This is a genomic window from Larkinella punicea (genome assembly GCF_003334855.1).
Taxonomy (GTDB): domain Bacteria; phylum Bacteroidota; class Bacteroidia; order Cytophagales; family Spirosomataceae; genus Larkinella; species Larkinella punicea.
The window spans coordinates 57,672-160,692 of record NZ_QOWE01000020.1; the positions used below are offsets into that span (position 1 = coordinate 57,672).

79 protein-coding genes (1 of these 79 running past the window's edge) are annotated in these 103,021 nt (G+C 52.3%); 31 read left to right on the forward strand and 48 right to left on the reverse strand.

Annotated features, from left to right (window positions below; translation table 11 throughout):
- A protein-coding gene (locus tag DUE52_RS22345; RefSeq protein WP_229312265.1) for a putative LPS assembly protein LptD crosses the window boundary here: on the forward strand, positions 1 to 1,112 show its 3' portion. The gene continues 1,795 nt to the left of window position 1, outside the view; only the last 1,112 of its 2,907 coding nucleotides appear in the window; its start codon lies off the left edge, out of view; the stop codon is at positions 1,110 to 1,112.
- An 85-nt stretch (positions 1,113 to 1,197) separates the two neighbouring features.
- Here DUE52_RS22345 and DUE52_RS22350 read toward each other — a convergent pair whose 3' ends face one another.
- Complete coding sequence (locus DUE52_RS22350; protein WP_114408280.1) at positions 1,198 to 1,656, reverse strand: DUF1573 domain-containing protein; 459 nt, start codon at positions 1,654 to 1,656, stop codon at positions 1,198 to 1,200.
- A gap of 305 nt (positions 1,657 to 1,961) precedes the next feature.
- Between DUE52_RS22350 and DUE52_RS22355 the strand changes: the two genes are divergently transcribed.
- The 4 genes from DUE52_RS22355 to nuoK all read left to right on the forward strand — a co-directional run bounded on the left by DUE52_RS22355 (position 1,962) and on the right by nuoK (position 6,738).
- Positions 1,962 to 4,385: an alpha-ketoacid dehydrogenase subunit alpha/beta gene (locus tag DUE52_RS22355; protein WP_165840999.1), complete on the forward strand. Its 2,424-nt coding sequence runs from the start codon at positions 1,962 to 1,964 to the stop codon at positions 4,383 to 4,385.
- Between the two features lie 69 nt (positions 4,386 to 4,454).
- Positions 4,455 to 5,873: a 4Fe-4S binding protein gene (locus tag DUE52_RS22360; RefSeq protein WP_114408281.1), complete on the forward strand. Its 1,419-nt coding sequence runs from the start codon at positions 4,455 to 4,457 to the stop codon at positions 5,871 to 5,873.
- A gap of 24 nt (positions 5,874 to 5,897) precedes the next feature.
- Positions 5,898 to 6,422 (forward strand): NADH-quinone oxidoreductase subunit J family protein, encoded by a 525-nt coding sequence (locus DUE52_RS22365; RefSeq protein ID WP_114408282.1) that lies wholly within the window; start codon positions 5,898 to 5,900, stop codon positions 6,420 to 6,422.
- Between the two features lie 7 nt (positions 6,423 to 6,429).
- Complete coding sequence (gene nuoK, locus DUE52_RS22370; protein ID WP_114408283.1) at positions 6,430 to 6,738, forward strand: NADH-quinone oxidoreductase subunit NuoK; 309 nt, start codon at positions 6,430 to 6,432, stop codon at positions 6,736 to 6,738.
- A 131-nt stretch (positions 6,739 to 6,869) separates the two neighbouring features.
- Here nuoK and DUE52_RS22375 read toward each other — a convergent pair whose 3' ends face one another.
- The 7 genes from DUE52_RS22375 to DUE52_RS22405 all read right to left on the reverse strand — a co-directional run bounded on the left by DUE52_RS22375 (position 6,870) and on the right by DUE52_RS22405 (position 19,217).
- Positions 6,870 to 7,529: a hypothetical protein gene (locus DUE52_RS22375; RefSeq protein WP_114408284.1), complete on the reverse strand. Its 660-nt coding sequence runs from the start codon at positions 7,527 to 7,529 to the stop codon at positions 6,870 to 6,872.
- Between the two features lie 183 nt (positions 7,530 to 7,712).
- A complete protein-coding gene (locus DUE52_RS22380; protein ID WP_229312266.1) occupies positions 7,713 to 8,171 on the reverse strand; it encodes a hypothetical protein in 459 nt (152 codons plus the stop codon).
- A 184-nt stretch (positions 8,172 to 8,355) separates the two neighbouring features.
- Complete coding sequence (locus DUE52_RS22385; RefSeq protein WP_114408285.1) at positions 8,356 to 12,192, reverse strand: caspase family protein; 3,837 nt, start codon at positions 12,190 to 12,192, stop codon at positions 8,356 to 8,358.
- 307 nt (positions 12,193 to 12,499) lie between these two features.
- On the reverse strand, positions 12,500 to 13,873 hold the full coding sequence (locus tag DUE52_RS22390; protein ID WP_114408286.1) for an MBL fold metallo-hydrolase: 1,374 nt from the start codon (positions 13,871 to 13,873) through the stop codon (positions 12,500 to 12,502).
- A 126-nt stretch (positions 13,874 to 13,999) separates the two neighbouring features.
- Positions 14,000 to 15,571, reverse strand: coding sequence for an amino acid permease (locus DUE52_RS22395; RefSeq protein WP_114408287.1), 1,572 nt, complete (start codon positions 15,569 to 15,571; stop codon positions 14,000 to 14,002).
- Between the two features lie 137 nt (positions 15,572 to 15,708).
- On the reverse strand, positions 15,709 to 18,708 hold the full coding sequence (gene secDF / locus DUE52_RS22400; RefSeq protein ID WP_114408288.1) for a protein translocase subunit SecDF: 3,000 nt from the start codon (positions 18,706 to 18,708) through the stop codon (positions 15,709 to 15,711).
- A gap of 134 nt (positions 18,709 to 18,842) precedes the next feature.
- Positions 18,843 to 19,217: a hypothetical protein gene (locus DUE52_RS22405; protein WP_114408289.1), complete on the reverse strand. Its 375-nt coding sequence runs from the start codon at positions 19,215 to 19,217 to the stop codon at positions 18,843 to 18,845.
- A 125-nt stretch (positions 19,218 to 19,342) separates the two neighbouring features.
- Between DUE52_RS22405 and nadC the strand changes: the two genes are divergently transcribed.
- The 7 genes from nadC to nadB all read left to right on the forward strand — a co-directional run bounded on the left by nadC (position 19,343) and on the right by nadB (position 24,122).
- Positions 19,343 to 20,176 (forward strand): carboxylating nicotinate-nucleotide diphosphorylase, encoded by an 834-nt coding sequence (gene nadC / locus DUE52_RS22410; protein ID WP_114408290.1) that lies wholly within the window; start codon positions 19,343 to 19,345, stop codon positions 20,174 to 20,176.
- A gap of 3 nt (positions 20,177 to 20,179) precedes the next feature.
- Complete coding sequence (locus DUE52_RS33135) at positions 20,180 to 20,515, forward strand: nucleotidyltransferase domain-containing protein (RefSeq protein ID WP_114408291.1); 336 nt, start codon at positions 20,180 to 20,182, stop codon at positions 20,513 to 20,515.
- Positions 20,461 to 20,886: a nucleotidyltransferase substrate binding protein gene (locus DUE52_RS22420; protein WP_114408292.1), complete on the forward strand. Its 426-nt coding sequence runs from the start codon at positions 20,461 to 20,463 to the stop codon at positions 20,884 to 20,886. The genes DUE52_RS33135 and DUE52_RS22420 overlap by 55 nt, the downstream gene beginning before the upstream one ends.
- A 113-nt stretch (positions 20,887 to 20,999) precedes the next feature.
- Entirely contained in the window at positions 21,000 to 21,923 is a 924-nt protein-coding gene (nadA, locus tag DUE52_RS22425) for a quinolinate synthase NadA (RefSeq protein WP_374755919.1), read from the forward strand.
- Positions 21,924 to 21,934: 11 nt separating this feature from the next.
- Positions 21,935 to 22,159 carry a hypothetical protein gene (locus tag DUE52_RS22430; RefSeq protein WP_114408294.1) on the forward strand — a complete coding sequence of 75 codons (225 nt, stop codon included), beginning with the start codon at positions 21,935 to 21,937 and terminating at the stop codon, positions 22,157 to 22,159.
- Entirely contained in the window at positions 22,153 to 22,524 is a 372-nt protein-coding gene (locus DUE52_RS22435; protein WP_114408295.1) for a type II toxin-antitoxin system VapC family toxin, read from the forward strand. Before DUE52_RS22430 ends, DUE52_RS22435 begins: the two co-directional genes overlap by 7 nt.
- 5 nt (positions 22,525 to 22,529) lie before the next feature.
- Positions 22,530 to 24,122 (forward strand): L-aspartate oxidase, encoded by a 1,593-nt coding sequence (nadB, locus tag DUE52_RS22440; RefSeq protein WP_114408296.1) that lies wholly within the window; start codon positions 22,530 to 22,532, stop codon positions 24,120 to 24,122.
- Here nadB and DUE52_RS22445 read toward each other — a convergent pair.
- The 3 genes from DUE52_RS22445 to DUE52_RS22455 all read right to left on the reverse strand — a co-directional run bounded on the left by DUE52_RS22445 (position 24,119) and on the right by DUE52_RS22455 (position 27,645).
- Positions 24,119 to 25,360, reverse strand: a complete 1,242-nt coding sequence (locus DUE52_RS22445) for a serine hydrolase domain-containing protein (RefSeq protein ID WP_229312267.1) — start codon at positions 25,358 to 25,360, stop codon at positions 24,119 to 24,121. The two genes, nadB and DUE52_RS22445, sit on opposite strands and share 4 nt — an antisense overlap.
- A gap of 210 nt (positions 25,361 to 25,570) precedes the next feature.
- Positions 25,571 to 26,845: a dicarboxylate/amino acid:cation symporter gene (locus DUE52_RS22450; protein WP_114408297.1), complete on the reverse strand. Its 1,275-nt coding sequence runs from the start codon at positions 26,843 to 26,845 to the stop codon at positions 25,571 to 25,573.
- Positions 26,846 to 26,925: 80 nt separating this feature from the next.
- On the reverse strand, positions 26,926 to 27,645 hold the full coding sequence (locus DUE52_RS22455) for an arylesterase (RefSeq protein ID WP_114408298.1): 720 nt from the start codon (positions 27,643 to 27,645) through the stop codon (positions 26,926 to 26,928).
- A 165-nt stretch (positions 27,646 to 27,810) separates the two neighbouring features.
- Here DUE52_RS22455 and DUE52_RS22460 point away from each other — a divergent pair, with 165 nt between their 5' ends.
- Together DUE52_RS22460 and DUE52_RS22465 are read left to right on the forward strand one after the other, a co-directional pair.
- On the forward strand, positions 27,811 to 28,509 hold the full coding sequence (locus DUE52_RS22460) for an ABC transporter ATP-binding protein (protein ID WP_114408299.1): 699 nt from the start codon (positions 27,811 to 27,813) through the stop codon (positions 28,507 to 28,509).
- 65 nt (positions 28,510 to 28,574) lie between these two features.
- Entirely contained in the window at positions 28,575 to 31,085 is a 2,511-nt protein-coding gene (locus tag DUE52_RS22465; protein WP_114408360.1) for an ABC transporter permease, read from the forward strand.
- 64 nt (positions 31,086 to 31,149) lie between these two features.
- On the opposite strand, the gene DUE52_RS22470 is transcribed toward DUE52_RS22465, so the two are convergent.
- The 5 genes from DUE52_RS22470 to DUE52_RS22495 all read right to left on the reverse strand — a co-directional run bounded on the left by DUE52_RS22470 (position 31,150) and on the right by DUE52_RS22495 (position 39,808).
- Positions 31,150 to 33,861 (reverse strand): PQQ-dependent sugar dehydrogenase, encoded by a 2,712-nt coding sequence (locus DUE52_RS22470; protein WP_114408300.1) that lies wholly within the window; start codon positions 33,859 to 33,861, stop codon positions 31,150 to 31,152.
- A 198-nt stretch (positions 33,862 to 34,059) separates the two neighbouring features.
- Positions 34,060 to 36,726 carry an ABC transporter permease gene (locus DUE52_RS22475; protein WP_222930316.1) on the reverse strand — a complete coding sequence of 889 codons (2,667 nt, stop codon included), beginning with the start codon at positions 36,724 to 36,726 and terminating at the stop codon, positions 34,060 to 34,062.
- Positions 36,723 to 37,061, reverse strand: a complete 339-nt coding sequence (locus DUE52_RS22480) for a PadR family transcriptional regulator (protein WP_114408301.1) — start codon at positions 37,059 to 37,061, stop codon at positions 36,723 to 36,725. The genes DUE52_RS22475 and DUE52_RS22480 overlap by 4 nt, the downstream gene beginning before the upstream one ends.
- Positions 37,062 to 37,363: 302 nt before the next feature.
- Entirely contained in the window at positions 37,364 to 38,374 is a 1,011-nt protein-coding gene (locus DUE52_RS22490) for a T9SS type A sorting domain-containing protein (protein WP_114408303.1), read from the reverse strand.
- Between the two features lie 111 nt (positions 38,375 to 38,485).
- Positions 38,486 to 39,808: a Gfo/Idh/MocA family protein gene (locus DUE52_RS22495; RefSeq protein WP_114408304.1), complete on the reverse strand. Its 1,323-nt coding sequence runs from the start codon at positions 39,806 to 39,808 to the stop codon at positions 38,486 to 38,488.
- Between the two features lie 191 nt (positions 39,809 to 39,999).
- On the opposite strand from DUE52_RS22495, the gene DUE52_RS22500 reads away from it, so the two are divergent.
- Positions 40,000 to 40,815: a helix-turn-helix domain-containing protein gene (locus DUE52_RS22500; RefSeq protein ID WP_114408305.1), complete on the forward strand. Its 816-nt coding sequence runs from the start codon at positions 40,000 to 40,002 to the stop codon at positions 40,813 to 40,815.
- 95 nt (positions 40,816 to 40,910) lie between these two features.
- A complete protein-coding gene (locus DUE52_RS22505; protein ID WP_114408306.1) occupies positions 40,911 to 43,361 on the forward strand; it encodes a TonB-dependent receptor in 2,451 nt (816 codons plus the stop codon).
- A 62-nt stretch (positions 43,362 to 43,423) separates the two neighbouring features.
- On the opposite strand, the gene DUE52_RS22510 is transcribed toward DUE52_RS22505, so the two are convergent.
- On the reverse strand, positions 43,424 to 44,299 hold the full coding sequence (locus tag DUE52_RS22510) for a phytanoyl-CoA dioxygenase family protein (protein ID WP_165841000.1): 876 nt from the start codon (positions 44,297 to 44,299) through the stop codon (positions 43,424 to 43,426).
- Positions 44,300 to 44,555: 256 nt separating this feature from the next.
- Between DUE52_RS22510 and nuoL the strand changes: the two genes are divergently transcribed.
- From nuoL to DUE52_RS22530, 4 genes are all read left to right on the forward strand, one after another.
- On the forward strand, positions 44,556 to 46,460 hold the full coding sequence (gene nuoL / locus DUE52_RS22515) for an NADH-quinone oxidoreductase subunit L (protein WP_114408308.1): 1,905 nt from the start codon (positions 44,556 to 44,558) through the stop codon (positions 46,458 to 46,460).
- 32 nt (positions 46,461 to 46,492) lie between these two features.
- Complete coding sequence (locus DUE52_RS22520; RefSeq protein ID WP_114408309.1) at positions 46,493 to 48,157, forward strand: complex I subunit 4 family protein; 1,665 nt, start codon at positions 46,493 to 46,495, stop codon at positions 48,155 to 48,157.
- A 206-nt stretch (positions 48,158 to 48,363) separates the two neighbouring features.
- Positions 48,364 to 49,269 (forward strand): prohibitin family protein, encoded by a 906-nt coding sequence (locus tag DUE52_RS22525; protein WP_114408310.1) that lies wholly within the window; start codon positions 48,364 to 48,366, stop codon positions 49,267 to 49,269.
- Between the two features lie 144 nt (positions 49,270 to 49,413).
- Positions 49,414 to 50,568, forward strand: coding sequence for an acyltransferase family protein (locus DUE52_RS22530; RefSeq protein ID WP_114408311.1), 1,155 nt, complete (start codon positions 49,414 to 49,416; stop codon positions 50,566 to 50,568).
- Positions 50,569 to 50,605: 37 nt separating this feature from the next.
- On the opposite strand, the gene DUE52_RS22535 is transcribed toward DUE52_RS22530, so the two are convergent.
- From DUE52_RS22535 to DUE52_RS22550, 4 genes are read right to left on the reverse strand one after another with little or no spacing between them, the layout of a single operon-like run.
- On the reverse strand, positions 50,606 to 51,535 hold the full coding sequence (locus DUE52_RS22535; RefSeq protein ID WP_114408312.1) for an alpha/beta hydrolase: 930 nt from the start codon (positions 51,533 to 51,535) through the stop codon (positions 50,606 to 50,608).
- A gap of 46 nt (positions 51,536 to 51,581) precedes the next feature.
- Positions 51,582 to 52,217 (reverse strand): uridine kinase family protein, encoded by a 636-nt coding sequence (locus DUE52_RS22540; protein WP_114408313.1) that lies wholly within the window; start codon positions 52,215 to 52,217, stop codon positions 51,582 to 51,584.
- Between the two features lie 29 nt (positions 52,218 to 52,246).
- On the reverse strand, positions 52,247 to 54,499 hold the full coding sequence (gene porZ / locus DUE52_RS22545) for a type IX secretion system anionic LPS delivery protein PorZ (protein WP_229312268.1): 2,253 nt from the start codon (positions 54,497 to 54,499) through the stop codon (positions 52,247 to 52,249).
- A 31-nt stretch (positions 54,500 to 54,530) separates the two neighbouring features.
- Positions 54,531 to 55,157 (reverse strand): thymidine kinase, encoded by a 627-nt coding sequence (locus tag DUE52_RS22550; protein ID WP_114408314.1) that lies wholly within the window; start codon positions 55,155 to 55,157, stop codon positions 54,531 to 54,533.
- Positions 55,158 to 55,296: 139 nt separating this feature from the next.
- Here DUE52_RS22550 and DUE52_RS22555 point away from each other — a divergent pair, with 139 nt between their 5' ends.
- Positions 55,297 to 56,502 (forward strand): DUF8457 domain-containing protein, encoded by a 1,206-nt coding sequence (locus DUE52_RS22555; RefSeq protein WP_114408315.1) that lies wholly within the window; start codon positions 55,297 to 55,299, stop codon positions 56,500 to 56,502.
- On the opposite strand, the gene DUE52_RS22560 is transcribed toward DUE52_RS22555, so the two are convergent.
- A complete protein-coding gene (locus DUE52_RS22560; protein WP_114408316.1) occupies positions 56,503 to 57,357 on the reverse strand; it encodes a TraB/GumN family protein in 855 nt (284 codons plus the stop codon). It lies immediately after the preceding gene.
- 166 nt (positions 57,358 to 57,523) lie between these two features.
- On the reverse strand, positions 57,524 to 57,949 hold the full coding sequence (locus tag DUE52_RS22565; RefSeq protein ID WP_114408317.1) for an ABA4-like family protein: 426 nt from the start codon (positions 57,947 to 57,949) through the stop codon (positions 57,524 to 57,526).
- A 221-nt stretch (positions 57,950 to 58,170) separates the two neighbouring features.
- On the opposite strand from DUE52_RS22565, the gene DUE52_RS22570 reads away from it, so the two are divergent.
- Positions 58,171 to 61,218, forward strand: coding sequence for a SusC/RagA family TonB-linked outer membrane protein (locus tag DUE52_RS22570; protein ID WP_114408363.1), 3,048 nt, complete (start codon positions 58,171 to 58,173; stop codon positions 61,216 to 61,218).
- 63 nt (positions 61,219 to 61,281) lie between these two features.
- Positions 61,282 to 62,583: a RagB/SusD family nutrient uptake outer membrane protein gene (locus DUE52_RS22575; RefSeq protein ID WP_114408318.1), complete on the forward strand. Its 1,302-nt coding sequence runs from the start codon at positions 61,282 to 61,284 to the stop codon at positions 62,581 to 62,583.
- Positions 62,584 to 62,649: 66 nt separating this feature from the next.
- On the opposite strand, the gene DUE52_RS22580 is transcribed toward DUE52_RS22575, so the two are convergent.
- The 7 genes from DUE52_RS22580 to DUE52_RS22610 all read right to left on the reverse strand — a co-directional run bounded on the left by DUE52_RS22580 (position 62,650) and on the right by DUE52_RS22610 (position 67,888).
- Positions 62,650 to 63,462 (reverse strand): hypothetical protein, encoded by an 813-nt coding sequence (locus DUE52_RS22580; protein ID WP_133299914.1) that lies wholly within the window; start codon positions 63,460 to 63,462, stop codon positions 62,650 to 62,652.
- A gap of 59 nt (positions 63,463 to 63,521) precedes the next feature.
- Positions 63,522 to 64,082, reverse strand: coding sequence for a hypothetical protein (locus DUE52_RS22585; RefSeq protein ID WP_114408320.1), 561 nt, complete (start codon positions 64,080 to 64,082; stop codon positions 63,522 to 63,524).
- 67 nt (positions 64,083 to 64,149) lie between these two features.
- Positions 64,150 to 64,902, reverse strand: coding sequence for a hypothetical protein (locus DUE52_RS22590; RefSeq protein ID WP_114408321.1), 753 nt, complete (start codon positions 64,900 to 64,902; stop codon positions 64,150 to 64,152).
- Between the two features lie 36 nt (positions 64,903 to 64,938).
- Complete coding sequence (locus DUE52_RS22595; protein WP_114408322.1) at positions 64,939 to 65,835, reverse strand: DUF4097 family beta strand repeat-containing protein; 897 nt, start codon at positions 65,833 to 65,835, stop codon at positions 64,939 to 64,941.
- On the reverse strand, positions 65,832 to 66,431 hold the full coding sequence (locus DUE52_RS22600) for a hypothetical protein (protein ID WP_114408323.1): 600 nt from the start codon (positions 66,429 to 66,431) through the stop codon (positions 65,832 to 65,834). Before DUE52_RS22600 ends, DUE52_RS22595 begins: the two co-directional genes overlap by 4 nt.
- A gap of 2 nt (positions 66,432 to 66,433) precedes the next feature.
- A complete protein-coding gene (locus DUE52_RS22605; protein ID WP_229312269.1) occupies positions 66,434 to 66,979 on the reverse strand; it encodes an RNA polymerase sigma factor in 546 nt (181 codons plus the stop codon).
- Between the two features lie 108 nt (positions 66,980 to 67,087).
- Positions 67,088 to 67,888, reverse strand: coding sequence for an SMP-30/gluconolactonase/LRE family protein (locus DUE52_RS22610; protein WP_114408324.1), 801 nt, complete (start codon positions 67,886 to 67,888; stop codon positions 67,088 to 67,090).
- Positions 67,889 to 68,500: 612 nt separating this feature from the next.
- Here DUE52_RS22610 and DUE52_RS32170 point away from each other — a divergent pair.
- A complete protein-coding gene (locus tag DUE52_RS32170; RefSeq protein ID WP_133299915.1) occupies positions 68,501 to 68,968 on the forward strand; it encodes a hypothetical protein in 468 nt (155 codons plus the stop codon).
- A gap of 202 nt (positions 68,969 to 69,170) precedes the next feature.
- Positions 69,171 to 69,587 (forward strand): helix-turn-helix domain-containing protein, encoded by a 417-nt coding sequence (locus DUE52_RS33140; RefSeq protein WP_114408326.1) that lies wholly within the window; start codon positions 69,171 to 69,173, stop codon positions 69,585 to 69,587.
- 53 nt (positions 69,588 to 69,640) lie between these two features.
- Here DUE52_RS33140 and DUE52_RS22625 read toward each other — a convergent pair whose 3' ends face one another.
- From DUE52_RS22625 to DUE52_RS22665, 9 genes are all read right to left on the reverse strand, one after another.
- Positions 69,641 to 70,849 (reverse strand): sialidase family protein, encoded by a 1,209-nt coding sequence (locus tag DUE52_RS22625; protein WP_229312270.1) that lies wholly within the window; start codon positions 70,847 to 70,849, stop codon positions 69,641 to 69,643.
- A 24-nt stretch (positions 70,850 to 70,873) separates the two neighbouring features.
- The gene (locus tag DUE52_RS22630; RefSeq protein WP_114408366.1) at positions 70,874 to 72,544 is read right to left on the reverse strand and encodes an FAD-dependent oxidoreductase; all 1,671 of its coding nucleotides are present in this window, start codon (positions 72,542 to 72,544) and stop codon (positions 70,874 to 70,876) included.
- Positions 72,545 to 72,680: 136 nt separating this feature from the next.
- The gene (locus DUE52_RS22635) at positions 72,681 to 74,879 is read right to left on the reverse strand and encodes an FAD-dependent oxidoreductase (protein ID WP_165841001.1); all 2,199 of its coding nucleotides are present in this window, start codon (positions 74,877 to 74,879) and stop codon (positions 72,681 to 72,683) included.
- A gap of 58 nt (positions 74,880 to 74,937) precedes the next feature.
- Positions 74,938 to 76,380, reverse strand: a complete 1,443-nt coding sequence (locus DUE52_RS22640) for a RagB/SusD family nutrient uptake outer membrane protein (protein ID WP_114408328.1) — start codon at positions 76,378 to 76,380, stop codon at positions 74,938 to 74,940.
- 24 nt (positions 76,381 to 76,404) lie between these two features.
- Positions 76,405 to 79,764 carry a TonB-dependent receptor gene (locus DUE52_RS22645; protein ID WP_165841002.1) on the reverse strand — a complete coding sequence of 1,120 codons (3,360 nt, stop codon included), beginning with the start codon at positions 79,762 to 79,764 and terminating at the stop codon, positions 76,405 to 76,407.
- 337 nt (positions 79,765 to 80,101) lie between these two features.
- Positions 80,102 to 81,244: a FecR family protein gene (locus DUE52_RS22650; protein ID WP_114408330.1), complete on the reverse strand. Its 1,143-nt coding sequence runs from the start codon at positions 81,242 to 81,244 to the stop codon at positions 80,102 to 80,104.
- Positions 81,245 to 81,569: 325 nt separating this feature from the next.
- Entirely contained in the window at positions 81,570 to 82,160 is a 591-nt protein-coding gene (locus DUE52_RS22655; protein WP_165841003.1) for an RNA polymerase sigma factor, read from the reverse strand.
- 164 nt (positions 82,161 to 82,324) lie between these two features.
- On the reverse strand, positions 82,325 to 82,966 hold the full coding sequence (locus DUE52_RS22660; protein ID WP_114408332.1) for a hypothetical protein: 642 nt from the start codon (positions 82,964 to 82,966) through the stop codon (positions 82,325 to 82,327).
- A gap of 78 nt (positions 82,967 to 83,044) precedes the next feature.
- The gene (locus DUE52_RS22665) at positions 83,045 to 83,674 is read right to left on the reverse strand and encodes an MgtC/SapB family protein (RefSeq protein ID WP_114408333.1); all 630 of its coding nucleotides are present in this window, start codon (positions 83,672 to 83,674) and stop codon (positions 83,045 to 83,047) included.
- A gap of 161 nt (positions 83,675 to 83,835) precedes the next feature.
- Between DUE52_RS22665 and uvrA the strand changes: the two genes are divergently transcribed.
- The 4 genes from uvrA to DUE52_RS22685 all read left to right on the forward strand — a co-directional run bounded on the left by uvrA (position 83,836) and on the right by DUE52_RS22685 (position 88,797).
- On the forward strand, positions 83,836 to 86,820 hold the full coding sequence (gene uvrA, locus DUE52_RS22670; RefSeq protein WP_114408334.1) for an excinuclease ABC subunit UvrA: 2,985 nt from the start codon (positions 83,836 to 83,838) through the stop codon (positions 86,818 to 86,820).
- Positions 86,821 to 87,029: 209 nt separating this feature from the next.
- A complete protein-coding gene (locus DUE52_RS22675) occupies positions 87,030 to 87,380 on the forward strand; it encodes a nuclear transport factor 2 family protein (RefSeq protein WP_114408335.1) in 351 nt (116 codons plus the stop codon).
- A 165-nt stretch (positions 87,381 to 87,545) separates the two neighbouring features.
- A complete protein-coding gene (locus DUE52_RS22680; RefSeq protein WP_114408336.1) occupies positions 87,546 to 88,079 on the forward strand; it encodes a GrpB family protein in 534 nt (177 codons plus the stop codon).
- The gene (locus DUE52_RS22685; protein WP_114408337.1) at positions 88,072 to 88,797 is read left to right on the forward strand and encodes a YoaK family protein; all 726 of its coding nucleotides are present in this window, start codon (positions 88,072 to 88,074) and stop codon (positions 88,795 to 88,797) included. The genes DUE52_RS22680 and DUE52_RS22685 overlap by 8 nt, the downstream gene beginning before the upstream one ends.
- Before the next feature lie 339 nt (positions 88,798 to 89,136).
- Here the strand turns inward: DUE52_RS22685 and DUE52_RS32175 are convergent, their stop codons facing one another.
- Both DUE52_RS32175 and DUE52_RS22690 read right to left on the reverse strand, forming a co-directional pair.
- Positions 89,137 to 89,469, reverse strand: coding sequence for a hypothetical protein (locus DUE52_RS32175; protein WP_133299917.1), 333 nt, complete (start codon positions 89,467 to 89,469; stop codon positions 89,137 to 89,139).
- 395 nt (positions 89,470 to 89,864) lie between these two features.
- A complete protein-coding gene (locus tag DUE52_RS22690) occupies positions 89,865 to 90,698 on the reverse strand; it encodes a class I SAM-dependent methyltransferase (RefSeq protein ID WP_114408338.1) in 834 nt (277 codons plus the stop codon).
- 329 nt (positions 90,699 to 91,027) lie between these two features.
- On the opposite strand from DUE52_RS22690, the gene DUE52_RS22695 reads away from it, so the two are divergent.
- Entirely contained in the window at positions 91,028 to 91,636 is a 609-nt protein-coding gene (locus DUE52_RS22695; RefSeq protein ID WP_114408339.1) for a CbrC family protein, read from the forward strand.
- A gap of 3 nt (positions 91,637 to 91,639) precedes the next feature.
- A complete protein-coding gene (locus tag DUE52_RS22700; protein ID WP_114408340.1) occupies positions 91,640 to 93,226 on the forward strand; it encodes an N-acyl-D-amino-acid deacylase family protein in 1,587 nt (528 codons plus the stop codon).
- A 15-nt stretch (positions 93,227 to 93,241) separates the two neighbouring features.
- On the opposite strand, the gene DUE52_RS22705 is transcribed toward DUE52_RS22700, so the two are convergent.
- From DUE52_RS22705 to DUE52_RS22735, 7 genes are all read right to left on the reverse strand, one after another.
- Positions 93,242 to 94,627 carry a sulfatase-like hydrolase/transferase gene (locus DUE52_RS22705; protein WP_114408341.1) on the reverse strand — a complete coding sequence of 462 codons (1,386 nt, stop codon included), beginning with the start codon at positions 94,625 to 94,627 and terminating at the stop codon, positions 93,242 to 93,244.
- A 106-nt stretch (positions 94,628 to 94,733) separates the two neighbouring features.
- Positions 94,734 to 95,876 carry a serine hydrolase domain-containing protein gene (locus tag DUE52_RS22710; RefSeq protein WP_229312271.1) on the reverse strand — a complete coding sequence of 381 codons (1,143 nt, stop codon included), beginning with the start codon at positions 95,874 to 95,876 and terminating at the stop codon, positions 94,734 to 94,736.
- Positions 95,877 to 96,353: 477 nt separating this feature from the next.
- Positions 96,354 to 97,208, reverse strand: a complete 855-nt coding sequence (locus DUE52_RS22715) for a hypothetical protein (RefSeq protein WP_114408343.1) — start codon at positions 97,206 to 97,208, stop codon at positions 96,354 to 96,356.
- Positions 97,201 to 97,710 (reverse strand): hypothetical protein, encoded by a 510-nt coding sequence (locus tag DUE52_RS22720; protein WP_133299918.1) that lies wholly within the window; start codon positions 97,708 to 97,710, stop codon positions 97,201 to 97,203. Before DUE52_RS22720 ends, DUE52_RS22715 begins: the two co-directional genes overlap by 8 nt.
- 255 nt (positions 97,711 to 97,965) lie before the next feature.
- Entirely contained in the window at positions 97,966 to 99,411 is a 1,446-nt protein-coding gene (locus DUE52_RS22725; RefSeq protein WP_114408345.1) for a DUF1501 domain-containing protein, read from the reverse strand.
- A 5-nt stretch (positions 99,412 to 99,416) separates the two neighbouring features.
- Positions 99,417 to 102,605 (reverse strand): DUF1553 domain-containing protein, encoded by a 3,189-nt coding sequence (locus tag DUE52_RS22730; protein ID WP_229312272.1) that lies wholly within the window; start codon positions 102,603 to 102,605, stop codon positions 99,417 to 99,419.
- Between the two features lie 114 nt (positions 102,606 to 102,719).
- Positions 102,720 to 103,021, reverse strand: a 302-nt coding sequence (locus DUE52_RS22735) for a RagB/SusD family nutrient uptake outer membrane protein (protein ID WP_114408347.1), incomplete at its 5' end; no start/stop codon positions are given.

Genomic DNA, 103,021 nt, shown 5'->3' on the forward strand with positions numbered 1-103,021 from the left:
TCTCTTTCAGTGCCTCGATGAATACCCGGGCCTACGGTACCTTCTTCATACGGGCGGGGCGGCTGGAAGCCATCAGGCACACCATAGCGCCCTCGATTTCGGTCAGCTACACGCCGGATTTGTCCAGTGCCTTTACCACCACCCTGTCGCAGTTCCGGGATCCGTACGACACCACGAAGGTACTTAAGATTTCGCGCTACCGGGGGTTGGGCGGTACGGCGGGGGCCTCCAGTTTTACGGGGCGGGCGGCCGCCATCAGCTATAACATTGTCAACCAGCTTGAAATGAAAGTCCGGGCGCGGAGCGATTCCGCCAAGGAGGAATTTGAGAAAGTGTCACTCTTCGACAACATCAGTTTATCGGGTTCCTACAACCCCTACGCTCCCCAGTTCAAGTTTTCGCAGGTAAATTTCAGCGCCAACACGCAGATTCTGAAGAAAGTCAGTTTCAATTTCTCGGCGGTTTTCGATCCGTACGCGTTTTCCGATACGGTCAGTACCCCAACCGGTGTTTATTACGTGCCGGGGCAATCGGAGCTTTATCAGACGGGGCCGTATGTCAACAACTTCCGGATCAATAAAATCGACAAGCTGGCGATCACCCAGGGGCAGGGGCTGGCGCATTTGCAGAACCTGAACTTCTACCTGAGCACGCAATTTGCCCCCAAGGACTCGAAAAAACCGAAGGTGGCGCCCAATGCCAAGACGCCCACTGAAGCGGCTGAATTGCGGCACATGAACCGGAATCCGGAAGACTACGTCGATTTTAACATTCCCTGGACTATCAACCTCAGCTATACATTTAGTCTCACGAAGTTCACGCCCATCGAAAGCCAGATTCTGCAAACGCTGCAGGTAACGGGCGATTTGAGCCTGACGCCCAAATGGAAGTTTTCCCTCCAGACCGGTTTCGACTTTTCGGCCAAAGCCCCTTCGCTGACCACGATCACGCTGCACCGCGATCTGCATTGCTGGGACATGAACTTCAGCTACACGCCGTTTTCCGGCAACCGGTATCGGTCCAATTTTTACTCGTTCGATCTCCGCGTAAAGTCGGCGATTCTCCAGGATTTGAAATTAAGCCGTCGCCGGGGTACCTCGATCAACTACTAGGAACCGGTTTTATGAAAGCCAAAAAAGGCATCCTGCAAACACAGAATGCCTTTTTTGGCAGTACCGAATTGCCTTCGTTTGCGTATTAGCGCGAAGTCTTCGAGCTTTTCTTCTTGCTTTTTTCTGCGGCAGGAGCGGCAGCCGGTGTAGCGGCAGCGGTAGAAGCACCTTCTTTGGCGGTTACTTCACCCGTCAGATTCAGGGGAATCGATGCCCGTTCTGCGTTGCTCACCACGGTCACGTTCTTGTTGAATGAACCCATCGAAGCCGCGTTGTACGTAGCTTTCACAAATCCTTTCTGACCTGGCAAAACGGCGCTCTTGGTCCAGTCAGGCGTTGTACAACCACAGGAAGGTTGGGCGTTCGAGATCACCACGGGGTCTGTACCGGTGTTGGTAAACTCAAACGTGTAGGTAACGGGCGTACCTTGTGGAACCTTGCCGAAGTCGTGCGACTCTTTGGTGAATTTAATAACGCCTTTCTGAGCGAAAGCAATGGTCGTAATGGCAAAAAATACCACGATTAGTGAAAAAGCCTTTTTCATTTCTTTTTAAAATTTAGTTACAAACAAACGGGTAAACTACGTTACAATCCTAGGTATATACTACAAAAGGTTTGCCAAATAAAAGTTTGCCAGGCAAATTACGGCATATGTTCGCTTAACAAAGAAAGTCAAAAAATCGTTTTTTTGAAAGCTGCCAAACTTTATATTATTTTTACTCCGATCGCCGGAGTTACTTTGTTTGTTCAATGATCATTGATTTTGGGTATTCCCCTGAAAACCACCAACAAACCCTTGAACAGGCAATTAATCGAGCTAACTGGAACCTCTAAAACTGTGGCCGTTCTGTGATTGCAAACGAACAATTGAATACGACCGATACGCTGACACAGGAAAAAATCCTGCAAGATTATCGACTGGCTTGTGAAAGCCGCCACGCCAGCCTACTGGGCCGACGCGAGGTGATGGGTGGACGAGCCAAATTCGGCATCTTCGGCGACGGCAAGGAAATTGCCCAGCTTGCAGCCGCTCATGCCTTCAAAGCCGGCGATTTCCGTTCCGGTTACTACCGGGATCAAACCTTTGTGACGGCACTCGGCGAACTCCGGTGGACCGAATTCTTCGCCCAGCTTTACGCCCACACCGACATCGAAGCCGACCCCAACTCGGCGGGCCGCCAGATGAACGGCCACTATGCCACCCGCTGGCTCGATGAAAAAGGTCTTTGGCGCAATCAAACCGAACTTTATAATTCCGTTGGTGATATTGCCCCGACGGCAGGCCAGATTCCAAGATCAATTGGGCTGGCCTACGCATCGCGGCTGTATCGTCAGAATTCCCATCTACATCTTTTGACGACGTTTTCCCGAAATGGTAACGAAATTATTTTCGGAACCATCGGAGATGCGTCAACTTCGCAGGGCATGTTCTTCGAAACGATGAATGCCGCCGGGGTTTTGCAGGTTCCCCTGCTGATGTCGGTTTGGGACGATGGCTACGGCATTTCCGTTCCGGTGGAATACCAGACCACCAAAGCCAGCATCTCCAAAGCCCTGGCCGGTTTTCAACGAACCGATACCGAAAAAGGCATCGAAATTCTGACCGTGAAAGGCTGGGACTATCCGGCTTTGGTGGAAACCTACCAGAAAGCCGCCCGCATCTGCCGGGAAGAACACGTTCCGGTATTGGTTCACGTTCAGGAAGTTACCCAACCACAAGGCCATTCCACGTCCGGTTCGCACGAACGCTACAAAACCCCCGAACGCCTGGAATGGGAACGCCAGCACGATTGCAACCGGCAGTTTCGCCAGTGGATTCTCGAAAACGGATACGCCAGTCACGACGAGCTGGATACCATCGAGCGCGAAGCCGCCCGGGTCACCAAAGCCGCCCGTCAGGAAGCCTGGAGTGCCTATTTAGCCTCCTTAAAAGGTGATTTTGACGAGGCCATGCTGCTGCTGCAACAGGCCGCCGAAACCGCCCGGCAAGCTGAGCCGATTGCCCAGATCCGCGACCAGTTGCGCACCACCCACGTGCCGGTCCGGCGGGATGCGACGACGGCGGTAAAACGAGCCTTGCGGTATTTGCGAACCGACGATTCGGAAGCCAAACGGGGCCTGTTAGCCTGGCTGGAACGCACCACCGCCGAAAACGAAGAACGCTATAGTTCGCATTTATACAGCCAGTCGCCGGATTCCCCGCTGAACGTGACCCCGGTAGAAGCCCGCTATACGGATGAAAGTCCGCTGATCGACGGCTACCAGTTGATGCAGCGGTATTTCGACAGCCTCTTCGGCCGCGACCCGCGCGTGGTGGCGCTTGGCGAAGACGTTGGGCTGATTGGCGATGTGAACCAGGGCTTTGCCGGTTTGCAGGAAAAATACGGCGAACTGCGCATTACCGACACCGGGATTCGCGAAACCAGCATCATCGGGCAGGGCATCGGCATGGCCATGCGGGGTCTGAAACCCATCGTTGAGATTCAGTATTTCGATTATATATTTTACGCCCTGGCCACGCTCACCGACGACCTGGCCACGCTGCATTACCGCACCAAAGGCGGTCAGAAAGCGCCACTGATCATTCGAACGCGCGGCCACCGGCTGGAAGGCATCTGGCATTCGGGCTCACCCATGAGCGCGATGGTCAACAGTCTGCGCGGTTTACACATTCTGGTGCCCCGCAACATGACCCAGGCCGCCGGTTTTTACAATACCCTCATCAAAGGCGACGATCCGGCCCTGGTGGTCGAATGCCTAAACGGCTACCGGCTCAAAGAACGGCTGCCGGAGAATCTGGACGAATTTTGCCTGCCGCTCGGCGTTCCCGACATCCTGCGCGAAGGTTCCGACATCACCATTGTGACCTACGGGTCGATGTGCCGGATTGTGCTGGAAGCCGCCGAACAGCTTCACCAGTTCGACATTGAAGCCGAGGTGATCGACGTACAGACCTTGCTGCCGTTCGATCGGTCGCATGCCATTGTGGAATCCATCAAAAAAACCAGCCGGGTGTTGTTTGCCGACGAAGATTTTCCGGGTGGCGGTTCGGCCTATATGATGCAGGAGGTGATTGAAAAACAAAATGCCTACCGGTATCTCGATTCGGCTCCCCGGACGCTGTCGGCCAAGGCGCACCGCCCGGCCTACGGTTCCGACGGTGACTATTTCTCCAAACCCAGCGCTGAAGACGTTTTTGATGTAGTATATGAATTGATGAACGAAGCCGAACCGGCCCGTTTTCCGAAATTATATGGAGAGAAAAGAGGTTAGAATAGAGAAGAAAGACGCGGGAAATAAATCTCTTGTCTCTATTCTAACTTCTCTCATCTGCACCACGAAATGAGCCAGTATTTTAAAGATATACAGGAAGGCATCCAAACGACGCTGACGGGGCTGAAGCTCACGTTCCGGCATTTGCTGGATGCCCGCCAGAGCCGGAAACCGATCAACGTCCAGCAGACGGATTATTTTGGGCAGGAGACGGGCATTGTCACGCTGCAATACCCGTTTGAGACGCTTCAGGTGCCGGACAATGGCCGCTACCGGCTCCACAATGAAATGGACGATTGCATCGTCTGCGACAAGTGCGTCAAAGTGTGTCCCGTAGATTGCATCACCATCGACGCGATCAAGGCGACGGAGGAAGTCGGAAAGGCGTCGGATGGCTCGCCCATTCGGTTGTATGCAGGCAAGTTCGACATCGACATGGCCAAGTGCTGCTACTGCGGCCTTTGCACGACGGTTTGCCCGACCGAATGCCTCACAATGACGAAGACCTACGACTTCAGCGAGTTTGAGTTGGGCAACATGACGTATCATTATGCCAACCTGACGCCCGAACAGGCGGATGAAAAACGGCGGTTGTACGAACAGTTTGTGCTGGAGAAAGAAGCCATGAAGGCGCAGCAGGCCGCTGCCAAAGCCGCTCCGGCCCCTTCGCCGACGCTGGACACGCCGAAAAAACCGGTCTTCCGGCCCGGTATGAAACCCGCTCCCAAACCGGCCGAACCGGCCGTTGAGCCAACCGTCACACCAGAACCTCCGATTGAAGCGGCTGAAACCGCTCCGGTGGCAGAAACACCAACGCCAAGACCACGACCGGTTTTCCGGCCGACGCTGAAAACGCCTTCTCAACCGCCGAAGGAGGAGGCAAAACCGTTGACAGAACAAAATTCGGCGGGTTCGGTGGCTGAACACCCGCTCACGGATGTAACGCCGGACGAAGCGGAGAAGATTGCGATGGAAGGCCTGGAAAAACCGGTCGAAGAAGCCAAACCCGTCGCAGCCAAGCCTGTTTTCCGGCCGACTTTAAAACCGAAAACCGCCCCACCAGCCGGAGAAGTCAAACCGGCGGAAGCGGTTTCGTCGGAGCAACCTGCCGTTGAAGAAACGAAACCCGTTGTCGCCAAGCCGGTTTTTCGACCGACGCTGAAACCGAAAACCGCCCCGACGGCTGCGGAATCAAAAACCGTTGAAGAACCCAACCCAACGGAACCCGCGAAGATTGACCAACCGGTTGCGGAAGAACAAAAACCCGTTGCCGCCAAACCGGCGTTCCGGCCAACCATGCGGCCGAAAACCGCGTCGGCTCCGTCTGCAGAAGACCCCAAACCGGCAGAACCCGTTGCCGAAATACAACCACAACCGGAAGAGCCAGAACCGCCCGTGGACGAACAAAAACCGGACGAAGTACCAAAGCCCCGACCAGTTTTTCGGCCGACGCTGAAACCAAAACTGCCGCCGAAAGACGAGTCCTAGTCATCAAGAAAATCAGCTAAATCAGTGGTTCAGATCGTTTTTTATTTATTCGTCCTCTTCACGCTTGGATCGGCTCTGGCGGTTTTGCTGACCAAAAATGTGTTGTATGCCGCCTTTTTTCTGCTGCTGACGTTACTGGGCGTTGCGGGGCTGTTCGTCCTGGCCGGGGCCGATTTTCTGGCCGTTTCGCAAATCATGATTTACGTGGGCGGTGTGCTGGTACTGATCATTTTCGGAGTTATGCTGACGCACAAAACCGATACCGCCAAAACCGATTATACCGAACCGAATTTCATTCTGACCAAACACCGGAGTTGGCTGTGGGCCTTGCTGGTGGCAGGTGGTATTTTCAGCGTCTTGTACCGGGCGCTGGTGCGGGGGAATTTCGTCTTGCTGAATCAGGGAGAACCATCCTACCGGTCGACGGTCGATACGATTGGGCGGCAGTTGATGACCGAATACCTCATCCCGTTCGAAATAGCGGGCATTCTGCTGCTGGTGGCTCTCATTGGTGCCACGACCATTGCGGCTTCATCCCGAACTAAATAACGACTCGATGGAAATCAATTCCGGCCTATTCCTGCTCGTGGGAGCCGCCCTGTTCAGCATTGGGCTGGCGATTGTGATCCTGAAACGCCACGCGATTATGGTTCTGATGGGCATCGAACTGATGTTGAATGCGGTGAACCTGAATCTGATTGCGTTCAGTCAACACGACCCGGTTCGGTTGCAGGGGCAACTGTTCAGTCTGTTTGTCATGATTGTCGCAGCCGCCGAAGCCGCCATCGCACTGGCGATTATTTTGCAGGTGTACCGCCATTTCAACACGGTTCAACTCGATGAGATGAATGAGTTGAAGAAGTAACCGGCCTTATTTCTGTACCACGGATCATTTCCATCACGCTGAAATCAAGGATGAAAGCGACTGTTCCTGGCAATGTATATTCTCGCATCAACGAGTACCTTCGGTTGGAATTCAACCGGAGGTACAGTGCGCTAATCCCGAAAATCTTTGTCGTAGGGCAGTTGTCTTGAAGCCTTCCGCATGATGGTTGTGACAATCGAACCCGTATCACTTCCGAAGCCACGGGAAAGTGTTTTATCATATTTCCACAGAAGTTCACCGGTTTTTCCGTCGTTAATGTTAATCATCATTTTGCCGGTGTTTGTAGCCCCACCGAAACCGCCCAACATCCCAAGGGCTATGGCTGCACCATTTGACATAGGCTGGGTGCTTTCAAAGGTGCCGGAAATAATGCCGTCAACGCCCAGCATTTTGGCTAATTCTTCGGGGGTAAAACCGCTTTGCGTTTCGTCAGTAACGCCGTTGCGTTGAAGCAGTGAGTTTGTGCGGTTCGGGTCCTGCACATCAATAAACAGGTCTCTTGATTCCTGGCGTTTCAGGAAGTACGAGTGCATGGCACTCTGCACCGCTAGCCCCTCCCGCTTTTCCAGCACAGCCACCCCGGTTGCGCCACCGTTTTTTTCGACTTCTTTGGGCCGGAGTTGTAGTTTCGTTTTGAAGGGCAAAATGGCCAGCACCTTATGATTCCGGGCAATATTCCTGAAATTGGCATTCGTGTAAATCTCCCGGGTCTGGGCCAGACTGGTCAGGGCCATAAGCAGGCAACCGATGGTAAAAACAACTGATTTCATTGGAAATAATGAGTTTGGCTTTCTACTTGATTTGAATGGTTTTCTATCAGAGTGGTGTTGGCTACAGTAATCAGTGGAGCGTATGTGCTCATGCCTGATCATTGGGAAAGTTTTAAGATGAATAGCGGTATATTGAGTGGGTCTGAAGGCAGAAACACTTGCCTCCACCCTCAGACCAACGGTTTATTTTTTTGTAAAAACCTTCGTAATGTCTTCCTTATAATACATCGTAGGAGATTGGCTGAAGAGGGTATAGGTGAGCGTCAGATTGCCACTCGATAGGCTACCACCCAGGTTCTGCAGATAAAATTGCCCCTGGCTGTTGTCAGGGAACGTTTGCGGTATGCCAGTCGCAATATTTTTGTTATCAGCCTGAAATCCTGAACCACTAACCGTCGCGGTGAGACTGCCATTAGGCGCGAAATCAGCCAGCGTTAAGGTATTTCCGGATTTACTTATGGTAACTTTAAGACCATTACCGGCCGGAGCATTGGTTTCTGTCCATGTACCCACATACTGGTCAAGTGGGTCAGGCTCGTCTTTACTACAAGATGAAAACAGCAGGATGGTGGTGAAAACCACCAGCAGCGTGCGGACTGAATGAATGGAGAACATTAGCGCGAAAATGACTTGTTTTTTCATGGGACTTGATGAGATCGTTAGTTGTTTCAAAAGGATATTCCGGGAATGAGTCAGGATGTAACACCCTTTCCGGATTTTTTTTGATTTACTTTTCCCTCCGTTTTCCACTAAAAACAGAAACGGATTGCACGCCTGTGCAATCCGTTTCAACGGGTATACGATAACCCGATAGCCGAGGATCATCTTATGGTTTCACGAACTCCTTCGCTTTAGTCAACACTGCCTGCACCAGATCGGGCAGCTTGCTTTTGGTTCCGGTTACGACAAAATCTCCTACTGACACTGAGCCCTTTTTTACTTTACACGATACGGATAAGGCTTCGCCCTGTAGCGTATAAAGGCCATTCAGGGTATAGGCTCCCGGATAGTCTTTCGCTTCCATCGTCAGCATAGGCGCATCACTTCCCCGTGAGGCTATGAAGTCATTTAAAGCACTTTCGACCTTGCTTTTCAGATCAAGTACATCGTCGATTTCGGTAACTTCCTGAAAATTTTTGACCAGTAACACGGGCCTGGGTTCGGCAATATGAATCCTGGTTTTTACTGATTCGGTGACTTTCCCAATGTCGAAACTCCCTTCCGAAGCTTGACCCGGAACGGAACCTCCCCAGTGACTACCCTTTCGATAAAACGGCTTTTGAATACCACCAACGCCTTTAGCCAGGATGGGGACCTGGTTTTCCACATGCGTAAACCAGGTGACTACATCTAAAAATTCCTCTCCGTCACGCCGTAGCGCTGCGCCTTTTATGCCCTGTAGCAGGGCATAAGTGACTAACCCCTGCCCATATAGGTTGGCTTCGTAGCTAACAGCATCGGCAGCCGAACCGGCCAGTACATACAGCCCCATCCGTTCCTGCAACCGATCCAGCGCCCGAATTTGACTACCGGGAACATCGCGGGCCGCCAGAATTTTTTCGGCTCCTTTCCCGGCCGAACAGACATCCAGAATCAACACTTTTTTCTTGGCTGGTATTTTCCGGAGGTAACCAATAAGTTCCTGACTCGATAGCGCGTATTGCTGACGAATGGCGGGGTCGTTCAAATAGCTCACATCGGCTGAGGTGGCTCCGGCCAGGAGAAAATACAAGTCCCCATTCTCTCCACCATAATTGACGGCATGACCAGAGAGGTGTAACACGAAAACATCCTCAGCCTTCGTCTGTTGGGCCTCTACCAATGCCTTCACAATGGCGGCTTTGGTAGACTGGGCAAGGCCGCCGGGTTTGGTGACCAGCAATTGTACCTTCACATTGGCCGGACCGAATAGCTCACTGGCAGCCAGCGTAAGCCCGTTGGCGATTTGCTCGGCATCGGAATGGGCAAAATGAAGCCCAATGTTGGATGTTCCGACGGCCACGGCCCGAAAGCGTACGGTTTTGCGATCAACGGATGACGGTGTTTTCTCAGGCACACCACCACGGGCAGTGATGGGCGGTTTATAGCTGATTTCTACCGGGCGGCTGCGGAGCCAGCCTTCCCAATTTTGCGCCACCACTCGGATACTATTTTGCGCATCCGTATAGAAATGATTCGTGAAGGAAGCCAGTGGCAACTCAAGCGAGAGCGTATTCTGGTTGCTATCTCCCTTCGGGTCCCTGCGTAAATCCTCCACTATTTCTGCGCCGTTAATAAAAACGGATACCGGGCCAATACCGCCTTTTCGATTGTTAAGTTGAACAATCAGTTTGTCGCTCTGAATCGAAAGCTGGATACCCGGAGGCAGGGTGACGTTCTCAAAGGCAGGTACCTGACGGAGCGGCTCGTTTCTATATCCCATCAGAATGGGCAGCAGACCCGGCTGGTAGTAGCGTTGTTTGAGTTGATCTAGTTCAATGACTTTCCACGGCTCATCGCAGTCGGTGGGGTCGTTCACCACGTAATACATCAGTTTCATGGCTCCCGGCGAGGCATCGAACAGGCCGGAGGGGGTGGTTACGACCCAATTGGTAGAATCAACGGCAATGAGGGTAGCGATTTCTTTACCGGTATTCGTATCCCAGGCTTTTATCGTATTGTCAAACGAGCTTGACAGCATCTTTTGCCCATTATGTAAGAAGCTGACTTGCGTAACTTTATCAGTATGTCCTTTGAATATTTTTTTTTCTTTTGTAGTAATATTCCACACTATAATTTGATTGTCATCAGATCCTGAAACAATATACTGACCATCGGGCGAAAAGGCGACCGAGTTGACGGTTCCTGTATGCCCTTCAAATTGATAGATTTCCTGCTTGCTGACTGCGTCCCATAATCGTACAGTCTTGTCCCAGGAGCCTGAAACGATGTACTTGTTATTGGGGGAAAAAGCAGCAGACCCAACTGCACCAGTATGCCCCTTAAATTGGTGGAGTTGTTGCCCACTGCGTATGTCCCATAACCGTATTGTCTGATCCCAGCCCGTCGAAATAATAGATACACTATCAGAGGAAAAGGCAATAGAATTAACTTTTCCCTTATGCCCTTTAAGCTCACGGATGAGTTGGCCACTCACAATGTCCCATTGCTGCAAATTGCCTCCACTTTTTACGATTCCCTCTCCCGAAAAAACATAACGATTGTCTGGAGAAAAGCCAATAGAACTAATACTAAAATCACTGTTGCCTACCGAAAATCTATGAATTACTTTTCCTGTTGAAGCATCATGAAGTCTGAAAGTATTATTCCATGTTCTTCTGGATAAAATATATTTCTCATTAGGCGACAAAGCGATCCCAGTCATCCATCTTAGATCATCCTCATATCCCAAACAGCGAAAATCCTGGCTATCGGTAAAGCTCCATCGTTGCAGAGGCTCAAGATAAGAACTCAATATCATGTAATCGCCATTAGGCGCTAAAGCAAAATGGGGTTTTCTATCACTCGGATTTTGATGAAAACGTCGAGCGACTAGCCCTGTTTTAATATCCCATAATTTTAAATCATCAGACGAACCTAGAATATAGTTGCCGTCAGGCGAAAAAGCAACAGACATAATACGACCCGGGAATTGGCGGATTTCTCGCCAACGAGCGACGTCCCATAATAGTATCCTATGGTCAGAAGAGCCAGAAGAGATAATATATTTACCATCAGGGGAAAGAGCGTCAAGATGCCCATTAAATTGGTGAATTTCGCGTCCACTATTTACGTTCCATAACCTTACCGTTTTATCCTCAGATCCTGAAATAATAGAAAGACTATCAGGCGAAAAGGTGACCGAGTAGACTCCGTCTGTGTGGCCTTCAAACCGACGAATTTCCTCACCAGTAGCCACATTCCATAATCGTATCGTGTTGTCTTGGTTAGTTCCACAGTCTGAACCACTACATCCAGCTCCTGAAAGGGCATACTGGCCATCTGGTGAAATATCGACAGATTTAACATAAGAGCCCCCCTCACCAGTATGCCCCTTAAACTTACGAACTAGCTTGCCAGTACTAGTTTTCCACAGTCTTAACGTGTTGTCCCAGGAGCCTGATAAAATATAGTCCCCATCCCGAGAGAAAGCTAAAGATGAAACGTAACTCATTCTCCCATTTCCCGGGTATTTACCCATTTTTTTATAAAGACGACTACGTTCTCGGTTCGTAAATCCTTTGTCGTCTCTAAACCTACGTATTTCCCGACCTGTCGTTATATCCCATAGTATGATACTTTTATCCTCCAGGCTTCCGCCAGAAATGATATAGCGACCGTCGGAGGAAAAGGCAACTGTTGTTACGTCATCCGTATGTCCTTCAAATCTATGTATTTCACGGCCCGTCTCAACTTCCCATAAACGCACCGTTTTATCTCTCGATCCTGATATCGCATATTTTCCATTTGGTGAAATGGCTACAGAGGTAATTGTGCTCGTATGCCCAACCGGCACCACCAACTCCGGCTTCTGGGCATAGGCAAAAGGAGCCAGAAATAGATGCAAAAGAAGTGTGGTAATAAGTAAACAGCTCATAGCTGTCGGGCTCAGGTATTGGCAACTGGTTTGCGAAAAGAACAGCCTGGCGGTGATTCGCAAATACAGAAATAGCGTTCGATTCATAGTTGAAAGTAAGCCATACAAGTAGTCAAAATCAGATTAAATGATTTAAAAAACCTGGCTCCAATTAGCATAGAGCCAGGCACAAATTGAAGGGCATGAATGAACCGGAAAGCTTGGCCAAAGCTCGTTACAGTTGATTATTCGCGTAGAATAAGGAATTGTAACAGCTTCATTGAAAAAAAATGAGAGATTTTAGGAGGAGGCCGATCTGGGCGTGCTCGCTGAACGGTTTCACAGGTGAATGGAAGGAAGAAAACCAGAAGTTCAGCGAGCACGCCCAAACTCATACCACGGACAACCGTTCCCGTTAATCCGTCGGTACCGTGGTCTTCTTCATCGCAGCGATTCCCCCTTCCACATTCACCAGGTTGTCGAACCCTCTGGCTTTCAGGATCGAAGCCGCCACCATCGAGCGGTAACCACCCGCGCAGTGGATGTATAACCGCTCGGTTTTGTCCACTTCGGTCAGGTGCTCATTCAGCGTATCGAGCGGCCAGTTCCTGGCATCCCGAACGTGTTCGACGGCAAACTCGTCGGGCCGGCGAACATCCACGACGGTTCCTTCGCCATGTTGTCGGGCAAACGCATCGGCTGAGACGGAGTCGATGGCATCCACTTCTTTTCCGGCTTTTTGCCACGACGAAAAACCGCCTTCCAGGTAGCCAATGCTGTGATCGTAGCCCACGCGGGCCAGTCGCCGAACGGCTTCTTCTTCTTCACCAACGGCGGTGACGAGCGCAATGGGTTGCTTCAAATCCGGAATCAACGCGCCCACCCAGGGGGCAAACTGGCCGTGCAACCCAATATTGATGGCGTTGGGAATAAAGCCTTTGGCAAAGTCCGGCGCGTCGCGGACGTCGAGCACCAGCGCACCGGTTTCGTTGACAGCCGCTTCAAAAGCCTCCGGCGACAGAGCCTGATGACCGCGCTCCATGACGTCGTCGATGGCTTCGTAGCCTTCCTTGTTCAGCCGGGCGTTTTCCGCAAAATACGCCGGCGCTTTGGTTAACCCGTCGAGCACGGCCTTGATAAACTCCTCTTTCGTTTGCGCCCGCAGTGCGTAATTAAACCGCTTCTGGTTTCCGAGCGTATCGGTCGTTTCCTTGCTCATGTTCTTCCCACAGGCCGACCCGGCCCCGTGCGCCGGATACACGATGACGTCATCTTCCAGCGGCATAATCTTCATATGCAGGCTATCATACAGCATCCCGGCCAGATCCTGCTCGGTCAGATTGCCTTTGATGGCCAGATCCGGGCGACCCACATCGCCGATGAACAGCGTATCGCCGGTAAAAATCGCGTGGTTTTTGCCGTTTTCATCCACCAGCAGATACGTAGTCGATTCCGGCGTGTGGCCCGGTGTGTGCAAGGCTTTGATGGTCAGTTTTCCGAGTTTGAATACTTCGCCATCCTGCGCACGGTGGGACTCAAAACTGGTTTGTGCGGTTGGGCCGTAGACAATCGTCGCACCCGTTTTTTTGGCCAGATCAAGATGACCGGAAACAAAATCGGCATGAAAATGCGTCTCAAACACGTACTTGATCCACGCTCCGTTGCGTTCGGCTTTTTTCTGATAAGGAGCGGTTTCACGCAAAGGGTCGATCACGGCGGCTTCGCCCTCACTTTCAATATAATAGGCTCCCTGAGCCAGGCATCCGGTGTAGAGTTGTTCGATGATCATCTCGGTTCAGTTCAATTGTGCTCATGCCCAAAGTTGGGGAAACTTTGGCAAAGCCAGGGGTCATTTAATAAAAGCGCCTAAAACTCAGTCGAGTTTTAGGCGCTTTTTGACATCAGTAAAAAGGAATTATTTCGCCCTCAGCTTGCTATGGTACCGTCCGTAGACGAAGTAAATCAACAACCCAATGCCCATCCAGACGATCAGGCGGGTCCAGTTTTCCCAGCCCAGACTCAGGATCATGGCCAGACAGATGAGCGCTCCCAACGGACAAACAATGAGATAAAAGGGCGTTTTGAACGGACGAACCAGATTCGGGTCGGTTTTGCGCAGAATCATGATGCCCAGACACACCAGCACGAAGGCAAACAGCGTTCCGATGCTGGTCATGTCACCCACGACGCTATCGGGAATGAAGGCGGCAAAAATGGAAACGAAAACAAAAAATACCCACTGCGAACGGTATGGCGTTTTGTATTTCGGGTGCAGTTTTGAGAAAATCGCCGGCACCAGTCCATCTTTGCTCATGGTGTAGAAGACGCGGGTTTGGCCCAGCAACATCACCAGAATCACCGAAGAAAAACCGGCCAGAATTGCTACCGTTACCATCGAAGCCAGCCATTCATAACCGGGCATGTAATGCGTAATGGCGTAAACAACCGACGCTTCTCCCCCGTGGCCCATGAATTCTTTGTAGGGTGCCAAACCGGTCAGAACGTGCGAAAACAGAATGTACAGGAACGTACAGATCGCCAGCGAAACCAGGATACCGACAGGCATATCCTTCTGCGGATTCTTGGCTTCCTGCGCGGCTGTTGAAACCGCATCGAAACCGATGAACGCAAAGAACACGATACCAGCGCCCCGCAGCACACCCAGCCAGCCGTGGTTGAGCGGGTCGGCATAGTTGTGAATCTGGCCGGTGCTCAGCGTAGCCGTTCCCGCATCAGCCGGAATCAGATACGGCACGTGGTTGGCAGGGTTGATGAATTTCCAGGCGAGAGCGATGATCAGCAGCACAATGCTCACTTTCACAATCACGATGATGTTGTTGAACGTCGCCGACTCCTGCGTCCCTCTGATCAATAACATACTCAACATCAGTAGAATAAAGACCGCAGGCAGGTTGATAATTCCGTGTACACCCGCTTCACCGGCGTACATGCCCAGCCCGTCGCTGATCTGAAAGGGAGAGTGACACCATTGATAGGGTATATGAAACTTGAAGAAGTCGTAAAAGAGCGCATTGAGGTATTGCGACCAGCCAATCGAAACCGTGGCCGCACCCAGCGCATATTCCAGCACCAAATCCCAGCCAATAATCCAGGCGATAAATTCGCCCATCGTGGTATAACTATAGGTGTAGGCACTACCTGCAATGGGAATCATCGACGCAAACTCCGCATAGCACAACCCGGCGAGCGCACAGGCAAAAGCCGCAATGGCAAACGAGATGGTAACCCCCGGCCCGGCATGACCACCAGCCGCGGCTGCGGTTCGGACGAATAACCCGGCACCGATGATGGCCCCAATCCCGAGGGCAATCAGGTTCGTTGAGCTTAATGTGCGTTTTAAAGTTCCTTCCTGACTAATTGGATCCAGACTGTTGGGCTCGGCAGCCGTCTCTTCCATGAGCTTGCTGATCGACTTCTTCGCCCAGAGTTGATTTTTAGTTTGGGTTGATGCTTTGGTAGACTCCATATAGAACCGAATAAAATTTTACGGATTAAATGTTTTGCAAAATAAGGCTTTTGTGGTTGTAGTCAATACAAGAAAACCGAAATATAAAAAAGGGATAAAGACGATCTCTGTCCTTATCCCTTTTTCGTTTAGCATCCTTAAGCTTTGGCGCGGGCTGCTTTGCCGGTTGCCGGCGGTTCCGGCGTGGCGGCAACTTCGTTGAGCTGGTCGCGGCTCAGGGCATCGACCACAATCGGCGTCGCCACAAACAGCGACGAATAGGTTCCGACAATGACCCCGATCAGCATCGCGAACGAGAAACCGCGGATGGTTTCGCCACCGAAGAAGAACAGCACGATCAACACCAGCATGGTGGAAAGACCCGTCACGGCGGTGCGGCTCAGGGTGCTGTTCAAGGCGTTGTTGATAATCACCGGAATGCTTTCCTTGCGGCCTTTCGTATCGTTCAGGTATTCCCGAACGCGGTCAAAGACGACGACGGTATCGTTCATCGAATACCCCATGATGGTCAGCAAGGCCCCGATAAACGCCTGATCGACATCCAGTGAGAACGGCAACCAGCCGTTGCCAATTGAGAAAATAGCCAGGATGATCAACACGTCGTGGAACAACGCGACGACGGCACCGTAGCCGAAAGCCAGCTTTTTAAACCGGATCAGAATGTAACAAAATACCACGGCAACGGCCAGCAAAATCGACCAGAGGGCGGAATAAATCAAGTCATTGGCAATGGCCGGACCTACTTTCTGCGAACTTTCGACGGAGCTTTTGTTGCCCTGAATTTTGCCCAGACCGGCGAGTAATTTCGTTTCCGTCTGTTTGTCGGCTTCCGGTGTGGTGGCGTCGGCCAGGTAGCTGGTCGTAATCTTGACTTGATTAGCAGCGCCAATGCCAGTACCACCATACGTTTTTACTTCGAGTGAACCGGGCAATTCATTTTCCAGTGCATTCCGCACGTCGTCGGTACTGACACTGTTTTCAAAACGAACGACATACGACCGTCCGCCTTTGAAATCGACACCCAGACCGAAGCCTTTGAAAATCACCGAAATGATCCCCAAACCGATGATAACCGACGAAATCGTGTAGTACAACTTCCGACGCGAAACGAAGTCGAACGCCGAATCTTTGAAGAGATTTCTCGACCAGCTCGTCCCGAAAGGCAGCGTTTTACCGTTCTTCACGTATTGTTCCAGAATAATCCGGGTAATGAAAATGGCCGCAAACAGCGACGTCAGAATACCGATGACGAGCGTGGTGGCAAAACCCAGAATCAGACCCGTTCCGAAAATAAACAGGATCACACCGGTTAAGAGCGTCGTTACGTTCGAGTCGATGATGGACGAATAAGCATTCGAGAAACCGTCGGAAATAGCCTGTTTGAACGGTTTTCCCAGTGCCAGTTCCTCCTTGATCCGCTCAAAAATCAGTACGTTGGCATCGACGGCCATACCAATCGTCAACACGATACCGGCGATACCGGGCATGGTCAAAACCGCCCCCAGCGAAGCCATAATCCCCAGCAGGAAGAACAGGTTAACAAACAGGGCAAGGTCGGCAATGAAACCGGCACTGCCGTAGTAGGCTACCACGAAAATCAGGACGATGATCAACCCCACTACCGACGAAAGAACCCCCGCCGAAACCGCTTCTGAACCCAGCGTAGCACCGACAACCGCTTCTTCTACAATGTTGGTAGGCGCAGGTAACTTACCGGCTTTCAGAATGTTGGACATATCCTTGGTTTCTTCCACGGTGAAGTTCCCTGAAATGCTGGAGCTACCGTTCGGAATTTCGTTCTGAACCGTAGGTGCGGTATACACCAGGTTATCCAGAATAATGGCAACCGGGCGGTTGATGTTGGCCGCCGTCAGTGCACGCCATTTGCGGGCACCTTCCGCGTTCATCCGCATCGTTACTTCCGGACGGCCCCGGTCGTCGTAGTCGTTGGTGGCATCGACAATCACATCGCCTTCCAGGGGTGCTTTGCCGGCTGGTTTACGAATGAAATACAACGGCAGAATTTCCTTGTTGTCGTTGGTAACGATGGCTTTGCGGTCCCACATCAGAACGGCATCCGCCGGGAACAGGGCTTTTACATTGGCACGGCTCAGAATGTCGTTGGCACGAGCCGTATCTTTCAGGTAAACCCCCAATTGGTTCTGCGACATCGGCACGAACAGGCTCGTCAAAGCCGCGTTCTGGGCCGCTGTTGCCGAAGTATCTGACTTGGCACTGTCGCCTTTGGCAGTCTGGTTTTTCTGCGCTAACTGAGCCGCCAGCGAGTTGTCTTTTTTCGTCGTGTCCGTGGTTGCGGTCGTTGAAGCCGGTTTTTGGGTAGCTGCGATCTTCCGTTCGGCTTCCATCTGCACGAGGTACGCGCCCAGTTGATCCAGCCCACCGGCTACATCGTTCAGGGTATAGACTTCGGCAAATTCCAGTTTGGCCGCACCGGATAACAGACGACGCACGCGCTCCGGATTGTCGACACCCGGTAGTTCGATCAGAATACGGCCCGAACCGGGCAACCGCTGAATGTTCGGGTTGGCAACCCCAAACTTATCGACCCGCGCCTGAATGATCTGGAACGCCCGGCTGATGGAACCGTCGACTTCGTCGTTGATCAGTTTGCGAACTTCGGCATCCGACGACTGAAAGTTGATTTTGCCCCGGTTGGTGCTGTTGGCAAAAATCGTCGCCAGTTTCGTGTTTGGTGCCACCTCTTTGTAGGCGCTGATAAAATTATCCACAAATTTCGATTGCCCCGATTTCTGGGCTTCGGTCGCTTTTTTCAGCGCCTGTTCGAATTTCGGATCACGGGTGCCACCGGCCAGACCGCGCAGGATTTCGGAGGGCGATACTTCCAGCACGACGTGCATACCGCCCTGCAGGTCAAGACCCAGACCCAATTCGCGGGTGGTTACTTCTTCCAGCGTGTTGCCCAGATAAACCGGTTCTTTCCAGAGGGAATCGATGTAATGCTGTTTTTTGGTGATATCCACATCACCCTTCGTGTTGGTGGCATAGGTGGTCGCGTCATTTTTGATGCTGTTCGACACGAACGTAAACGACAGATAGTAAATGCACAATAGCGCAACTACACCCGTCAGAATGAGTATTCCGACTCGGTTTTGCATTGAAATAGAAAAAAGAGATGAGATTAAAGAATAAAGAGAACGCGAAGAGTGAAAAGCCGGGAGACATCGAAAAACCGTATTCAGTACGGTTATAATTCTAGTATCTCTTGTCTAACCTCTCACTTCTAGAAAAATCAGGGCGCATTGATGGCGATGTGATGCCCGAAAACGTAGCGAAAAAACGAGAAATAAAAATAAGGGACTTCCGAATACCGGGGAATAACCGTTTGTTTCAGGACAAAAAACAAGACGGGCGGTGGCAGCAGATAAACCGCCTGGGCGAAACCAAACGTCAGCGCGGGCGTGACAACAGCATCAAACGAGGTCGCCTGAACGACAACCTGCTGGGCATCGGCGGCTTTCTTTTCCTTCTTCGGCGTTTGAACAGTTTGCTTTGCCGGCAGTTGTTCAACAGACAACCACGAAGGCCCGCCCGATGCCACCAGGAGTAGCAAGCCAGTCAGGAAGAGGCTCATCAAACGAATATAATCGTTACGCTGTTGCTTCATGGACGTTTAAAATGGTTCGCCGGAACGAGGGGAACAAATTTCGTGATAGTTCGGCAAGAAAGCAAATCGGTTTTTTTCGGGTATTTTTTCAAGAAGTCCACTAACTTTCGCCGAAATAATTAAAAATGACATTACAGGAGTTTATCAAACTGGCCCTAGCCGAAGATATCGGCGATGGCGATCATACCTCGCTCTCGACCATTCCGGCCGATGCCCAGAAGCGCGCCCGGCTTTTGGTGAAGCAGGACGGCGTGCTGGCGGGTGTTGAAGTGGCCGAAGCGGTTTTTCGGGAAGTGGACCCGGACTTGCAGGTTCATGTCAACATCCAGGATGGCTCGGCCATTCATTACGGCGATATTGTGCTGACGGTCAGCGGTCGGGCACAGTCGATTCTGAAAGCGGAGCGGCTGGTGCTGAACTGCATGCAGCGCATGAGCGGCATTGCGACCCACACCCGAACGATGGTAAACATGCTGGAAGGCACCAAAACCCGGTTGCTGGATACGCGGAAAACAACGCCGAACTTCCGGATTTGCGAGAAAATGGCGGTCAAGATTGGCGGTGCCATCAACCACCGCTTCGGCCTGTTCGACATGATTCTGATCAAAGACAACCACCTCGACTACGCGGGCGGTATCGAAGCAGCCGTTACCAAAGCCGTTCAGTATCTGAAAGCCACCGGCCGCACCCTGCCGATTGAAGTGGAAGTCCGAAATCAGAAGGAGGTGGAAGAAGTGCTGCGGATCGGGCAAATCGACCGCATGTTGCTGGATAATTTCGAACCGGCAGAATTGAAACGGATGGTGGAACTGATCGACGGGCGGATGGTTACGGAAGCATCGGGCGGGATCAACGAAACCAACCTGCACGCCTACGCGGATTCTGGCGTCGATTACATTTCATCCGGTGCCCTGACGCACCAGGTCAAGAGCCTGGACATGAGCCTGAAAGCCTATTGAGACATGTTACACGATTATGTTGACATTTGCCGCGAGTTAGTTTTGTCAACTATTGACTCAAATCGCTATGCCGTTTTTCTGTTCGGAAGCCGGGCGCGGGGCAATCACTTTCCTCATTCGGATATTGACATTGGCTTGTGGGGAAACGAGGAAATGGATGCTCGGACCATGCTGGATCTTGAAGAAGCATTAGAGAACAGCATGATTCCTTATAAAGTTGATTTGGTTGATTTTAAGCGTACTGACGAATCGTTCCGGAAAGTAGCCCTGGAAAATATAGTAATATGGAACAGCCCTCCGGCCTTTCATTGGCCTTTAACGACTACGACCGTGCATTGACTAGTTTTGCCCGTGCGCTTCAGAAAGACCTAAGCTTGTATGATGAGGAGACACAGGATTTGTTGAAAAACGGGCAGATCCAAAAATTTGAGTATTGTTGTGAGTTGGCCTGGAAACTGGGCAAGCGCTACCTGGAAACCGAACTGGCCATTCTGCAAGTCTCACCCATCGGCGTATACAGGGAATTATTTTTAAATAACATTCTGAGTGAAACCTCTTTTCAGGCACTTAGGGATACCATTCTTGACCGAAATTTACTTAGCCACGTTTATAAAGAAACCCTGTTCGCAACTATTCATGAAAAGCTGCCTGCTCATCTCAATACGCTGCAACAGTACCAACAGGAAATTACCCAAAAGGGAGATGACTAATTTTCTCCCAAATTTGTTCACTTACTATGGCAACGATCCCACTCACTTTAGATGAAGAAATCCGGCAAATCGGTTACATCAGCCGTTCCACGCCGAAAGACAAAGACGTTTTAATGGACGAAATCCGGCGGATGAAGAAGGAGAAAAACGCCGTGATTCTGGCCCACTATTACGTTGACAGCGACATTCAGGACCTGGCCGACTACATCGGCGACAGCCTCGGGTTGTCGCAGCAGGCAGCCGCCACCGACGCCGAGATGATTGTGTTCTGCGGAGTGCATTTCATGGGCGAAACCGCCAAAATTCTGTCGCCCCACAAGAAAGTCGTCATTCCCGATATGAACGCCGGTTGTTCGCTGGCCGACTCGGCCCCGGCCGATCAGTTTGCGGCTTTCAAGGCCCAACACCCGGATCATATTGTGATCAGTTACATCAACTGCTCGGCGGAAATCAAGGCCTTGTCGGACATCATCTGCACCTCGTCGAACGCGGTGAAGATTGTGGAAAGTCTGCCGAAAGACCAGAAAATTATCTTCGCGCCGGATGCCAACCTGGGGCGGTTTGTGTCCAAAAAAACCGGTCGGAATATGGTGTTGTGGGATGGTGCCTGCATTGTCCACATCGATATTTCGCTGGAAAAACTGACGGCTTTGCGTCAGAAATACCCCGAAGCCAAGTTCATTGCCCACCCCGAATGCCAGGAACACATCCTGAGTCAGGCCGATTTTGTGGGTTCGACCACGGCCCTGCTGAAATACGTGAAGGATCAGCCCGACGAGGTGTTCATTGTCGGCACGGAAGCCGGTATTCTGCACAAGATGAAGCAATCGGTGCCGAACAAGAAAATCATTCCGGCTCCGGCCAGTGAAAACAATACCTGCGCCTGTTCGGAATGTCCGTACATGAAAATGAACACGCTCGAAAAGTTGTACAATACGTTGTATTACGAAAAACCGGAGATTTTTGTGCCGGAAGACATTCGCGTGAAAGCCGAGGCATCGGTTTTGCGGATGCTGGAAATGAGTAAGGGATTGTAAATTAACCAGCTATGAAAGACTTACTGGGAAAATATACACAGTTAAGCGACGAACATCAAAAAGAGGTGATTGATTTCGTTAACTTTTTACTGCAAAAGCAGGAAAAACCAGTCCAGTTCAATATGGACGCTTACCGAAAGGAAATACAATCCGTGTCGGTTTGGTCAGATCAGGATCTTACTCCAATTTTGGAGGCTAAGGATCAAATTGACAATTGGAAACCAAGCGAATGGTAATTGACACCAGCCTACTGATTGAGCATCTGCGCGCGACGGATAAAACTCAGACAACGTTAGCTACCCTACCATCAGGAGTAGCTTTCTTTGTTTCTTCGATTACTATTTATGAATTATACTGTGGCGTCAAGCAGCCATCTCATGCAATCGATATTGAGCGATTGATCAAACGAATAACCGAATTACCTTTTGATAAGTTGGTTGCTATACAAGCCGGATTGATATATTCTCAGTTAAAGAGAAAAAATAAAATGATCGGCACAGGAGATATTCTGATTGCTGCAACTGCCCTCGTATATAACCAGCCTGTCAAAACATTAAATGTAAAAGATTTTTCAAGAATTGACGGATTGCATTTGCTTTAATTCCTATGCCCCAACACTTCGATTTCCTTGTCATCGGCTCCGGAATTGCCGGACTGAGTTACGCTACCAAACTGGCGATTCATTTTGAAGAAACCGGCCAGCCCGTCCGGATTGCCGTCATTACCAAAGTCCGGGCCGACGAGACCAACACCAAGTATGCCCAGGGTGGCATTGCCGCCGTGTGGGCCGAGGAGGATTCGTTCGAGAAACACATCGAGGATACGATGATTGCGGGCGACTTTCTGAGCAAACGTGAGGTGGTCGAAATCGTGGTGCGCGAAGCCCCCGAGCGGATTCGTGAGCTGATCGACTACGGCACCCGGTTTGACAAGGAAGATGACGGCGACTACGACCTCGCCCGCGAAGGCGGCCACTCCGACCACCGGATTCTGCACTTCAAAGACATCACCGGAGCCGAAATCGAGCGGGCGTTGCTGGAAAAAACCCAGTCGCTGCCGTCCATTGAGATTTTCACGCATTACTACGCTGTCGATCTCATCACGCGTCACCACCTCGGCGAAACCGTCCACCGGTATGACAACGACAACCGCTGTTTCGGGGCTTACGTGCTGAATACGCACACCGGTCAGGTCGAAATGTTTCTGGCGAAAACCACGCTGCTGGCCACGGGCGGAATTGGCAACGTTTACCAAAGCACCACCAACCCGACCATTGCCACGGGCGACGGCATTGCGATGGCCTACCGCGCCAAATCGATCTGCAAGGACATGGAATTCATCCAGTTCCACCCGACGGCTTTGTATGAACCGGGCAAAAAACCGAGTTTCCTGATTTCCGAAGCCGTACGCGGTTTTGGCGGTATTCTGAAAACGATCAAGGGCGAGACGTTCATGGAACACTACGATGAGCGTCTGTCGCTGGCTCCGCGCGACATTGTGGCCCGCGCCATCGACTCCGAAATGAAGAAATCCGGTGATCCGCATGTTTATCTGGACGTGACGCACTGCGATTTCGAGAAATTTGTCGAGCATTTTCCCAACATTACAGCCTATTGCCAGGATAATCTGGGCATCGACATCCGTAAAGATTACATTCCCGTCGTTCCGGCGCAGCATTACCTCTGCGGAGGCATCAAGGTGAACGAATACGGCCAGACGAATATCAATTTCCTATATGCCGCCGGAGAATGTTCCTGCACCGGTTTGCACGGAGCCAACCGATTGGCTTCCAACTCCTTACTCGAAGCGGTGGTTTTCGGCCATCGGGCGTATCAGAAAACCGTCGAAAACTTCAACGAAGCCGCCATTCCGGATAATCTGCCGGAGTGGAACGATGCCGGAACGACGCACCCGGAAGAACTCGTGCTGGTGACGGAAATGCAGCGCGAACTGGAGTCGATTATGTCGAACTACGTCGGGATTGTTCGCACCAACCGGCGGATGAAACGGGCGATGGACCGGCTGGAACTAATTTATCTCGAACACGAAGAACTTTACCGGCAGTCGAAAGTCTCGAACCGGATCTGCGAACTGCGGAACATGATTGAAGTGGCGTATCTGATCATCAAAGCCGCGATGGCCCGGCACGACAACCGGGGACTGCATTTTAATCAGGATATCGAGAAAGAAAACGCTTAGACGTCGACCTCGCCGGTTTCGGCTTCCGGTTCGGCGTTGGAGGGGTGACCGTGCAGCACTTCGAGCAGTTCCTTGACCTGATAAATCGACTTGTTGTAGCGGTTACCCAGCAGAATGATCACAAAATCGTCTTTCGGGCTGAACCAGAACAGGCTGTTGTACCCTTTCCACCAGCCGGTGTGGTAAATATATTCCGCCTGGTTCTGGTTGTTGACATACATCCGAAAACCGTATCCGTAATTCTTCGTGCCTTTGCGCTCGAAACTGCGGGGCAAAAAAGCTTCGGCCAACAGGGATTTTCGCATCAGACAGTCGCCGTTGAGGGCGCGATACCACTTGAACAGATCGCCAACGGTCGAGTATATTCCCTTGTCGCCCACCACATTGTCGTAATAATCCTTCGGAATCCGGCGGTTCCACTGGTAGCCTGCCGTGCGAAACTGGTTGATGGAGTCGTTGCGGGTGGTGGCTACCCAGGTATTCTTCATGCCCAGCGGCTCGAAGATGTTTTTCTTGGCAAACTGATCGAACGACATCCCCGTAATTTTCTCAATAATAGCCGCCAGTACGCAGTAGTTGGTATTGCTGTAGCTGAACGTGCGGCCCGGAATGTTGTAACGCTGGGGCGTAGGATGCACATTGGCGAACCAGTACATGATCTCGGAATTGGTCGGATACGGTTTTTCGAACTTGTAAAAATTCGTCCGCATGCTGTCTTCAAAAGCGTAGGCATAGTTGGGCAAACCGCTCCGGTGCGACAGCAGGTTTTCGACTGAAATACCGTGGTAGGGAAAATCCGGAAAGAATTTTTGAATCGTGTCGTTCAACTTCAGCTTACCGGCTTCGATCAGTTTGAGCGTGGCCACCGCCGTGAAAGTTTTGGAAAGCGACGCCAGTTGAAATTTGGAGTTTTCGTTGAGCGAGTCGCGGGAAGAGCTTTCGAAATGGGCCAGTCCAAACGTATTTTTGTAAAGAATAACGCCTTTTTGCGCAATCAAGACGTTGCCGTTGAAACCCGCCCGCACCTTGCCGCGGATGATGGCTTCGATCTTTTCAATTTTTGCATCGGCCCCGATTTGCTGCCGGATGGCACGCTCCTCCGCCGAACTCAGGGTCTGTTCCTCGGCGCAATTATGCATGGCATTCGCCGAACGCTTCAACTTTTTCTCTTCACTCGAATCGCACCCGACGATCATACAAATGGCAATAATTCCCGCCCAAATTCCCGAAACTCTCATTCCATTACGTTGATATGCACTGACGCGCCCCTGAACTGTTTTTTGCACTGAATAAAGCAAAAATACATTTTTTATGCCGAGATCGGAGGGCTTTTTTATCGTACCGTCCGCGAAAGTGTTGGGATGGGAACACGGATTCAACGGATGGATCGGATCAAAACGGATTTTAATCGGTGTTAATCCGTTCAATCCGCCTAATCCGCGTTCCCATCAGTATTTGTAATCCGTCAGCTCTTCTTTTTCCATTTTACCGAAGGCTTTCTGCATTTTGGTCCGGTCAAATTCTTTCTCATTATTGGCAATAAAGATCGTGGCAACCGTATTGCCGATGATGTTGGTAATGGAACGGGCTTCCGACATAAACCGGTCGACGCCCAGCAGCAACGCCAGCCCTTCGACCGGGATCACCCGAACCGCTGCCAGGGTAGAAGCCAGCACGATAAAACCGCTGCCCGTCACGCCCGCAGCGCCTTTCGACGTAATCATCAGAATACCGATGATGGTCAGTTCCTGCCCAAGCGTCAGATCCACACTGAACACCTGCGCCAGAAAAATGGTCGCCATCGACAGGTAGATGGTCGTGCCGTCCAGATTGAACGAGTAGCCCGCCGGAATCACCAGCCCCACCACCGACCGCGAACAGCCCATGTTTTCGAGTTTATCCATCACCTGCGGCAAGGCCGACTCCGACGACGACGTCCCGAAAACGATCAGCAACTCTTCCTTGATGTATTTCAAAACGCTCCACAAACTGACACGGTAATAGCGAAGAATCAGGTTCAGAATCACAAAAATGAACAGGAACATCGTCAGATAAACCGTCCCCATCAGTTTAGCCAGCGGCAGCAGCGTGGCCAGTCCGAATTTACCGATGGTATACGCCATACCGCCCAGCGCGCCCAGCGGAGCCAGCGTCATGACCACGTTCAGGATATTGAAAAACACCCGCGACAGCTTTTCGAACGTTACAATCAGCGAATGACCCCGCTCGCCCATGCGCGTCAGCCCGATGCCGAAAAACACGGAAAAAACCAGTACTTGCAAAATTTCACCCTCGGCAAAGGCTTTGATGGCGTTGTCGGGAACGATGTGCATGAAAAACTTGACCCAGTCCAGGTCTTTTCCCTGCGACGCATACGCCGAAATATCACCGCCCTGCACCGAAGACGCATCCACCCCGGCCCCCGGTTTCACCCAGTTCGCAATGACGATCCCGATCACGAGCGCAACGGTTGTCACGATTTCAAAATACAGAAGCGCCTTCCCCCCTACCCGACCCACCTTCTTTAAATCACCCATATTGCTGATTCCCAACACGATGGTCAGAAAGATAATGGGTGCAATCACCATCTTGATCAGATTGATGAACAGGTCACCCAGCGGTTTGAGTTTAGCCGCCGTAGTGGGAAAAAAGTGACCGATCAGAATCCCGAGCGTAATGGCGACCAGAACGCGAAAGGTCAGGTTGTTTAGAAGTTTGCGCACGGCAGGGTAGGTTTATAAAATGGTTGGGGGAGGGAACCTGTTAGGTTTTAAAAACCTAACAGGTTTGTAGATTCATTCTCTCACAAGGATTGTTTCTGAAGCACCGGTTCCAGCACTTTCCAGACGTTTTCGGCCACGATTTTATGACCTTCTGCCGTAGGATGAATACCGTCAGATTGATTCAATTTCCGGATTCCACCCACATTTTCGAGCAGAAACGGAATCAGCGCAGCCTTGTTTTTAGCGGAAATTTCCGTAAAAATCCGGTAAAATTGCTCGCCGTAATCGGGTCCGAGATTCGGCGGAATACGCATCCCGGCAATCACGATTTGGGCCTGCGGGCTTTTCAGCCGAACGGTATCGATGATGGCCTGTAAATTTTTGCGCGAATCCGCCAGCGGAATACCGCGCAGCCCGTCGTTGGCTCCCAGTTCCAACACAAATACATCGACCGGTTTTCGCAACACCCAACTGATGCGGCTTTTACCACCCGCCGTTGTCTCACCACTCACACCAGCGTTAATAACCTGATAGTCATAGCCTGCCGCTTTGGCTTTTTCGCCAACCAGGGCCGGAAAGGCTTCCGCCGGGTCCAGACCGTAGCCTGCCGTCAGGCTGTTCCCGAAGAACAAAATCGTTTTCTTCTGACTTTCTGCCGGTTTGGTGCTGTCAGCCGCAGCCGGTTTTTCTTCCTGCGTCTGGCTGGTTTCGGTTTTGGAATTACAGCCCACCAACGACGCCAGCAACGACAAACCGGCTATCCAGACCTTGTAATTCGGTATGGTTTTCAATAAATTCATTGTTTACGCAATTTTCAGGATGAAGTTTCAGCCGATTACCAACAAAAATAAGGGTAATTTATCCATTTAGACCCATTTCTTGCCCTTTATCAAATATTCCGTCCCTTGCGGTGAATAAAACGGCAACGAATTGGTTATCTAAGCATTCCGTTAAGCTACTGACTTATGAGTATTCTGCGTGCCGAGAATCTGACAAAAACCTACCAGAGCGGAGGTCGAACGTTAACCGTTCTGAATTCCGTGAGTTTCGAAATCCAGCCCGGTGATACCTTTTCCATTGTTGGCCCATCGGGCAGCGGTAAAACCACCCTCCTCGGCTTGTGTGCCGGTCTGGACCGGGCCTCTTCGGGTAGCATCTATCTGAATAACATCAAATTAGACACCCTCAGCGAAGACGAACGCGCTGCTGTTCGCAACCAATACGTCGGTTTTATTTTCCAGAATTTTCAGTTGCTGCCCACGCTGACGGCCCTCGAAAACGTCATGGTTCCGCTGGAATTGCGGGGGGAGAAACGGGTGGGTAAAACCGCTCAGGATCTCCTGGAACGGGTGGGTTTGGGCCAGCGCGGTCATCACTACCCAACCCAACTGTCGGGGGGTGAACAGCAGCGGGTTTCGCTGGCGCGGGCCTTTGCCAACCGCCCCAAAATCTTGTTTGCCGATGAGCCAACCGGCAATCTGGACACCGACACCAGCGCCACGGTGGTCGACCTAATTTTCGAACTCAACCGCGAAGCCGGAACGACTTTGGTCCTGGTGACACACGACCTCGAACTGGCCTCCCGCACCCAGCGCATCATCCGCATCAAAGGCGGCAATCTGGTGTCAGATACATTAACCGGAAACCGCATCGCTACCAACTGATGGATCGTGAAATTCCCAACATAAAACCGCAGGCTGCCTCGATTTTCGATCCGTGGCTGTGGAAAATGGCCTGGCGCGACAGTCGCCGGAGCCGGCAACGGCTGTTTTTATTCATGTCGGCCATTGTGCTCGGCATTGCGGCCCTGGTCGCCATCAATTCGTTTGGCGACAACCTCTCGCGCAGCGTCGATGAGCAGGCCCGCGAACTGATCGGCGCCGATCTGGTGCTATCGTCCAACAAAGAAATCAATAAAAGCACAGAACAGTTTCTGACCACCATCAGCCCGGAACGCAGCCGGGAGGTAGCTTTTCCGTCGATGGTTTTGTTTCCGCGCTCCCAGGGCGTCCGGCTGGCGCAGGTGAAAGCCATTCAGGGCAAATTTCCGTATTACGGGGCCTGGGACACCCAGCCCGCCGATGCCGTTGCGCTGTTTCGGAAAGCCAATCAAAACCGGCAGCGGGTTGCGCTGGTCGATGATGCGCTGCTCGTGCAACTGAATGCCAAACCCGGCGATTCGGTGAAAGTCGGCAAGCTGATGTTTTACGTGGCCGGTCGGGTGATGAAAATTCCGGGGCAGTCGGCGGTTACGACTACGGTGGCCCCAACGGTTTTTATTCCGTACGGTTTTCTGCCGGAAACCGGCCTGCTGCAACGCGGCAGCCGGGCGACCTACCGGTCGTATTACCAGTTTGCACCCGGCACCGACGTTGACAAATACGTCGAAACAATTTCGCCCCGGCTCGACAAACTGGGCATCAATTCCGACACGGTGACGGAACGCAAAGAGCAAACCGGGCGGGCTTTCGCGGACTTGACCAAGTTCCTGAATCTGGTCGCGTTTGTGGCTTTGTTACTCGGCTGCGTGGGCGTCGCCAGTGCCGTGCATCTCTACGTGAAAGAGAAAGTGGCCTCAGTGGCCGTGCTGCGTTGTCTGGGTGCCACGGGTCGGCAGGCGTTTTTGATTTACCTCATTCAAACCTCGTTGATGGGCCTGCTGGGTGCTCTCATCGGGGCACTTCTGGGCTCGGTGGTGCAACTGATGCTACCGACGGTTTTCGGTAGTTTTCTGCCGGTCGACGTGGTTACCGAAATATCGTGGAAAGCCGTGGCGCAGGGTGTCGGTGCGGGCTTGATCATTGCCATTTTGTTTGCGCTGCTGCCGCTGCTGGTCATCCGGAAGGTGTCGCCCCTGCGTACGCTCCGCAGTTCGTACGACGACGATGTGACCGGCCGTGATCCGCTCCAGTGGGCGGTTTATTTCCTGATTGTGCTGTCGATTACCGGTTTTGCTTACTGGCAGATCCGCGACTGGAAGATGGCCGTCGGTTTTACGGCTGGTTTGGCTTTTGCCTTTGGCGTCCTGACGGGCATCGGCCAACTTCTGATGTTTCTGGTACGCCGGTTTTTCCCGGTTTCGTGGAGTTACATCTGGCGGCAAAGTCTGGCGAATTTGTATCGTCCCCAGAATCAGACGCTTATTCTGGTCATTTCGATTGGATTAGGCGCGTTTCTGATTGCGACGCTGTACCTGACGCAGACGCTGCTGTTGAGCCGGGTGCAACTCTCGTCTAGCGGCAATCAGGCCAATATGGTGCTGTTCGATATTCAGAATGAGCAGAAAACCGGGGTACAGCAACTGGTCAAGAACCACCGTTTGCCGGTTCTCCAGAACGTTCCGGTGGTCACCATGCGGCTGACCGAAATCAACGGGCGGACGGTGGAAGCCATTCAGAAAGACACGAGTGCCAAAATTCCCGACTGGGCGCTGACCCGCGAATACCGCGTGACCTACCGTGATTCGCTGATCAGTTCCGAAAAACTAACGGCGGGAAAAGCCCCTTACCAGACCAATGACCAGGTCTACATTTCGGTGGAAAAAGGCTATCTGGAACGAATGAAACTGAAGTTGGGCGATAAACTGACGTTCAACGTGCAGGGTTTGATCGTGCCGACCATCGTGGGTGGAACCCGTGAGGTCGACTGGAACCGCATTCAGACCAATTTCCTGATTGTTTTCCCCAAAGGCGTGCTCGATCAGGCACCGCAGTTTCACGTGTTGATGACCCGCGTTGGCGACACCCAGCAATCGGCCTCATTTCAGCGGGATCTGGTCACTAATTTCCCGAACGTGTCGGCCATCGACCTGGGATTGATCCTGCAAACGATCGATGAGGTGCTGGAAAAAGTCTCGTTCGTGATCCGGTTTATGGCGCTGTTCAGCATCATTACCGGTTTGCTGGTGTTGAGTAGTTCGGTGATCATCAGCAAATACCAGCGGATTCAGGAAAGCGTTCTGTTACGAACGCTGGGTGCCAACCGCCGTCAGATTCTGCTCATTACGCTCATTGAATACCTGTTTCTGGGACTGCTGGCGGCTTTTTCGGGCATCGTCTTATCGCTGTTTGGCACCTGGGCGCTGGCTTACTTCGTCTTCGAAGTGCCTTTCAGCCCCAATTTCGCGCCCTTGCTGGCGGTTGTGGGCATTGTCACCAGCCTGACCATCGTCATCGGTTTGCTCAACAGCCGCGGGGTGCTGGTGCGTCCGCCGTTGGAGGTGTTGCGGGCCGAATCCTGATTCTAAAACATCGCTACGGCCTGACGAACATGCATCCGTCAGGCCGCAAGACTGATCAAACCGGTCAATTTAATTTCACAACTTTAACGGTTTTGCTCCGGGTTGGTGTACTGATCCGGAGCAAAAGCAGACCCGCCGGGTGATGATTCAAGCCCAGGGTGTGCTGCTCCACTTCCTGCGCCTGTTCCAGTTGTCGCTCGCTGATGAGCCGCCCGTTCAGGTCGTTCAGTTGCAGACGCAGCGGCTGACCGGCGGCTCCCCGAACTTCCACCACCAGTTCATCGCCGGTGACGGGATTTCCCCGAACAACCACCTCCAGCCCGGACGTTTCGGAGGATGCCAATAACCGGGCGGAAGAGGCACATTGTAACGACATCGGAGAACCTTTGAGCGTGTAGGTGCTGTTCTTCACCTTTGCACTAATCTGGTGATTGACGTTATCCCGCATCGCTGAAGGCGTTTGAAATACGTACCCGTGTTCGCCATTGCCCTTGCCGGCATCTTTCAAATCCTGCCGGTAATTTTTGGCTTCGACGGTTCCAATCGTGTTGCCATCCGCAAAAAACTCGACGGTCAGGGGCGTGTTCGGTTTGTTCCGATCCCAGACCCAGCCCCGCATCTCCTGACAGTTCACCACCGACAAATACCCTTCAAAATTGCCGGTCACGACCGGCGGAGTAGCAACCGTTCCATTGACGGTCAGGGTCAGCGTCGTCGAAACCGGCGTGTGTTTACCGTCCGTGGCCGCATACGCCAGGTTGAAAGTCCCCTGCTGCGTGGGCGTTCCGCTGATCACCCGCGTAACGGCATTGAAACTCAAGCCCGACGGCAGGCTCGTCAGTGAATACGATAATGGATCACTTTCGGCATCCGAAAAAGCAGGCAAGGCGGCAGAAGCGTAGGCCACGTTGACCGGAGCCGTCAGGGATGAAACCGCCGGAGCCACCGGAGCCGCGTTGGTCGGCGGAAGGCCCGTCCCCGCGCAGTTGATGGTTTTGGGAGCCCACTTCAAAATATACGTCGAGCCTTGCACCCGCCCCCAAATCGTGTGCGTCTGGTTGTCCTTCAGGCTTTCCGGTACAACAAAACTATACCCGTGTTCGCCATTGCCTTTGTTGGCATTTTTCAGATCCTGCCGGTAGACATTCGCCAGCGTCGACCCGATCAAAACCGCCGTGGCACTCGTGGCACCGTCCAGAAACTCGACGGGAAGGGGCGTATTGGGTTTGTCCCGATTCCAGACCCAACCGGAAATCGTGCTGCAATTGACTACATCCAGAAACCCTTCAAAATTACCGGTGACGACCGTACTGCTCGCAGCCACTGTCAGAGAAATCGATAAGTCGGTTTTCAGGAAACCGTCGGTTGCGGAATAAACCAGCGAAAAAGTGCCTGACTGGGTGGGTGTCCCGCTGATCTGGCGGCTACCGGCGTTGAAGGTCAGCCCCGCAGGCAGGCTCGTCAGCGCATACGTTAAGGGGTCAGCATCCGGATCGGTAAAAACCGGTAGGGTGGTCGTGAAAGCCTGGCCGACCGTTGCAGCCAGCGCAGGCGGGGATGGCGCTACGGGCGGACGATTCATTGCCACCGGTGATTCGGAGGTTGTGATCCGGTACAGCGTCCCTTCGTTGAACGTCAGAACGTAAAGTTCGCCATCTGCCCCTTCGCCAAAACCGATGGGATTCACCAATGTTGGCGTTTGCACAATAGTCTGATATGTATTATTGGCCTCCCGGCGCAGCAGCCACAATTTCCCCTGCGCATAGTCCCCGTATACGTACCAACCCCGCAGGGAAGGATAGGCATTGCCCCGGTAGACATAGCCCCCCACCACCGAAGCCGACTGGTTGCCATTGTTGGAAAAACCGGCGTATTCGTGCAGGGGCATCACCAAACTTTGCGCTGGATTGCAATCGGCCGTTGCGTACGGATGCGCCCCTTCGTAGCAACGCCACCCGAAATTTTGGGCCGCAGGCACGATTTTACCAGTCGTGGCCGCTACAAAATCGACTTCTTCATACCCGTCCTGCCCATTATCACCCAGCCAGAGGTCACCCGTTTCCCGGTCGAAACTACACCGCCAGGGATTGCGCAAACCGCGGGCCCAGATTTCGTCCGGAATCCCATCGCCGGGAGTCAGGTACGGGTTGGTTGGCGGAATACCGTACGGTGACCCGCTGTTAACATCGATGCGGAGGATCTTTCCGTAGCGTTTCTGAAGATTCTGCGCGTTGCCCAGCACATCGCCCATTTGCCCCCGGCCTACATTTCCATCATCGCCGACAAAAATGTACAGATATCCGTCGGGTCCAAACAGGATTTTGCCCCCCCGATGACCTTTATCCGGAAACGGAAAGGTCATGAGAACCAGTTCGCTCGCCAAATCCGCGCCATTCGGATTGCTGCCATTCCGGGTAAACCGGGAAAGAATGCCTTGTCCGTCTTTCTGATTATAGAAGACGTAGAAATAGCCATTGCTGGCAAAATTGGGGTGAAAAGCGATGCTGTAAATACCGTTATACTCAACATCGAGTAATCGATCGGCCGGAATTTGGAGAAAAGGCGTTGAAAGAACCGTACCGGTCGACTCGATAATTTTGATTTTACCGCCCATTTCGGCAACAAACAGCCGATTTGTACCAGCGCTGACGACATCGACCGGTTTGGTCAGGCCCGTCGCAACGGTCTGCAAGCGAAGTTGTGGCGTTTGCGACCAACCGACCACGCTGATGACATACAGACCAATACTCCAAAATAAGGTAGCGTATCTCTTCATGAGAGCAGGAGTTGGGTTTCTAAATTTTCCCAAAGTTCCGGCTCCCGTTCCAGATGGCCTGTTAATCCTGTACCAAATGCTGTTGATCTTGTGCCAAATTCGCCCAATCAGCCATTTTTATCGAAAAAAAACCAGAAAACCGCTATTGAACCTCGCTGTTCGCTATTCAATATTCATTATTCGATATTCCTTTATTATTCATTCTGAACGAAGTGATTTCACCGGATTCATCAGCGCGGCTTTCACGCTTTGGTAACTGACCGTCAGCAGCGCAATGCCCAAGGCCAGAACGGCAGCTAAGGCGAAGATCCACCACTGCATTTCGATTCGGTAGACGAAGCTTTCCAGCCAGTAATTCATGGCGTACCAGGCCAGCGGACTGGCAATGAGCAGGGCAATCAGCACCAGTTTCAGGAAGTCTTTCGAAAGCAGCGCCACGATGCTGGCAACGGAGGCCCCCAGCACCTTGCGAACGCCGATTTCCTTGGTGCGCTGCTCGGCCGTAAACGCCGTGAGACCAAACAAACCGAGACACGACACCAGAATGGTCAGAATGGCAAAGCAGAGAATAATGCGACCAATGCGCTGTTCGGAGCGGTATTGCGCATCCAGATCCTGATCCACAAAACCGTAGCTGATGGGATGATCGGGGTCGATCTTTTTATACACCTGCGTGATGTCGGTCAGCGTACGCGCTACCAGACCGGGTTTGGTTTTGACCAGCAGCGTAAAATAGAACTCTTTGGGCCGGAACCGAAAAATGAAGGGTTCAATACCGACGTGCAAAGGCCGGAAATGGAAATCTTTCACCACGCCAACGATCGTCCCGTCCGTCCCCCAGAATTTGACCCGTTTTCCCACGGCACTTACGGGTGTCCACCCCATGCGTTTGGCGGCTGTTTCGTTGATGAGGTAGGCCCCCAGTGTAGACAAGGTATCGCTGGTGATTCGGGCCGAGAAATTCCGGCCTGCAGCCAGCGACATGCCGACGGTTTTCACAAAATCGGCATCCACGTTCATGTTGGTAATCAGAAACTCATCTTTCGGAACCTGCCCCTCCCATTCAATCTTCGAGCTGTTGTTCATATTGACCAGATTGCTCGTCGCAGTCGATACCTGTTCAACCCCCGGCAACTGCTCCACTTCCCTTTTGAGCGGCTGCGACTTCCCGCGCAAATCGCCTTTGAGCCGCACGTAGAGCAACTGCGATTGATCGAATCCCAATTTGGTATTCTGCATGTAGGACAACTGCCGATAGATTACGATGGTACTGATGGCCAGCGCAATGGACAACACAAATTGCCCGATCACCAGCGTTTGCCGAAAACCCCGCCCGGCTTTGACGTTCGAAAAATGGCCCGCAACGCCGACTTTTAGCACCCGGATGGGCCGGAAAGATGAAAGGAAAAAAGCCGGGTAAAGGCCCGTCAACAAACTGACAAACGCGGTGAATCCCGCCAATGTGAGCCAGAAAACCGGCAGCGGATACGGAATCTCCAGGTTTTTGTTCGCCAGATCGTTGAACAACGGCAACAGCAATTGGGCCAGTGCCAGCGATACCGCCACGGCCAATACGGTCATCAGCAGTGCTTCGCCCAGAAATTGCGTCACCAGACTCCCCCGCTGCGCCCCGACACTTTTCCGAACGCCCACTTCTCTGGCCCGTTGCGAAGCCCGCGCCGTGGCCAGGTTGATGAAATTGATCACCGCAATGAGCAACACAATCAGCCCCACTGTGACGAAAATGCGGATGTAGGCGATATCACTGCGTCGGCCGTGATCGGTTTCGAACGCAAATTTGGAGTATAAATAGATTTCCGACAGCGGTTGCAGCAGCAGTGGCGTTTCGTTGCCCACATCATACCGCTTGAGCTGGTGCCGGACTTTATCCGCGAACGCGGCCGGGTCGGCGGGTTCGCCCGACGGATCGGGTTTGAGCTGAACGTACGTATGGTAGCTGTTGCTGTTCCATTTCATACTCCATTCATCGTTCCGTTCGAGCCACTTGAAAGGCAGCAGAACGTCAAACTCAATGTGCGACTGAACCGGCGGGTTTTCCGCCACGCCCACCAGCATGAGCATTTTCTCATTGTTAAGCTTAAATGACTGCCCCAGCACGTTCTGCTGCCGCCAGTTGGCCCCGAAAAACCGTTCGGCCATGGCCTCGCTGAAAATTACTTCATCGGGTGCCCGGAAAACCGTCAGGGGATTTCCCACAAGAAGACGGTAACTGAACATTCTGAAAAAACCGGGGTCAACCACCAGCATCTGATTCGATTCTACCGACCGGCGGCCCTGGCTCAGCAAACCCGACCACCGCCCGACGCGGGTGACCTGTTGCACGTCCGGGAAATCTTTCGTGAGGGTGGCGGCCAACGGACCGGGGGTGGCGGCTACGTCATAAATTCCGCCCGGCTGCTGCTGCTTTTCAACCAGCCGGTAAATGTGCTCGTAGTGGGTGTTGAATCGGTCGTAGCTCAGTTCATCATATACATACAGAGAAATCAGCAGGCAGCAGGCCATGCCGAGGGCCAAACCGCCGATGTTGATGAACGAATACACCCGGTTTTTGATCAGATGTCTGAACGCAATTTTGAAGTAGCTCCGCAGCATAGCAGGGTGAAAGTTTGAGGGAGTTTGATGCGCTTCTTTCCGTTGCCGTCGGCGCACAAACGGCGGCAAAACTGACACGACATTGAGCACATAGCGCATCGTAGCCTCGGTTTTGCCCGCCCGCCGATGCCAGTAGGTATACAATTCGTCCAGATCACCCTCGACTTCCTCCAGCGTTTCCGACGGATGAAGCCAGGCCAAAAGCCGCTGCGCCCAGCGGGGCGGGCGGTTTGAAAATTGAGGAGCCTTCATGAGCCGCCGAGTTTCAGGGTGTTGGGAGGAAGCAGTTGCCAGAGTTCATTCCTGAGTTGCTGAATATCCTGCAACGCCCGGCTGCCCAGGGCCGTGACCTTGAACAGCCGCTTCCGCCGACCACCGCGTTCGGCGGTGGACCCGCCGAGCAGGGACGTCACAAAGCCTTTTTCTTCCAGGCGGATGAGCGTGTTGTGAACGGTTCCGAACGTCACCTGGCGGCCCGTATGCTGCTCGATCTCCTGGCTGACGGTTACGCCATAGGCATCCCCGTCGAGAATGGCCACCATCAACAAAACGATCTCTTCAAACTCTCCTAAATAAGTACGACGCATCGGGTTTCGGCATTAGTCTCTATTTTATCGTACAAATCCTTTGCCAAACCAGCCAATACGCTCTTGTGGCTATATTTCAGCGCATTCCCACCGGTCGGGTGTCCAAATACGGACAGTTTACGTCCCGAAACGGACACGTTGTAACCCTGACAGCGTCGGACCGTCGCTACGGTCGAAGACCCTGTCAGCGGTTGCAAAGACGGGATGACCGGAAACCGTCGAAGACCCCGAATGCAATTGCCCAAACAAAAAAGCCGGAAACGAGGCAGTTTCCGGCTTTTTACTTTCAGGGGCATTTTTAACTACTTTGCAATGATCACTTTCACGGCTTTCTGAACATTTTCGCCTTTCAGGGAACAGAAATACAGCCCGGCGGCCACATCCTGCAAGGTCACTTTCAGGTGGTATTTTCCAATCGCGTGGTGTTTGCGGGCCACCAGCGTCTGAATGATCCGGCCCTGCCCATCCACCAGATCAATACCGGCATTGCCAGCCGACAGCAGTTGGTACAACACCGTTAGTTCGACCGTGGCCGGGTTCGGCGTCACCATCAGTTGTTCATTGCCCAATAGATCATCCGTTCCGGCCACGCCCACGGTTTGCACGCCCGCCGTTGGTTTGACGGTGGTGGCCGCACTGGGATCGATCAGGACCGGTTTTGTAAACTCGATTTTTTTCTGAACGTCGTTCTTGCAATACCGCTCTTCGGCCCGGACAAAGGCTTTGACCGGCGCTTGAATGGCCATCTCATTGCTGATGTTGCTTCCGAATCTGCTCAGAATATCTTTTTGAATTTTTTCTCCGGTTTCCGCAATCCGCACCACACCTTCCTGTTCGGTTGAAACAAAGGAAAAGAGTGGTACCGGAACACCTGCTGTCACCGCCCCGACATCCGTGGCCTGCGGAGCCATGCCCACCTGATGAACCGCCACATTCTCCATTGACGCCAGGGGGGAATAGGCCTTTGACGTAAACAGCTCATTATCAAACACAAAATCCTGCCAAGTGCCGTTTATATTCGTGATTTCGAATTGTGAATCCCGCCCCGACCCGGCTTCCGGGGCCGTAAAGCCGTTGGGGGTGATGATGCTAAACTGGGCGGTTACGAGCCGGTGTGTACTCGATATGGAGGGCACGTACCAGGCCGTGATGCGCTGGGTGGCTTTATCGTATGTCAACCGAAAGTCAACAGTCTGATCCTTTGCATTTTTCTGGGTGCATTGCGCCACCGTCACACGGGCTCCCAACAGTCCCAATCCCAGAATCAAAGAAGCGTTTCGCAAAACCTTCATCAGGTGCGTAGTCGTTTTCATAGGCGGTCTTTCGGTGTGTTCATTTTTTTATTGTACAAACATACTACTTTAGAAGTTTTTTGTCCCCGAAAGTCACTATTTTGAAGAGCAAAAATGATTGAAAGGCGTTCGCTACGAGCGGGGAACGACCCAGTTGCCGTGGTAATGGGCCTGAGCCAGCAGGTTAGCTTTCTCATTGCCAACAATCTGTTTTTTTTCAGCATCCCAAACCAGCTTCTCACCGGTTCGGTAGGCAATGTTGCCCAGATGCGCGTGCAGAGCCACATCCCGGCCCACTTCTACCGGACAGTTGGGCTTCTGCCGGGTCCGGACGCAGGTCACAAAGTTCTGTGTATGGTTGTCCAGATCCTTTCCATTCCCGAATTTCGGCGGCATGGCCGGAACGAGGTAATTTCCCGCGTCGGTTTCCGGAAAAAGCTCCCATTTGGAACGATCGATCACGACGGTTCCCAGGTTTCCGACGAAAGCCACGCCGTGTTCACGGTCGAACGGGCCGCGCCCCGTGCCGAGCGACTGCTCCCAGAGCAGCGTGAAATTGCCGTAATCATAAATCACCTGCATCGTATCAGGTGTTTCGCTGGCATGGTCCGGAAAACCGTATTTGCCGCCCAGGGCCACGACGGTTTTGGGCGAACTGACATTCATGCCCGCCAGCCCGATGTCGATCATGTGAGCACCCCAGTCGGTCATCAGCCCCCCTGCATAATCCCAGAAATAACGAAAACTCCGATGAAACCGGTTCGGGTTGAACGGGCGTTTCGGAGCCGGTCCCAGCCAGAAGTCGTAATCGACACCCGCCGGAACGGGGCCGTCTGGCATAACCGGAAAACTTTTCCCGTACGGCATATACGCCCAGGTTTTGACCGAGCGAATCCGGCCGATTTTTCCCGAACGCACAAAATCCAGAGCCGCATTCCAATGCAGACCGCTGCGTTGCCATTGCCCCACCTGCACAATGCGGTTGTGTTTTCGGGCGGCATCCACCATCAGATTGCATTCTTCGATGGAATTGGCGAGCGGTTTTTCCACGTACACATCCTTGCCCGCCTGGCAGGCATAGACGGTTTGCAGACAATGCCAATGGTCGGGCGTGCCGATGATTACGGCGTCGATGTCCTTGTTTTCCAGCAGTTTCCGAAAATCACTGTACAGAACCGGTTTCTTTCCCGACGATTTTTCCAGTTCAGCCGCGCGTTTGTTCAGCACGTTGCTGTCGACATCGCACAAGGCGGCACACCGCACACCCGGCTGTTTGAGCATCGAATTGAGGTCGGACCAGCCCATGCTGTTGCAGCCGATCAGGGCCACCACCACTTCATCGGTCGGGGCGGTTTTTAAGGGCGCGGCAACGAGGTCGGTCAAGGCGGTTGTCAGGCCAACACTGGTGGCGATTTGGGACGATTTCTGAAGAAATTTTCTGCGGGAAGTGGTCATCAGGATTGTAGGAATAGTAGACCAGCAAATTAGTACAATACAGACTAATTTTATCATTCTTCCGGCCGGTTTTCCGGAACAGGCCCACATCCATAGAAATTAACACTTTCCGGGCTGAGACAGCCCCGAATCAACGTTGCAAATTTCATTGTAATTTTAGCGATTGTTGTGACCCATACGACCCTTAACCCATGCAGATTACCATCAAAAACAAGCTGAACCAGCGTGAACTGTTCCGGATCAAACGGATGAAGGAGGTAATTAAAACCACCAACCCGCATGGTCACAAAGATTACCTCGAAATCATTTACCTGGACGCCGGTGCCGGTACGCATCAGATTGATTTCAACCGGTTTACCGTAAAACCGCATAGCCTGTATCTGGTGATGCCGGGCCAGATTCACAGTTGGGAACTGACCGAGATTCCGAAAGGGTACGTGGTGATGGTGCAGAAGGACTTTTTGCTGGATCATCCTTTTTACGAAGCGCTGTTTCAAACGTTTCCGCTGGCCTTTCCGAGCGGTTTTGACCTGAGCCACATCCATCCGACCATCGTTGAGCTGTTCCGGAGCATCGAGGTCGAATATGAACAGCAGAACAGTAACTACCAGGCCATTATCCAGACCTATCTCCAATTGCTGCTCAACCTGCTGAAACGGGAAATCAAATCGAATGAAAGTCAGGCACTTCCAACCCTCTTAAAAGAGTTCTTCGCGCTGGTCGATGCGCAATTCAGAACCAACCGCGAGGTGGGCGACTACGCGCGACAATTGAATGTTACGTCTAAAACGCTCAACAACACCTGCCGGAAAATCGTAAACCGAACGGCGGGCGAAATCATCGACGAACGGCTGACGACCGAATCGAAAAAACTCCTTTTGTATTCCTTCCAGACCCTGAAAGAAGTGGCGTATGAACTGGGCTTTACGGACCCCTCCCATTTTAATAAGTTCTTTAAACGCCAAACCGGCGTTTTGCCGAGCGTCTACCGGAAAGGAATTTCCTGAATGTACCAGTTTACGGCTGTAATCTACAAAACCGCCTGACATAGCGGGATATACCTTTGCCTCTGACTAACTCACAAGGCGAAGGTATACTTCCGATGAAATTTTTTGTAACCCTGCTGGCCACATTTCTGGCGATCCCGTTCGTTCAGGCCCAAAATTCCGGATCGATTACCGGTAAAATAGTCGATCATGAAACCAACCGCCCCTTGCCATTTGGTTCGGTAGCGCTCTACAAGAGCCAGGATTCGACGCTGGTCAATGGCACCCTGACGGACGACGCGGGAAATTTCAAATTCGATAACGTTCCCGCTGCGCCGTATTACATAGAAGCCCAGTACATCGGGTATCGCAAAAAACGGTTCAGCCTCCCGGTTTCTGCTCAACCAACCGTTCCCCAAATCATCGCATTACAGGCTGATACGCAGACACTTCAGCAGGTGAACGTCCAGGGCGAACGGCAAACCGTCGACAACAAAATTGACCGGCAGGTCTACCGCGCGGATAAATTCATCGGCAGCCAGGGCGGAACGGCCATCGACGTCCTGAAAAACACGCCTTCCGTTACGGTCGACAGCGAAGGCGGCATTACGCTCCGGGGGTCGTCGGGCTTTCTGGTGCTGGTCAACGGAAAACCGGTTCAGACCGATCCGACCCTGATCTTAAACCAGATTCCCGCCAATTCGATTGAAAACGTCGAAGTGATCACTTCCCCCTCGGCCCGGTTCGACCCGGACGGCAAGGGCGGTATCATCAACATTACGACGAAAACCGCACAGGCCGGTCAACGGTCTTTTTCGGCCAATATTCAGGGCGGTTTGCCTTCGCTGTATACCTACGACAACCTGAACAAGCCCGTCCGGTTTGGGGCCGATGCCACGTTCAGTATGAAGTCGGCCAAGTGGGATGTAACCGTCAGTGGGAATTATTTCCGCAACGACATCGCCGGTCGGCGGGTGGGCGACGTCAACACCACCATTGGCAACCGCTACACGGCCTTCCCCTCGGTGGGCGAACGGAGTTTTATCCGGTATAACTACACGGGCCGGGCTTCGGCGACCTATACGCCCAACGAAAACAACGCGTTTTCGGCGGGGTTCTACACCGGTTTTCGTTCGCAGTCGCGCCGGGCCGACATCGTTTACGACAATACCAAAACCGACCTGGTTACGGGGGATGTCATCGGCCGGATTTCGTATTTCAATTCGAACATCGCCCGCAAGTCCAGCGCCATTACGCTCGGCAATCTGGACTATAGTCACACTTTTTCCAATAAATCCCTTCTTACGGTTTCCGGTCTCTTCGAAAAAGCCGATCTGGACGGGTTAACGACCAATGCGAACCTGCGGATGCCCGACCGGCAAACGGTTTTGCAAAACACCCGCAACCCCAGCCAGAACCCGCTGAATGCCTACCGGTTGAAGGCCGATTACGCCGTCACGGTGGGCAAGGGCAAACTCGAAACCGGTTACCAATACCGCAACCAGGTTCAGAAAGGCAATTTTCAGTACCTCGACCAGAATCTGGAAACCGGTGCGTTTGTGGTCGTTCCGCAGTTCAGCAGCACGACGAAGGTTCTGAACGAGATTCATTCGGTGTATGGGCAGTATTCGGCCAAAACCGGGAAACTGGAATACATCGGCGGACTGCGGTATGAATACGCCACGAGAGCTTTTACGGCAGGGAATCAGGAAACCCGGAACCTGAATTTATCCAACCTTTTCCCTTCGCTAAATGTCCAGTACGCCATCAGCAAAACGCTGCGGGCCAAAGCCGGATACAGCAAACGGGTGCAACGCTCGACCAACAACGAGCTGAACCCGTTTCCGGAGCGCGAGCACTCCGAAACCCTCGAATCCGGCGACCCCAACATTTTGCCCGAATTCATCGACCTGTCGGAAATCGGACTGATCAAAGATTTTGATAAGGGCAATCTCTTCGTAACGCTTTACAACCAGCGCATTAAAAATGTGGTAAACCGCGTCAACAGCGTCTACAACGATACGATTCTCAACCGGATTTACACGAATGCCGGGCTGGCCACATCCTGGGGACTGGAAGCCGGAACGACCCTGAATCTGACGAAAGCCTGGCAGGTGTATGCAGGCGGAAACGTGTACCGTTACCAGATCAAGGGGGCGCTGTTCAACAACGCGGTGATCGTGAACACGTCGAGTGTGGTTTATTCCATCAATGCCAATACGACGGTCCGGTTTTCGCCCACGTTTCAGGTCCAGGCCACCCTGAATTACCTCTCGAAACGAATCACGGCCCAGGGTGAAGATTCCCGGTTTATCATTCCGGGTGCGTCGGCCAAAAAGACTTTTTTGAAGGGCCGGATGACGGCCACCCTGCAATGGCAAAACATCGACCTGGGTTTACTGGGCACCAACCAGCAACGCATCACGACCTTTGGCCGGAATTTTTATACCACCACCAACTACATCCAGGAAACCGACATTTTCCTGCTGAACCTCAGTTACACCTTTAACCAGACCTCCAAAAAGGCCCGGCTGCCGGCCAGCGAATTTGGGGAGAAGGAGTTTTGAGGAGGTGACGTCGGGTTAAACTCAGAATGGCATACGATCAATTTGACCCAGGCAGCGCGGCCCTATCGCCCCAGCAATTTCCGGAACGGTTTCAAAATCAGCCCGCCGATCCGGCGCACCGCCGTCGGAATCGTGATGCGCATCGCGTAGCCTTCGTTGTCCTGTTTGATGTACTCGTCGATGTATTTGTTGGCGACCTTTTCGCCGGTGATGATGTTGGTAATCTGGCGCAGATACAATTTATCCAACGGCATGTCCGACTGTAACGGCGTGTAATACACGCAATCCTGAAAAAAGTAATGCGTTACCTGACTGTACCGGGTCGAACCGGGGGTCAGAATCTTCTCGCCACCGTGCAGCAAATTGGCGGCCCAAATAATGGCATGGCCCTTTTTCATGTTCAGAACGGCTTTCTTCAAATCCTGGGCCTCAATCATATCGCTCAGAAAATCAGCGTATTTTGGATAGGTCTTCCCGTAGGCTTCGTCCAGGCTTTTGGCCGAAGTAGCCCGAATTCCGATGTCTGACAAATCATAAAATGGCAGCTTGTGACTACCGGGGTAGTAGTGCAGCGGACCGTTGTCGTCGCGGACATCCTCCAGCGCCACCCAGACCCCGCACATGAACCGCTGCGGAATCGAATGAAAGTGCATCGAATCGCTGTGTGTCCGTTGCTGCGTACCGAGTTTGAAGTTCAGCGTCTGAAACGGAATTGGCTCCCGGCGATAGAGCGTTCGCAGCACGTCCAGCACCTTCGGAGCAATGGCAATCTGCCGCACGGCGTCGACATCCCGCCAGGCATCCTGAATCCGGTCATCCTTGACTGCCAGGTGTTTAGGTTCCAGTTTTTCCAGAGCCGTGTTCAGAATCGACTCGTCAATATCCGGATCGAAAACCACAAAACCGCCTTCGGCATACTGCGTTACAATGCGTTCCATTTCGGGACTTAAATTCGCTTTTTTTAATTCGGAGCGAAAAAAAGGAGACTCCGTCCACGGAAGATTCATGCTGTAATTTTCGGTAGATTGTGAGGTTGCCACGGCCATCGGAATGAAGAGAATTAAGGGTGTGAATCAAATTTATAATGCGATTGATTAGTACGTCACTAATATGCCATAAAAGTAACTAATTATTTTTATTGGTTGGTTTATTCAGGATATTTGCCCCGGCAAACGTCCGGCGTTATCTTGCGCGATGTTCGACGAAAATACCATCCATACACTTCTCTGGCTTCTCATCGTTCTGCCCTTTCTGAGCGGCACCCTGAGCCTGTTGGCGGGTCGGCGAATTAATCTCTGGGCCGGGGGGGCAGCCGCAGTCCTGACGCTGGCCGGGCTGGGTTTGTCGGTCTTCGTGGCCACCCAAACCGGCACCGATGTTCTAACCCTCCGCACAGACTGGCTCCTGATTCCGGGTCGGGCGGTTCCCATCACTTTCCGGCTCGATTCGCTCACCTTACTGATGCTGGTCATCGTGCATTTCATCGCCCTGCTGGTCCAGCTTTATTCCATCTCCTATCTGCACGACGAGCGCGACCGCTACCGGTATTTTGGGTTTCTGAGTCTTTTCATCGGTTCCATGCTCGGCATCGTGCTGGCGGGCAATCTAATCGTTCTATATGCCTTCTGGGAGCTGGTTGGCCTGTCGTCGTATCTGCTCATCGGTTTTTGGTTTCAAAAACCGGCTGCGGCTGCCGCGGCCAAAAAGGCGTTTATCATGAACCGCATTGGCGATGCGGGTTTTCTCCTCGGCATTTTTCTATTGCTTTTTCAAGCGGGAACCACCGACCTGGCCGAACTCCCGGACCTGTTTGTTTCCAACGGGCCGCTGGCGACGCTGACCGGTTTTTGTCTCTTTTGCGGCTGTATTGGCAAGTCGGCCCAGTTCCCGCTCACGACCTGGCTCCCCGACGCGATGGAAGGCCCAACGCCGGTTTCGGCCCTGATTCATGCCGCCACAATGGTGGCCGCCGGTATTTTCCTGCTCGCCCGCATCCACTTCTTACTGACGCCCGACGCCCTGCTGCTCATCACCATCGTCGGCACGATCACCATGCTGATGGCGGCTTATTCGGCGCTCTATCAAACCGATATTAAAAAAGTGCTGGCCTATTCCACCGTCTCGCAACTCGGCCTGATGGTGATCGGGATGGGAACCAGCAACGTAAGCGGAGCGCTTTTTCACCTGACGACCCACGCCTTTTTCAAAGCCGGGTTGTTTCTGGCCGCCGGGTCGGTCATTCACGGCGTTCATACACAGGACATGCGGCAGATGGGCGGTTTGCGCAAAGCCATGCCCCTCACCTTCACCGGTTGGGCGGTTTGTGCGGCTGCGCTGGCCGGCATTCCCTTTTTCTCTGGTTTTCTGTCGAAAGAAACCATTCTGACCGGCGCGTTTGGCTGGGCTGGGGCGCAGGGCGGTTTGGCCTATATCATTCCCATCCTGGCGGTTTTATCGTCCGGCTTAACGGCCTGTTACATGGCCCGGCAAGGTCGGCTGGTGTTCTTTGGTGACGCCCGAAACCCGAAAAATCGGGCGCACGAGTCGGATCTGCTACTGACGGTTCCGGTCCTGTTGCTGGCGGTTTTATCCATCGGTTTTGTGTTTGCCGGAAACCCGTTTTCGGCGGAACACGGCTGGTTTTTCCGGTTATTTCCCGCCGTCGGCGATCACGGGGGCCATCTGTGGATTGCGTTGCTTTCCATTTCGGTCGTTGCGCTGGGCTTGTGGCTGGGCTGGCGAATGCCGGTTTTGACAAAATCCAGCTCCCTGAGCCGGTTGTCGGAACACAACTGGTACCTCGACGGCTTCTACAAACGGCTGATCGTCCGCCCGTTTGTTCGGCTGGCGTATCTCTCATACGGTTTCGATCGCCGGGTGATCGACAAGCTGGTTGATTTCGTCGGTATTGGCACCGTTGTGCTGTCTCACATGATTGGCTGGGCCGATCGCATGATTGTCGATGGGCTGGTCAACGGGGCGTCGTGGCTGGCGCAGCGGCTGGGCAACCTGACCCGATCGGTGCAAAACGGCCGGGTGCAATCCTACATTGCCAGTGCGGTGGTGGGTTTATTAGTAATTCTCTGGTTTTTGATCTAGTCGGTTGCCGCGTTGGCGGTTCCTGACAAACTATTATGCTGTCATCACTCCTATTCATTCCTTTGCTCGGTTCGCTGCTCGTGGTTCTTTTACCCGACAGCCGAAAAAACGTTTATAAGTGGATTACCCTGGTAGCCTGTAGCCTCGAACTGCTGGTCTGCGGAGCCATTTATGCCGCTTTCGACCCCACGCAGACCGACTACCAACTCCTCGAACGCTTCGACTGGATCAGCCTGCCGCTGGGTTCGCTCGGCGTCGTGTCCATTGATTATCTGGTGGGTATCGACGGCATTAGCCTGCCGCTGGTTTTGCTGACGGGCGCAGTCATGCTCGTCGGCGCCCTCTCTTCCTGGACCATCGATAAGCGCTTAAAAGCCTACCACGCCCTGTATCTGCTGCTGACGGCCACCATCATCGGCTGCTTTATTGCCCTCGACTTTTTCCTGTTTTTCCTCTTCTTCGAATTCATGCTGCTGCCGATGTATTTTCTCATCGGTTTGTGGGGTGGGCCGCGCCGGGAATATGCATCCATCAAGTTTTTCCTGTACACGCTGGCGGGTTCGGTTCTGATTCTGCTGGTGATGATCAGCTTGTATTTGTCGGTCATGGACCCGGTCGAAACTGCCATCAACATCGGCCTGATCGGCGACCGTTCGGAAATCACCGACGACATCATCCGTCAGGTTCAGTTTCTGCTGGCCGACTACAAAATCCAGCCGCAGCAACTGGTGCATACCTTCGACCTGCGCTACATGGCCCACGGCGGCAATTACCTGCCCAACTCGTTTCTGGGGCCAACCGGCGAAATCGTCGTGTTCGGCATTCCGTCGCGGATGCTGGCTTTCCTCTGCGTTTTTCTGGGATTTGCCATCAAACTGCCCGTCGTGCCTTTTCACACCTGGCTTCCCGACGCCCATGTGGAAGCGCCAACGCCGGTTTCGGTGGTGCTGGCGGGGGTCTTGCTCAAAATCGGGGGCTACGGTTTTCTACGAATTGGCTGGGGACTGTTTCCCGACGGAGCGGCTGAATATGCATTGTGGCTGGCCGGTTTAGGTGTCATTTCGATTGTCTACGGCGGTTTTAACGCGCTGGCACAGAGTGATCTCAAGAAAATGATTGCCTACTCGTCCGTTTCCCATATGGGCTTTGTGCTTCTCGGCATAGCCTCCCTGACCTCAGAAGGCGTCAACGGAGCCGTCTACCAAATGGCGAGCCACGGCGTGTTGTCGGCCATGCTGTTTTTGCTCACCGGCGTTCTCTACGACCGCACCCACGACCGGCGCATCGATAGTTACCGGGGTCTGGCCGGTGCCATGCCCACTTACACCGCCCTGACCGCCATCGCGTTTTTTGCCTCCCTGGGGTTACCCGGTTTTTCCGGTTTCGTGGGCGAACTCTTTACGCTGATGGGCAGTTTCCAATCGCTCTGGCTACCCGGCTGGATGACGGCCGTTGCCACGCTGGGCATCATCCTGGCGGCTGCGTATTTTCTCTGGACGCTCCAGCGCATGTTCTTCGGAACGCTCTGGTCGCGCACCGAATTCATCGGTCAGCTTACGGATCTCACGGCCCGCGAACGGCTCATGCTGATTCCGCTGGCGGCCCTGGCCCTGCTGCTCGGTTTATTTCCCAATCTCCTGTTCAATCTCTCCAACGCCACCATTGCGGGGTGGATTCAGCGGTTTAGTGTGGAATAGTAATGGGAACGCGGATTAAACGGATGCAACGGATTTTCACGGATAAATCATTTTTTAATCCGCTCGATCCGTTCAATCCGCGTTCCTATCAAAATCTGTGGATAAAAGTTTGTATTATTACTAGCCGTTAGCCCCCTTTCTTCCAGGGCTTTACAAGCTGCTGTTCCAAACTCACCACGGGCCAAGGCCCATTGCTACCGAAAACTATGTTCCTTCTGATCCTTGGCGCACTCGCCTTAATCATCGGTTTCGCCACCAATACGCCGTCGCTTGAATTCTCCCGCTTCTCCCGGCCACTGAAAGTAGTCGGTATTATTCTGATCCTGATCGGATTAGCTACTTCGTCCATTCGTCAAATTGATGCCGGGACAGTGGGTGTCCAGAGTTTGTTTGGCAGTGTACAGGATCGTGTTCTGGAAAGTGGCCTGAATTGGGTCAATCCCCTGGTCGAAGTCACGGAATTTGATGTTAAAACGCAGAATTACACCATGTCGGGCGTTCAGGATGAGAGCGGCCAGCAGGGCGACGATGCCATCCGGGTGCTCACCGCCGACGGTCTGGAAGTCATCATTGACCTGACGGTTTTATACCGTGTCAACCCAACCGAAACTCCGCGAATTTACCGCAGCATTGGTTCAGATTATTCCAACAAAGTCGTTCGGCCGATCACCCGCACCCGCATTCGTGACAACGCCGTTTATTACGATGCCGTCGCGCTCTATTCCACCAAACGGGATGAATTTCAAAACCGGATTTACAAAACCATCGAATCTGACCTGACGAAACGCGGGCTGATGCTGGAACAGTTGCTGATCCGGAATATCAACCTGCCCGCGTCCGTAAAAACCACCATCGAGTCGAAAATCAATGCCGAGCAGGATGCCCAGAAAATGCAGTTCGTTCTGCAAAAAGAGCGGCAGGAAGCCGAGCGGAAGCGCGTCGAAGCCCAGGGTATCGCCGATTACCAGAAAATTCTGGCCACAGGCCTGTCCGACAAACAGTTGGTCTACGAACAGATAAAGGCCCAGCGCGAACTGGCCGCTTCGCCCAATGCCAAAATTATCGTTCTGGGCGGACGCGGGAATGTGCCGCTGATTCTGAATGATAAATAATAGTACCCCTAAATCCCCTAAAGGAGGCTTTACGCATCCGTTTCATTCTGCGTCCAAGTCCCCTTTAGGGGATTTAGGGGTAAAAACCGATAGCCCGTTCTAAACCCGAAGCAGTAGTATAGACGGTCTATTCTACAAACTGGTATGCAATCAACTTCTACGGCTTCTTCAGAGCCTGCTCTTGCCCAACCGGCGCCCGTCCGGCGTCTGATGTCCCTGGATGCCCTGCGGGGTTTCGACATGTTCTGGATTGCCGGAGGAGAAGAAATTTTTCACGTTTTAGCCAAAACCACCGGCTGGGCCTGGGCCTTCTTCATGGCCGAACAGTTCACCCACGTCGAATGGGACGGTTTTCGGCCCTACGACTGCATCTTTCCGCTCTTTCTGTTTATGGCGGGCGTTTCCACGCCGTTTGCCGTCGGAAGCCGGCTGGAACGGGGCGTTGCGAAAAGCGAACTGGCCCGGAAAATCATCACACGCGGTCTAATTCTGGTGGTGCTGGGCATCGTTTACAACAACGGTTTGTTCACCAAACCCATCAGCGACATGCGGTTTCCGAGCGTTCTGGCCCGGATCGGTCTGGCCGGTATGTTTGGCCAGTTGATCTACCTGTATTTTCCGAATCCGAAAGTTCAGTATGCCTGGTTTGCCGGGTTGCTGCTGGGCTACTGGGCTGCCATGAAACTCATTCCGGTACCGGGCTGCGGGGCAGGCGTCTTAACGATGGATTGCAGTCTGGCGGGTTACGTCGACCGGTCGGTGCTGCCGGGCCGTCTGTATCTCAAAGTACATGATCCGGAGGGTCTGTTTTCCACCATTCCTGCCATCGCCACGGCCTTGCTCGGTATTTTTTCCGGAAAATTGCTCCGCAGCGACGGTCCATCCGCCCACCGCGACCAGAAAACGCTGTGGCTGGTGCTGGGCGGCATCTCCTGTCTGGTGCTGGGTTATAGCTGGGGACTGGTGTTTCCGATCAATAAAAACCTGTGGACCAGTTCCTTTACACTGGTAGCCGGGGGCTGGAGCATCCTGATGCTGGCGTTGTTTTACTGGATCATCGACGTCAAAAAAGTAAGCGGCTGGGCGTTTTTCTTCACGGTGATTGGTATGAACTCCATCCTGATCTACATCGCCGGGGAGTTCATCGACTTCGAATACGCGGCCAAATTCTTCTTTAGCGGCATCCTCAGTTTCTTCTCCGAACCCATCCGGGCGGTGGGTGCCGTGCTGGCGTTCCTGGCCGTGAAATGGGCGTTTCTGTATTTTCTGTATAAGAAGAAGGTGTTCTTGAGGGTATAAAAAGGTTGTTTCGCGGACGGGGCCGCCCGCGAAACAATCATTTCTTCTCCAGCAACCCCATCGACTTCAGCCAGCCTTCGCAGGCCGCGGGCCAGTTTTCAATCGAGCCTTTGCCCTGTACCCGGAGTGCGTAGCCGTGGCCGCCTTTCGGATAAATGTGCATTTCGGCGGGGACGTTGGCTTTGGTCAGTGCCAGATAATAGTCGATGCTGTTTTCCACCGGCACGCCCTTGTCGTCCTGCGCATGGACCAGAAACGTCGGCGGGGTTTTGCCATCCACCTGCAATTCATTCGAATAATACGCTATCTGCTCCGCGCTGGGTGTTTTGCCGATCAGTTTCTCGCGCGAACCGCCGTGCGCTTTGGCCCCGAACGTTACGACGGGATACATCAGAATCGCAAAATTCGGCTTGGCCTCTTCGCTGGCGGTGGTGCCCCGGTGGTAATGGGTCGATAAGGTAGAAGCCAGGTGACCGCCCGCCGAAAAACCGATGACGCCCAGCCGGTCGGTGTTGACGTTCCATTTGGCCGCATGTTGGCGAATTAGCTTCATGGCTTGCATGGCGTCGGCCAGTGGCACTTCGTGTTTGTTCGTCTGTGTCCGGTCGTCGGGCAGGCGGTGTTTCAGCACAAAAGCCGCAATACCGCGTTCGTTGAACCATTTCGCCATTTCTTCGCCTTCGTGTCCGTAGGCCAGAATGCCGTAACCTCCGCCCGGAATCACCAGAATGGCCGCTCCGGTGGCCTTGTCTTTTGGCGGCAGAAAAGCCGTTATCGTCGGAACTTTAACATCACTGATTCGTAAAATACCGTCTTTGCCCAGCTCCGATTTTTCCTGAACGGCCTCGTTCGGTATCGCATTCGGAATTTGGTTTTTGGGCCAGAGATCAACGGTTTCCGGTTTTTGAGCCATCGCAGAAGTGGTCAGTAAGAGCGTCGCTGAAAGCAGCGTTAGGGTGAAATTCATAATGGGTTCAGGAAGTAGTGTCACCGCATCCGGCGACCGGTTTTTATTATTTTGGTTCGAAAGTAGCGACTTTCCCTTTCAAATACCCAACCACCACCTCCAGCCCCTTCTGATAGTGCAGGTTGTTGGGGATGACGATATCCGCCATCGCTTTGTGGGGTTTGATAAATTCCTGGTAGGTCGGGCGGACGTGATAATCCCACTGGTGTTTGATCATTTCGGGGGTCAGGGCGCGTTCGGCCTGATCGCGCACCATCCGCCGTTCGTATTTAATCTTGTTTTTCGCGTCGATAAACACCTTTAAGTCAAGCTGTTCGGCTACTTCGTCAAAGTGAAACGCAAAAATCCCTTCCACCACAATGATGGGCGTTGGTTTGAAAATCAGCTTCTGGGGAACCACATTCGGGTTATTGAACGTGTACTCCATCGTTTCGACCACCTTGCCTTCGTGAAGTTGCCGGATGTGCCAGGCAAACCGCAGGTGATCAATGGTTTGCGGCAAATCGAAATTGTGCACCCCAATGTCATCACGCGGAATCTGATCCAGTGGTTTGTAATAATTATCCTGCGAAATCAGGCAAATTTCGTCTTCCGAAAACGCGGAGATGAGTCCTTTCAAAAACGATGTCTTTCCCGATGCGCTCCCGCCCGTGATCCCGACAATGAATGGTTTGGTGGTCATTCTACAAAAATAAAACGTTGAAACCACAATTACCGCACGACGGCCAATTTACCCGCCAATCCTTCTTTGCCATCCGGCGAAACCGCAAACACAAAATAGACCCCGGTTTCGGCGGATCGGCCCCGGTAGTCGCGCAGGTTCCAGGTGGCGGTTCCGCCCTGCGACCGGGTTTCGTATACCAGTTGCCCACCTGCATCCATGATTTTGACCACGGTATTTTCGACCAGCCCCCGCACGCTGACCAGACCGCCGAAATCGGGCCGAACCGGGTTCGGAAAAACCGTGATGCCCGCAAAAACCGGAGCCGGTTCGCTGGCTGTTCCACCGTATGAAACCAGGCCGTTGGGCGTAGCGATAAACACCTCACCACGCGTGGGTTCAACGGCAATATCGGTGATTTGGGAGGAAGGCAATGGACTGTTATCAGCGGTAAAATTTTCAACTAAAACCGTCCCGTCCTCGTTGAAAAGATAGATTCCGTTGGTGGTTCCGATCCATTTCCGGTTACCGCCGTCAACCGCCAGCGCCGTCACCGACTCGCCACTGAGCAACCGCCGACGGTCGAAAACCGGCCGATATGCGTTGACGGTTCCGGTAAAAACCGCTGCCGGATTATCAAAAACCGCCACGCCGTTGTCGGTTCCAATCCAGATCAGGCCATCGCGGTCTTTCACCAGCGACCGAACGTTCCGATCCGGCAAATCGCCCTCGCCCGACTGGTTGTACAAAAGCCGGGTCCGGTTCGTTTTCGGGTCGAAAACCTGCATGCCCCCGCCGTTGTAGCTGCTCAGCCGCATCCACAAAAAACCGCTGTCGTCCAGAATCAATTGATGAATATCGCCCCGTCCCGGAATAAACGACTCGAACTGCCCGGTTTTCCGCCGGACATGAATCGTTGCTTTTCCGAAATCCAGCGTCGGCGTTGCCAGCCAGACGTCACCGTTTGGATCGACCGTCAGGCTGCTGATGTTGGCAAACACCCGGTTTACGACTTCCGCCAAATTGGGGTTGTCGGACGACCACAATCCGCCCCCGAAACTGCCCAGATACGTCCGCTGATCGGTCGGATTATAGCCTGCCGTGACGAAATCGGTGGGAAGAGACGACGTCAGAAAGTTCTGCCAGCGCCCATCGCTGAACCGATCGAAGCCCCGACGGCGACGCAGCGGTTTCAGATCGTCGGAAAAACCGCCCGGCAACGCCAGCACCTGACCCGACGGGTCGGCAGTCAATCGTTGAAAAACATCCGAAGCGGGACCGTCGGGGCTAACGGACTGAACGGCGGTGCCGGTTAGGCGCAATAATCCTGACAGCGAATCGGCCACCCAGAAACTGTCGGCGGCTTCGGTTATTTCCTTCGGCTCACCCAGCAACGCGTTTTGCATCAGCACGCCCGATGCGCGCTGGAGTTCGTCGGGCGCGGTGGCAATCCACTCGGTCGCCGTTGCCAGCAAACCGGTGATCGTCGGCAACGGTTTGACCACCGTCCAGCGCCCGCCCTGCCGCTCGGCAACGCCCTGCCCCGGCCAGGCCACATACAAGCGATTGTTGACGCCCACCACCGATTGAACGGAAGCGCCAGGCGGCAGGGAGACGGTTTTCCAGTTGCCAAAAAATGCCAGATTGACCGTTGGCGTGAAACGAGCCGCCAGCAGTCCACGCGAGGTGGATGCGTAAATCGAATCATTGGTCAGTGCTGTGGCATACACCACCACCGGCGTTCCGTTGGGGCCAATATTTCGGTAGGTATCCCGGATTTCGGATTTGACGACATCCAGCACCACAATCCCGAAATCACAGGCCAGGTAGGCGTCGTTACCGGTTCGGGACACGTGGTTGATGCGTTTGCTGCCGGGGATCTGCGTGGCGTCACGTATAAGGGTAATCGTCGTCAGGGGACCGGGTTCGCCGGAATCACTGACGGAAAGCAGGTCGATGGTGCCGCTGCGGTATCCAATCAGCAACCGTTTCTGCTCACTTACATAAAATAACTGGCTGATGCCGTTTTCGCTAAAACCGTCGTCGCGACTCAGCCGCGTGGTTTCATTCGCCGTTGGATCGAAGTAGAAAAAACCGTTCTCCGACGCGCAGTAAATTTTGTTCTGAACAGCCGCCAGGGTTTGGGCAGAAAGAAAACTGGGGTGGGAATGCCAGGTACCGGGCTGCGCCTTCGCGCAGGGAAGAAGTGTAATAAATGATAAATGTAAAATGATAAATGATGAATGTAAAAGTGAAATAGACCGCCCTCGCTTCCGGCATACAATTCCTTTTACATTCATCATTTTACATTTAATATGTATCATTCAATGCGCATCATTTCACATTATCTTCATACACCCATTCCTTGCTAACCACCTGATTACCCAGATTATAACACCGGCGGCAGCGGGCTTCGTAGCTGTCGGTTTCGCCCAGCAATACCTTTTCTTTGGAATGATTCAGGCGGTAGGAATAGCTGGCGATGTCGCCACAAACGACGCAAATGGCGTGGACTTTCGTGACGTATTCGGCAATGGCCATCAACTGCGGCATGCAACCGAAGGGATTGCCTTCAAAGTCCATGTCCAGCCCGGCCAGAATGACGCGCTTTCCGTTGTCGGCCAGGTGGTTGCACACCTCGATCAGCTCTTTATCGTCGAAAAACTGGGCTTCATCGATGCCCACGACTTCGCTGTCACCGGCCAGGGCCAGAATTTCGTGGGCCGTCTGGACGGGTTGCGAACGAACGGCATTGGCATTGTGCGAAACGATGTTTTCTTCGTGGTACCGGGTGTCGATCAACGGTTTGAAAATCACCACCTTCATCCGGGCAATCACGGCCCGGTTGATGCGCCGGATCAGTTCTTCGGTTTTTCCGGAAAACATGGAGCCGCAAATCACTTCAATCCAGCCCGTACGAAGGTGGGGCGGTTCACGCCGGCGGTTCGGTTCAATAAACATACGTTCGTAGCGTTGAATAGATTACTAATCTGGCACTCTTCTTGTTGTGGCCAAACTGGCTTTAACGAGAATTTCACCAATGTCTGATCGGAATATTCTAAGCGAAAACCATATCTTTACAAAGCAAAGATATTTTGATATGTCGAACAAGTTCAATGCCTCCTCCCTTACTGAATATTGCAAATCATACGCCCGAAAAGTGGCGGGTGATTTTTTTGCCCATCATACCGTCATCAGCGGGCAGGAACTCTTAAAGTTAAGCCCCGTCAGTCAGGTCAATCTGTTCGTTATCAGCAGCCTGTCCGACAAATGGCGGAGCGATGCGGAGCGTTTTCGCAGTCCTTTTTTCGATTTTGAACACCCGGATGTCCGGCAGGCGATGCAGGTATTTATGAATACGGTGTCGCAACACATTTCGGTGCGCCGGGAACATCTGGAGCCGTTGCTGACCGAAGCCACCCGCCGGACGCTGATTCTGCTGTTCGACCCGCGCCACTATTTCGACGAAGCCCTGCGCAACCAGCCCGATTTTTCCCTGACAGCCGAGGCCGCCCACCAACTGACCCGCTATACCCAGATTAACAAGTTTGTTCCGGCGGCTATTGAAGACCGCATGAAAGGGAAAAGCGTCGTTTATGTCAATCAGGCGCTGAACTGGCTCGATGAAATTTTGATGCAGCGGAGCCGCGAGCTGGAAAAACCGGAGAAATACATTCCGCTGTTTTCGGAAAAACTGCTGCTCGATCCGGTGGTTTTGCTCCGTAAATCCTCCTACGAATTTTCCCCCCCGCAACCGACGCCAACGGCGAACAAGTCCTTTTTTGATACTGAAGTGGAGAATACCGCCGTTCCGGCAACGCCCGCCGTTCCACCACCCGTCAACGGTTCGGGCCTGACGGTCAATGGCACTCCCGTGGATGAAGATGCGCCGGTAAAACCGCTTTTTCTGTCGGATTCAGGTTCCTCGGTCGAACCGCCCGCACCGTCGATGCAGCCCAGCCAGGCAACCACCCATCTGAACGAAACGTCGACGCTGGAGGAAAGCCTGAAAGTGGATGCAGAAACGACTGGACCGGCGACGATTGGCGAAACGTTCTACCGCGCGCCCATCGAAAGCATCAGCAAGAGCATTTCGCTGAATCAGAAGTTCATGTTTATCAATCAGTTGTTCAACGGCAACGCGGCTTCCTACAACGAAGCGATTGAAGAACTGAACCGCGCGACGAGCTACGATCAGGCCCGCGATCTGGTTTCGTACCGCTATGCTGCCCAGTATCTGTGGGACATGAGCAGCGACGAAGTGGCGATGCTGGTCGATATTCTGAAACGCAGGTTTGCGGTGTAATTACTGCGGTTCTACCTGATAGCCTTCCTTTTTCAACAACTCGACCAGCCCCTGCGGACCGGGGAGGTGCAGCGCGCCCACGGCGACGAAAGTGGGCCGTGAAGCCATCAGGCCCGGTAAACGCTTCATCCAGTTGTGGTTGCGCTCATCGAGCAGGTAGGTCATGTTGCCGAAGGTATTCCCGGATTTTTCGTTCATTTTCCACATGCCCTGCAAATCCTGTTTCAGATAGAGTTCCGTCACGGATTTACTCATGTCGTGCATATCGTCCTTTTCCTTCACCATTTCCACCAGGTTCTGCGCCTGCTTTTCCACCGGATCGTGGTCGAACAAAAAAGCCATCTGCTCCTCCATCGTTTCGAGCGCACTGACGGTTTTCTGACGTTTGCGGCCGTCGCTGGCAAAATACAGATCGAGCGGCAAGCCCGTGAAGCTGTTGAGCGTATCGGACTCTTTCTGAACGTAAGCCAGACTGAGCATGGTGGCCGTCACGATGGGTTTCATCTGGTTGAAAAGCGCCAGATCGTAGCCCGTTCCCTTCTTGAATTCGTCGGCCACCAGTTGGTAATCCGTTTGCGACAGCAGTTTGTCCAGGCTTTTGTCGAGCATCAGCCCCCGCATGGCCATCGACAGCATGGCCGACGAGTCGACTTCGGTTTCGACCACCACGCCCTCCGCCCCTTCGTAGGCCGATTTGATTTTGGGATTCTGGTTCAGGTAGCTATCCTTCATAATGTGGTAGATACCAAAGAGATAGGACGGTTTTTTCAGCCCGTTTCCCGATACCTTCCACAGCAGGGATTGCGAAAAGGTGGTTGTAGAGACGAGAACCAGTAAAAAAGAAAGCGTTTTCATGGTATTAGGACTTATGTCTGATAATTCTGTTTCGCTTCTGCCCCTAAATCCCCTGAAGGGGACTTGGACGCAGCTTAATCCGGATGCTAAAAGTCCGGCTCCGGCCGCCCGGCCTTCAGGGGATTTAGGGGCAGAAGCGAAAGTAGTAAGTGTAAAAAGTAACATATCAATAAATGGCCTGCTGTTTCATGGATCGAACGCCGAGGTAGAGCAGCAAACCGACCGGGCCCAGCAGAAAACAGAACAGCAGGCACGGAATCATCCAGCCGTGCGGCACTTTCCGGCGTTTGCTGTTGCGCAACATCCAGCTTCCCACCGTCAGATCGAACGCCAGGTAATGAATCCAGCCAGCCAGCAAGGCGGCATCCTGGCTGAATAACGTTTTTATTCCCGCCAGCGTGCTAAACGATTGCCAATCCAGGCCACTATCTTCCAAAAAAAGATAATAAATGTAAAAAACCGCCAGCAGGACCGGAATTGGAAGCATTTTGGTGAGAAAATCGGTCGGTTTCCAACGGGGCGCAACCAGCATCAGCAGCCATTGCGGCAACACGAGCGCATTGAGGATTTGAAAAGCAGTTTCGGTAGACATCGGTTTGGTGTTGGACAGGACAAATTATAGAAAGTAATTGATAGCGGTACAAAAACCGCCCCAATCTGCTGCACCGTTCAGAAAAATGATCGTACGTCACGAACCGATTCAAAAGCACCTTCCATTCGTCACAGACGTCTTTTTTCTTTCCTGAAAAATCCATTACTTACTCAATGGACGATCAGTCCTCGTCTTATTTACAGGTTTTTTATCAACATTCTATGAAATCAAAACTATTTCATGTGAAAAGTGGCTTTCGTGGGCTACTCTTTGTCCTTTTTCTGCTGGTCGGCTGGGAAATTAACGCCCAAACGACAACGTATACGTTTCAAGGGAAAGTAACGACAAAAAACGACAGCAAGCCGATGCCCGGCGCTGCGGTAGGTATTATTGGCACCACCGCCGGCGGGATTTCCGACCAAACCGGTGCGTATCGTTTTACGGCTAGTTTAGCACCCGGCACCTACACGCTCCAGTTCAGTTCCATCGGTTACCAGACCCAGCGGCAGACTGTTACCTTATCGCAGAATACTACCGTTTCGACCGACGGCAGCCTGGCCGATGATGCACTGGGTCTCGACGAGGTGGTCGTTACGGGAACGTCCGGCGCCACCAGCCGGAAGCAACTCGGCAATACCATCGCAACAGTGCAGGCCAAAGACCTGCAACTCTCAGCCGCTACGTCGATCGATCAGGCGCTGGCGGGTAAGGTTTCCGGCGCACAGATTACCCAGAACTCCGGGAACCCCGCCGGTGGCATCAGCGTCCGGCTGCGGGGTCCCAGCACCATCGTCGGCTCGTCCGATCCGCTGTACATTGTCGACGGTGTGATTGTCAACAACGATTCGCGGGAACTGATCGACTTGGGAGGTTACTCGCAAAACCGCCTGGTCGACATCAACCCGAACGACATCGAGCGCATCGAAATCATCAAAGGCGCGGCCGCAGCGGCCATTTACGGGTCGCGGGCCAACAACGGGGTCGTGCAGATTTTCACCAAACGGGGCCAGGAAGGCCGCCCGACGATTACGTTTTCCACCCAGTTTCGGTTGAGTGACATTCGCAAAACGCTGCCTTACAACGAACACCCCGCGACGTTTGCCAACGCGACCGTAACGGACAAAACACAGACGCCGGTTACGCGCTACGATCTCCAGAAAGATATTTTCCGAACCGCCACCGGTCACGAGCAATACCTGTCGGTTTCGGGCGGAACACCCACGACCCAGTATTTTTTCTCCGGGTCGCTGTTTGCCAATCAGGGCATTGTTCAGGGGTCGGATTTCAGCCGGGCTTCCAGCCGGATGCGCATTCAGCAGACGCTGACCAAGTGGGCGACGCTGAGCATCGGTTCGGCGTATACCTACAGCAACAGCAAGGAAATTCCGAACGGCGGGATTAACGAAGCGTATGGCGCGCTCACCGGTTTTATTTTCAGCAACAACTTCATCAATCCGCAACCCGATCCGGCCACGGGCGTTTATCCCTCGACGGCCCCGGTTTCGGTGGTGCGTCGCACGAACCCGCTGGAAGCCATTGCGCGCTTCGATTTCCGCCAGCGGACGAGCCGCTACATTGGTGATGCCCAGCTTAACCTGACGCCCCTGCCCGGTTTAGGCATCGACTTCACGTTCGGTCTGGATACGTATTCTCAACTGGCCACGGGCTACATTCCGCCCAACAACACGACGCCCTCGTACAACGCCGGGTATTCGCGCAAAAGCGAAGCGTCGATTTTGCAGTTGAACAACGACCTGAACATCCGTTACCAGGCCAGCCCCACCGAATGGCTGAAATCGACGACCGGTATTGGAGCCACGCTTCAATACGACCGCAGCTTTACGACGGGCATCACCGCCCAGCAGTTGGGCGTTTTCGGCCAGACTATTAACAACGGGGCCAACATCCTCGCAGCCGAAAGCCGTACCGAACGGAGTTTCTTTGGTGTATTTGCGCAGCAAACCTTCGGTCTGTTCAACCGGTTTTTCGTGACGGCCGCCGGTCGGGTGGATGCGGCTTCGGTCTACGGGATCGACAACCGCTGGCAGTTTTACCCCAAAGTCAGTGGCTCGTACGTGGTATCGGAAGAACCGTTCTGGAAAAACTCGTCACTGGCCAATGCCTTGCCGGATTTCAAAATCCGGGCAGCCTGGGGACAGGCGGGTAACCTGACCGCCATCGGTCCCTACGACCGGTTTACCAATTATGCGCCGGTATCGGTGGGTGGACAGGTGGGCTATGCGGCTCCCGCGCAGTTGGGCAACTTCAGCGTGAAACCAGAACGGCAAACCGAACTCGAAATCGGAACGGATTTCAGTCTGGCCAAAAACCGCATCGGCGTGGAGTTTACGTATTACCACAAGGAAGTGAAAGACCTGATTCTGAACCGCACACTGTCGCCCAGCAGTGGGTATAACAACCGGTTTGTGAACATTGGTACGATGACCAACCGCGGTTTTGAAGTGCTGGTGCGGGCCATTCCCGTTGAGACGAAAAACGTTCGCTGGAACATCACGGCAACCTATACGCAGAACAAAAACGTCACCGATGGCGTCGAAGGCAACGGCGTGTTGCCCTTTGCGGGCGGTTTTGGGCAGGTGGCTGCCGTCAACGGCTATCCGCTGGGCGCTTTTTACGCCACGTTTTTTGCCCGTAATCCCGACGGAAGCCTGTTGCTGACGCCCGGCGGTTTACCCCAGCGCGAGCGGGGGATTCAGGGTGCCAACGGCACCTACACCGTTCAACGGGCCGCAGACGGCCAGCCGAGCGGCACGATTTTGAGTAAAGTGATCGGTAATCCCAACCCGACCGCTATTTACTCGCTGATCAACGAAGTGTCGCTGGGATCGCGCTGGTCGTTCCGGATGCAGTGGGATGCCATGCAGAATTTCGACGTGTTCAACTTCACCAAGCGCGTGGGCGACCGCGATCTGTACGGTGGTTTAAAAGGCTACGAACCCGAACTGCGCGGAGAAGTTCCGAAAGGCACGAGTGCCGCGCTGTTCAGTATTTTTGAAAACTGGATCGAAGATGGTTCGTTCATCAAACTCCGGGAGTTGTCGGCGGCTTATACCGTAACGCCCAAATTCTGGGGCTTCCGCAACGTGCGGTTTAGCGTAGCGGGTCGCAACCTGCTGTCGATCGACAACTACAGCGGTTATGATCCGGAAACCAATGCGGCTGGCCAATCCAATGCCGTCCGGGGCTTCGATTTTGTGGAGGTTCCCATTCCGCGCACGCTGACGGTAGGCATCAACGCAACGTTTTAACGATTTTATCTGGTAAACCGGGAGCGGTTTCGGCCCTCTCCTGTTCTTTCCAATCCATTTGATATGAAGCCAACACGATTTATAATTTTCTTCGCTTTTCTGCTGCTGGCGGGCTGTAAGCTCGACATCACCAACCCCAACGGCCCCACCGACGCCCAGGTACTGAGCACCCGCGACGGCATGATTACGCTCAGCATCGGGATGCGGCAATTTTACTCGACCTCCGCGCTCGAATCGCTGCTACTGGCTCCCGGCACCACCACGCGCGAGATCAAGGGCATCACGACCTTTACGAACATTCTGGAGCTGGAAGCGGGGGGTACGGGCCTGCCCACGTTCAACGGGAACGTGCTGGGCCTCTGGCTGCGGATGTTGCGGGTGATGGGCATGGCCGAAGATCTGATCGCCAATGCGCCGACGGTTTTAGCCAGCGAACCCGCCCTGCGTGCCGGAATTATTGCCAACGCTAATCTGTTCAAGGCGATGGCACTCGGCGGACTCGCCACAGCCTTTGAGCAAGTTCCGCTACAAACCAATAGAACCGGTTCCGTAACCTTCTCCGACCGCAAAGCCGCCCTGACCGAAGCCATCCGGCTGCTGGATGAAGCCGCTTCGCTCGTGGCAACCAACCCGCCAACGGCGACCTTCACCACGCAGGTGACAGGCCCCGATTTTGATCTGGTCAACACCATCCAGGCCTACCGGGCGCGGTATAATCTGGCGGCTGGCAATTATCCGGCTGCTCTAGCTGCGGCCAATGCGGTGAATCTGACGGCTCGCTCGCAGTTTGTGTACAACACGCAAAGCCCGAATCCGATTTACCAGCAGGTGCAGATTTCGGCGAACTACGCGCCCCGGGCCACGCTGGGCTTACCGGCCACGCTGCTCGAAGCGGGCGACGGTCGGCTGGCGTTTTACCTGTCGACACCCGATAAAACCGTCAATGGCGAAGCCTTGAAAACACTCAAAGGCTTTTTCGACGCCATCGACCGGCCCATCCCGGTGTACATGCCGGACGAGGTGCGGCTGATTCGGGCGGAAGCCCTGGTGCGCAGCAATGGCGACCTGACGGCGGCCGTGGCCGACATCAACGCCGTTCGGACGCAACGAACCGGTGATCCGTTCGGGGTGTATCCCGGACTGGCTGCTTACGCCGGAGCCGTTACAGCGGAAGCTCTGTTGACGGAGATTTACAAGCAACGCGGAACCGAACTGTTCCTGACCGGGCTGCGGCTCGAAGACAGCCGCCGGTTTGGACGCCCGGCCCCGCCGACCAGCCTGACGGAACGGAACCGGAATTTCTACCCCTATCCTGACCAGGAGCGGTTAACGAATCCCAACACCCCGGCTGATCCGGCGATTTGATGCGAAGATTTGTTTATTTCTACCGGTTTTCAGATTGAAAACCGGTAGAAATAAACCGATTGATCGTTACCAGCCCAAACCGATGACGGCATTGACGCGTAGGGAAAGGCTGGGCTGATTGCTATTTTTGTAAAGGTTAAAAAAAGGCTGACCGGTGTAAATTTGTCTTTCTTTTTCTCGCTTGGGAATGGTTATTTCCGGGCCAACATTCAAATCAATAAAACCCCGTCGCCCGATCCGACGCTGGATTCCCCACATGGCCGAAACCAGTGGGGCGTTGTATGATCCTCCAATGTCATAATTGTCGGTACGCACACTTTCTCCCGTTTTCGTGTCATACCAATGTTGAATGACCCACACGGAAAGCGCTCTGGTGTGTTGCAATCCGATGTAGTTACCCGAAAAATTGTTGGCCGACTTACCTTCCCGTATTCGCTTTGCCATTCCGTAGTAATATCGCAGTCCAACTTTCGCATAGACAAAACCCTGAAATATTTTATCTCTGTCGATGAATTGCCCACCTCCATTGTCGAATGGAACCCCAAACTGGTTGAACCGATTGTACCGAAGCATAAAATCAAACCCCGCCAACACAGAAAAAGAGGGCGTTATTTTCCGTTCCACCGATACGTCTGCATTTAAGCCGATCCGGAAAGACGGTCTTGAAGTATAATCCCGATCTCCGGCGTTGGGCCAGAATCCCAGTTTGAACAAGGTTTTCTCTTCCACATTCGCCCGCGTGATGTACCGGTAAAACCGTTTGAGTTCGCTGGTGGTGATGGTGCTGTCCTCCTGGGAATAGATGGTTTGCTGGGCATAAGTCGAAGACAAACCGCTCAATAAAAGGATATTGAAAAGAAGTATGGATATAGTTTTCATAGGTATCTGGAAGAAAACAGGCTGAGAATCAAGAAACAGATACTAGCCACCGATGATCATTATCGGTACAAGGTCTGGGTAATTTTGAACATATCTCGAGCATTCAGGAAGGCACGCTTTTTCTGTACAGCGGGATCAGTCTGGATTTGTTCATCCAATGATTTTAAAAGCAATTCTTTCGTCGTTCGGATAATTAGGGTTTGCAGTGATAAGGGGCTTTCGTTGCCTGTCTTAAAATAGCAGTGGTAATACGTATTCTGAATGGTTTGAGTGGGCGTATCGCTGGTTGTTAAAACAAGGGTATCGTTGGATAGTTTGTAGGTTCCTCGCTCCAGTCTGACGACTACCAGATTGTTCGACACAACCGAATCTCGGGATCGTTTAACATAAGTACTATCGAAATTAAATGTGTAGGTATTGGCTTCCAGATTTTTAAAATCAGCTAATTGTGCGTTTGTTGGTGCTAAACCTCCTGATTCAAAGGTAAGTCCCGACGTTGTCCAACTTCCCAATAGATCGACCGGATTGGGTTGCCGGTAATCTTCTTCTTTTCTGCAACCAACAAGCACTAGCACCAGACAGCCCACTAATTTGGCAATGGTCGTGATTTTAGCGTTCATAAATAACCGTTTCAAGATAGGTGTAAATAGGATTATGTAACCAGGACCCGTCAGGAGGTTTTGAAAATCACCACCCTAAGCCAATCAAGGCATTAAATTGAAAAGACACCCGATAGGTGGCTTTATAAAAAGGACTGTTATATCTCCCACTATAGCGCGTCAACCGGGGACCAGTATTGATATCAACATAGCCCAAACGTCCTAATCGACGCTGAAACCCCCATAGTAAATCCACGGCAGGTTGATCTAATTCAAACAGGCGCGAAACGTGTTTGGTATTAATAAATCTTGAGGTCTGGAAATCGAAACGACGACCTTTATGGTAAGTCGATATCGGACGACTAAACTGCAACCCAATATAATTTCCAGAAAAATTATTAGCTGATTTCCCTTCCCGAATGCGCCGGGCCATGCCATAATAATAACGCGTTCCAACTTTGGCTTTTATTTGCTGGCTGAAGTCCCAATCCGGAGTTCCATAGGCTTTCGTTCTTGTGTAAAGAACATTGTAATCCACTCCGACAAGGATGGAAAAAGAGGGGTGAACTTTATGTTCTGCCATAATCTCCAGATTAAGGCCTAATTGAGAATTACGGTTATCGTTGGAAAATGGAACGAATGAATTCGGTCGAACTCCAATTTTCAATAGCGTCTTCTCTTCCACATTAGCCCTCGTTACATAGCAAATGAAACGCTGTAATTCACTGGTAGTCAGTTGGCATTCTTCCTGCGAATACGTAACGTTTTGCTCATTAACAGATTGGGCGTAAAGTGAATAAAAGCCCAAGAAAGAGAAAAGTGTAAAGATGATCCGCTTCATACTGTATTGAGATTAATTTCAGGAATTGGTTTTGATTTACTTCGCCAGCGTCACCCCGCCCACGGATGGCTGAATGATCACCGGGCTGTATGAATTCGTTACAGAAATGGTGCCTTTACTACCGTTGGATGCGTATCGAAAACGTCGCCTACTGGCACTCAGGTGTCCGCTGTATAGCTCCGGTACCTGAATCGTCGAAAACGTCGTTTCGATCTCATACTGAAAATCGTCCAGCCGTTTGGGATACAGAAAAACCTCGGTGCGGGCGGCCTGGACGGTCAGGGCTGTTAGACCGGCGACGGGCTGGATGGAGAGTTTGCCATACCGGCTTTGAATGGTGCCGTTGCCGCTCAGATCGCGGAGGGTGATTTCGGCTTTTTCGGCTTTGATGGTGAAAAAACCGCCCAACTCCGTGGCATCGATGTCGCCGTAATCGGAAACCACCGTCGTTTTTCCGTTCAGGTTGGAAATAGAGAGTTTACCAAATTCCACCTTCAAACTCGTGTCGCCGGCCAGATCGCTGAGGCTCACATCGCCGAACGTGTTCTGGAGGCTTATGGCGCAGCGCGTCGGCACCCAGATTTCATAAACCGCCTTCAAATTTCCTTTGATCGCGCCCGCCCGCTGCGGAATCGTGAAGCGGTTGGAAAGGTCGATGACGTTGTTGCGGGTTTGAATGTCGTAGTTCAGGTACCCCAGTTCGCGTTCGGCCACCTCGCGCTCCGGGTGTTTGGCAATCAGTTTCAGCCGTACCAGAACCGTTGTTTTGCTCCAGCCTTTGATCGTAATGTCGGCTTTCTGGGCCGTCAGATTCACGCGCTGGCCGACGCTGTAGGCCAGTTCTTTTTCCACGGTTTTCGTCACCACCTGCAGCCGGGTTTGGGCCAGGGTGGAAATCGTCACGAAAGTCAGTAGAAAAAGCAGCGTTTTCATATCGTTAGAATCCGGACGAGTTCTTTGGTCACCTCGGCGCGTTCGTTTTCAATCTTGATCTGGGCCTGCACCAGCGCCGGATCGTTGCCAAATACCAGCAATTCCTGCTCAACGGCTTCTTTCCGGTTGCTCAGTTCGTTCAGGTGCTGTTTCAGTTCCTTCACTTCCGGTTTCTGACACACGACGGTTTGCTGCGCACACTGCTCGTTGATAAACATTTCAACTTTCTGGTCAGTCGCTGATTGCAGCGGCTCCGACGCCACCGTCAATTCCGTTTCAACGACTTCGGTTTGGTAGCTGATCGTCACTTTTTCGTCCGAAGCCGGTTGCAACACCAGCCAGATTCCCATCACCACTGCAGCGACGGCGGCTGCGGCTGTCCACCGGAACACAGGCTTCCAGAGCGGCCGAACCACCGGTTTTTCCAGTTGCCCGGCAATCTGTTCCCAGACGTCGGCTTTCGGGTCAAAAACCGGCAAGTCGTCCAGCGCCCGGTCGATTGTCGCATCCGCCCGCAAATCCGCGTCGATCCGATCCCACAGATCGGGCCGGGGTTCGTGTTCGGGCAGTTGTTGTAGCGCTTTCGTCCAGTTCATAATCACCTGAATTCGGATAGCTTTTTTCGCAATAATTTCCGGGCATAGCTGACCTGCGATTTGGAGGTCCCTTCCGAGATGTTCAGCATGGCCGCAATCTCGTGGTGTTTATACCCTTCGACTTCCGCCAGCACAAAAACCGCCCTGGCGCCGTCGGGTAACGACCGAATGGCCGCGTCCAAAACCGCCCCCGTTATCGTGTCCGGCACCTCAACGGGCTGATCGTGAAACTGTTCGTCGATGGTTTCAAACCGCCATTCGAGTTGCTGTTTTCGCAGTGCCTGCCGAACCACAATCGTCTTGATCCAGGCTCCCAGCGTCGACTGAAACCGGAACGAGGCCAGGTGCCGGAACACCTCCACAAACGCATCCTGCAAGGCATCGTTGGCGTGATCGGAATCGTTCAGTATTCGCAGGGCCACCGAAAACATCGCCCGTTTATACCGCTCGAACAACAGCCGCTGTGCCATCCGCTGCTCCACAGGCCGATCCCGTCGCAGACAGAAGTCAACGAGTTCACTTTCCGATATATCGGGCGTCAGCGTCAAAGGAGCCAGGCTTGAGTTGAATGTTCAACCTAAAGGGCAGAAAAGAAGGGGAAAGGTTGGAAAGGGAGGAGGAAATAATATTTAACATTTATCATTTTATATTCCTCTTTACATCTCTATCCGTATCACCTGCCCTTTTTCGCTTTCCGTCACCACCAGGCCCAGTCGCCCGGTGGGATCGAAGGCGCAGTTGGTGGGGTTTTCGCCGGGAAGTTCAATGGTGTGCGATAAAACGCCGGTTGGCTTGTAGACTTGCAGGCAACTACCGCCGTAAATAGCTGCGTAGAGCAGATTATCCGGCCCCAGCGTCAGTCCGTCGGGGCCAAAACCATCCGGACCAGTTTCAGCCCAAACCGTCGGATTGATCCAGTTCAGACCAACGGCATCCCAGCGGCCGGCCCAGATGCGCTTGCGGTGGGTTTCGGCCACGAGCAAGGTTCGGCCATTCGGCAAAAAGGCCAGGCCATTGGGGTAAAATAGTTTTTCGGAGATTTTTTTCACCTCGCCCACGGGCGAACACACGCAGACAGAACCGGGTTCGTCGTCGTCGGGCGAACCGGGACAGGTGAAAATCAGGTTGCCTTCCGGATCAAAAATCAGGTCGTTGGGCCAGTTGAGCGGTTCGTCGGCCATGTGATCGACGATGGTTTCGGGTTCCTGACCGGGGTAATTGATGCAACGGATGGCGTGCAGACCCGAATCGCAGAACCAGAGCCGGTCGCGGTCATCGATGTGCAGGCCGTTCGGGCGGCTCCCAATGCCTACGTGAACCCGACCGCTTGTTCCGTCTGGTTTGAGCCAGAACAAGCTGGCTCCCTCCTGCTCGACGCACCAGAGGGTTCCGTCGGAGGTAAAAGCCGGGCCTTCCGGAAATTGCAAGCCGGTGACAATAACATCTCTGTTTTTCATGGTAGGAGCCGTGTTGATGAAATGTATAACTGTTAAACACGAAAACCGCTCATCTGGTTAAAGGTCAATTAGCCGAAGACCAGATCCGTTACCGGAACATTTTACAATATAACCCCGACAGCAAAATTTTCAGTAACTGCAAAAAAGCGCTTCAGGATCTGACTATGCTATCATTAGACGGCTATATTACGGAGTAAGATCTGGCAAAATCAATCTAATAAAGTCGTCTGATCCTCTACACGATTTTTACCGATGCTATTACCATTCAATCCGTAAATCAATCCAGTATACAACTCAAAATTTGTATAAATAACCAAAGAATATTGGGCACTATAATTTTGTCTGAAAATAATTATGAATCAATCTAGATTATTTCTAAAAAAAACATGATTATTTTAACACAAATGCAATAATATATAAATTATACCAATAATATATTAAATTATAACAATATAAACAATGAATTAAATCAAAGAGATTTCAATATTTATGTCTAATTATTAGTGCATAGAGAAGGATTTATGCTTAGCTATATCTCATATCGACAAGCTTAAATCCTGACCAATATATACTTATTGAAGTGATATAATACTCCTAAACCCATCCCATAGTATGTCCGAATTAATTCCACCTTATTTCTGGAATCAAAAAGATATTAAAATCTTTGACGAATCCACCCAACAGCATGATGTAATCCTGATAGATGCAATCCATGCCTGCAATCGATTGGCACAAAAAGTACGGGATCGTCCGTATGATACCGGTCAAAAATCTGGCCCGGCAAGACCATACCCTTTTCAAACCCGCTGCAAACTTCAATGGATTATGGAAACAACCATTTGCGCCTATTTACTGTCTCCTGTGTGGGGTTATCAACAAATCAGTTTCACACGACCGGATCTGGGATCAGCGCTGGAAGTGCTTAATCAGTATGTCCGGGGAGGGGCTTTGCTGTTATCAGCCTCCCTATGCGACCCGGTAAGTTGTATTCACTTACCGGTCGAAGCGTTTGACGGATCGCCCATTCGCTGCCATCTATGGCGATTGGAACAGGAATGGCAGCAATTGATAAACGTATAATGTATATCGTTCAGTCGCCAGCACTTATTTATCTTTTTACTTCTTCTGATTCTCTGTCTAAAAACACCGTAAAAAGCCGAAAAGGCATTTGCGTTTCATCCCATTTGATCAAACCGTATTGAGTGAAAATGACGGCTCGGTTCAGGGCAAAAGCACGGATTTATCAAACTATTCAATGAATTATTTTTAGACTGTAGTTTCTATGTATATCAATAAAGAAGATCTTCAGCAACTCCGTCAAATCGTGCGCGTTGGCACCGAAAAACCCTTCGAAAAGCGATGCCAATGTGTTCTTTATCATTATTATGGGATGAATGTTTCGGAGCTTTCCAAGATTTTTAACGTAGATCAACGGAGTATTTATAACTGGTTAAACCGGTGGAAAAAAAGGGGAATGGCCGGATTGTATGACAAGACGGGGCGGGGATTAAAGCCCAAATTAAACCCGGCCAATCCCCGCCATGTAGAAGCCGTTCAGAAGGCTCTGTCCAAATACCCTCACGATTCGCGGCAGGCTTTGGCAGAACTCAACCGGCAACTTCCGCAACCCGTCAGTCAGAGTACCTTTCTGCGTTTTAAGAATAGAAAATGGGTCTCGACAGGGGCAAAAAACGAATGAAACTGCTTTGTAGGGATTGGTTCTACCAGGGAAATCGCTGTCGGCGACCTTCATTATAAACTCGTCACCGGTTTTTTTCGGAAATTTTTGATCCGGTGAAACGTCAGGAAGTTGGCATCGTGGTTGTTGTGTGCCCCGCCCAAACCGTCGTCGTAGGCCGTTCTGGATAACAAGATGATATTTTTTCCTTCGAACAGCCAGTCGACGTACTGAAAACCGTGTTTGGCAACGTCGGGGTGCTGCAGCACGACTTGCCGCAACTCCCAGGTTTTCAAGTCTTTGGAACTACACAACGCCTGCGTATTCCGCAAGCTGGCGGGATTTTTTCCGGCATTGGCCTGTTTGAATTCCTGCGGAATGTAATTCGTCAGCGTCCAGTAGAGCTTTGATTTGGGATCGTAGCGAATCGTGAATTTCTTGCTGCCGCCGGGGAAGGGAACAAAACCGGTATTGACATCGAACGTGGCGGTTTTGCCATCCGGGCTGATTTTTACAAAAGCGGCTTTTTCATCGAGCGAAGCTTTGTGATCGACGCGAAGAATGTCCAGCATTTCACCGTTCGGACTCAACACCGCATTGCCTTCTATCCAGCCGCCAAAACCGTTGTTCAGGTACGTCGAATCGTGCCGCAACACGTTGCTGCTGGTCCAGTTGGTGGCTTTCATCGGGTCGGCTTCCATCGGCATCGATAGCATGAAAGCGCCGTAGCGTTTGCCCCACTTTTTGATGGGTCCCATCGCGTCTTCCATCGCCCGCCAGAGCCGCCCGTCGTGTTCCAGAAACGGCACCGGGGCGCAGTGGTATTCGCCCGCCAGCAGCAAACCGGTTTCGCCGTCGGTCGGGCTGGTCCAGGTGACGCCGTTGTCGCCGGATTTGCGGATGATCGTGTTACCGTGGTGTTTGTCGGTGCCAAAGAAATACAAACCGTTGCGGTGGACGTAGAGCTTCGACCAGAACTGCCCGTTGATTTCCGCGATCTGCGTCCAGGTTTTGCCCTTGTCGGTCGAGCGGTAAATGCGCGAATTCGGTTTTACGAACTCATTGGATTGGGGGCCGAACAAGTCGTGCGACGCCAGGTAATCGCCATTGGGCAACACACAAAGGCTGGGCGAACCGATGTATAGCCCGGAAGATGCCGGACTGTGGGCAACGATCACTCCCGGCACCCGGGAGAAGTCGGGCGTTTGCCCAACTCCGTTCCCGGGGCTCGAAAAGAAAAGAATGCTATAGAAAAGAAGGGTTTTGATCCTGCTGGTAGTCATATGACAGGAAGAAAAAACCGCCTGTTATTTACTCAACAATTGGGTGGTTTTCGGAATGTCGCGCATCCCATCCCAAACCTGGTGGTTCAGATCGATGATCATGCCCCGTTTGACCAGCGCGTCCTGCAAGTTTTTGACGTTAATTTTCTGAACCGGAAGCCCCTGTTTGCCAGCCATTACGGCCGCCAGCCCCGCACTTTCGCCGAGTTGCATCCAGGTACATTCCAGCCGAATGGAACAAAAACCGACGTGTGAAGTCGACGCACAAACCGGCACCAGCAAATTCGTACATTGCTCTTCTTTGGGCGTAATGATCCGGTACGAAATCTGGTACGGTTTGGCAATCGGTTCCCAAATCCGGCCTTCGTTGACAAACTGGGTTTTCGAGACGGCAACCCGCTGAACGTGGTGACTATCAATCCAGTGTGATCCCAAACAAATCACGTCCGGTTTTGTGCGATCCACCAGAATATCCTTTTGGGTATGGACAAAAGCGCCCACCATCCGCCGGGCTTCCCGCACGTAGAGGTAATACGGAAAATTGCCGTTGTCGGTAAATTCGTCGGCCGCCAAACCATATTCATTCGTTTCGGCACGAAGTTTTTCCGGAACCGCCGGGTCGTTGGCCAGGTAATACATCAGGCCCATCGTCCAGTCTTTGTGATCCTGATAAATCGCTTTTCGCTGGGCATAATCGCCATCCGGATAGTCGACATTTCCGCCAAAGTGACCCAGCGAAATGACGGATTTCTGTTTGTTATTGGTCTCAAACGTTCCGCTCCAGCTCCGCCATTTATACAGGTCGATAATGTCTTCCAATTTGGTTTCAGGCTTGTTTTTGAGTAAGCGTGTCAGCAAAATATAGCGATCAGGACGATAATTTGCAGGTTTGGCGAAGGGCGTCCGATCCGGTTTTTTCGTAAAATTTAGCCGGAAATTATAGTTGATCACCCGTTTGTCAGCCTGACCTTCCGTCAGCGTGCTGCGTTCGACAAAACCGGGCAGCAACTTGCCATTGTCGTCATACGGCGACGCGTCGATCGGCTCATCGATAAACCGCACCCCGGCCAGCGACTCGCCATACTGATCCTTGCTTTCACGCCCATAGGTGTAGGACACCCCGGATTTTGCCATCAAGTCTCCTTCATACGAAGCATCGATAAACGCCTTTCCGGCCACGGTCCGGCCATCGTCCAGCTTGATCGACTCAATAGCCGTACCTTTTTTGGTTACGTTCTCCACAAACCGCTCGTATAAAACCGCCACTTTGGCTTCCTTCAGCATGTCCAGATAGGTTTTTTCAGCCTGCTTCGATTCGAAAAATGCCACCGGGCGGTTTTCGCCGTAAATCTTGCTCGTTGGCCGGAACGGCGACGGGTATTCTTCCGGTTTCGGCAGGGTTTTCAGGTAATACCGACCCAACCGCTGGTAGAATTCCAATGCCAGCCCCGAGAACGTTTCTTCAATCATGTGCTCGGTTTCGGCGGTTCCAATCCCGCTCGTGCTCAGTCCGCCCACGTGTTTGGTTTGCTCAATCAGCAACACCTTTGCTCCTTCCCGGGCTGCGGAAACGGCCGCGATGATGCCGCCGGGTGTACCGCCATAAACCACCACGTCATACGGCGCATCCGAAGCGTTCTGGCATTGGCTTAAAAAAGGGGTAACTAGTACAAAAAGAAGCGTTAAGTACCTCATATACAATTTTTTTATCATCTTATTAAGTAGTAAATCTGTTTGAAATACAGTGTTTAGAAATCTATAAGTTCAGACCCCTCTTCAGACACCTGTCAGGTTTTTAAAACCTGACAGGTGTCTGAAGAGGGGTCTGAACTTATTTCCGTTTGCCTTTCGGTTTGCTAATCGGAGTCGGTGCTGGTGTTTCCATTTTGGGTTTCGGGTTCAAAATCTGATCGACATAGTTCACGGCCGCGGCCCGGGTCAGGCTCTCCGGCGCAGGAGGCAGCGCGTTTGAAGCTGATGCCACCAGCTCGCCCGGTGGCAAAAACGTCGGGTTTCCGGATCGCAGCACCTGAATCAATTGCTGGAACTCCGTCGCCGAAATGGGCGCGTTGGGCCGGAACGCACCGAAGTTGCTGCGCTGACCAAATCCCATGTGTTTCTGCGCATTATACCCACCCGCCTGGGGCCAGCGCGGTTCGACGCCCAACACCTTGAGCGCCCCCCGATCGAACAATGTCTCCACATCCCGGAAAGCGGGGTGACTGAACGGTACATCGGTAAAATGGGAATTGCTCACACTTGGCCACAACTGGAGCGCGCGGGTTAGCAGGGAGGCCGCTTCGGCGCGGGTTAGCAGGGAATCGGGGCGAAAATCGCGGGTGTCGCTGCCCGAAATCCAGCCTTTCAGACTCGCTTTCTGGATGACATCAAAATGCGGATGATCGCTCTGCACATCCCAGTAGAACACCAGCTTGCATTTCTGTTTCAGCAATTCTTCCTGAATCTGCGGCACACTAACCTGCCGTACCGGAACGCCCGTCTGCGCGCTGATGCTGGCGGCAACCCCGGCGGCCTGGCCCAAAACCACCCAGGTCGGGTCCATGCGAATGGACGAAAAGGCAACGTGGGTAGCCGAAAGTGCCACCGGAACCAGCAAACCGTCGATGTTTTTAGGAACGATGGCGCCGTATGGAACCTGAAAAGCCGTCATGGCATTGGCCAGAAAGAAATCCCCTTCGCCCTTGTCCGGTTTCGAAACATCGGTTTTCGGATGCACCGGTTTGGAATCCATCGGGTAATGACCAATCGCGATGCTTGTGGGCTGAAACGGCGGAACAAAGGAATTGCCGAGAATAAACGGGTTGATGTCGGCTTCGGTCATCGTGACTTCGCCTTCGATGCGCCGGGCTTCGCGGATAAAAACCCGGTAGGGAACATTGCCGTTGTCCCTGAATTCATCAGGGGCCAGCCCGAGGTGTTTTTCGCCACGCACGGTTTGCAGGTAGTACAGAAATCCCAGCGCGTGGTTTTTATACACTTCGTAAAGGCGCTGGCGCTCTTGCCGGTTGGCGTCTGGCCAGGGCCAGTTGGCTTCCTGAAGCTCGTTGCCAATCGGGTTGACGTTCATTTCCGACTTTTGCTTCGGCACCGACGGGTTTTTGCCGCTGCCGTAATGCGAATGTTCATACTTGGCCGGATCGTAGCCCGGTGGAGGGGTGGTCAACAAATGGGCGGTTCCCTCCTCCGGTTTAAAGAATTTGACGCAAAGTCGCACCCCCGACGACACAATGCCCGCATCCTGACGGCCCGTGGTTCCCGGCAGTATTTCGCCTGAATCGTTGAAGTAATAAATCTCGCCCGCGTGCGGTTCCAGCGGAGATCGGGGTTCGCGGCCCACGCGGTAGGGAGCCCCCGCCCAGGCCGCAATATCGGCTTCGTGCGTCGCATCGATGATCGTTTTTCCGAGAAACGTAATGGGCTGCTTGTCGTCTGTATCGGTCGTCACGCCCGTCACCCTGTTTTGCTCTTTCAGAACGCCCGTGGCAAACCGGCGGTAGTAAATCTTTAAATTCGGATAGCTGGCGGCCATTTTTTTGAAGATTTCATCGGCCACATGCGGCTCCCAGCGCCCACCGGCTGCGGCTTCATTCGACTGCACCGCCCGCCCGTCGATGTGATTCGACTTTTTCCGGTATTTGAAAAGTGGCGTTTCCATTTCGGCTTTATCGGCCAGATAATGAGCTTTCACCGCGTACCGAAACTCGTCGAAAACCCCGCTGAGCGATTCGTAGGAGAAGCAATCGGCGTTAGAAATCCCGTTGCTGATCATACCGCCCAACGCGGGCGTATCTTCGATCAGCACGACCGAAACGCCGGATCGGGCGGCACCAATGGCAGCACCAATCCCGCCCGAACTACCGCCCACAATCACCACATCATAGGATTCAACCTGTGGGGCTACGGTAGACGGGATGGTGCTGCTGGTCAGTACGATGATGGCTCCGGTGAGGCTCAGAAACCAGCCCAGCCGGACTCTGATTTGCCGGTAAGAATATAGGGTTTTATTCATTTCAAGACGGAATAAAGGGTAAAATGCAATCAGGGTCATTCGCAAATACACAAACTTCTCAATACCCTGGATTTTGAACGAGGGCCGGATTGACGTCGATCTCGTTTTGTGGAATGGGATACAGCAAGTGCTTCTCTTCCGCCTGAATACCGGATTTCCGGATCACGTCCAGATATTTACCGGTGCGGAGCAAATCCCACCGACGGTGGCCTTCGAAGCAAAGTTCCCAGCTCCGTTCCTGCAAAACCGCATCCCGAAACTGTTCTTTGGTCAGACCGGCCAGATCCCGCGGGGCAGCGGTTGCAACGCCATTCCGGGCCCGCGCCCGAACCTGGTTGATGGCGGCAAAAGCGTCGGCGGTCGGGCCGTTGAGTTCGTTCAGGGCTTCGGCATACATCAGCAGCACATCCGCGTAGCGAATCACCATGAAGTTGTTGCGCGCCTGGTTGTTGCCACAGGGCGTCCAGTCCCAGTATTTATCGGCGAACGCGCCCGTCCGGGATTGCACCACGGTTCCGTTGGCCAGTTTCTTTTCGCGAATAATGGTCACCTGCTTGCGGTAATCGCCCGGCAGATACGAGGCTTCGTGGGCGTCGGTGGATTGATACGATCCGCCACCCAGATCAGTCGGATAAGTGAAATGGATCGAAAAGTTTTTGGCAAAGGCACTGCCGTAGGTTTGCTGAACACAACTGAACTGAACCGAGAAAATATGCTCGGGTCCATTTTTGTTTTCGGGCAGAAAGATGTTTTTGTAATCCGGAAACAGCGTGTAGGCTTTCGAATCGATCACTTCTTTGGCTTTGGCAGCGGAATTGGTCCAGTCTTTTCGGGTGAGATAGACTTTGGCCAGAACCGACTTCACGGCTCCGGACGTGGCCCGCCCAATTTCGCTCACGACGGTGTATTTAACCGGCACCACCTTTTCGGCATCCAGCAAATCCTGCGTAATCTGCTGGTAGATCTTATCCACTGGATCGCGCGGAATTTTGACATTGACCACATCGTTGGAAACCGTTGTCACCAGCGGCACATCGCCGAACGCCCGAACCAGATCGAAATACGCCAACGCCCGCAGAAATTTGGCTTCGCCCACAATCTGATCGCGCAGTTTGGCGTCCATCGTAATGCCCGGCACCTTGTCGATCACCCGGTTGGCCCGGTTGATCAACTGATAAACCGCCGTGTAAAAATTGTCAAAATTGGAGTTGGCGGAGGTATAGCGGCACAGGTCGATTTCGATGCCCTCGGCACTGCCACCATCGGCCCGAATGAAGCACTCTTCGCCACTGACATCGGACAACGTGATGACGTTCATGCCGTAATAATTCCCGTTGCGCAGGGCATGATAAACCCCGTTGATCGCGGCTGTCGCATCTTTATCGGTGTTGAACGAGTTGGATTCTTCAAAAAAGCTCAGCGGCTTTTCTTCCAGGTTATTTTCGCAGCCGACCAACAGGAGCAAACTGAACGAAAGAAGGGATAAAAGTCTTGTTTTCATAGCTTTACGAACAGATTAAGCCGTTTAGAAAGTGAGGTTTGCACCAACCGTGATGGTTCGCGCGGCCGGATACGCAAAGCGGTCGAAACCGTAGAGCGTATTGCTGTTGCCGTCGGAATTGACTTCCGGATCGTAGCCGAGGTATTTCGTGAATGTCAACAGATTCTGGCCGCTCACGTAGACTCTGGCCCGTTTGATAAAGGTGGGCAGCACGGGGAGTTGATACCCCAGCGAAACGTTTTTAAGCCGCAGGAACGAGCCGTCTTCAATGAAGTCCGAGGTGGTTCCTTTCGACCACTGGCGCATGGCCGGAATCCGGTTGGAGGGCCGGTCGGGACGCCACGAACCTTCAATCACGGTGCGAAGCTGATTCTGCGCCGGATCGGTCGATTCGATGGTTTGCCGGGTGGCGTTGTACAGTTTATTGCCGTAAACACCCTGGAAAAAGACCAGCAGATCAAAGCCTTTGAACGACAGGTTGTTGGTTAAACCGTAAATCAATTTGGGCAAACCGTTGCCAATGATGGCCCGGTCGGTACTCTCGTTGAAAACCCCATCGCCGTTCACGTCTTTGAAGCGGGGCGCACCGGGTAAATCACTGGTTCTGGCCCGAAGTCCGGCCTGTTTGATCTCCTCGGCATTCTGCCAGATTCCGTCGAATACCGTGGTGTAAAATGACCCAATGGACTCGCCGACTTTTACAATCGTGGCCCCGGAAAAAAACTGTTCGGCATCGGCCAGTTTCAACACTTTGTTGCGGTTAAACGCCACGTTGCCGCTGGTGGTCCACTGCAATTTCCCGTCGATATTGATGGTGTTGATCGCCAGTTCGAAGCCCCGGTTTTCGAGACTTCCCACGTTCCGGGTAACGGTTGTAAAACCGGTCGTTGCCGGCAATTCAACGCTCAGCAACAAGTCGGTGGTAGTTTTGATGTAATAATCGGCCGTCAACTGCAAGCGGTTATTGAGCAGACTGACATCGAATCCGGCGTCAAACTGGGCGGTTTTCTCCCAGCGCAAATCCGGGTTGGCAATGCGGTCGGCCCTGGTCATCAGCACTTCGGTATTGTTGAGAACCGTGCGTTCGGTCGCATATTGCGAGAGGGAATTGTACAAACCGATGCCGTCGTTGCCGGTAATGCCGTAGCTCAGCCGGAATTTCAGGTCAGAAAACGCCTTCACATCTTTCAGGAAAGGCTCGTCCGAAACCCGCCAGGCAAACGCTCCCGACGGAAAAACACCGTATTTGTGATTGGCCCCGAACCGTGAAGAACCATCGACCCGACCCGTAAACGTCAGCAGGTATCGGTCTTTAAACCGGTAGTTGGCGCGCGCCAGGTACGAGTTTAGCCCCCAGCGGCTGGCCGTTCCAACGGGTGGGCGCGGGTTGTTGGCTAACCCCAAATTGTTGGCACCCAGGGCATAATTCGGAAAATCCTGCGCTTCCTGATACGTACTAACGCTTTTGGCCGACTGGAAAGTCAGACCCGCCAGCAAATCGAAACTGTGCAGCGCATTGATCATGCGGGTATACGACAGCGTATTTTCGTTCAGCAGGTTGGTATTGGTGCTGGTGGCATTGCTTCCGTAGCCGTTGAGTGTGTTCGCCATCACGGTCTGGGGTGAATAAAAGACATCACGCCGGGAATTCAGGATGTCGGCCCCAACGCTGATGCGGGCGGTCAGGCCCGGTGCCAGGAGCAGTTCACCGAATAGATTTCCCAGCACGCGGTCGCTGGTCAGCAGGTTGGTCGAGGTTTTTGCCAGCGCCACCGGATTCGGATACGCACTAAACCCCGAGCTTGGTCCCACGTTCAGCAACTGGTAGTTGCCGGTCGCATCGAAAATGGGATTGGCCGGCGAAAACGCCAGGGCGGCCCCGACCGGCCCATTGGTTCCCTGTTCGTAGATGGCGTTGGTCATGCTCCGGCTGATGGTAAACGTGGAACCAATTTTCAGCCGGGAACTGATGCGGGCATCCAGGTTGATCCGGGACGAATACCGCTTGAAATCGGAGTTGATCACAATACCGTCCTGGCCAAAATAGTTGCCATTGACAAAGTAGCGCAGCTTGTCATTTCCACCCGAAAACGAAAGCTGGTAGTTCTGCACCGCAGCCGGGCGGTAGATTTCTTTCTGCCAGTCGGTGCCGACGCCGTATTCGGCCGGTTTTTTCGGGTACTGCGTCGTATAGCCGTAGCGTTCGGCAAAACCCAGGTTTCGCAACTGCTCGTTTTTCAGTTCGGTGTGTTCAGCCGCCGTTCCCATGTCCATCATTTTCGTGATTTGCTGAACGCCGTAATACGCTTCGAAGTCGATCTTCGACTGGCCTTCTTTGCCGCGTCGCGTCGTAATCAGCACCACGCCATTCGCGCCCCGCGAACCGTAAATGGCCGTTGCCGAAGCGTCTTTCAGGATTTCGATGGATTCAATATCGTTGGGGTTGATCGTCGCCAGCACGTTCTGGTTCGTTCCGGTATTACTTGGACCGCCGGGAAACGAAGTGGAACTCGAAACCGGAAAACCGTCGATAACGTACAGCGGTTCGTTGTTGGCCGAAATGGAGTTGCCCCCGCGCACCCGGATGGTGACGCCCCCACCCGGCGAGTTCGACGACTGGGTGACCTGAACTCCGGCGGCCCGGCCCTGCAACGCCTGATCGAGCGCCGAAATGGGCTGGGATTTGATTTCGGTCGTACTGATGGATGACACGGCCCCCGTCAAATCGCGTTTCTTCACGGCTCCGTAGCCCACAACCACCACTTCGTTGAGCGATTTTTCGTCCGCTTCCAGCCGAACTGTCCATGTCGTTTGTGAACCGACCGTAATCTCCTGGTTTCGGTAGCCGACAAAACTGAAGACCAGAACCGCCGAATTATCGGGCACCGCCAGCCGGAATTCGCCTTTGTTGTTGGTCGACGTACCGCGCTGGGTTCCTTTCAGCAACACGCTGACGCCGGGAAGTCCTTCGCCTTTTTCGTCCGTCACCGTACCCGTAATCGGTATCTCAGCCAGCAGCACGGGGGCTTCCAGCGTAGTTTCTTCCGGCAAAACCGCGCTGGTCGGTTCTTTTTTGAGCACAATGTAATTGCCCGAAACCTGGTAGGTGATGTTCAGCGGTTTCAGCAGGCGGTTCAGCACCACTTCCAGCCGGTCGTTTTCGGCCCGGAGTGTCACTTTATTACCGACAGAAATGAGTTGCGGAACATACGTAAATTTCACGTTCGCGGCTTTCTCCAACCGGTTCAGAATGGTCCGTAAGTCCTTGTTTTCCAATTGAACAGAGATCGATCGATTGAGCAGCTCCTGCGCCATTCCATTTCGGGCCAGAGTCAGCCCGGCAAAGACTACGGCCAGCACCAACTGTACGCAAGTAATCTTCATAATCTGGCAAAGAGTTGGGGAATAATCCCGCAGTTTTTTCATACTTTTAGCAGTGTTTTTGTTCAACATTTTCAGAATTGGAGGCAAAAACAATCCCCGTCCCCGTTTTTCAGGGTAGTCGCAATACCGGTAAAGCAAGGGAGGGCACTGATTCGCCGGGATGATGGAGCCGTACTGGTCGCAACAGTACGGTTCTGTTCCGGCTTTTTGTTAGTTGTTGGGTTGGTGTTTCTTCATGCAATCAGGGGTTATGGGTTATGGGTTATGGGTTATGAGTTATTTGTACTATTTTATTTTTTAGCATCCAAATAACGCAACCGTATCACTAATTCAGGATTCATTCTGTTGGTTGGCAGCCTTTACCGGTTACCACAATTTTTGCATCCCAGACGTCGTAGGTTGCGTCGATGGTTTGGCAGATGATGTCGAGTTTGCGGAACAGCGGTTCGTCGCCCAGCGGGGCGGTCAGGTTGCAGCTTTTCAGCGTCTTCGCATCATACACAATCGACACGCCATACGAGGTTTCCAGCGTTTTGAACACCTCGCCCACGGGCGTATTTTCAAAAATAAAGTTCTGGTTGTGTTCGGGCATTTTGATCAGAACCGGAGCTTCCACGAGTTTGCGGGTCAGCCGGTCGCTATCCGTATCAAAAAAGGCCTGCTGATTGGGGGTTAGCAAGAGTGCTCCCGCCGGTTGCCCGGTTTCGGGCTGGTTTCGATCCAGCGATTTGATCGGGAAAACCGCTACTTTCCCGGTTCGCACAATAACCGTTACGCTCCGGGCTTTCTCCAGCGCCCGAACCATAAAACTGGTTCCGATCACTTTGGTAACCAACCCATTGGCATACACCATGAAGGGTTTTTCCGGATTTTTAGAGACCTCAAAAAAACCTTCGCCCGATAAATACACTTCCCGTTTTTCGCCCGTAAACGTGGCCGTGTAACTCACCCGGCTACCGGGTTGCAAGACCACCGTGCTGCCTTCTTCAAACCGGATGGTCAGCGGCTGCGGGGTGTTGTTTATTTTTTCGATCAGATCGATTGTAGACCCGGCCACCAGTCCGGAATAGGTTCCCGGCTGTTCCGCCAGTTTGGACCGCAGCATGTACCACCAGCCAATTCCCACCAGCAACAGTACGGCAGCCGCCAACTGGAACCAGTTCGGGCGTCTGATTTTTGGCCACACCCAGCGGTTTTCATCGTCAGCGTCCGGTTGTTGCTCCAGCCCTGGCAGTCCGGTGGTACGGTGCTCGATGGCGGCCCACATCCTGTGTCCCTGCGCTTCTGTGGGCATGGTCTGCACCTGCGAAACGGCTTGCAACAACGAACGGGCCGTCAAAATAACCGTGTTTTTTTCCGGATGCTCAGCCAGAAATCCCTGCCAGAACGAATCGGTTTCGGCATCGGGTGCCAGCACCCAACGTCGGAAAAAATCATCTTCGGCAAAGTCTTCGGTGGTATAATCCGTATAGGCATTCATTGCATCCGGGCAATAAAATAGATAAATATTCCGCTCTCTTCTACCAAGAGCGGAGAAACGGCGAAGTGTCCCCTCCGCTTTTGATATTTTTATTTGACGCTGGATTGACGGGCTGGATTATGGCCGACGCGATTCATCAGCCCACGATTTGAATCGTGGGATCAGTGACCAAATTTGAACGAAATGATGAACCGTTTTAACGGTTTTGTGACAGAAACCGTTAAAACGGTTGGTGTGGCGTTCGGAATATTCCAACCTGTCCCACGGTTAAAACCGCGGGCTGAATAAATAAAACACGGACTAAGCAGGGATGACTGTGGGAATGCTATGATAAAAGAAGAAGCAACAGCCCCAGAAATGGCGCGAGGTATCGCGCATTTTCGCGGAGGTGAGTCATGGCTTTGTGCAGCGTGTTCCGGACGGACTTGTCGGTGATGCCCATAATAGCCGCAATCTCAGCGGTTTTGAAGTTTTCGTAGAACCGTAGCGTGACCACTTCCGACTGACGATCAGGCAGTTGCTTCAGGGCGTGGGCCAGTTGTTGGGTCAATTGCTGTTCCTGTTCTCCGGCGGTAAACTGGTGCTCCGGGGTCGTGTCAGTCAGAAACGGGAAAGCGGCCTGGTCGACAGACAAAAACCGGTTTTCTTTTTCGCTCAGGCGGTGAATTTTTCGGCGCAGGGAGCGAAACAAATAGAATTTGACCGATTCGGCTTCGGCCAAATTCTGCTGAATCCGCCAGAGATCCACAAACAAATCCTGAATGGCATCTTCCACCAGAGCCGCATCGGGCAGCAGTTTGTATCCGTAGTTGTAGAGGATGCGGTAATACCGCTCGTAGAGTTCGGCAAAAGCCCGCCGGTCGCCTTGTTTCAGGGCGTTCCAGAGAATTGGGTCGGGTTGCCGTTCGGTGGTCAAGGTCTTAATCCGGTTTGGGAAAATCTACCCGAATTAAGTAGAAATTTTTATAATTCTAATGGCATTAATGCTAAAAAGAAAGAGAAAAGACGAGAGAGTAGAGAGTAAAGAAAACCCATTTCTGTGATTGTCTTTATTCTCTGTTCTCTGTTCTTTCTTCTCAATTAAAAAAACGACACCCGAATCACCCACGGACTGCCGCCGTAAACGAACGACGAGAACGTCGGATCGGCATTGTAACTCAGGTTGTACAAGGCCGTTAAATTCACACCAAACCGCCGGCTAATGGGTTGGGAATACGTCAACCCGACCAACCCGGCACTCACCCAGCGTCGCTGCGTTTCGTAGGGGATGATGTTGTAGTTCGTGTAGCCAACATTCGTATTTTCGAATTCCCCGTGAACGTACAGGTTTTTCACGATGTTGGGAACGATCTCATACATCCCGAATACCCGCCCGCCGTACTGATTGGCCCGGTAGATTTCGGTGGCTCCACCCTGGTAATATAATTTGGCCCGGTAATAGACATAATTGATGCCGACGCCCAGAATGGCCCGCTCGGAAGCCTGATAGGCGATGACGGGAGCCACCCCAATGCTGAACGGATTCCCAATGGAGACATTGCTGATGCCGCCCCCAAACCGCAGCCGCTGCGAAAAGGGCAACGGGTCACCTTCCGGCGTTTTGGTTTTCAATGGGTCTTTTCCTTCTCCGCGTCGTTCTTCCGGATCTTCGGTAATTTGCCCGAAGGCTACACTGCTGCTTATCAGCATGATTGCTAATAAACCTTTCTGTATGAGGTTCATAGAGTTGATTAATGAACAAAAATGGATACTCGAATTATAAACGAAAAAATAGTGGTTTTTAGTAAGTAATGCCTCCACTCAAAACCCAAACTCTTTTACTTCCGGGTCGTTCAGCAAGTGCCTGATGCAGCGCTCGTGGGCTTTTTCGGACCCCGTAACCCGCCAGATGCCAATGATTTCGGTGCCAATGCGCTGCTGGCTTTGCAGCCGGGGGTGCAACCCACATTCCTCAAACAGCGTTTCGTACGCCAGCAACGTTTTGTGTTTAAAGGTAGTAACAATTCGGAATTGTCGGGCCTGATTGGCACGGGCAATCCGGGACGCCAACGCCGGCAACACCAGTAATGTGGCCCCAATGATGACAAAACCGCCCACGGCAAGGTCGTAAAAACCACCGCCAACAGCCATCCCGATGGCGGCTACGGCCCAGATGGTGGCCGCCGTGGTCAGTCCTTTGACGCTGGTTTCCTGCCGGAAAATAATCCCGGCACCCAGAAAACCGATGCCATTGACGATGTTGGCCGCAATCCGGTCGTCGTCGCTGAAACGGCGCGAAACGATGGTGAACAGCGCCGATCCGACACAGATCAGAATCGTGGTTCGGAGCCCCGCCGATTTGCTGCGGTATTCGCGTTCCGCCCCAATCAAACCGCCCAGCACCATTGCCAGCAGGAGTTTTAGAATGTCTTCCTGAACAATCGAATCCATGTCATTTAGCTATCTGTGCCCCCCAACCCCCTGAAGGGGGCTAAAAATTACTGAATGCTTAAAGCCCCCTTCAGGGGGTTGGGGGCAATCGTTATTAAAAAGGAAACCATCCTTTCAAAAAAACCGTTAGTCCAAAGATAGAGTTTTGCTAAATTTATAGGATGAATTTATCGGTTAGTCTGCCGCCTGACGGCTCCTTTCAGCAACCCAACGTTGAACATCTTGATCCCAAACACTATATTATCATTAAGGGTGCCCGGGTTCACAACCTGAAAAGCATCGACGTCGCCATTCCGCGCAACAAACTGGTGGTGATCACCGGCCTTTCGGGCTCGGGTAAATCGTCCCTGGCTTTCGACACGTTATTTGCTGAAGGTCAGCGTATGTACGTCGAAAGCCTGAGCAGCTACGCCCGGCAGTTTCTGGGCCGGATGGAAAAACCCGAAGTCGATTACATCAAAGGGGTGTCGCCGGCTATTGCCATCGAACAGAAGGTAACGACCCGCAATCCCCGCTCAACGGTTGGAACGACCACCGAAATTTACGACTATCTGAAATTGCTTTTTGCCCGCGTGGGCATCACCTACTCGCCCGTTTCGGGGCAGGAAGTGCGCAAAGATACGGTAACGGACGTCGTTAAATACCTGTATACTTACGAACAGGGGCAACGCGTGCTGGTTATGGCACCGCTGCACATCCGCCCCGACCGGACGCTGGCCGACGAACTGAAAGTGTTGCTCCAGAAAGGCTACACCCGGATTGTGGCCGACGGCGAAGTGCTGTTTATCGAGGAAGTATTGGAAGGAGGAAAGGAATTAAAGGAGGAAGGGAAGAAGGGAGCAAACTCCTCTCCTCCTTCGCTCCTCTCCTCTCTTTCTCCTTCTCTCGAAATCCTGATCGACCGGAGCACGGTGCAGTTCGACGCGGACGGACAGCCCGACGAAGACAGTCAATACCGGTTTTCGGACTCGATCCAGACGGCGTTCAACGAAGGCGAAGGCGTTTGCCGGGTCGATGTCGTGGGCAAAGAATCGCGCGTTTTCTCGGATAAATTCGAACTGGACGGGCTGGTTTTTGAAGAACCGAGCGTCAATCTGTTCACCTTCAACAACCCGTATGGTGCCTGCCGCCGGTGCGACGGTTTTGGTAAAGTGCTGGGCATCGACCCGGACCTGGTCATTCCCGACAAAAATCTGTCGGTCTTTGAAGGTGCCCTGGCGCCCTGGCGGAGCGAGAAAATGAACGAGGAATATTTAAAACCGCTGCTCAAAAACGGCATCCGGTTCGACTTCCCGATTCACCGCCCGTATAAAGACCTGGCACCGGAGCAGAAAGAGGTGCTCTGGACGGGCAACAAATATTTTCAGGGCCTGAACGCGTTCTTCGATTTCGTCGAAAGCCAGACGTTCAAGGTCCAATACCGCGTGATGCTCTCGCGCTACCGCGGAAAAACCACCTGCCCCGAATGCCGCGGTTCGCGGCTGCGGAAGGACGCCAGCTACGTAAAAATTGCCGGAGGAAAATCCATTACCGACATCGTGCTGATGCCGATTGGCGAAGCTGCCGGTTTTTTCCGGAATCTGGAACTCCCCCCGCACCAGCGGGAAGTGGGCAAACGGCTACTCACCGAAATCCGCAACCGTCTGGATTACATGGAGCGCGTCGGGCTGACCTATTTAACACTAAACCGCCTGACCAACACCCTGTCCGGTGGTGAATACCAGCGCATTAAACTGGCAACTTCGCTCGGTAGCGCGCTGGTTGGATCGATGTATATTCTGGATGAGCCCAGCATTGGCCTCCACCCGCGCGACACCAAGCAACTGGTGAGCGTGCTGGAAACCCTCCGCGATCTGGGCAATACCGTTATTGTGGTCGAACACGAAGAAGAAGTGATGCGGGCGGCCGATCAGCTCATCGACATCGGCCCGGATGCGGGTGTCAACGGTGGCCACCTGGTGTTTCAGGGAACGTGGGAGGAAATTAAGGAGGAAGGGAGAAAAGCAGGAAAGGAAAATGGAGAAAGCTCCGAATCCATCCTCCTTTCTTCCGCTCCTCCGCTTCTGCATTCCCACACCCTCGCTTTTCTGACGGGGAAAGAAACTGTGCCGGTGCCGAAATTCCGGCGGAAAGCCACGCACTGGCTGGAAGTGAACGGCGCACGGGAGAATAATTTGAAGGATCTGGATGTGCGGTTGCCGCTGAACACGCTGACCGTGGTGACGGGCGTGAGTGGTTCGGGCAAATCGACGCTGATTCGCAAGGTGTTATATCCGGCCTTGACGCGTTTGAAGGGCGATGGTTCTGAAGAAGCCGGCAAGCACGACAGCCTGGGCGGCAGTCTGGACCGCGTCACCTCCATCGAGATGATCGACCAGAATCCGATTGGTAAATCGTCGCGCTCGAACCCGGTGACGTACATCAAAGCCTACGATTATCTGCGGCAGGTGATGGCCGAACAGCCCGTGTCGAAGGCGCGGGGCTACAAACCGTCGCACTTTTCGTTCAACGTGGATGGCGGGCGCTGCGAGGTGTGTCAGGGCGAAGGTGAGGTCAAGATCGAGATGCAGTTTATGGCCGATATTTTCCTGAAATGCGAAGGCTGCAACGGCAAGCGGTTTAAGCAGGAAATTCTGGAAGTGACGCTGAACGACAAAAACGTGGCGGATATTCTGGAAATGACCGTCGATGAAGCCATTGACTACTTCCGGAAAGCCGAACCGAAGATGGTCGAAAAACTGATGCCGTTGCAGGATGTCGGTTTGGGGTATATTACGCTCGGGCAGTCGTCCAATACGTTGTCGGGTGGTGAAGCCCAGCGCGTTAAACTGGCGTCGTTTCTGGGAAAAGGCAATACCAACAAAGGCGGAACGCTGTTCATTTTTGACGAACCGACCACCGGTTTGCACTTCCACGACATCCGCAAGCTGCTGAAAGCCATCAACGCGCTGGTCGATCAGGGCGACAGTGTGATCATCATCGAACACAATACCGAGATCATCAAATCGGCCGACTACCTCATCGACCTCGGCCCCGAAGGCGGGGACACGGGCGGTTACGTCACCTTTGCCGGCACCCCGGAAGAGCTGGTGAAACTACCGGAGGGCGAGAATTATACGGCGGATTTTTTGCGGGGGAAGGTGTAAGGGTTGTCGGAGGTTGATTGATTTTATAACAATAGCCGGGCTTAGTTGTCCGGCTATTGCTGTTTCCGATCTGTGTACCACAGACCGGAAACAGGAGGAAACTAAAATTAAACCCATAAGATACGCTGCAATTCGACAAGACCACAAATTGATGCATTTAATACGACAGACTTTTGCTGGTTTAAAACAACATTTAAACAAAGACATTTATGAAAACTAAAGTACATGATTTAATCAAAAAAGCGTATTCAGCATTCAACGGAAGAGACATCGACAAAGCCCTTTCAACCATGCACACCGACATTGAATGGCCAAAAGCATTTGAGGGTGGCTATGTAAGTGGACACAATGAAATTAGAGATTATTGGACAAGACAATGGACCGAGATTAACCCCCATGTAGACCCTCTGGCAATTAACGAGAGACAGAACGGACTATTGGAAGTTGAAGTTCATCAAAAAGTAAAAGACCTACAGGACAACTCACTCTTTGATGGGATAGTAAAGCATATATACACCATACAAGACGGTTTGTTACGAAAAATGGATATTGAACAATAACACTTTTTACGAAATGATAAACCCATCAAAATTAACATTGAGCTGGAATCTATGAAAGAAAATACGCTATCGGAAATATGAATTAGTATTAGTTGACAGTTTTGTACTAAAAATTCGCCACGTCGCCAGACAGAAAAACGTTATGCGTCATTTTAAAGGAACAGAATGGTACTCGAAAAATATACTTCAAATTGGGTTAATAATTTTACGAATATAAAACGTGAGATAGAAATTCACCTTGACGGGATTGACTATTGTATTGAACATATAGGAAGCACTTCTGTGCCACATTTGGATTCAAAACCAATTATAGACATTGATATTATCTATCCCGACACCTCAGATTTTGAAAAAATAAAAGTGAGACTCGAAAAGTTGGGGTACTACCATAATGGCAATCAGGGAATCCAAGACCGAGATGTGTTTAAAAGAAATGGAAATTTGACTAATAAAGTATTGGACACAATAAAGCATCATCTCTATGTTTGCCCAGTTGGTAGTAAAGCCTTGGAGCGACACATTCTATCCAGAAATTTTTTAAGGAAAAATGAATGGGCAAGGTTAAAATACCAACAAATGAAATATGATTTAGCCGAGAAGGCTAATCAAGATAGAAAGACCTATGCTACATTGAAAGAACTTTATAGTAATGATTTTATCGACTCAATTATAGAAGCAGAAAAAATATACCATGTTTAGACACCAGGGGAAGACCCGAACGTTAAGCCATAATTTAAAAATTGCTTCGTTATTATCTCTTGTCGCCGGTATTGTAAACGTGGCCGGTTTTTTTGCCGTTCAGCGGTTGACAACGAACGTAACAGGCCATTTCGCTTTTTTTGTAGAAGAAGTTTTTAAACTCAACTTTTGGCAAGGCTTTGTCTATTTCCTGTATATATTTTTCTTTTTCTTAGGCTCCTTTGTTTCCAGTTTGCTCATTGAAGTTATTTCACGGAAAGATGACCATTATGTTTACGTAGTTCCTGCTTCGATAGAATGTTTAATATTATTCTTTATCGGCTTTTTCGGACAAGATTTACTAATGAGAAACCCAAACACCATTGCCTGTAGTCTGCTCTTTGCGATGGGTTTACAAAACTCCCTGGTTACTACCATCTCAAATTCCAGCGTCAGGACAACCCATTTAACGGGGCTTTTCACCGACCTGGGCATTGAATTATCGCAATTGTTCTTTTACAAAGAGCAGGAACAGAAGCACAAACTTCTATCGTCAATAAAACTTCGGCTGACCATCATCAGTTTCTTTTTCATTGGCGGCATCATTGGTGGCATTTTATATTCGAAAGTGGGACTTCTCGCCTTAATTTTTGCTGCGGCTACCTTAGTTTCAGGCTTAATTTATGACAATATAAAATTCAGGCTCATTCAATTGAGACGAAAACTCAAAAGTAGCTGACGAAAAAAGGCATGGCCTCTTTTGCGAGCTTGTTAAGCGCGCCATGAGCGAAAACGGAGATTGGTATATGATCTGAAAGGCGTATCATTAAAAATGATAGCCAAGTGATAATCCTAAATTCGAATTCCAGCCAGCTTTGCCTAGAGAGTTCAAACCGGATTGAATTGAGATCGAAAGATTCGATAACATACGATACTCATACTGTAAACTAAAATAAGGCCCGATATTCATTTCATCAAAACCTCTCGTTGTAAACGAAGATACATAAACTGTTCCATTTGAATTCGTTTCATACTGTACCTGGTTCAAAAGGAGGTCCTTCCGATGCCAAATTGAAAATCAAAATCCGGGATAAATAGCGTGCCTGTAATTTTTTAAGACGTTATAGTTTATTACCAAATCCAGACTTTTCCTTTTCCTGGAATTTAAAAAAGTGGGATGAATAGTTTCATAGTATTCTGTTTTGAGCACGCCTGCTTTAGCTTCAAATTTAAACCTTGAAAAACCCAACAGCCGTGTATAGTGTATTTCATACCTTGTTCCAAGCGCATCCGGGGCATCTAATCCTACTCTGCTTACGCCAATGCGAATGGTATTTTTCTGCGGAATAGTTTGCGATTTAACAACGAAACTATAACAACTTAATAAAAAGAAAAGAGTTATCGATTTCATACGATCATTACTCTTTAAACCAGATTCAGGAGATCTTTATAATACTTCTGAATCTGGTCGTTTGCAATCATTGTAATTAGCAAAACTTATGTAGCAATACGCAATAAACATTCGCTCCTTCAATCATTTGACCGTTATCGATATCAAAAGAGAACGGGGAATGACTCGTAAAGTCAACACAACAAAAAAACACGTAACCCGTTGTTTTCCAAAAGCCTTCTCCCGAAACCGCCTTCGTATACGCCCTGTTGATCAGTGTCACACTTCTGAATCACGCCTATTCGGCCGGGGGGCCAACGCCTTTCGCCGGGCCAGTACCACTACGACGCATCCGGTAATCGAATCCAGCTTTTAAACCCGGCGGTTTTGCGATCAGCCGAGCCGATAGAGATTTCCTACAACTTCACCACATACAGCAGATCCTGGTAGTCGATTGTGCCGGTTCGGCCAACCCAACTCCCGTAATTGATCGTGCGAATCGTTAAGCCCGCTTTCTGAAAAGCCTCTTTGGTATACACTTCGTCGAAGGCAATCATGCTTTCGGGCAGTTCCTGAATATGAACCATGGTTCGTTCCGTAAACGGCGTCAACTGACGGCCATACAGGCTTTTCCCTTCCGCGTTGGCTTTGCGCGACTCGCTGTTGAGCAAAAACATGGTTATGTAGGCTCTACCCCCTTTTTTCATGACCCGCGAAATTTCGGCCAGATACTGCTCAAAGTCGTTCTCGAGCATGTGGGTAAACACTGAATTCAGAATCACCAGACTGAACGTTGACGACTCAAACGGAAACCGCAGCTCATGGCCCTGCATGGTTCCGAGCGGGTTATACATTTTGTTGTAGACATTCAGGTGGTGAAAGCGGAAATGCGGAAACCGCTTCGTTACTTCTTTCGTACACCAATCCACACCGTTTTTAACGATCTCGATCCCGTCGTAACTGCCCGGGGCGGAGATGTAGTCCGTTAAGGGAATCGCAACCCGGCCAATTCCACTGCCAACATCCAGAATGTTATCCGTTGAATGTAGTCCAACCAGTTCCTTGATATGATCAACCGATTTCACCCCAACGGCCTTGAAATCACCGTCGCCGATGAAGATCATGCGGGAGGGTGGCGTCAACGCGTCGCGTTCACCGGTCAGCAACTCCAGCCGGTCGATCATTTCGATTGGAATGACTTTTTTTAAGGAGGTTTTGAGTGAATTGGGTAGCAAACTTTTTAATCCCATCGTTGTGCTTTCTACTGGTAAGCTTGCAATTTAGGAAAAATGTCGGTATTGCCTTCATACCCGTTTTGAACTATCCTTATTGGTAGACTTAAAATCCGGGCAAAACTTGTAACTTTTTCAATAAATAGAGTTTCACGTTACCCGTCAATCTTTAACCTCTGGTGCGGAATACTGAAATTCTCCTTTCCGGCTCTTGCACTATTCATTTAATCTGCATCCCAACGGGCGTGATTTAATCGGGCGGAACTTCGTTTGCAGACCACCTTCACTGGCAAATCCGGCGTTTGTTTGTTAAGTTAGTATCTGGCATCACAGAAAGGCCGCCCGTTATGACCTTCACCTACCTCAATCAACCGGAGCTTTTTGTTGGCGTCAGCGACGAAAATTCGCGCTGCGATCTGTGCCACCAGCAAAAACCGTGTTTCGACGCGGCTGGATTTTTTGGCGAAGACGAACTTACTTTTGTTTGCCCGGATTGTTTATCGAACGGCCGGCTTTACGAATGGGATAGTTATACCTGTCAGGGCGATGTGGCGGAACTGAAACGGCAATTGAAGTCCCTTCACCCGGCACTCAGCAAAGCCGAGCTGGACGATTTGGCCGACCAGAAAACGCTCGAACTGGAAAAAACCACCCCGCACCTCGTGACCTGGCAGGATTGGGAATGGCCCTGCGCCGACGGTGACTATGCCCGGTTTATCGGTTACGGTTCAAAACCGCTCTATAAGCAATTGGCCGGCGGTTCTGAGGCTCAATCTTTGTTCGAAAAATCCATCTATTACACGCTGGCCGAAGAAACCGATGCGGAGGAATTATGGGAAGATGTGCCGCGAAAACGCATTCAAGATTACGCTGACAGCAGCAATTACAGTACGCTTTTTTACGTGTTTAAAAGTCTTCATTCCGACCAAATCATCACCCTTTGGGACTCTGATTAATCCATGAAACACCTGCTTTACTTCCTCTTCATCAGCACGTTCTCCTACGGCCAGTCGTTCGATCTGGTCATCAAAAACGGTCGCGTGGTCGACGGCACCGGCAATCCGTGGTATTATGCCGACGTGGCCATTCAGAACGGCAAAGTCGCCCGAATCGGAAAAATCCCGGCCACCGATGGCAAAACCGTGATCGACGCCAAAAACCAGCTCATAGCCCCCGGTTTTATCGACGTTCACACGCACGTAGAAGGCAGTTTGCAGGACCGTCCCGGTGCCGAGAATTTCCTCTACGACGGCGTCACGACGCTCGTCACCGGCAACTGCGGGGGTTCGGCCACCAACCTGCGCACCTTCTTCGATTCGCTGCGCATCGGCGGTTTTTCGCCCAACCTGGCGTCGATGATCGGTCACAATACTGTGCGGCTGAAAGTGATGAAAATGGCCTTCCGCGAACCGACCGCCAAAGAACAGACCGAAATGGAAGCCCTCGTTGAACAGGCCATGAAAGACGGTGCCGTCGGAATTTCGACCGGTTTGATTTACACGCCCGGCACCTACGCCCGCACGCCCGAAATCGTCAATCTGGCCAAAATGGCGTCACGCTACGGGGGCGTCTACGCGTCGCACATGCGCAACGAAGGGCAGGACGTCAAAAAAGCCATCGAAGAAGCCATTCAGATTGGCCGGGAAGCCGGAATTCCGGTGGAGATTTCGCACTTTAAAGTGGCCAGCAAACCGATCTGGGGTTCCAGCGTCGAAACCGTGGCGATGGTGGAAGCCGCCCGGCGCGAGGGGCTTGATGTAACCGTCGATCAATATCCGTATACCGCTTCGAGCACCTCACTTTCCAGCATCGTTCCCGCCTGGGCGCTGGCCGACGGTGACTCCGCCACGCTCGTCCGTTTCCGTGACCCGGCCACCCGCACCAAAATCCGGAAGGAAATGCTCGACGGTTTAAAGAAAAACGACCGCAAAAATTTCGACTACGCCGTCGTGGCGTATTACCCCGCCGACACCACCTTCAACGGGATGAGCATCAGCAAGATCAACCAGAAACTGGGTCGAAAAAACAACGCCGAAACCGAAGCGGATCTCGTGATGGAACTGATGGAAAAGTGCAACATGAAACGCATTCAGATGGTGTACCACACGATGTCGGAAGACGACGTGGCCACGATCATGCGCTACCCCAACACGATGATTGCCTCGGATGCTGGCGTCACGCGCTACCAGTCCGGCATGCCGCACCCACGGGGCTACGGCACCAACGCCCGGGTGCTGGGCCGCTATGTGCGCGAGAAAAAAGTGATTCCGGTGGAGGAAGCCGTCCGGCGGATGTCGTCGCTCCCCGCCCAGCGGTTCAAGCTCGACGACCGGGGTATTCTAAAACCCGGTTATGCCGCCGACCTTGTCATTTTTGACGAAAAAACCGTGTCCGATCAGTCTACCTACGATGTTCCCCACGCTTATTCAACCGGTTTTTCCTACGTGCTGGTCAACGGGATTCCGGTGATCGAGAGCGGCAAACACACCGGAAAACGGCCGGGTCAGGTATTGATGGGGAAAGGATATGCGGGGAAATCGGAGTGATCGTTCGCCGTCCCCTTACTCTTTTGTCAGCCCGTTCCGCCAGGCCACTAGTTTGGGCTTCATTTCATCCACCAACCTGGGGTGCTGAGCGGCTACATCCGTCTGTTCAGAAGGGTCAGTGGCCAGATCATAGAGTTCGGTGCCGGAACCGTCGGCATTGACCAGCAGTTTCCAGTGGCCCTGTCGCATGGCCAGATTCGGGCTTTTGTCACGACCAGCCGGATAACGGAACGATTCGGTATTGCGACCGTATTCCCAGAAAAGAGGACTCTTGCGAGCGGTCGGTTTGCCCAGGAGAACCCCGGCCCGGTTTTCGCCGTCAGCGCCGGTGTTCCGCCCTTTTTTGCCCGCCAGACTCACAAACGTGGGCAGCAGGTCGACCGCACTCAATACTGACTGATTATCAACCCGTCCTTTGGGCGTTCGGGCCGGATAGCGAACGATAAACGGCATCCGAATGCCCCCTTCATACAGCGAGAGCTTGCTGCCCCGGAACAGCCCCGACCGACTCCCCTGAAAGGTTGGCAAGGCTCCGTTGTCGCTGGTAAACACAACGAGCGTATTTTCATCCATGCCCAGAGCTTTCAAACCGGCCATCAGCCGACCAATCTGCAGGTCGAGTTCAGCCAGAACGGTTTTGAATTCGCGCGGTTTTTCGGTTCCCTTCGGAAACTCGTTGAGGGTCGTTTCGTCGGGCACCCAGGGCGTATGCACGTCATCGGGCCAGAGGTTGATGTAGCAGGGTTTGTCGGGGTTTCGCTTCAAAAAATCGAGCGTTTTGTCAACGAAGTACGCCGTTCGGTTCCAGCGTTTCACACTGTCGGATTTAGCCCAGATCCAGTCCGTCGACGTCAGCAGCGGGTCGGGGTCGGGGCTTTCCCAGGTGCTGGCATATTCATCAAAACCGTATTGCCGGATTCCGGGCGCATTGTCGACATCGCGCCCCCCGCCCATGTGCCATTTCCCAAAGTGCGCCGTGGCATAGCCCGCGGCTTTGAGTTCACGGGCGACCGATGGCGCCGAAGCGTCCAGGAAATCGGCCTGTTCGCAGGTGCGGTTGTGTTTCCGATCCGCGAGAAACGACGTAATCCGCCACTTTCCGGGGACGTTTCCTGTCAACAAACCCACGCGGGAAGGCGAGCAAATGGGGGCCGCGCTGTAGTAGTTCATAAACTGAATGCCCTCGGCTGCCAGCCGGTCGATGTGGGGCGTAGGCGGTAAGGAACTGGCTGAAGAGCTGGGCCGGTAGCAGCCCACATCGGCCGCCCCCATGTCATCGATCAGAATCAGAATGATGTTGGGAGGCCGGCTGATTGGCTTCTGCTTAGAAGCTGGTAGGAAAGTCCCAAAGCTGCTACACAGCACGAGTATCAATGCCGGAAGGGCCTGTTTGCTCTTCATACTCAGTTGATTTACGGGTCGAATTTAGGAAAAACGGGTTTCTTCGGCCCTAAAAGTACGCATTTTAGCCACCTGTTCGGCTTGGTTGGATAATCGCGGGGTCTGGTCAACGGGTTTTGGCGGTTTTGCCCGCCTGCGCCCGCCAGTTGATCCCCAGAAAAGGAAAGGCCGGATGCTGTCCACCCACCGTCTGGCGGACGATCTCGTCGGCGAAATCCAGGCCGTCCGACCCGTTGGCGAAATAGACCACCGCGTCTTTGCGCGTGCGGTTCGCCAGGACGAAACATTTGAAGGCCCCATTATCGCCCCAGTGCCAGAAATAGGTTTCCGCCGGTGTTTGTTCCAGGCCAATCCCTAACCCCCAGTAAGAACCGGACACCAGCGTATCGGAGCCGGAAAAACGGGTGGGCAACTGGCTTTGCGGGCTGAGCATCTGATCGACCGTGGCGGGTTTCAGCCCCGTTGCGTTGAAAAGAGCCAGCACAAACCGGGCATAATCCGGAGCCGTGGTATGCAGGGAATAAGCCATATTGGCCTGCGCCGGTTGGTATTTTTGCTCAACGTTTCCCGACTCGTCGTGCGGCAGGGCGTAATTGGCGGTAAAGGCCGGTTGCCAGACAAAGCTACTGTGCGCCATCCCCAACGGTTTCAATACCCGGTTTTCCATAAACGCATTGATCGGTTCGCCCGTGATTTTTTCAACGACTTTTTGCAGATAGACGAATCCTTCCCCGGAGTACCCAAACCGTTCGCCGGGGGAACGAACCATCGCCAGTTGGGCAGAGCGCCGGTTTTTACGCCAGTTCGGCAAGCCCGAGCGGTGGCTCAACACCAGCCGGGCCGTGATTTTCGTATACCGTTCATCGTCGGCCACGTCCGGATAAGGCAGGTATTCAAACAGCGGTTTGTCCAGATCCAGACGCCCTTCTTCCACCAGTTGCAAAACCGCATACGCAAAGAGCGGCTTGGTCAGTGAAGCGGCTTCGAAGACGGTGTTGGAATCCACGCGTTGGGTCGAGTCGGCTTTGGTGAAACCGTAGGCTTTTTGATAGGAAAGCCGCCCCTTCTGAATCAATGCCAGCGACAAACCGGGTACGTTCGCGCTATCCATGAGTTGCCTGACGACCCGGTCAAGTTGGGTAAAGGCCGTGTCAGCCGGTTGGTTCTGGGCCTGGCTGGAAGCCGCCAGCAGGCTGAATAAGGTCAAGAACGCCATTCGTGCGCTGGAAAGTAGAGAGGTCGCGGTCATGTTGTTGCCAGGTTCATGGACAAAGATGACAAATTGGGGGGAATGGTTGCAGAGGGAAGCGGGATTGGGTTGAATTTTGGGGAGGAAGGGGGTTGGGATTATATTACATTAGGTTAGAATTGCCCTTTTCAGTAAACGGTTGTTGGTTTGCGCATGGTTGCAGTTTTCGCATGTCCCGACCAAAGGTATTCCGGTGAGTAAGGTATACACATCTTTGGGGCAGATTTTCTGTCGCGTAGCGACTTAATGTTTGTAGCTAATTAAAATTCATACCTTCTTTTTGGTCGCGTAGCGATCGAATAAAAGCCATACGGTTTGATCGCTACGCGACCAAAAAGAAGGTATGGAATCATCTCCCTTTTCTACAAACATTCGGTCGCTAAGCGACCAAAAAGGCGTGTATAATTTAGGTGTTTCTACAGATCTATTTCTATATTTTTGGTTACGTTCTGTGAAGACATAAACTTCAGAGCGATTTTAGGCGGTTTTTGGTCGAAGGTTCTCAATTAATGTCAATTCAGCAGGATTAAAATAATCAATTAAAGGCATATCAGCCGCTTCCCGTAGTTCAGCTAAATAAAAATCGCTTTTTGCTTTATTATAACCCGGAGCCTGAGTATTAAGAATGGCAATTTTGGTAAAGTATTCATCAGCAACTGCGTTCCGGTTTACTACATTAAAATTTACAACTGCTTGAGAGATATCTTTGTTAAAGACAGAGTTGTTAGAACCGCTTATATACATTAAAAGGAACGGCCTAACTTTTATTCGAAAAATACAATCAAATTTAACTCTGTATTGTTCATTCACTTTGATATATTCATTGGTCTCAACATCTCTAAATAAGCTTTTAATATATCCATTAACCTGATCATGAAATGCCTTTTTGCTATCATTGACATCCTCTTCTTTTGAATAGCTTAGAATTCGGCTATTAACAGACGCAACAATGAACTGACTAAGTTCTAATACTAAGGATGACACTAATTCTTTCTTATTGGTAGTTTTATAAAAATAATTTATATTTTGTTTTGACTGAGTTTGTTTGATTTTGTAATATTCAATTATCTGTGTATTGATTCTAGTAACGATAGGTAATTCATCAATTAAGCCTTGGTCATTATATTTATCACGATGCAGCCAACCGCCATCGGAAACAATAATTTTATCTTCTTTAACGCTTAGAAAAACCGAAACTACACAATTATTGAGAGTAGTAAATTGAGTAATTATTTCTATAGTTTCTCCTCTAGCCCTGTATTCTACAAGGTTACAGATATCGGACTTAATTGTCTCGAAAATACTTACCAATCTATCGTCTACTTTATTCAAAATCTATACCTTTATGTAAATCTAGGTGTTCTGCATCAATAAATAAACTTGCCTGAAAACTAAGAGCGGGCCTTCCACCACTATCCATTAGGATTTTAGCTTCTCTACAAAAGCAGGCAAATCCAAAATCTAAGTCAGATTGAATTCTTGCTACATTCTCGTCTATCTCAAGGGTGCGAAATGCAAACTCTACTCCCTCTTCATCATACTGGTGGAAGTGTGGGGTAAATACGCGTCTTTGAAGAATAGGGAGAGTTTCATTTCTATTTTCATGCACAACTCCATCTGCGTCAAACCTGAAGATAGGACGCTGAAAACTTTCTGAAAAGATCTGAAACCCATAATCGCTATATTCGCTAATTTTCTGCTTACCAGTAAATTTCCCATTTGATCCGTTCTGATATCGTAACTCCGAATTGAAAGATGTATACTCCCAATGAGAACCAATTCCCCTTGTAAAAAGAATTGGGCGATTAGCAACAAACTTTATTTGACTCAACAAGGACGAATACAGATTATTATTCTCCCTTATGTCCCGACACCTTTTAAGCATACAAATATGTATTTCTCCCCCAACCTACGCAATCCCCTGAGATTTCGCAAGAGTGAAAAGGGATTGATTTTTGAGATATTCCTAATCCGAGGTCTATGTCTTTACTGGCCATAAAAGGTCTGTTGGGATACAGGCATCGGAATAGAGCTTAACAAGTGTAACAAAAAAGGTCTGCAAAACACAGACCTTAAAGTAAAACAATTTTCACGCCAAAATCCCCTTCACCAACTTCCCCTCCACATCCGTCAGCCGAAACCGCCGACCCTGAAATTCGTAGGTCAGTTTTTCGTGATCAACGCCCAGCAAGTGCAAGAGCGTCGCCTGAAAATCGTGGACGTGGACCGGGTTTTTGATGATGTTATAGCCAAACTCGTCGGTTTCGCCGTAGGTGATGCCGCGTTTGACACCGCCCCCCGCCATCCACATCGTGAAGCAGCGCGGGTGGTGATCGCGGCCGTAATTGTCTTTCGTCAGTTTGCCCTGTGAGTAGTTTGTGCGGCCAAATTCTCCGCCCCACACCACGAGCGTGTCGTCCAGCAAACCGCGTTGTTTCAGGTCCTGCACCAGTGCTGCCGACGCCTGATCGGTCGCTTTGCACTGTTTGGTGATGCTCTTGGGCAAGTTTCCGTGCTGATCCCAGCCCTGGTGATACAACTGCACAAATTTTACATCACGCTCCAGTAACCGACGGGCCATCAGACAGTTGGCCGCATACGTCCCCGGATTCCGGGCCGATTCGCCGTATAGATCGAACACCCAATCCGGCTCGTCGGACAAATCGTTGACTTCCGGCACCGACGTTTGCATCCGAAACGCCATTTCATACTGCGCAATGTGGTTCGACACTTCCGGGTCGCCGTAAATTTCCTCCTGCACCTGGTTCAGATCCTTCAGCGCGTCGAGCATCGACCGCCGATCCGACGAACTGTAGCCGTTGGGATTGCTCAGATACAAAACCGGGTCGTTGCCGGAGCGAAACTGCACGCCCTGGTGTTTCGATGGCAAAAAACCGTTGCCCCACAACCGGGCATACAACGGCTGATCCTGCGGGGCGTCTTTCGACACCATCACGATGAAAGCGGGTAGATTTTCGTTAGCCGACCCCAGCCCGTAGCTCACCCAGGAGCCAATACTGGGCCGCCCGGCCAGTTGATTTCCGGTCTGAAAAAACGTCAGCGCCGGGTCGTGGTTGATTTGCTCGGTGTACATCGATTTGATGAAACACAGGTCGTCGACCACTTTGCCGGTATACGGCATCAGCTCGCTCGCCCACGCGCCACTTTTGCCGTACTGGGCAAATTTGTAGGGCGAACTCACCAGCGGCAGTGCCGATTGCTGGGCGCTCATGCTCGTCAGCCGCTGGCCTTTCCGCACCGACGCGGGCAGGTCTTTGCCGTGCATCTTTTCCAGATACGGTTTGTAGTCGAACGTCTCCAGTTGCGACGGTCCACCGCTTTGAAACAGATACACGACCCGCTTGGCTTTCGGAGCACGGTTTGGCACGGTTTCAATCCGTTCGGCCGGGTTGGAGAAAAGCTGCGAAGGCAACAACGACCCCAGCGCCAGCGAGCCCAGGCCCCAGGAAGCTTTGTTCAGAAAAGACCGCCGGTTGAAGGTGTCGGCCAGACTCTGCGCGAGTTTCTCTTTCATAACTTCTAATGTTTCGTAATAAACGCTTCCGAATTCATCACCGCACTGGCGACGACGGCACCAGCCGCGAGGGCGGGTTTCTCGGTTGGTTCGGTCAATTTGTATTCGCCAGCGTCAATCCAGCCCTGCATTTTGGCGGGACTTTTCCGGAATTTCTGGTATTCCTGCTGGTATAGTTTCGTCAGGATCGTCAACTCTTTTTCGACCGGTTTTCGGCTGGTCAGCAACCGGAAAAGCTGGGTCAACTGGTCGGGCAGCGGTTTGCCGGGTGCAATCGACCGGGCGGCCACCACTTTGGCGGCTTCGACAAACTGCGGATCGTTGAGCAACACCAGCGCCTGCAAGGGCGTGCTGGTTTTCTGCCGTTGCACCACGCAATAACTCCGCGAGGGCGCATCGAAGGTGTTCATCGACGGGGGCGGATTGGTTCGACGCCAGAACGTGTACAGACTCCGGCGGTACAGTTTTTCGCCGGTATCCTGTTCGTACGTTGTGTTGTTCACCGCCCACAAGCCTTCCGGCTGATACGGTTTTACGCTTTCACCGCCCAACCGACCCGACAACAAACCGCTCGATGCCAGTGCATTATCCCGAATCATCTCGGCGGTTAACCGAAACATCGGGCCACGGGCGAGCCACGTATTTTCGGGGTCTTTCTGCTGCAAATCCGGTCGCCCGCGCGACGATTGCCGGTAGGTTGCTGTCATCACCAGCAGTTTCTGCATGGCTTTCACGTTCCAGCCCGACTCTCTAAACTGAACCGCCAGCCAGTCGAGCAATTCGGGGTGCGTGGGCAAATTGCCCTGATTGCCGAAGTTGTTGGCCGATTTCACCAGACCGGTTCCGAAGTACGTTTGCCAGTAGCGGTTCACGGTCACCCGGGCCGTCAGCGGATTGTCGGGATGCAGCAGCCACTTCGCCAGACCGAGCCGGTTTCTCGGGTATTCCTTCGGGAACGGCAACACGCTGGCGGGCACGTCGGGCTGAACCGGGTCGCCGGGGGCATCGTAAACACCCCGTTTGAGAATGTGCGTTGGCCGGGGCGTTTTCATGTCTTCCATCACCATGATTTCCGGAATGTCCTCCGCAATCCGGTTTCGCTCCGCCCGCAGTTTCTGCAATTCGTCGCGTTGTTGCTGATAGGTTGTCGAAACCGTGCTGAGATAATAGTCCTTCAGCGGTTCGCCTTTGACGGTGGGCAGGGTTTGGGTCGATTGAACCAGCGCCTGCACTTCCGGGGCCGTCAATGCGCGGTTGTAGACCACCAGTTCATCGATGGCACCTTTCTTGAAACCGGGGCCACGCATGTCCGCGCCGACCATCAACCCGGTTTGCTTGCCTTTAAAGAGAATGTCTTTGTACAGATTATCCTTTTCGGTCACCAGTGCGGTTTCTTTTCCATCCACGAACAGTCGCAGACCGTTCGCTTTGCTCGAACCGTCGTAGGTCATCGTCAACTGAATCCATTTTTCTTTCGGCAAAACCTGCTTCCCGATCCGAATAATGCTGTTGTAAGGCCAGGTATGCGCCATCAGCAGCTCCGGTTTGCCGTCGCGCAGGTTCAGGAAATACCCCCGAAAATTGTACAGAATATCGCCGTTGCCCTTGTGAACGAGAGCCGCCTTGGAAACATCTTTGGGAATGTTGACCCAGACGCCGATGGAGAACGGTTGCGATCGGTTAAAAATACCGACATCGCCCAGCGTCAGAATATCGTCGCCGTTGGACTGAAACGCATTACCACGTTTGCCCGGCACCAAAACCGGGTCAAGCACTTTGCCGCTGTCTTTCTTGCTAACGGCGTTCAGAAACTTGCCATTCGCCAGTTTGTCGAACGTAAAATGGGCCTGCAAGCCTTTCCGAACATCGAACGGAATGACCGATGCGGTTTTGGCCTGCCATTGTTCAAATGCCGGTTGTTCCTGCTGAACCGTCTGCCGGATCGCGCTTTCCGTCGCCTTGATTTTGGTATCCAGAAACGTCAGCAGGCTGTCGTGTTTCGGCTGGCTCAGCAACATCGTCGGCACCGGCATGGCATCGTCCCAGGAGATTTGCCCGGCTTCGTCCACGTTGTTGAAAAAGGCGAAGAGGCTGTAATAATCTTTCTGTGAAAACGGGTCGAACTTGTGGTCGTGGCAACGCGCGCATTCCACCGTCAGGCCCATCAAGGCGGTTCCGACGGTGTTGGCGCGGTCGGCGACGTATTCCACCCGAAACTCTTCGTTGATAATCCCGCCTTCCATATTCTGCGAGTGGTTGCGGTTGAAGGCCGTCGCCAACCGTTGTTCCCGCGTCGCATTGGGCAGCAAATCGCCCGCCAGTTGCCAGGTCACAAACTGATCGAACCGCTGATTCTGGTTAAACGACTTGATCACCCAGTCGCGCCAGGGCCACATCGGCCGGTAGCGGTCGACGGTGTAGCCGTGGGTGTCGGCATAGCGGGACAAATCGAGCCAATCGACGGCCATTTTCTCGCCGTAATGGGGCGATTTCAGCAACCGATCCACCACTTTTTCGTAGGCATTCGGCGAACGGTCGGCCAGAAAAGCCTGTTGCTCTTCCACGGTGGGCGGCAAACCGGTCAAATCCAGCGTAACCCGGCGGAGCAGGTTTTCCCGGTCGGCTTCGGGAGACGGTTTCAATCCCTTCTCCTCCATTTTTTGCAGCGTAAAATAGTCGATCGGATTTTTGGGCCAACTGGCGTCTTTCACGGTCGGCAGTTTCGCCTTTTCCGGTTTGAGCAGCGCCCAGTGCGGTTTGTACTCGGCCCCATCCTCGATCCATTTGAGGAGCACGGCTTTTTCGTACGGGGTCAGAACGCGATTTGAGGATTTCGGAGGCATCATCTCGTCTTCGTCCGTCGTCACCAGCCGGTAATACACTTCGCTTTCCGACAGATCGCCGGGGACAATGGCGTGTTTTTTGTTCTTCGCTTTTTTCAAAGCCGCCATCGCCCCTTCGCGGGTTGCCAGTTCCAAACCACCTTTCTGACTGGCCTTATCGGGACCGTGGCAGAAAAAACATTTGTCGGACAGGATCGGCTTCACGTGCAGGTTGTAATCCACCTTCTCGGGAAGCTGATCCGCCAACGCTTCAATTTCAGCCGGTTTTTCCACCCCACCACAGCTTTGAATCAGCACACTTCCGGAGAAGCACGCCAATCCCGCCATCCACATCCCAATACGGCTCGTCATTTTTAGCTTCATTCTAATCATTGACTCCGAACAGAACAAGTGAGACCATTTTCACTGCAATTTCGGCTTTTTTATTTTGTGCTATTCCAGTATTATACAAGAATTTACCCACTTTTAGTTCGGATACCCCGGATTCTGCGGTTTCAGGTTCGGGTTGTTGAGCATCTCCTGCTTGCCCAGCGGCAACAGCAAATGCTTCTCCTGCAACGGCTGGTTCGAACTCGGGTTCACGTGACCCACGAAGTTGTCGAATCCGTTCGTCTTGTCGTTGTAGACTTTCCGCAACCGAACCATGTCGAACCACGTGATCTGCTCGTAAGCCAGTTCGTGCCACCGCTCCCGCCAAACCGCTTCCCGGAACGTCGCTTGTGTGTAGGTCCCCAGAGCAGGGGTCGTCAGCTTGGCCCGGTCCCGAA

Bases quoted from the DNA above. Each gene is read 5' to 3' on its own strand.
- DUE52_RS22460 (WP_114408299.1), top strand. From the start codon at position 27,811: ATGAGTATTCTGCGTGCCGAGAATCTGACAAAAACCTACCAGAGCGGA.
- DUE52_RS22665 (WP_114408333.1), bottom strand. From the start codon at position 83,674: ATGGATTCGATTGTTCAGGAAGACATTCTAAAACTCCTGCTGGCAATG.
- nuoK (WP_114408283.1), top strand. From the start codon at position 6,430: ATGGAAATCAATTCCGGCCTATTCCTGCTCGTGGGAGCCGCCCTGTTC.
- DUE52_RS22685 (WP_114408337.1), top strand. From the start codon at position 88,072: ATGTTTAGACACCAGGGGAAGACCCGAACGTTAAGCCATAATTTAAAA.
- DUE52_RS22550 (WP_114408314.1), bottom strand. From the start codon at position 55,157: ATGTTTATTGAACCGAACCGCCGGCGTGAACCGCCCCACCTTCGTACG.
- uvrA (WP_114408334.1), top strand. From the start codon at position 83,836: ATGAATTTATCGGTTAGTCTGCCGCCTGACGGCTCCTTTCAGCAACCC.
- DUE52_RS22530 (WP_114408311.1), top strand. From the start codon at position 49,414: ATGCAATCAACTTCTACGGCTTCTTCAGAGCCTGCTCTTGCCCAACCG.
- DUE52_RS22695 (WP_114408339.1), top strand. From the start codon at position 91,028: ATGACCTTCACCTACCTCAATCAACCGGAGCTTTTTGTTGGCGTCAGC.
- DUE52_RS22710 (WP_229312271.1), bottom strand. From the start codon at position 95,876: ATGACCGCGACCTCTCTACTTTCCAGCGCACGAATGGCGTTCTTGACC.
- DUE52_RS22580 (WP_133299914.1), bottom strand. From the start codon at position 63,462: ATGAAAACTATATCCATACTTCTTTTCAATATCCTTTTATTGAGCGGT.
- DUE52_RS22380 (WP_229312266.1), bottom strand. From the start codon at position 8,171: ATGAAAAAACAAGTCATTTTCGCGCTAATGTTCTCCATTCATTCAGTC.
- DUE52_RS22680 (WP_114408336.1), top strand. From the start codon at position 87,546: ATGGTACTCGAAAAATATACTTCAAATTGGGTTAATAATTTTACGAAT.
- DUE52_RS33140 (WP_114408326.1), top strand. From the start codon at position 69,171: ATGTATATCAATAAAGAAGATCTTCAGCAACTCCGTCAAATCGTGCGC.
- DUE52_RS22430 (WP_114408294.1), top strand. From the start codon at position 21,935: ATGAAAGACTTACTGGGAAAATATACACAGTTAAGCGACGAACATCAA.
- DUE52_RS22600 (WP_114408323.1), bottom strand. From the start codon at position 66,431: ATGAACTGGACGAAAGCGCTACAACAACTGCCCGAACACGAACCCCGG.
- DUE52_RS22585 (WP_114408320.1), bottom strand. From the start codon at position 64,082: ATGAACGCTAAAATCACGACCATTGCCAAATTAGTGGGCTGTCTGGTG.
- DUE52_RS22375 (WP_114408284.1), bottom strand. From the start codon at position 7,529: ATGAAATCAGTTGTTTTTACCATCGGTTGCCTGCTTATGGCCCTGACC.
- DUE52_RS22480 (WP_114408301.1), bottom strand. From the start codon at position 37,061: ATGCGTCGTACTTATTTAGGAGAGTTTGAAGAGATCGTTTTGTTGATG.
- DUE52_RS22465 (WP_114408360.1), top strand. From the start codon at position 28,575: ATGGCCTGGCGCGACAGTCGCCGGAGCCGGCAACGGCTGTTTTTATTC.
- DUE52_RS22390 (WP_114408286.1), bottom strand. From the start codon at position 13,873: ATGATCATCGAACAACTCTACACCGGATGCCTGGCTCAGGGAGCCTAT.
- DUE52_RS22385 (WP_114408285.1), bottom strand. From the start codon at position 12,192: ATGAATCGAACGCTATTTCTGTATTTGCGAATCACCGCCAGGCTGTTC.
- DUE52_RS22490 (WP_114408303.1), bottom strand. From the start codon at position 38,374: ATGAAAACGACTACGCACCTGATGAAGGTTTTGCGAAACGCTTCTTTG.
- DUE52_RS22555 (WP_114408315.1), top strand. From the start codon at position 55,297: ATGTCGAACAAGTTCAATGCCTCCTCCCTTACTGAATATTGCAAATCA.
- DUE52_RS22705 (WP_114408341.1), bottom strand. From the start codon at position 94,627: ATGAAGAGCAAACAGGCCCTTCCGGCATTGATACTCGTGCTGTGTAGC.
- DUE52_RS22470 (WP_114408300.1), bottom strand. From the start codon at position 33,861: ATGAAGAGATACGCTACCTTATTTTGGAGTATTGGTCTGTATGTCATC.
- DUE52_RS22675 (WP_114408335.1), top strand. From the start codon at position 87,030: ATGAAAACTAAAGTACATGATTTAATCAAAAAAGCGTATTCAGCATTC.
- DUE52_RS22535 (WP_114408312.1), bottom strand. From the start codon at position 51,535: ATGAATTTCACCCTAACGCTGCTTTCAGCGACGCTCTTACTGACCACT.
- DUE52_RS22730 (WP_229312272.1), bottom strand. From the start codon at position 102,605: ATGACGAGCCGTATTGGGATGTGGATGGCGGGATTGGCGTGCTTCTCC.
- DUE52_RS22475 (WP_222930316.1), bottom strand. From the start codon at position 36,726: ATGAAGGCTCCTCAATTTTCAAACCGCCCGCCCCGCTGGGCGCAGCGG.
- DUE52_RS22590 (WP_114408321.1), bottom strand. From the start codon at position 64,902: ATGAAGCGGATCATCTTTACACTTTTCTCTTTCTTGGGCTTTTATTCA.
- DUE52_RS22560 (WP_114408316.1), bottom strand. From the start codon at position 57,357: ATGAAAACGCTTTCTTTTTTACTGGTTCTCGTCTCTACAACCACCTTT.
- DUE52_RS33135 (WP_114408291.1), top strand. From the start codon at position 20,180: ATGTTACACGATTATGTTGACATTTGCCGCGAGTTAGTTTTGTCAACT.
- DUE52_RS22525 (WP_114408310.1), top strand. From the start codon at position 48,364: ATGTTCCTTCTGATCCTTGGCGCACTCGCCTTAATCATCGGTTTCGCC.
- porZ (WP_229312268.1), bottom strand. From the start codon at position 54,499: ATGATGAATGTAAAAGGAATTGTATGCCGGAAGCGAGGGCGGTCTATT.
- DUE52_RS22405 (WP_114408289.1), bottom strand. From the start codon at position 19,217: ATGAAGCAACAGCGTAACGATTATATTCGTTTGATGAGCCTCTTCCTG.
- nuoL (WP_114408308.1), top strand. From the start codon at position 44,556: ATGTTCGACGAAAATACCATCCATACACTTCTCTGGCTTCTCATCGTT.
- DUE52_RS22395 (WP_114408287.1), bottom strand. From the start codon at position 15,571: ATGGAGTCTACCAAAGCATCAACCCAAACTAAAAATCAACTCTGGGCG.
- DUE52_RS22500 (WP_114408305.1), top strand. From the start codon at position 40,000: ATGCAGATTACCATCAAAAACAAGCTGAACCAGCGTGAACTGTTCCGG.
- DUE52_RS22610 (WP_114408324.1), bottom strand. From the start codon at position 67,888: ATGAAAAACAGAGATGTTATTGTCACCGGCTTGCAATTTCCGGAAGGC.
- DUE52_RS22575 (WP_114408318.1), top strand. From the start codon at position 61,282: ATGAAGCCAACACGATTTATAATTTTCTTCGCTTTTCTGCTGCTGGCG.
- DUE52_RS22350 (WP_114408280.1), bottom strand. From the start codon at position 1,656: ATGAAAAAGGCTTTTTCACTAATCGTGGTATTTTTTGCCATTACGACC.
- DUE52_RS22690 (WP_114408338.1), bottom strand. From the start codon at position 90,698: ATGGGATTAAAAAGTTTGCTACCCAATTCACTCAAAACCTCCTTAAAA.
- DUE52_RS22645 (WP_165841002.1), bottom strand. From the start codon at position 79,764: ATGAAGATTACTTGCGTACAGTTGGTGCTGGCCGTAGTCTTTGCCGGG.
- DUE52_RS22725 (WP_114408345.1), bottom strand. From the start codon at position 99,411: ATGAAAGAGAAACTCGCGCAGAGTCTGGCCGACACCTTCAACCGGCGG.
- DUE52_RS22700 (WP_114408340.1), top strand. From the start codon at position 91,640: ATGAAACACCTGCTTTACTTCCTCTTCATCAGCACGTTCTCCTACGGC.
- DUE52_RS22660 (WP_114408332.1), bottom strand. From the start codon at position 82,966: ATGAACCTCATACAGAAAGGTTTATTAGCAATCATGCTGATAAGCAGC.
- DUE52_RS22445 (WP_229312267.1), bottom strand. From the start codon at position 25,360: ATGAGAGTTTCGGGAATTTGGGCGGGAATTATTGCCATTTGTATGATC.
- nadC (WP_114408290.1), top strand. From the start codon at position 19,343: ATGACATTACAGGAGTTTATCAAACTGGCCCTAGCCGAAGATATCGGC.
- nadA (WP_374755919.1), top strand. From the start codon at position 21,000: ATGGACGAAATCCGGCGGATGAAGAAGGAGAAAAACGCCGTGATTCTG.
- DUE52_RS22635 (WP_165841001.1), bottom strand. From the start codon at position 74,879: ATGAATAAAACCCTATATTCTTACCGGCAAATCAGAGTCCGGCTGGGC.
- DUE52_RS22630 (WP_114408366.1), bottom strand. From the start codon at position 72,544: ATGAGGTACTTAACGCTTCTTTTTGTACTAGTTACCCCTTTTTTAAGC.
- DUE52_RS22595 (WP_114408322.1), bottom strand. From the start codon at position 65,835: ATGAAAACGCTGCTTTTTCTACTGACTTTCGTGACGATTTCCACCCTG.
- DUE52_RS22510 (WP_165841000.1), bottom strand. From the start codon at position 44,299: ATGGAACGCATTGTAACGCAGTATGCCGAAGGCGGTTTTGTGGTTTTC.
- DUE52_RS22570 (WP_114408363.1), top strand. From the start codon at position 58,171: ATGAAATCAAAACTATTTCATGTGAAAAGTGGCTTTCGTGGGCTACTC.
- DUE52_RS22540 (WP_114408313.1), bottom strand. From the start codon at position 52,217: ATGACCACCAAACCATTCATTGTCGGGATCACGGGCGGGAGCGCATCG.
- DUE52_RS22625 (WP_229312270.1), bottom strand. From the start codon at position 70,849: ATGACTACCAGCAGGATCAAAACCCTTCTTTTCTATAGCATTCTTTTC.
- DUE52_RS22435 (WP_114408295.1), top strand. From the start codon at position 22,153: ATGGTAATTGACACCAGCCTACTGATTGAGCATCTGCGCGCGACGGAT.
- DUE52_RS22495 (WP_114408304.1), bottom strand. From the start codon at position 39,808: ATGACCACTTCCCGCAGAAAATTTCTTCAGAAATCGTCCCAAATCGCC.
- DUE52_RS22640 (WP_114408328.1), bottom strand. From the start codon at position 76,380: ATGAAAACAAGACTTTTATCCCTTCTTTCGTTCAGTTTGCTCCTGTTG.
- secDF (WP_114408288.1), bottom strand. From the start codon at position 18,708: ATGCAAAACCGAGTCGGAATACTCATTCTGACGGGTGTAGTTGCGCTA.
- DUE52_RS22360 (WP_114408281.1), top strand. From the start codon at position 4,455: ATGAGCCAGTATTTTAAAGATATACAGGAAGGCATCCAAACGACGCTG.
- DUE52_RS22650 (WP_114408330.1), bottom strand. From the start codon at position 81,244: ATGAATGCCTATACGGATTATACCACCGAAGACTTTGCCGAAGATGAT.
- DUE52_RS32175 (WP_133299917.1), bottom strand. From the start codon at position 89,469: ATGAAATCGATAACTCTTTTCTTTTTATTAAGTTGTTATAGTTTCGTT.
- DUE52_RS22455 (WP_114408298.1), bottom strand. From the start codon at position 27,645: ATGAATTTATTGAAAACCATACCGAATTACAAGGTCTGGATAGCCGGT.
- DUE52_RS22505 (WP_114408306.1), top strand. From the start codon at position 40,911: ATGAAATTTTTTGTAACCCTGCTGGCCACATTTCTGGCGATCCCGTTC.
- DUE52_RS22565 (WP_114408317.1), bottom strand. From the start codon at position 57,949: ATGTCTACCGAAACTGCTTTTCAAATCCTCAATGCGCTCGTGTTGCCG.
- nadB (WP_114408296.1), top strand. From the start codon at position 22,530: ATGCCCCAACACTTCGATTTCCTTGTCATCGGCTCCGGAATTGCCGGA.
- DUE52_RS22420 (WP_114408292.1), top strand. From the start codon at position 20,461: ATGGAACAGCCCTCCGGCCTTTCATTGGCCTTTAACGACTACGACCGT.
- DUE52_RS32170 (WP_133299915.1), top strand. From the start codon at position 68,501: ATGTCCGAATTAATTCCACCTTATTTCTGGAATCAAAAAGATATTAAA.